Raw genomic sequence first — 110,171 nt, forward strand, 5'->3', positions numbered from 1 at the left:
GGTGGGCATGCACCTCGATCTTTCCGGTCTGCGGCGCCGGTTGCAGGTGCGAAGTGTGCTGGCCCATGTCCACGAATGCGAGGCCGCCGTGCCCACGGTGATGATGGGCGATCTCAATGAATGGTCGGCGGGCGGCGGCTGTTTTCGGGAGTTCCACGCGCCCTGGCAGGTGCTGGCGCCGGGCCGGAGCTTTCCTTCCCGAAGGCCGCTGGCACGGCTCGATCGCATCATAGTGTCTGAAGAGTGGGCAGTTTTGGGAACAAACGTTCATCATAGCCCCCTTGCCGCGATAGGATCGGACCATTTGCCGGTCTTTGCGTCGCTTGAGTTGCCTAAAAAATAGGCAACTGCTCAGGAATTGAGCGGCGGTTCATGCTGCACTTGCGTTGAGCGGAATAAATTCTCCGCCGAATCCCGCCGATTGGTAAATTGGCATGCCCCTTGCTTATCCAGTTTCAACCGGCGCGGGGCCGGTAACAAACAGGGGATAGGCATGAAGTTCATCATAGCCATCATCAAACCCTTCAAGCTCGACGAAGTTCGGGAGGCGTTGGGCGCAATCGGTGTCGCCGGGATGACCGTGTCCGAAGTGAAGGGCTTCGGACGGCAGAAGGGTCAGACCGAAATCTATCGTGGGGCCGAGTACTCGACCAACATGCTCCCGAAAGTGAAGATCGAAGTGGCCGCGCCGGACGATCTGGCGCCGAAGATCGTGGAAACGATCCAGCAGGTCGCCAGCACCGAAGCCATCGGCGACGGCAAGATCTTCGTCCTCGACCTTGCCTCAGCCATGCGCATCCGCACCGGCGAGTCCGGGGACACCGCGCTTTGACCGGCGCTTTCGACAGGAGGGAAACCACGATGAACCGCAAGATTCTTTGCGGCGCCGGCGCACTGGGTGCGTCGCTGTTCGCCGCCATGCCTGCCTGGGCCCAGGAAGCCGCCACGGCTCCGGCCCCGGTGCCCAACCCCGGCAACAATGCCTGGATGATGACCTCGACCCTGCTGGTCCTGCTCATGATCCTTCCCGGCCTCATGCTGTTCTACGGTGGTCTCACCCGCTCGAAGAACATGCTCTCGACGATGACGCAGATCGGTGCCGCTGCCTCGCTGGCGATGGTGCTCTGGGTCATCTACGGCTACGGCCTCGCTTTCGGCCCGGAAGGCAACGCCTTCATCAGCTGGGGCAAGTTCTTCCTCGCCGGCGTCACGCCTGACAGCACCGCTGCAACGTTCAGCGACGAAGTGATCAGCGAATATATCTTCATCTGCTTCCAGATGACCTTCGCTGCCATCACGCTCGCGCTCGTGCTCGGTTCGACGGTGGAACGCATCAAGTTCTCGGCCGTGATGGTCTTCGCGATCGTCTGGCTGACGATCGTCTACTTCCCGATCGCGCACATGGTCTGGGCAGCCGGCGGCTTCCTGTTCGAAGGCAAGATGTTCGGCACCGAACTGCCTGCCGCGCTCGATTTCGCGGGCGGCACCGTCGTCCACATCAATGCCGGCGTCGCCGCGCTGGTGGCTGCGATCATCCTGGGCAAGCGCAAGGGCTATCCGCAGGAACCGATGCCGCCGCACTCGCTGACGCTGACCATGGTCGGCACCGGTCTGCTGTGGGTGGGCTGGTTCGGCTTCAACGCCGGTTCGGCGCTCGAAGCCAACGGTTCGGCCGCACTGGCCATGATCAACACGTTCGTCGCCACGGCGTCGGCAGGCCTGGCCTGGATGGTCACCGAGCGTCTCGCCGGTCACAAGGGTTCGGCGCTCGGCTTCTGCTCGGGCATCGTCGCCGGTCTCGTCGCGGTCACCCCGGCTGCGGGCAACTCGGGTCCCTTCGGCGCTCTCGTCCTCGGTGCGGTCGCTTCGGTGATCTGCTTCTTCGCGGTCAGCAAGCTCAAGCCCATGTTCGGCTATGATGACGCGCTCGACGCTTTCGGCGTCCACGGCGTGGGCGGCATCGTCGGCGCCATCGGCACCGGCATCGTCTACTCGCCCGCGCTGGGCGGCCCCGGCGGCGACGACTTCTCGATGGGCTCGCAGGTCGCCACCCAGATCATCGCGGTCCTGGTCGCCATCGTCTGGTCGGCCATCGGCACCACGGTTGCCGTACTCATCGCCAAGGCCGTCACCGGACTGCGGGTCTCGCCCGAAGTCGAACTCGAAGGCCTCGACATCGGCGAGCACGGGGAGCGCGCCTACAACTGATCAAAGAGCTTGGCGGCGGCGGATATTTCTTCCTCTCCTACGATCCGTCGCCGCCTACCGGTGTTCCTCCTGCGAACACAACCTCAAGGGCCGGAGCCAGCCGCTCCGGCCCTTTTTTCGTGCCATTTCGCTTTGTAGTCGCGCCTGCTTGTGGGATGCTGCCGGGCTTGCTCTCCAGCGACCATCGGGGCGCGGAGACGGTCAGGAGATGAGGCGTGAAATACATCATCGCGATCATCAAGCCCTTCCGGTTCGCCGAAGTCAAAGACGCGCTTTCGGCAGCCGGGGTATCGGGTCTAACGGTTTCCGAAGTGAGCGGCTTCGGCCGGCAGAAGGGGCAGACCGAGATCTACCGGGGCGCGGAATATGCCTCCAGCATGGTCCCCAAGCTGAAGCTGGAGATCGCCGTGTCGGATGCTTTTGCCGGGACGGTGATAGAAATCATCCGCACGACCGCAAGCACCGAGGAAATCGGCGACGGCAAGATCTTCGTGCTGGACCTGGCCGACGTGCTTCGCGTGCGCACGGGTGAACAGGGCGATATCGCCCTGTGATTTGAAGAGTCGCGGTGCGGAGTTGAGTTTTTAGTTCGGTGCGCTCGTCACGTACGTGACGAGCTTGCGGCACCGGCCCGCGCCCCCACCCTACCACCCAACGGTAGTATCCTGCGGGTGGTAGGGTGGGGGCGCGGGCCGGTGCCGCAAGCCTTCGACGGATGTCGAAGGCGCACCCGACAACGACTCTCTCAGTTGCCCACGGAAAGCATGTCGATCAGCTGGCGGATCGGCGAGACGTCGTAACCGGCGGCGGCGGCTTTCGAGGCGATCACCGCGGGGTTGTCCCCTGCCTTGGCGCGGGCAAGGGCCCAGAGTAGGGTCGAGCGGGTGCCCGAACGACAATAGGCCAGGACCGGGCCGTCGGCGCTGCCGAGCGCTTCGGCCATGGCATCCACCTGGGCCTGGCTGAAGCCGCCGTGGCCGACGGGAATCGCCACATAGTCGATCCCGGCGGCGCGGGCTTCGGCCTCGATCACCTCGCCCGGAGTCTGGTCGTCGCTCTCGCCTTCGGGACGGTTGTTGACGATCCGCACGATTCCCATGGCTTTCGCCTCGGCAATGGCTTCGGTGCCGATCTGCGGGCTGGCAAAGACGGTATCGGTGATCTGGCGGAACATGAAAGCGAGTCTCCGGTATGAAACGGACCTTTGACGATCCGGTTCGGCCTGAAATTCGTTCACGTCAAGCGCGCTGTGCCCGCTAAAAGCAAGCCAGAACGTCGTGAAAATACGCTATTTCGTCGATCCGGCGGGAAATTGGCACGTAATTGTGTTCGCCATGTGGCAGAACCTCGTGTATGACTCGCGATTGCAGGCAGGTTCCGGCGCATTCCGGCTATCTGGTCTGCCGCCCGGCGCGGTTCGTCCACGTGTCCGGGTTCATGCTTTTTGGGGCGCAGCGAAGGTACGTTCGTAGACATGGGTTTTGACAGAGGTCGTCGCGGAAGGGGACGCGACAAGCGCGATGGTGGTTTTGGGGAGAACGAGTTCGATCCGTTCTTTGCCGGCCAGGATCGCTTCGGTGGCGGTGACCGTTTCGGCGGTGGCGGCGATCGCTTCGGCGGCGGCGGTGGTGATCGCGGTGGTTTCGGCGGTGGTGACCGCTTCGGCGGCGGCGGTGATCGCGGCGGCTTCGGCGGCCCGCGCGGCGGCGGCGGTGGCGGCTTCGGCGGACCCCGTGGCGGCGGCGGCATGCCGGCCCAGGTCGTTGGCCAGGGCAAGGGCGTCGTAAAGTTCTTCAACGGTGCAAAGGGCTTCGGCTTCATCCAGCGCGATGAGGGCGGCGAAGATGTGTTCGTTCACATCAGCGCGGTCGAGCGTGCCGGTCTCGAAGGTCTGGCCGAAGGTCAGCAGCTGGAATTCCAGCTCGTCGATCGCGGCGGCAAGATTTCGGCCAGCGAGCTCGTCGTCGTCGGCGACGTGATCCCCGTCGCCAAGCGCGAGCCTGCTCCGCAGCGCCAGCTTACCGGCGAAAAGGCCAGCGGCACGGTCAAGTTCTTCAACTCCATGAAGGGCTTCGGCTTCATCACCCGTGATGACGGCCAGCCGGACGCGTTCGTTCACATCAGCGCCGTCGAGCGTTCGGGCCTCGGCGCCCTGAACGAAGGCGACCGCGTGGAGTTCGACATCGAGGTCGATCGACGAGGCAAGTACTCGGCGGTCAACCTGGCGCCGCTCCAGGCCTGACCCCGATTGCAACGTTCCCGGTGATTTGACCGGGGGCCTGCAAACACCTAAAAGCGCGCAAATGGCGGTCCGTATAGGGCCGCCATTTGTCGTTTGCGATTCACGTTTTCACTTCACTGATTCGTTATCGAGGAATTCCGTCATGTCGATCACTCCGCTGATGCCCGTGTACCCCCGGTGCGGCGTTCGGCCCGTTCGCGGCGAACATTGCCACCTCATCAGTGAAGACGGTCGCCGATTCCTCGATTTCGCGAGCGGCATCGCCGTCAACCTGCTCGGCCACTCGCACCCCGGCCTGATCGGCGCGATCCAGAAGCAGGCCGAGACGCTGATGCACGTCTCCAACCTCTACGGCAGCCCGCAAGGCGAGGCGATTGCCCAGCGCCTGATCGACCTGACTTTCGCCGATACGGTGTTCTTCACCAATTCCGGCGCCGAAGCGGTCGAATGCGCGATCAAGGCGGCGCGCGCCTATCACCAGCATGTCGGCAACGATCACAAGTACGAGCTGATCACCTTCAAGAACGCCTTCCACGGCCGCACGATGGCCACGATCAGCGCCTCCAACCAGGAGAAGATGCACAAGGGCTTCCAGCCCCTGTTGCCGGGCTTCAAGTATGTGGAGTTCAACGATCTCGAGGGCGCCAAGGCGGCGATCGGCCCGAACACCGCAGGCTTCCTGGTCGAGCCGATCCAGGGCGAGGGCGGTGTCCGCATCGCTTCCGACGAATTCCTCCAGGGCCTGCGCGCGCTCTGCGATGAGCATGACCTCATGCTCGTGCTGGACGAAGTGCAGAGCGGCGTCGCCCGCGCCGGGACGCTCTACGCCTACGAGCAGTTCGGCATCGTGCCGGACATCATGTCGACGGCCAAGGGCATCGGCGGCGGCTTCCCGGTCGGGGCCTGCCTCGCCACCGAGAAGGCGGCGCGCGGCATGGTGATCGGCGCCCACGGTTCGACGTATGGCGGCAACCCCTTCGCCATGGCGGCGATCGGTGCCGTGCTCGACGTCGTTTCCGACGAAGCATTCCTCGCCGAAGTGCGCGCCAAAGGCGAGCGCCTGCGCGCCCGGCTGGAGCAGTTCATCGGCAACTATCCCGAGCTGTTCGAATCGGTCCATGGCCGCGGGCTGTTCATCGGCATCAAGCTGAAGAGCGAGCCGAGGGCGTTCGTCGCCCATATGCGCGACAATCATCAGGTGCTCACGGTTTCCGCCGGCGACAACGTAGTGCGCGTGCTGCCGCCGCTGGTCATCGACGACGGTCACATCGACGAGTTCATGGAACGCCTCTCCGCCGCTGCGGCGAGCTACCAGCCGGAAGAGGTCGCCTGATGAGCCGCGATTTCATTGATCTGACCGACGCCGGGGGTCCCGTCCTGGCGTCGATGATCAACGACGCCATCGACCGCAAGGCCGCGCGCAAGGGCTGGCCCAAGGGCAAGCCCGATGCCGATGCGCCGCTGGCGGGGCATGTCCTGGCCATGATCTTCGAGAAGAACTCCACCCGCACCCGCGTTTCCTTCGACATGGCGATGCGCCAGCTCGGCGGCAGCGCGCTGATTCTCGAATCGGGATCGACGCAGCTCGGCCGCGGCGAAACGGTGGCGGATACCGCGCGCGTTCTCAGCCGCATGGTCGATGCGATCATGATCCGCACCGACGATCACGCCAAGATCGAGGAACTGGCCCGTCATGCCGACGTGCCGGTGATCAATGGCCTCACCGACCTTTCGCATCCCTGCCAGATCGTCGCCGATCTGCTGACCATCGTCGAGCGCGGCTTCTCGCTGCCGGGTCTCCAGCTGGCATGGCTGGGAGACGGCAACAACGTCGCCAACTCGCTGATCGAGGCGGCAGGGCTGATGAAGTTCACGATCCGCATCGGCGGGCCTGCCGGTTACGAGCCGGACGCCAGTTTCGTCGAGCGCGCGCGCGCGGCGGGCGGTGAGGTGATCTGCACCCAGGATCCGGTGGAAGCCGTGCGCGGCGCGCAGGTGGTGGTGACTGATACCTGGGTGTCGATGGGCCAGGCCGGCGGCGATGTGCATGTCGCGGCGATGCAGCCCTATCAGGTCGACGCGGCGCTCATGGCCTCCGCGGCCGAGAACGCCCTGTTCCTGCACTGCCTTCCCGCCCATCGCGGCGAGGAAGTGACCGACGAAGTGATCGACGGCCCGCAGTCCGGCGCCTGGGACGAGGCGGAAAACCGTATCCACGGGCAGAAGTCCGTGCTGCTCTGGGCACTGGGCAAGCTGTGAACGAGGACCTTCCGCGCAGCGACGACACCGGCTTCGACCGGGTCCTGGCCTTCACCGTTCCCGCGCGCAGTGCGCGCGGGCGCGTCGTGCGGCTGGGCCCGGTGCTGGAGACGGTGCTTTCCGCGCACAGCTATCCCAAGGTCGTGAAGCATGTCCTGGCCGAAGCGCTGGTACTGACGGCATTGATGGGCTCGCTGCTCAAGGAACGGGGCGCGCAGCTTACCTTCCAGGCCCAGGCCGAAGGCGGTGCGGTCGACCTGCTGGTCTGCGACTACAGGGACGGCGAACTGCGCGGATACTTGCGGCACGATCCGGTTCTGGCGGAGAAGCTGGAAGAGGATTGCTCGCTGGAGACGATCTTCGGCACGGGATACCTCGCCATCACGTTCGACCTCGACGTGTCGAACGAGCGCTATCAGGGCGTGGTCCCGCTGGAAGGCGCCTCGCTGGCGGAAGCCTGCGAGAATTACTTCGCGCAGTCGGAGCAGTTGCCCACCGTCATCCGCGTCGCGGTACGTTCCAACGATCCGCGCTGCGTGGCGGGCGGACTGCTGGTCCAGCACCTTCCCGACGGCGAGGAAGGCAAGGAGCGACTCCACGCTAAGGAAATGCACCCGGACTGGGAGCATGTTTCGATCATGACGCAGAGCATCCGCCCGGCGGAACTGGTGGATCCGGTGCTCAATCTGGAGCAGCTGGTGTGGCGCCTGTTCCATGAGGAAGACGAAGTGCGCGCCGAGCCGCTCGAACCGCTCCAGCGCGGCTGCCGCTGCTCCGTGGAATATTACCAGAGCATTCTCGCTGCCTTCCCGGAGGCCGAGCGCGTGGATATGCGGGACGAAACCGGCATGGTTCCAGTCGATTGTGCGTTCTGTTCCAGGATCTTGCACGTCCCGGTGTGATTGTCGCAATCCGCCGCTCGGGCGCCGACCGACTTGTCTTGTCGGCGGAGAGTGACGATATGGGGGCCATGACTTACCCCCGGCCCTCAGCGAACCTGTTTCCCGCCCCCAAGGAACCTGCCCAGCGGCGGCGAATTCGTGCGGTGCTTACGATCGTCGTGGGCGGCGCGGCCCTTGCGCTTGGCGCAGGTGCAATCGGCCAAACCCGGTCGCTGAACATGCTCGACCAGTTGGAATCGGGTGCGTGGGAACTGCGTGACCGCGGCGCCGGCGCGGTCGCCAACAATGTCTGCATTCGCGGCGGGCGGGATTTGATCCAGCTTCACCACCCGGGAATGACCTGCAAGTCGGTGGTGGTAGAGGATACGCCTGCCGAAGTGGTCGTGCAGTACACCTGCGCCGGTCAGGGTTATGGGCGGACGCGGATTCGCCGTGAAACCAATGCCTTGATCCAGATCGATACGCAGGGCATCGCCAATGGCCAGCCCTACTCCTACGCGGGCGAGGGGCGGCGCACGGGGGGCTGCCGGAACTGAGGCCCCGGAACTGAGGTCCATGCGCGAGGTTGTCATCGTCCCGGCGAAGGCCTAGCGCAGGGGCATGCAGAATCCTCAAGATAACGAAGTCCGCAAGGCGGTCGTTCTTCTTTCCGGCGGCCTCGATTCCATGGTCTCGGCCGGTATCGCCCGTGAAGCGGGCTATGCCGTCAATGCGCTGACCATTGACTACAACCAGCGCCATCGCTGCGAAATTGATGCGGCGCGCACGATCGCCGAATTCGTCGGGGCAGAGCGCCATGTCGTGCTTCCCCTCGATTTGCGGCAGTTCGGCGGTTCGGCGCTGACCGACGATATCGACGTGCCGAAGGACGGGCTGGGCGATGGTGTGCCGGTGACTTACGTGCCCGCGCGCAATCTGGTGTTCCTGTCGCTGACTCTGGCATGGGCCGAAGCGATCGGCGCTTCCGATATCTTCATCGGCGTCAATGCGCTCGACTACTCCGGCTATCCCGACTGCCGCCCGGAATTCATCGCCGCCTTTCAGGACATCGCCCGCCTGGCGACCAAGGAGGGCGATCAGGGCACGCAGTTCCAGATCCACGCGCCGCTTCAGTTCATGGGTAAGGCCGATATCGCGCGGGAAGCGCATCGGCTGGGCATGGATGCGGGGATGAGCTGGTCCTGCTACGATCCGCAGCCGGGCGATCTGGCCTGCGGAGAATGCGACAGCTGCCGCCTGCGCAAGGCGGGCTTCGCGGATGCCGGGCTGATCGATCCCACGCCTTACGCGGCCTGATCTCCGCCCCCGGCTCCAAACGATAGACGCCCCGCATTTGCGGGGCGTTTTTTTGTGCCCGAGCTTTTTGCGTACCGCGCGCGGACGGTAGGCAAAAGAAAAGGGGGCCGGATTGCTCCGACCCCCCAATCTGTAACCGTTGCCGGTTCGCTTACATGCCCGAACCCGGACCGTAAGTGATTTCGACGCGACGGTTCTGCAGCTCGCGGACGCCGTCAGCAGTCGGGACGCGCGGGTTGGCTTCACCGAAGGCCTGGCTCGAGATCGCACCATCCGGGATACCGTGGCTGGTGAGGTATGCACGAACCGAGTCGTTACGGCGTGCCGAAAGACCCATGTTGTACTTCGGCGAGCCCGAACGGTCGGTGTAACCGGCCAGCATGATCGGCACGCTGTTGCAGTTGCCATAGGCACTGACGGCGCTGTCGAGAATGGTGGCGGCTTCCGGCGTGATGTCCGACTTATCCCAGTCGAAGAACACGATGTACGGACCCTTGTTGCATTCCACGACCGGCGGCGGCGGCGGCGGGGGCGGCGGCGGGGGCGGCGGGGGCGGCGGCGGCGGCGGCGGCGGCGGAGCTGCCGGTTCGCCGAAGTTGTAGCCCAGGGTCGCCATCAGCGAGTGCGAGCGCCAGCGGGTGCTGATCTCGTTGCCGGCAACATCGACGAAGTCGAGGTTGTTGACGTTGCTGAAGCGGTACTTCAGGCCGACGTCCACGTGGCTGCTGATCGGCGCGCGGATACCCGCGATGGCCTGCCAGGCGAAGCCCGTGTCCGAATCGTCGAAGATGTCGTAGTGAACGCGGCCGACGCCGGCGCCACCACCGACATAGCCCTGAAGGCCGTCATCGGGACCGAAGTCGAGCAGACCGTTGACCATGAAGGTCAGGTTGCTGCCGTCCGGGCCGTTGCTGCCCATGAACGAAGCCTGGCGATAGCTGGCTTCGGTTTCAAGGCGGAACGGGCCGAAGTCGTAACCGAGAACAGCGCCACCGTCGAAGCCGGTGCTGAATTCAGCGGTGTCGACGTTGCTGACGCCGTTGACGTCGAGATCGGCGTCTTCGACGATCATCGCGCCGGCGTCGAGCTCAAGATACCACGAGTTGTCGCGCGCAAGCGCGGGCGTGGCGATAGCTGTCGAAGCCAGCGCCAGGCCAATGACGAGTTTCCTCATATGTTTCCCCTACTAAGAGATTTGGAGCCACCGAGTGCCTCGAGTGTCTACCCCCTCAGCTATCCGTGTGCAAGCGCACATTGAACGTAACTGTTGCAGAAATGTCGCGTTTTCGGGGGGTTGGTGATGCCTCGTGACTCCTTTATTGAAATCGACAGCACCTTCACCCCTGCGCAATTCTGCCCCTCATGCTGATGGAGCGATACCCAAGGCTTGCAGGACTGCGACCAGTTCACCGATCGCCGCCCGAGCCTGAACATCAACTGTCATTCCTCCAAGTGGTTCCACGGGAAGCGCTGCCTTTCTCCAAAAAATATTGAAAAGACGCTCCTGGCGCGTGGAAAGGTCGAAAATCCTAAGCCCTTCGCGCGGCTCGACAAACAGCCAGTTGCCGCCGTGGAAGCCTGCCAGCTGGCCGCCGCGCCCGGTCCAGGCACCGGTGGCGTCTTGCGCGACCAGCCAGGTCTCGCCCGCTTCGGGATGTTCGGGCGGATCGGCACGCTCGCCCGAGACGGCGCAGTGCAGCATGAGGTCGCAGCGGGAGAGGGCCTCGTTGACGAATTCTTCCTTCTGCGCCTGCCCAACATGGAGCAGCGGCAGCGCGAACCTGGGGCTGGTGTTTTCGAAAAGGATGGAATCGCTCATGAAAATTCTCCGGTCAGGGCAGTTGAAACAGGCGTAGGGCATCGGAGAGGGCATGGGTGCCCTGCTGGCGCACCCGGAACACCTCGCCCGGCGAAAGCGCGGAAAGCTGCGCCTGTTCGGCGGCCGGGAGGAGGATCAGGGGGGAGGGTAGCGTCCAGGTCGCCACGGGGCGATCGGGCGGGCCGTAAGTGAGCAGGTAGCTTTCGGACTGTTCCACCAGCGGCACGTCGATGCCGTCTTGCCACACCCGTTCACCGCGTGCGCGCCGGGTCCATTGCAGTTTCAGGGTCCCGTCCGCCAGGAACGCCGCGCGGGGGTGAACGGGGGCGGGAGGACGCAGGGAAATCCCGTTCAAGAAGATCGGGGCGAGCACCGGGTCGCCGTCTCCCCGGCCCAGAGCCGCCACCTTTCGCGTTCCGGCGGAGCCGAGGGCCGCTGAATCCAGCGGAACGGCGGCCCCATCCAGCAGGACGAAACTTTCGCCCGGACGATGCGATCTTGCCGCCGCCGCGGTGCCGCCGCGGCCGCGGAGGAAGCCTTCCAGCCGCCATGCGCCCCCACCGAGTGCGGTGGCGCGGGCGAACTGGACGATCTCCTCTCCGACGAGCGCGAGGTTCACGCCTTCCGCGAGTTCCCTGATCGTCCCGGAAGAAAGCTGCATCGCCGGATCGACGAGCATTACGTCCAGACTGGAGACGCGATCGAAGAGAAGCGGGCTCATCGACGCAAGGCCGGTCGTGGTCCTGCCCATCACGGCGCGGCGGCGGCCGCTCGGCCCGAGGGGATGGAGTTCCCCGTCGCCGCGATCGGCCAGAAGTGCCGCGCCGCTCCAGTGGGCGCCCGGCGAGGACACGGCCGCGAAGACATGCGCCGGATCGTGGGGCAGTTCGAAAGCGGCAAGCGTGGTCGGGGGCGGGGGGAGATCGCGCGGGGCATTGATCCGGCCGGGGTCCGCTCCGGCCGGTGCAGGCGCATCCGCCGAGGCGGGCGCCATGCGTTCTGCCGAGATCTCCACGCCGGTATCGCGCCATTCCCATTCCAGCACGCGCCATTCCCCGGGGATGCCGGGAAAGCGGACGATCGCGCCCGGCGTGACTGCGGGATCGAGCGCGCTCATGCGCCAGGACAGGCGTTCGCGGCTCCAGTCGATCCGGCGCCGCGTTCTCTCGATCAGCGACCTTGCCGTATCGGCTCCGAGCGCGGCGGGCAGTTCGATGGCGCGCGGGCTGCCGGGAGAGGCCCGGCCCGAGGCATGCTGGAGCCCGGGCAGATAGTCACGGTCGCTGTCGAAATAGCGTAGGATCGAAACCGGCCGCTCTTCGGGGGCAGCGCGCTGGCGGTAAAAGCCGCTCCTGATTCCGAAATCGCCATCTTCGGCGCTAATGGCGGCCTCCGGCAGGGCGATCGGCTGCGACTGCCGCCGCTGCGGTGCGATGACCAGCCTTTCGCCTCCGGCGTCGATATCGAGCGGGATCACCTGATCGATGGTCTGGAGCAGGCCGGTGAGCGGGCCGTCGCAGGTCAGGCCGTGAAACCCGGCGAGGGGAACGGCGGCGTCGGCATCCGGGACGAGATCGCCCACCACGTCCGACAGGTCGAAGCCCTCATCGGCAAAGACCTCGAAGGTCAGTGCCGGAATGCGGTTGTAGAAGTCGGAAAGGTCGAGGTCCTCGAATACTACATAGGCAAGATCGCGGTGGGCGGGGCAGCGGTCGGCGCCCTCGGCGGCCAGCATCAGCGGGTCGCAGGGCTGATCGGCGTGGCCCTTGTGGACGCGCAACAGGCCGCCGGACTTGAGCTGGCCATCGGTGCCGCGCAGCAGGCGGCCGTCCGCCCAGATCCGGCCGATATCGAGGATCGGACGGCTCGCCAGCGCGACCGCGAAGCTGGCGCTGTAGCTGTAGGTCGTGATCGCGGCGCTGCCTTTGCCGCCGCCAAGCGTGTCGGTGCTTTCGGTCAGTTCGGTCGCCCAGATCATCTGCCCGGCCACGCGCATGCGCCCGAAATGGCGGGGGATGGGCTGGCCGTAGCTGGATGTCGTGACCTCCAGTTCCTTGAGGCGGACGCCTTCGCGGTGCGGGGAACCGAGGATCGCGGTGTCGAACTGCCTGCCGAACAGGGTTCCGATCGCGCCTCCGACCGGCCCGCCCAGAGCGGTGCCGACGGCGCTGAAGACAAGCGTGGCCATGACTATTCCTTCGATGGGAGGGCGTGCCAGTGGCCGGTGATAGGCCAGTCGGCGGGTATCGGGCCGAGGACGACACGGCCCAGACCGGCATGGGCGTGGACGATGCGGTGCGGGTCCAGTGCTACCGCGAGATGGTGATGGCAGGGTGCGGGCTCGAACATGAGCACGTCGCCGGGGGCGATGGCTGCCGTCTGCGAGGTCGGCACGAGGCCGAGGGCACAGGCGATGGCCTCGGCCCGGTCCCGCCGCAGCGAGCGCGGGCTGCAGCGGGCGGGCACCTTCGCCGTGTTGTCGGTGGCGGCGGCCACCAGCCCGAGGCAGTCGAGCGCGATACGGGGATCGCGTCCGTGCAGCCGGAAGGGAATGCCGACCAGGGCAAGGGCCGCGTCTGCGATTTCCTCGCCGTTCATGATGTGGGGGTCACGATGCCGGGGCGGGATAGCGCGTGAGCATGTCGTTTCCGGGCAGGAAAGGCTCACCGCGAAAGTTCGCCGCATTGCCGAAGCGGGTGCCGCAGGTGGCCAGGGTGTGGTCGCAGCCCTCGCGCAGCAAGGCCCGGGTTCCAGGCGGCGGGAGGCTGCCTTGCGGCATGTCCAGTATCAGCCGTTCCTGCGCGGCGCCGATCACGCCTGCGGTCATGCTCGTCTGCGGGCCTTCCAGCCAGCGCAAGCTTCCGCCGAAGTACAGGGCGGGATCGACCGGCGGGTCGAATGCCGCGCTGCCTGCCGGGACTTCGGCATCGGCGATCCGCACCTCGCGGGTGAAGCGCTGCGGGTCGAGATTGCAGCCGGGGCCGCAGAACGGCGCGCGGCAGGACGGGCTGGTGCGGGGCACGGGATCGCGCGCGAATTCCTCCTTGCGCGAGGAGAGTTCGGCGGAGAAAGCACCGTCCTCCTGCGAAATCGCGCCGATCGTGCCGCTGTAGAGGCTGCCATGTTCGCGCGTCTCCCAGTCGACAAGGCCGATGGTAACGCGCGCGCCGTCGAAGCGGCCGGAGGCAAGGTCCTCGGCCGAGATCGTCTCGTGGGTCAGCGCGCCGCGCACTTCCGCGCTGTCGGGTTCGAAACCGGCCGACTTGCGGATCGATGAGGGCACCATGCCCGGTGCGGCGCGGTGCAGCAGGCCGTCGAACCAGAGGTCGGCGTCGTGGGTGACGAAGCCCAGGGTCACGCCGTCCCTGCGGTCCAGGCGCCAGAACAGGGCGACGGTTTCCAGCGCGTTCGAGAACCAGATGCGGGTCATGACGCCTCCCGGATCTCGACGACGGGCACGCTCGGCGCCTCGCCCGCCGCGAAGGACGCGCCCGACACTTCGAGCCGGTCTTCGGAAAAGCGCACGGGAACGTCGAACAGGAAGCCCGCCCTGACCGAGGCGCCCGCAGGCGGGGCCTGATCGAACACGACGAGGCCGAGCGGATCGAGCGTCCAGTTTCCGGCTTGCGCGGCGCCGTCGATGGAGATGGTTACGCTGCGGGGGCGGGTGATGCGCCGGACTTGCGCATCCTCTCCCTCGCCATAGCGCTTCACCAGCGGGAAGGTGCTGCGCAGGCCGTCTCCCGCGCCGATGTACTGGTCGCGCGGGTCGGGATCGCCGGTCATACCGTTCGAGCTGAAATCGGCGGGATCGCGCAGCAGGAAGCCGCGCGCCGGGCCGCGCCGGGCGCGGTAGAAGGCGATCAGCGTGCCGAGTTCCGCTTCCGAACGGACACCGGGGCCAAGGTCGAAGCGCAGCCGGGCATTCGACCACAGGCTGTTGCGGCTCTCGAAGCCGGACGCGGTCACCGAGACGGTGGTGGAAAATTCGGCGACCACGGCGGTGTCGCGTCCGAGGGCGAGCGGATAGGGTACATTGTCGAAGGCCTGCATTTCTGCGGCTCCTTTGTCGTTATCGTCGTTGTCGTTATCGTCTGGCCAGGGCGGCGGGAGGCGGACGAAGCCGTCGCGGGCGACTTGCGGCAGCGCCCAGACGACGACTTCGTGGTGGGACCGGGCCAGCGCTTCGTCGATGCCCGCGTCGATGCGCCGCCACTGGTCGGACTGCGCGGCATCGAGCACGAAGCCTGCGAGGTAGTCCTGTTCCTCGGGCGGATAGCCGAGGCGCCGGTTCACGGTGCGATAGGCCTGGCGGCGCGGCGCGTCGGCGCCTGCGGTGAGCCAGTCGTAGTCCTCCACCTGAAGCCGGTCGAAAGCGGGCCATGCCCAGCCGGTCGGCAAGTTGGCGCGCTGCATATCGGGCATGGCCGGATCGAGCACCGTGGGGGTAAAGACCAGCGCCAGCGCCTCCACAGGAGTCGAGGTCGCTGCGGCGGCTGTGCGCACGGCGGCGACCAGATCGGCGGTCGACTGCGCGAGCACTTCGCCTGCCATGTCGAGCAGGGCCTTGCGCTCATCGTCCAGCGGCGCGCGCAAGTCGGGAATGATCGGGGGATTGCCGCCGAAGCGGGCTATGGCGGCCGGGTCGTAGAGGCAGATGCGCCCGTCCGCGAAGCACCACCACCAGGGCTCTCCGACCTGGAAGCGTACCGGGGCGCCTGCCTCGATCATGAGCCGGGCGAAAGCGGCGCCCACCGATTGCAGCCAGCCCATTGCCGCCTCGTTCGCAGGCGAGAGCAGGGTGGAGGGCGGGTCCCATCCGGTCAGGGCGGGATTTCCGGCATGGTCGCGCTGGCGCCAGGCGTCGGGGCAATGCTGGTCCAGCAATTCGTAGGAGAGCGAGGCGACCGGGCTCAGGCCGAGCCGCAGGCATTCCGCGAAGAAGGCACGGTGCCATGCCCGCGTCGGCGCGTTGAGCGGGTCACCGCCCTCATTTGAGCCTGTGTCGGATCCGGCCAGATAGGCGCCGTTCGCGAATGCGAGCCGGAAATAGTGGCTCATGCCGACGTAGTGGATGACCGAGCCCCGGTAGCCGAGCTGGCGAATGCTGCGCAGCAGGCGCGCGGGGGTCTGCACGCCCTGATCGTCGAAGCCGGTGGCCATGGCGAGCCCGTTTGCGGGCATCATCACATCGCCGATCTCCAGCATGGCGCGGGCGCCGTCCACGGCGATCTCGCTCAGTTCGATCCAGCCTTCAGCCTCGGCGGGGAGGGGATCGGCGCTGCCGTCGTAGCCGGGCGGGCAGAAGGAAATGAACATGCGCTCGATCGCATGGGGCCAGACGCGGTCGGGCGAAGGCAGCGTGAAACCGGCATCGAGCTGGGAAAAGCGCAAGGCGATCCGCGCGTCCTCGCCGGTGCCTTCGGCGTAGTTCCAGAGGCGGACGTACCAGACGCGCGGCACGCCTGCCACGTCGCGGCCTTCGACGGTCAGAGTGGGGCCGATGCCGGAATCGAGCGGGATCACCCCGGAGGAACGCCAGCGGAAGCTCAGCGAAGTATGGGCATAGTCGCGGTCGGTCGCATAGGCGAGCAGGGGATGGTCGAGCCGGTCCTCGCTTTCCCAGATCAGCCCACCGAGATCGCCCTTACGCAGGAACGAGGCATCGACGCGCAGGGAATCGGGGCCGGTCGAGACGACCGAGGCCATCATCGGGCGGGGGAAGTTGACGGTCCAGAAGCGCGGGTCGAAGCGCCGGATCCAGTCGCTGGTCTGTCCGCTACGCCGGGTTGCAAGCCAGAATGCCATTTCGGGGGGCTCCAGGTAGGAATCAGCGGGAGGAAAGGGCGCGGCGCACGGCGCTGGCGACCTGGCGGGACGAGCGCTGGAGCGACTGCGGGGCAGAGGCGCCGCGCGGGCCGGTAAGGTTGATCGAGACTTTCACGTCGCGGGCGGCGTCCCGAACGGGCGGGCTAGTCTCGATCCGTCCGGCGGACGTGGGGACGAAGAGTTCGGGGCCGCGTTCTCCCACCAGATAGCCGCGTCCCGGCGAGACGTTGCCGCCCGTGGCCCGGCCCGGCAGGCCGAGCAGGCCGGACAGCAAGCCGGAGAGATCGAACGCGCTCGCCGTGGCCGTACCAGCCGATCCGCCGCTGCCGGAGCCGATGAGGCCTTGCACCGATTGCGCCGCGATCTCGCCCAGCGTGGTCAGGGCCACGCGTTTCAGCTCGTCGAAGCCCAGGCTGCCGCGCCGGATCGCCCCGGTCAGGCCCTTTTCCAGCGCCTGACCGGCCTGGGTGAAGCCGGACACGAGATCGCCGTCCACGCTGGCGCGCATCCGGGCGATGTCGCGCGCGAAGCCCTCGGTTCCGGCGCGCACTTCCACCAGCAGGCTGTCGATTTCATCGCTCATTGTCTTGCTCCATCAGCTTTTCGAGCAGGGCACGGTCGAGACCGGGGGCTTCGGCGGCGGATATTCCCGTCAGAGGCAGGCCGAGCGCGGCGGCGAGTTCGGCAGGGGTGGCGGCCCAGAACTCGTGCGGACGCCAGCCGAGCATCCGCGCGGCATGGGCGCAGAGCAGGAGCGCGGCCGGGGCGAATTCGCTCATCCGCTGCCTTTCAGGATCTGTCCCAGGAGCGTGCGCAGCGGCACCGCGCAGGCGGCAAGGCCTTGGGCGAGGACCGCGTCACCCACCGCTTCGCGCGTGACGGCGGACCGCCGATCGAGGCAATGCCAGAACAGCGCCGCCAGCTCGGAAAGGCGAAGCCCGCCCGCCCCTGCCCGTTCGACGAGCGCGAAAAGCGGCCCGAGTTCCTCCTCGGCGGCGACCAGCGCGGTGAAGCTGGGGCGCAGGACATGCGCCGTGCCGCCGATTTCCAGCAGGGCCTCTCCGCGCAGGGGATTGGCCCGATCGTCCGCGTCCCGGCTCATGCCGCGCTCACCGGGCCGGAGCTTTCCAACTGCAGTGTATAGTTGCGCTCGCCGTTGAAATCCCCGGCATAGTCGAGGCGCTGGACGAGGAACCTGCCGCGCAGCTTCTCGCCGTCCTCGAAGCTGAGTTCGTAGTCGTCGAGCGTTCCGGCCATGGCATTGGCGCGGATCCGGGCTTCGGCGGCGCTGCCGAGGAAGATCCCCGCCGCGCTGACCGAGACCGCGCGCACACCCGCGCCCGACAGCAGTTCGCGCCAGCCGCCGCTGTCCTTGCTGGTGACGACCACGGCATCGCCGCTCACCGACATCTGCGTGGTGCGCAGCCCGGCGACGGTCTGGAAGGTGGCGGGCGAGCCGCCGCCCGAGATCTTGAGAAGGAAGGCGCTGCCTTTCTGTGCGGACATGACGGGGGTTCCCTTTTGAGAAGAGTGTCAGGCGGGGAGCAGGCGAAAGCGGTATTCGAGCAGGATCGCGCGGCGGCTTTCGCCGCGCTGCTCGGTGCGGGCGCGCAGGAACTGGCTGGTGACGATCAGGCAGCCGGGCCGTTCGCGCGGCAGATTGCCGATCCGGGCCTCGATGGCCGCGACGAGCGTCGCCGCCGTTTCCGGCGCATCGCCGCGGGAGTGGAGTTCCAGTGCCACGCGCACTTCGCGTCCGGGACCGGACTTGCTGCTCCAGTCGGTGCTGGCGCTGGCGGCGATGGCGAGCCAGGGCAGGGCGGTGCGGAGCGGCGCTTCCTCGGTCACGGCATTGAGTTCTTCCGCGAGCAGGGGATCGGCGGAGAGCCAGTCGATCAGGGCGGTGCGCAAGGCGATTTCCATGGCTTATCCTTTCGCGAAGAGCGGCCAGACGAGCGCGGCGCGGCGCCAGCGGGTCTCGTTGCCTTGCGCCGCCAACCTGCGGCTTTCGGCATGAGCCTCGGCGAGCGCCTCGGCGCGGCGGGTCAGGCGCTCGGCGAGGTTGCCGAAGTCCGCCCGGGCCTCGATCGGGCGGTTCACGTCAGACGCATCCGCCGCCAGGGGCGCCAGAGCGCCGCGACGGAGGCGGGGGGCAGCGGGGCCGCGCCGCTGCCGTCGCGCTCACGGTGCTGGTGCGCGGCCAGGCGGACGAGGCCGTGGCGCAGGCCGTCCGGCAGGTCTTCCCATGCGTCGGCGATCCCTGCGGTGAAATGCACGGCGATCTTCCGCGCCGCGCCGGGTACGGGAACACGGACGCGGCCGGTGCCGTCGGCGTCGAGGTCGATTTCGTAGCTTGCAGGCGCCAGCGCGGCGCGCGTGCCGTCCGCCGCCACGCTTTCGACGCCGGTGATCGCCTGCACCGGGCGCGCGGAGAGCGCATGCCATCCCGCCTGCGCCGGAACGATCTCCTCGCACGAGGCGAGCAGCGGCATGCGGGCGGTGAAAGCCTCGCAGGTTTCGAGGGCGACGGCGAGGAGCGCGGCAAGCGGCGCGTCGTCGCGCGTGGAGGTGATGCCCAGCCACTGCTTGAGCTCGGCCAGCGCCATCGGCGGCAGCACCGGAGGCGAGAGAATGACCCGGTTCATGAAGGCTCCGATCTGGAAGGGAAAGGCGGGTGGCCCGCGCCATTAGGGGGGAGGGGGGACATGGCGCGGGCCGCTGCTCAAGGTTCGCGGGGACGTGGGGGGCGAACGCACCCCGCGAAGGCCCGAAATCAGGCCGAGATCTTGAGCAGCTTGATCGCGTCGGAATCGAGCACCTGCCCGCCGATGCGCTTGGTCGCGTAGAAGTGGACGAAGGGCTTGTTGGTGAAGGGATCGCGCAGGATCGACGTCGCGCTGCGCTCGGCGATCAGGTAGCCGGCGCGGAAGTTGCCGAAGGCGATCGGCAGGGCATTCGCGGCGATATCGGGCATGTCTTCCGCTTCGATCACCGGATAGCCCAGCAGACGGTTCGGCTGGCCTTCCACGAGCCCCGGCTGCCACAGGAACGATCCGTCGGTAGCCTTGAGCTTGCGGACCACGGCCAGCGTCTTCGCATTCATCACCCAGCTGGCGCCCTGGCGGTGGCCGCTTTTCAGGGCATGGACGAGATCGATCAGCTTCAGTTCGGGCGCGGTATCGAAGCCGGTGGCATTGCCCGAGGCGAGGAACTGGAGCGTGCCGAAGGGCCGCACGGCATCCGCCGTGGCGGCGTTGGGGGCGCCCAGGAAGCCCTTGGGCTGGTTGATGCCCGTGCCGTTCACGAAGGCGGCGCCTTCCGCGCGGGCGAACTCCATCGCGATCTCGTCCGCCAGCCAGGACTGGATGTCGAACTGGGCATCGTCGAGCATGGCCTGGCTCGCCGCCGGGTTGGCGTAGAGTTCGCCTGCGGGCGGAGCGATTTCCGCGAAGGCGGGCGTTGCGGTCTCGACGCGGGCGCCGGTTTCGCTGACCCAGCCCGAGGCCGTGCCGCCGGTGGTGACGAGCTTGCGATAGCCCGCCGATCCGGTCTGCACGACTTGCGCGATCGCACGGATCGGGCTGATCGCACGGAGGCGGGCGGAGATCAGGGCATCGACCTCGCGCGGGACGGCATAGCCGCCGTCGGCGGGCGCGGCGCCGGAAAGCGACTTGATCTCGGCCTCGCGGCCCATGCGCAAGTAGCCGTCGACGAAGCCTTTCACTTCGATGCTGGCAGCCGAAGCGGCGGCGCCCTCGATCACCGGGCGGGCGGCGGCGCGGCTGACGCGGTCGAGCCGGGCCTTTACCTCGTCGACATCGCCGCGCAGCGCCTCGACGGCGGTTTCGGTGGCGTCCTGCCGGGCCACGAGGTCGAACGAGGCATCGAGCGCTTCGACGGGAGTGTTGGATTCCATCGCAGATAGACCTTTCGGTTGAAGCCGCCGGTTCGGGCGGCGGGAAAAACGGGAAGGGGGAAGGGGAAGCGTCAGGAGATCAGATGCACCCGCGCGCCGTGCTGCATCGGGTGGGTGACGAGGCTGACTTCGAACAGGTCGAGGTCGAGCAACTCGCGTCCTTCGGCACCGGTGCGGCTGGCGCGGGCGCGGTAGCCGAACGAGAGCCCCGTCACGGTGCCGCGTCGCAGCGCGAGACCGGCGGCGCCCTCCGGGTTGTCCACCGAGGCCACGACGCGCAACCCGCGTCCGTCCTCGGCGGCGGTCTCCACCCAGCCGATCCTGAGGTCGCTGCGGTGCTGCCAGAACAGCGGCAGGGGATCGCGGCGTTCGCCCAGAGTCCGGGCGAAGGCGCCGGGGCGGATCAGGTCGCGCCCGGCATCGCGCCTGCCGAACAGGGCGGCGTAGCCGGCGAAGCGGAGCGCCTGCGCGCAGGCCCGTTCCTGCGGGATCATCGCAGCAGTCCCCCGGCGCCGAGCCGCACCGCCAGACCGAGCAGCAGCAGCGCCAGCGTGGCGCGCACGATCCAGCCGATCGCGGCGGTCCGGGCGCTGGCCTTGGCGTCGCGCCAGGCCTGGAGCAGTTCGCGCAGTTCGCAGATGTCATCCGGCGCCGTGGCATCGTCGAGGCCGATCCGCGCGAGCATGCGCCGCGCGCCGACCTCGCTGGCTTCCTCGACGATGGCGCGCAGGGTCACCAGTTCGCTCCCTTCTGTTGCGGCCTGGGCGAGCAGCCCGGCCAGCATGTCTTTCTGGTTCATGATTTGTTCCCTTCATGCATTTGCGCGGGAGCCAGCCCGAGCAGGGATCGCTTCTCGGCAGTGTTCAGGAAATCGGCGGCGCTGACCTGGGCCCAGAGCCGTTCGCGGTCCTCGGCGAGCGCGGGCACCCGGTCGAGATCGATGGCGAGGCCGCCTTGCGCGAACCACGGCGAGAGGCCTTCGCACAGTCCGGCGAGGATCTTGTTTGCCAGCGGCAGCAGGGTGAGCCGCCAGAGCGCGCGGTTGGCCTCGCGGTAATTGGCGTAAGTGGCATCGCCCGGCAGGCCCAGCAGCATCGGCGGCACACCGAAGGCCAGCGCCACGTCGCGCGCGGCGGCAGCCTTGAGCGTGGCGAAGTCCATGTCGGCCGGGGTCATCGCCATGGCCTGCCACTTGAGGCCGCCTTCCAGCAGCATCGGCCGACCGGCATTGCCGGACCCGGCATAGGCACCTGCAAGCTCTGCCTTGAGCCGGTCGAACTGGTCGCCGGTCAGGCTCTGGCCGTCCGCCGCCTCGTAGACCAGCGCGCCGGAGGGGCGGGCGGCGTTTTCCAGAAGCTGGCGGTTCCACTGGGCGGCGGCATTGTGGGTGGCGATCGCCTCGTCGGCGGCGGCCAGGCATCCGGCGCCGTAATGATCGTCGGCGGGGTGGAAGTGCCGGATGTGGATCATGTTGGGCGAGGCGTCCTCGTCCAGCGCCGGGATCGTCAGCCGCCTTCCGGCCACCTCATAGGCGAAGGCGGTGGGCCAGCCGTCCTCGCCGGCCAGGATGGAGACCCGCTCGGGGCGAAGGGCGTAGAGTTCGACCGGCTTTCCGCGCGCGTCCTTGAGCACCTGGACATAGGCATTGCCGTGAAGCAGCAGGTGGCAGGCGAGCGTTTCCAGCAACGATTGCCCGGCGCTGGTCTCGGTGACGAGCGCCATGAGCCGGGCATCGGCGGGACGCAGCGGCGCACCGCCGATGCCTTCGGCCACGAGCCGCACCGCGCGCTGGGCCACGGGGTTTTCCAGATAGGCGCGGCGCACGGCCGAACCATATTCGAACGGTGCCCGCCCCCCGCCGCTATCGGCGAAGAACCAGGGCGAGGCCGGCCCGCGTGCCAGTGGGACGCGGGTGCTCTCGCCCTTGAAGGCGGCGAAGAGGGTATCGATGAAGGACACTGCCAGGGTTCCTTTCAATTTGGGAAGCGGCAGGCGCCGCCATGGAAGGGTTCACGCAAGGACGCGGAGCATGGTCACGCCAGACTGACCCGAGGCGCGCCGCCGGTGCCGAGCATCAGTTCGGTCAAGGCCCAGACCAGCGCGTCGGCACGGTCGGGCGAGCGGCCGGGTCCCTGGTAGGCGCCCCCGGCGATCAGTCCGCACATCTCGTCCTCCAGCCGGGGGAACATGCCCGCGTGGTGAACCCGTCCCGCTTCGTAGAGCGCGGCGACCGGTTCGGCGCGGGCGACTTTGCCCCGACTGGCGTGGACCAGCCGCAGCGGCAGCGAGAGCCGGGCCGCGCGCAGGACCGAAGCGACCATGGCGCCGCCTTGGTTGGCTTCGGCGACCACGCGGTCGGCCTGCCAGGCCTCCGCCGTACCGGCGACCGCGCGGGCCCAGCGTTCGGGACCGGCCTTTTCCACCGAGGCATCGGCCATGACATGGGCCATGCCGTCCGTGCCCAGGCCGACCACGACGATCCCGCAGGCGTCGCCCCCCGCCGAAGCGGGCGGATCGACGCCGACGACGACGCGCGCGCATGTGGGAGCGCCATGCTCGCGGCAGTCCTCCAGCAGGGTGCGGTTCCACAGCGCCCCCTCGATATCGGCGATCATTTCGCCGTCGATTTCCTGCCGCCCGAGCAGGCTGCGGGAGAACGTCGTGCGCATTGCGTCGAGAAAGCGGCGGGGCAGGTTGACGGCATTGTCGAAAGTGCTGCCGCGCGTCACGGCCACTTCGCCGTTTTCACTTTCGGAAAGCAGCCGCATGACCAGCGGCACGCTGCGCGGGGTGGTGGTGGCGACCACGCGGGGGTCGCGGCCCAGTCGCAGGCCCATCAAGAGGTTGTCCCATGCGGCCACGGCGCGGGCGGAGGCATTGTCCCACTTGGCGACCTCGTCGCACCAGGCGTGGCTGTGCTGGGGGCCGCGCAGCGATTCCGGCTCGGCGGCAGAATAGAGCATGGCCTGCGCGCCGTTCGGCCAGGTCAGGCGCCGCAGCGAAGGTTCGAAGACGGGCCGCCGCCAGGGCGCGCCGACCGACAGCAAGCCGCTCTCGCCTTCGACCATGACCGCGCGCGCCTCGCCGAGATGGGCGGCGACCAGCGCGATGCGGGCATCGGGGCGGCTCTCCGCGATCTCGTTGACCCATTCGGCGCCGCAGCGCGTCTTGCCAAAGCCGCGCCCCGCCATGACCAGCCAGACGCGCCAGTCTCCTTCGGGCGCGATCTGCGAAGGGCGCGCCCAGAGCCGCCAGTCCCAACGCCATTCGCGCTGCCCGGAAGGGCCGAGCCGGGCCATGAAATGCTCCAGTTCGCCGTCTTCGGCCTGGGTGAGCCATGTCAGGGGATCGGCCTCAGCCATGTTCGGCCTCCTCGTCTGTCTCTGGTCGGCTCTCGATCGCCGCCTGCGCTTCGCGGGCGCGCACGTGTTCGCGCAACTGGTCCAGCTTGGCCCGGATCGAGGCGCGTACGGCGGCCAGGTCCTCGTTTTCCCGCGCAGCGCGTTCGCGGGCCACGGTTTCCCGGTGGAGGCCGAGCAGGCGCAGGGCCGTGGTGTTGTCGAACTTGACCTCGCCGTCCTTGGGATCGCCGAAGCGCAGGCGGTAGAGCACTTCCATCTCCAGGTTTTCGTAACCCTCCAGCAGGGCGGCATGCCATTCGCGGGCGAAATCGGGTTCGCTGCGCCGCAGCCGGTAGGCCTTGGCGGGGGGAACGGCGGCGGCGGCACTGGCGGCGCTGACATTGGAGGTTTCCGCCAGCACGGCGAGAAATTCCGCGCGCCAGGGCTCGATCTGCTTCTCGTCCCGGCGCGCGGAATCGCCGGGCGAGTCCTGTTCCGGCTCGACCATGGGGAACGTCCCTGCTGTTTAAATGGGCTGCGGTTTTCGGGGTGAGCGAGGCGAATCGTTCGCTCTCGATGTTCTTGTTTTGTACCAATCGCATGCTCTAAAGTCAAGCGAATATAACCAAATGGGTTATAGCTTCGTGACAGGGCACCGGCCTATGGCGGGGCGATCGCTTCGTGCCGAAACGGTTCAGCCTGTGTTTCTCTTTTGTTTGCCGCATTTTCCGGTGTGCCGGGTGTTTCCACCGCGCGCGAAAATGCTCTAAGCACGGGTCCGTCACTGCCCGGAGAATTCGATGCTGCGCCGCCTCTACGATTGGACCATGGCCAAGGCGGCGCACCGCCATGCCGAATGGTGGCTGGCGCTGTTCGCCTTCATGGAAGCCAGTTTCTTTCCGGTGCCGCCCCATCCGCTACTGGGGCTGATGTGCCTGGCCGAACCGAAGAAGGCGATTCGCTTTGCCGTGATCGCCACGCTGGCCTCGGTGGTTGGCGGTCTGCTCGGCTATGCGATCGGCCACTTCGCCTATGCCGCGTTCGGCGAAGCGCTGCTGCGCGCGCTGGGGCTGGCGGACAGTTTCCCGAAGGCGGCCTGCTATTTGCGCGAATATGGCGCCGAAATCATCGTGGTGAAGGGCGCCACCCCGATCCCGTTCAAGCTGCTGACGATTACCGCAGGCTTCATCGGCATGAACCTGGCGGTGTTCATCGGCGCCTCGATCGTATCGCGTTCGATCAGCTTCATGATCGTGGGCGTGCTGTTCCGTCTGTTCGGCGCACCGATCAAGGCCGTGATCGACAAGCACCTCGGCAAAGTGACGGCGGCTTTCGCCGTGGCCGTGGTGGCCGGTTTCCTGGCAGTCGCCTTCCTGGGCGGCGGCGCCAAGGAAACCAACCAGAAATGCGACCTGGCCCCGGTTTCAGCCGCCGCTGCTCAGGCGGCCTGAGGCCGGGCTGAATGTCGATCCGTCCGGCGATCAGCCTTCGATGACTCGCGCGTGGGGATAGTGCTTGTCGATATGCTTGCGGACGATCCGCAAGTTGCGGCTGTTGGAGCGGAACACGAAATCGAACAGGTCGCCCGCGAAGGGAATGGCGCCGAGCAGGGTGTCGATGCCGACATTGGCGGTCATCCGGGCCAGCTGCCATTTCGGCATGCCCAGATTGCGCGCTTCCCACACGATATACATGCCGAGCGCGGCGGAGACGACGTCTCCCGCCACCGGCACCAGACCCACGACGGCATCGAGCCCTACCTTGCGGCGCAGGCCCGGCACGGTGAAGGCGCGTTCCAGCACTTTTTCCAGCATTTCCATGCGGCGGCTGATCGAAACCGGGTCGGAGCCGAGCGGCAGGTCCAAGTCCATGCGGCGGGCGGAAGTCTGTCCAGTCGCCAAAGTCGTACCTCTTCCTGAAAGGGTCAGGAGGATTATCTGGGGAGCCAGGCCAGCGGCATCAAGGGATGCCAGCCCCAGGTATTGGGTGCGAAGCCCGCCACGCTGCCGCGCACCAGCGACCAGCGGATCGGCGTTCCGAAGGGAATGAACACGTTGGCGGCCGTCAGTTCCGCCTCCGCCTCCGTCAGCAGTGCCGAGCGCTCCTCGGGCGTCGCGGCCGAGGCGGCCTCGGCAACGCGGGCATCGGCATCGGTGGAGCACAGGCCTTTTCCGGCGCTGCAAGACAGACGGTTGAGGAACCAGGCGGCGCGGGGATAGCGGGCGACATCGTCGATCAGGCGCAGATCCGCGTCATCCGGTTCGTCGGTGCGTCGCAGGCGAACGCCGATGGCCGCGAAGTCGGCCGTGAGCCGGTCGAACAGGATATCCGCGCCGCTGCCGACCGGCAACCAAAGCGCAAGCTGCGGGCCGTTCGGGTCCGGGGCAGGGGCGGGATTGCGGCTGCCGCGCGCGGAAGCCGGGGCCTTGGGCACTTGCTCGCCCGCCTCGGCCTGCGGATCCGCACCGGCCGTCCATCTGCGCACCCGGGCCGAAGCGACCGCGCGGCGCTCGTCCATCGACTGTTCGCCCCAGCGTTCGCCGATGGTGCCGAGATCGCCGTCAAGGCTGGGCGTGACGAGGCGGGTGGTCGCGGACCATCCGCCCAGGCTGAACGGCGCGATCAATCCTTCGCGGTCGACGGCCATGGCCAATGCCTCGCGATTCGCCGGATCCGCGAGAAAGCCCTTTTCGTTCATGACCCTGAGGCCGAACAGCCCGACCACCGGATCGACCTGGATGGTCCCGCGCAGGATGCCGACCGAGCGGGTCAGGGGAAAGTGCTGGATCTCCCCGCCCATGACGAGATCGACCTTGCCCGCGTTGAAGGCATCGACGGCGGCCGAACCGTCCAGCGCCTGGAGATCGATCCGGCGGGTGCGGCGGGGCCAATTCTCCACGGCGGGAAGGCCCAGGCTGGCCGGATCGATCGGCACGAGCCGGGCCACGCCGCCGTTTCGCTCCAGCCGCATCGGACCGGCACCGCGCCGCTTGAACGTCAGGCCGAGTTCCGGCTGGGCCAGCAATTGCAGCAGATAGGGCATCGGCCGCGAGAGACGGATCTCGATGACGCGCCCGGCCATCGTGCGAATTTCCTCCAGTCCGGCCAGATCGTGCGCCAGCGGATTGTCGTCCAGCGTTTCTAGCGCCGCCTGAAGTGCGGCTTTCGCCGATTCGGCGGTCAGGGGATCGCCGGAGGCCCAGTCTCCGTCGCGCAGGCGGAAGATGTAGCTCTGCCCATCGTCGGTAACGATCCAGCGGTCGGCGAGGGCGGGGATTACGCGGCCCTTCTCGTCGAACGAGACCAGCCCTTCGGCGGTGGAGGCGCGCACGAGCTGCCCCGCCAGGGTCATCTGCGCATCGGTATCGAACGGATCCTCGGCGCCGCCGATGACCGCGACGCTCAGGGCCGAATTGTCGGGCGATCCGCAGGCGGCAAGCGCCAGCGCGGCCAGAGGGACCAGAATCCGGGAAGCTTTACGCAGGGCAACATCACACCGGGCGAACATGATACCGGGCGTAGTCGATTTGCATCGCAGCGCAAATGGCTGGCGTTGGAGTTTGCTTGAAAATGCCCGGATGGGCATTTTTAAGCGGCACCGGCCCCAACTCTCGCAGGCGCCCCCACCCGACCTGCCATCTCGGATATACTGAATGGGAGGTCGGGTGGGGGCGTGGGCCGGTGCCGCAAGCTCGTCACGGATGTGACGAGCGCACCCAACAAAAACTCCGCCGGATGGGCATTTTTCAAAGCTTGCGCAGATTCTTTCGCTCGGTCGTTGCGGGCGAATATTGTGCTTCGTAATCGCGCACGAAGTTCGGCTTGTCGTCCGGCACCGGCGTCACGGCGGCGCGGGCGAGCTTGGGGTCGATCTCTTCGGAGAAGGCCACGCCGAAGCGGTTTTCCTGAACCCAGGCCACAGTGCCGGAAATCCAGCCGATATTGCGGATGTTCACGGCGACCAGCGTGCCGCGCATGACCTGGATGCCGCCTTCGCCCATCATCCCGCCGGCGGAAAGGTTGCGGACCTTGATCCGAAACTCCCCGTCCAGCCCGTCGATGCGCAAGTCTGCCATGAGGAACAGGCTGTCGCGCGCGATCTGGCGATTTTCGGTCTGGGTCATGCGTTCTCGTCCGGGCATTCGATCGGGCAGATGATATCACGAACCGAAGGCCGCGATAGCCATGGCCTCGCGCACGAGGCGCGGTTCCTGTCGATAGCTAGGGGCGAGTGGCAAAGAAAGCCTTAACGCCCCGCTCGGTTCGCGGCCCGGCTCGCCCGCAAGCAGGACGAAAAGCCGCTCCGATCCGGCGGGGCGAAAGCAGGCGGCGGGGAATTATTCCTCGCGCGAGACCTTTTCGCGGCGCTCGTGCGCTTCCTGCGCTTCCACGGTCATGGTCGCGATCGGACGGGCTTCGAGACGGCCGAGGCCGATCGGTTCGCCGGTCACTTCGCAGTAGCCGTATTCGCCTTCCTCGATCCGGCGCAGTGCGGAATCGATCTTGGCGATCAGCTTGCGCTGACGGTCGCGGGTGCGCAGCTCGATTCCCCAATCGGTCTCGCTGGAAGCGCGGTCGTTGAGGTCGGGCTCCCGGATGGGGCCGTCCTGAAGCTGTGCCAGCGTACCGGCGGCGGCGTCGAGAATCGATTTCTTCCAGGCCAGCAGAAGCCGCCGGAAGTAGTCTTGCTGAGCCTCGCACATGTAGGCTTCGTTCTCTACGGGAACATAAGAACCGCCAAGCATACGCTTGGCCTTGGCGAGGACATCAATTTCGTCAGCTAGGGCCGTTGCCATCCAGAGAATCTCCGCACGAATCCCCCCGGCCTGCCTACGCCCTGCGACCCCGGATTTTTCCAGTGGCCTCCCGGCAAACCGCGGTGCCGCGGCCTATAGGGCCGCCTATTTGCCTGCACAAGGCTATAACCATGGCAGTCCACAAAAAACCTGATTGCCCGGTCGGGCCATGCACAAGTTTCTTTCGAGATCATGCTCCGTAAACTTACAGGGAATCCTTTGAGTTTATCCTTAACGCCTTGTTGACCACATTGGTGCCAGCTTCGGCGCATCGGGCCGCGAGGGCCGTAAACCGGGGGTTAGCTGACGATGGAATATGCCGGAATAATGACGGCCGACATAATGAAGGAACGCCCGTGCGTTCTCGTGCCGTTCGCGGCGGAGGAGGCTGATGTGCAGGCCGAAGCGCTGTTTCTTCCAGACCGCCTTGCCGCCGCCGCCGCGGGCGACTTTGCGGCCTGCTTCGATCTCGGCGTGGTGTTCTCCACCGGCAGCCACGGCGCGACCTGCGACCTGATCGAGGCGCACAAGTGGTTCAACCTCGCCGCCGTGGCCGGGGACGAGGAAGCCGCCACCTGCCGCGCCGAAGTGGCCGAGGACATGACCGCGCGCGAGATCGCCGAAGCCCAGAGGCGGGCGCGGCAATGGCTTTCGGCCGAAGCGCGCAAGGCGGCTTGAGCTGGCGATGTCATGTCGGACGGGCAGGCGTGCGTAACGGGGCCTGACCCTCGGGCGGATCGACATTCAGCCCATGCGGGCCTGCGAAGCGCGATTTCCTGTGCTTCGGTGCTCACGGACCGAAAGTCCGCTGCGCTCCGATGCTCGGAAATCACACTTCTCGGCTCCACCTGAACTGAATGTCGATCCGCCCTAGGCCTTCCGAAACGGCGTGCGTCCATCCAGAAGAAGCTGGTCGCCTGCGATTCCCGCGCGTTCCTGTTCAAGATAGTCGGCGATCGCGGCGCGCAGGCCTTCGTGGACGATGTAGTGCGCCGATATCGTGCGCACCGGCTCGTAGCCGCGCGCCAGTTTGTGGCCGCCCTGCGCGCCCGCTTCCACCCGCGACAGCCCGAGCGCGATGGCGGCGTCGATCGCCTGATAGTAGCAAAGCTCGAAGTGCAGGAAGGGCTTGTCCACCACCGCGCCCCAGTAGCGGCCGTAAAGCGCCTCGCTGCCGATGAAGTTCAGGGCGCCCGCCACGGGGCGGCCGTCCATATAGGCGAGCACCAGCAGGATGCGATCCGCCATCGTCTGCCCCAGTAGCGAGAACGCCTCGCGCGTTAGGTAGGGATGGCCCCACTTTCGCGCGCCGGTGTCCTGATAGAAGGCCCAGAAGGCGTCCCAATGCTCCTCGCGAAGCGCCTCGCCGGTCAGCGTGCGGATTTCGACGCCTTGCTGCGCTTTCTCGCGCTCCTTGCGGATATCCTTGCGCTTGCGGGAGGAGAGCGCCTCCAGAAATGCGTCGAAACTGGCGTAGTCCCGGTTTTCCCAGTGGAACTGGATATCCTCGCGCAGCAGCCAGCCCGCCTCTTCGAACAGATGCACTTGCGCCGGTTCGATGAAAGTCGCGTGGGCGGAGGACAGGCCATTGTCGCGGCAGATCGATTCGGCGGCGGCGATCAGGGCGGGGGCAAGCTCGGGATGGGGCGTCAGCAGGCGCGGGCCGGTGGCGGGCGTGAAGGGCACGGCGATCTGGAGCTTGGGATAATAGGCCCCGCCCGCACGGTGCCAGGCATCGGCCCAGGCATGGTCGAAGACATATTCGCCCTGGCTGTGCTGCTTGAGATAGGCCGGGAGCGCTGCCGCCAGCCGTCCGTCCGGTCCGGTCACGGTGATCGGCACCGGGGTCCAGCCGCTGCCGTCTCCGACGCTGCCGGACTCCTCCATGGCGGCGAGAAAGGCGTGTGAGACGAAGGGATTGCCGCCGTCCGTCAGCGCGTCCCACTCTTTGGCGGGAAGGCCTCCCACCGCGCCGTGGAGCCGGGCGACGAAGGCGGCATCGCTCACGTCAATTCTTCCGAAGAACGCTCGAAAATGACGGCATCGGCGTGGGTGCCCGCGCGCTCGTGATGGTCCGGGCGGCGCACGGTCCAGGTGGCGAGCGGCAGTCCGCGCTTGCGCTGCGCGGCGGCGAAGCGGCTGGGCAGGTCGCGGATGTCATAGGCCAGGAAGTCCGGCCCGGCCTGCCACAGCGCCAGGCGGCGGCGGATCTTGCCGGCAAGGGCGCGGTCCTCGCCTTCCGAGATGATGAGCCCGCGCACCGTGTGCGGGGAATGGCGGCGATACCAGCGCGAGACGCGCGGATCGAAGCTCATCACCGCGTGAGGGCCGGTATAGCCTTCCAGCACCCGTCGCACCGCCAGGCAAAGCGCGGAGATCTTGGCCCCGCGTGAGGATTTAAGCTCGATCAGCACCGGCTTGCGGCCGCCGATCAGGGTCAGCGCCTGCCGCAGGCTGGGAATGCTTTCGGCTGTGCCGCCCAGCGTCACCGCGGCCAACTGCGCCGTGCTGCGGCGGGCGATCGCCCCGGTCTCGCCGGTCAGGCGGTCCAGCACCGAATCGTGGAAGACCACCGGGGCGCCGTCCCCCGCGCGCTGCACATCCAGTTCGATCCCGTAGCCTTCCTCGATCGCCAGCCGGAAGGCCGCGAGCGAGTTTTCGGGAATGACCGCACCGTGCAGCCCGCGATGGGCATAATCGTGTTCGCCGATCCAGGCGACCTTGCGCGGGTCGGGTGGCGGCGAACGCCAGCGGTCAAGCAGGGCGAACGGCAACGATGGCGTCCACTTCGACGGCGGCGCCCAGCGGCAGGACCGGCACGCCCACGGCGCTGCGGGCATGCTTGCCGGCCTCGCCGAACACGGCGACCATCAGTTCCGAAGCGCCGTTGGCGACTTTCGGCTGGTCGGTGAACTGGCCCGTGGAATTGACGAAGGCGCCCAGCTTGACCACGCGCTCGACGCGGTCAAGCGAACCGAGCGCGGCCTTGAGCTGGGCCAGGATCATCACTGCGCAGGCCTGCGCCGCCTCGACACCGGCTTCCAGCGTCACGTCCTCGCCCAGGCGGCCGGTCACCAGCTTGCCTTCGACGAAGGGCAACTGCCCCGAGACATGGGCGAGGCCGCCTGCGACGACGACCGGCACATAGGCAGCGACCGGGGCGGCGGGTTCGGGAAGCGTCAGGCCCAGTTCGGCCAGGCGGGATTCGATTGCACTCATCTTGGCGTCTTCCTTGTCAGGGGAGCGGAGGTCAGGATTCGGTCGTGGCAGCGTCGCTGCGGGTCAGCCAGTCGATCAGCCAGGGCGCGGCGTCCTGCCAGCGGTCGATCCGGGCATGGGCATGGCCCGCGACATGGGCGCAGGCGATATGCGGAGCCAGCAGCGGCTCGGCGCAGAGGTGCAGGCGCCCGATCTGCGGGGCCACCCCGGCGACAGAGCCGTGATGCTGGGCGAGGTCGTCCACGAAGACGGCGCGGGAGGGATCATATTCGTCGAGAATCGCCTTCAGCGCGGGGCCTTTCGGTCCCTGATTGGTGAAGACGCGCACATCGATGCCATGCTCTGCCAGTTGCAGGCGGCGGGCTTCCTGGCGGAAATCCATGAGATTGGTCAGCACCACCACGTCGGCATGGGCTGCGATCTCGCGAATCGCCTCCACGGCCCCGTCCACCGGGGTCTGGCGGTGCATCTGGCCGTCGAAGAACTTGTTCAGCAGCGACCACATTTCCGCCTGCTCCAGCAGGTCGCCGGTGTCGGTGCGCCGCATGGCGCCCGCGAACTCGCCGCGATCGAGCGCGAACGTGACGCCTTCGTCCTGGGCCAGCCAGTCCCGGAAATGCGAAACCATGTAGAGCAGCACTTCGTCGCAGTCGGTAATGAGCAGGGGACGGCCCGTGCGATTCGTCATGCGCCCAGCCTTTCGCGTGCGCGGGCCAGCGTTTCCGGCTGAACCTCCAGCGCCTCGGCCGCGGCGACGAGGTCCGGTTCGTGCGAGCAGAGGAATTCCAGCACCGCTGCCATCGTTGGCGCCATGGTTGTCGGCTCCCCCAGCGAGGCGCGCAGCACGTCCGGCGTCAGGCCGGTGAGCGCCAGGAAGCGCTCGGCGCGGTCCTGGTCGGTCAGCACCCAGCCGAGGGCGGCGAGCGCCAGAGCCTCAGGGTCCTGCGATGGGGATGGCGACTCTCGAAGAATTGTCAGTCTCGCTTGCGTGTCATAGAGCGGGTGTCCCCGCCCTAGATGGTGATCTCGCGTCGAATGGCAAAGCGTATCCTTGTTGTCGAGGACAACGACCTCAACCGGAAGCTCTTTTGTGACGTGCTCAGGAGCCAGGGCTTCGCCGTGGAGCCTGTGGCCGACGGTCTCGACGCGCTGGAACGCGCGCGGGACTTCGTGCCCAACCTCGTCATCATGGATATCCAGCTTCCCAATGTCTCGGGCCTGGACCTGATCGAGGCGGCCAAGAAGGACCCGGTCCTGCGCACCATCCCGGTGCTGGCCGTCACCGCCTATGCCGGAAAGGGCGACGAGGAACGCATCCGCGAAGCGGGGGCGGAAGGCTATCTGGCCAAGCCGGTCTCGATCGGCCCGTTCATGCAGGCCGTCCGGGCGCTTCTGTAAGAGAGGGGGGCGGCCTGGCCCTAGCCAGTTCCCGATCGTCACCCTGAACTTGTTTCAGTGTCTATCGTTCAGTCAGGCGTGGTGCCTGAATTCCTGAACCGACCGGGCCGCTAGTGACGCGACACGCCGGGGCCAGCTGCCCGATGGACCCTGAAACGAGTTCAGGGTGACGACAGTATGGGCCGAAGAGTATGTGCCGGTAACGTCATCCGCTCCTCCCCCGCGGGGAAGGATTGCGCTACAGGCTGCTTGACAGTTTATCCCGCCGCCGCTTTTGCGCCGCAATTATCGGCCAGAGCGCCGCCTGAAATGACCGGAGTTAGAAGAACCATGGACCGCGCAGAGACCTCGGCCCGCATCGCCGCGCTGATCGAGCCCTTCAACAAGAAGGGCGTCGAGATTACCGACGCGACCCGCTTCACCGACGACCTGGAATTCGACAGCCTGACCGTGATGGACTTCGTTGCCGAAATCGAAGACGGGTTCGACATCATCATCTCGATGAACCAGCAGGCCGAGATCGAGAACTACGGCCAGCTCGTCGACGCCGTGGTCAAGCTTCAGGGCTGAGGAATTCCGTCATGACCGACATGCTCAGCGAAAACGAAACGCAGGTACACACCGACCTGTTCAGCAAGTTCGATCCCCTGATCGAGATGCGCCGCGATCTGCTTTCCACCGGCGTCACCGATCCCTTCGGGCTCGTCATGGAAAAGGTCATCTCGCCCACCGTGGCCATGTGCAACGGGCGCGAGACGATCCTGCTCGGCACCTACAACTACATGGGCATGACCTTCGACGCGGACGTGATCGCGGCAGGCAAGCAGGCGCTGGACGACTTCGGTTCGGGCACCACCGGCAGCCGCGTGCTGAACGGCACCTATGCGGGCCACAAGGCGGTTGAGGAAGCGCTATGCGACTTCTACGACATGAAGCACGCCATGGTGTTCTCGACCGGATACCAGGCCAACCTCGGCATCATCTCGACGATTGCCGGCAAGGGTGACTACATTGTCCTCGACATCGACAGCCACGCTTCCATCTGGGACGGCTGCAAGATGGGCGACGCCGAAGTCGTGCCCTTCAAGCACAACGACATCGAAGCGATGGAAAAGCGCCTGAAGCGCATTCCCGAAGGCGCGGGTAAGCTGGTCGTGCTGGAAGGCGTCTACTCGATGCTGGGCGATATCGCCCCGCTCAAGGAGATGATCGCGGTTGCCAAGAAGTACGGCGCCATGGTGCTGGTGGACGAAGCGCACTCGATGGGCTTCATCGGCCCCAACGGTCGCGGCGTGGCCGAGGACCAGGGCTGCCTTGACGACGTGGACTTCGTGATCGGCACCTTCTCCAAGTCGGTCGGCACGGTCGGCGGTTTCTGCGTCTCGAACCACCCCAAGTTCGAGATCATGCGCTTGGTCTGCCGTCCCTACGTCTTCACCGCCAGCCTGCCGCCCAGCGTCGTCGCCACCGCGACCACCTCGATCCGCAAGCTGATGACGGCCGCCGAAAAGCGCGCGCACCTCTGGGAAAGCTCGCGCACCCTGCACAAGGGCCTGACCGATGCCGGCTTCCAGCTCGGCACCGAGGAACCGCAGAGCGCGATCATCGCGGTGATCATGCCCGACCTCGAACGCGGCGCGATGATGTGGGAAGCGCTGCTGCACGAAGGTCTCTACGTGAACCTCGCCCGTCCCCCGGCAACGCCTGCCAACATGACCCTGCTGCGCTGCTCGCTCTGCGCCGAACACTCGGCCGAGCAGGTCCAGCAGATTATCGGCATGTTCACCCGTGCGGGCAAGACGGCCGGAATCCTCTGACAAAAACGTCGTCCCGGACTTGATCCGGGACCGCTGGCCGAGCCGCGCCTTGCTCGCGGGCGGGGCGCCTAAAGCACTGCCAGCGGTCCCGGATCAAAGTCCGGGACGACGTTTCCCATCAATCCTTGTGGCGGGCCACTAGCGCCAGGAACGCCTCCAGCCAGCCGCCGACGAAGCCTGCGGACTGTTCGCCCACGGTGCCGTCCGGCGTGATCAGCCCATCCTTCCACTGGATGAAGGCTTCCGGCGCGCCGAGGGTCGGCATGTCGAGATAGGCCAGCACGTTGCGCAAGTGCTGCTGCGACAGGGCGGTGCCGATCGCGCCGACCGAGACGCCGATCACCCCGGCCGGTTTGCCCGCCCAGGCGCTGTCGCCATAGGGGCGCGAGGCATTGTCGATGGCGTTCTTGAGCACGCCGGGGATCGAGCGATTGTACTCGGGCGTCACGAAGATCACGCCGTCGCTGCTGCGCACCAGCGCCTTCAGATCCTTTACCGACTGTGCCTGGTCGCCGTCGTCATCCTGGTCGTAGAGCGGCAGCGCGCCGATATCCGCAAAGACGAATTCATGGCCCGAAGCGGTGGGCAGGCGCGTCAGGGCTTCTGCGAACTGGCGGTTGTACGATTCGGCGCGAAGGCTTCCGACGACGACGACGATCTTCGACATGACGACTCCTCTTGGCAGGTTGCGGCCGCAGACAAATATCGGTGCAAACCGTGTCAGTGGGAAGTCCGGGAAAAGCGAAAGGGTTGCGAGGGCGCGGGATATTCGGACATCCCGCTCCGTCATCCTGAACTCGTTTAGCTTCGCTGGCCTTCGGCTCAGGATCCATCTCGCCGAACATCCCGCCGCTGATGGTCAGAAATGGATCCTGAGCCGAAGGCCAGCGAAGCTAAACAAGTTCAGGATGACGTTCGTGGTGATCTCAGCCGTTTGAGATGGAAACATCGCTGCGCTATATAGCTGGCATGCGAATCCTTTGCCTCCTGATGGTGACCCTGACGCTGGGAGCTTGCGGCAAGTCCGATTCCGCGCCGGGGCCGGGCAGCGTCACGGTCGGCGAAGCGCGGGCGCTGGATGAAGCGTCGGAGATGCTCGATGCGCGACCGGAGCCGACGGCCTCGGCTGCGATGGAGCGTTAGGCACGGGTTCCGTACGCCCTAGTCGAAGCTGACCTTGCCGCGCCCGGCCTTGACCGACCCGCGCAGCTTCTTGCCCTTGAGCCGCTGTTCCTTGCCCACCCGGTTGAGGCGGCTCTTGGCCCGCTTTTCCGGCAGCTTGTGGGCATCACGCAGCATTTCCGCGAGGCGCTCGCGCGCATCGGCACGGTTGGCTTCCTGCGTGCGGAAGCGGCGGGCGGTGAACATCAGTTCCCCGCCCGAAGTCATGCGGCTGCCGGCCAGTTCCTTCAGCCGCGCAAAGACCGGCGGCGCCAGTCGCAGGGCATAGACGTTGATCCGCAGCTGGACCGCCGTCGCCACCTTGTTGACGTTCTGCCCGCCCGGCCCGGAGGCGGCGATGAAGCTCTCGCTCGCCAGGGCCTGGGCGCGGTCTATCGTGGCTTCAATCTCGCTCATTCATCGCTGAAGCCGAGCGCGGCGAAATCGCGCGGCAGCGGCGCCACGGCAACGATCGGCTCCTTGTCGCCGCGCGGCACGGTCAGACCTGCCGCGTGCAGCATGGTACGCGGCGCGCCCTTGCTGGAGCCATAGACTGGATCGCCCAGCAGCGCGTGGCCGAGGCCGGAAGCGGCGTGGACGCGAATCTGGTGGGTGCGGCCGGTCTCGGGGCGGAATTCCACCAGGGTCATGCCGTTCTTCTCGTCCAGCTTGCGCCAGTGGGTGACGGCGGGCTTGCCCTTCTTGGCCGGGATCATGCGCCAGCCGTCTTTGACCGTGCTGACCTTGGAGAGGTTGAGCGCGATCGTGCCTTCCGCTTCCGTCAGCGTACCGGCGACGATGCCGAGGTAGCGCTTCTGGACCTGCTTTTCCTCGAAAGCGGCGGAAAAGCGCTTCAGAGCCTTGGGATTGCGGGCCAGCAGCAGGCAGCCCGAAGTGTCGCGGTCGAGCCGGTGAACCGGCGCAGGCAGGCGCTGGAAGCCCAGTTTCAGCTCGTCCAGCCGGTCTTCGAGGCTCGGCCCACCGGCGCGCGGCGTGTCGAGCGGAAGGCCGCCGGGCTTGTCGATGACCAGCGCTTCGCCGTCCTCGAAGAGGATTTCCAGTTCCATGTTACGTCAATGCTTTCTCTATGCGCCGCAGCGCTTCTTCGAGCCGCGCGTCGTCCGCGGCGAAACTGATGCGGAAACCGTCATGCCCGCCGAAGGCCGAGGCCGGAACCAGCGCGACGCCGTGCTCTAGCAGGTGCAGCGTCAGCTTCACGTCGTCCCCGCCGAAGCGGTCCATCAGCGGCGCCGCGTCGATCATGCAGTAGAATGCGCCGTCGGGCGAGGGCGTGGACAGACCCGGAATCGCGTTGATCGCGGTTACGACCTTATCGCGCCGTTGTCGGAACCGCTCGCGCCATTCGCTCAGGAAGTCCTGCGGCCCTTCGAAAGCGGCCACCGCGGCGGCTTGGCTGATCGAGCAGGGATTGCCCGAGGAATGCGACTGGAGCTTTTCCATCGCCTTGATCAGCCACTGCGGTCCAGCGGCGACACCGATGCGGAAGCCGGTCATCGCGTGGCTCTTGGAGACGCCGGAAACCGTCAGGATGCGGTCGGCCAGGTCCGGGCAGAGGTTGGCCAGTGTCGCATGCGGACGGCCGGTATAGTTCAGCGGCGCGTAGATATCGTCCGACAGCACCATCACGCGCGGATGACGGCGCAGGACATCGCCGATGCCGCGCAGCATGTCCTCGGGATAATAGGCACCCGTCGGGTTGCCGGGGCTGTTGAGCAGGACCCAGAGCGTGCGCGGGCCGATCTGCGCTTCGAGATCGGCGGGGGTGAAGCGGAAATTGTCCTTCGCGGCGGTGAGCAGGGGAACCACCTTGCCGCCCGCGAAGCGCACGATCTCGGGATAGCTGACCCACCAGGGCGAGGGCACGATCACCTCGTCGCCTTCGCCCAGCGTCGCCAGCATGGCGTGGAAGATCGCCTGCTTGCCGCCCGCGCTGACCGTTACCTGCGAGGCCGGAACTTCGATGCCGAGATCGCGCCGGAAGTGCAGCGCGGCAGCCTGCTTGAGCTGCGAGGTTCCGCCTACCGCCGTATACTTCGTCTGCCCGGCATCGAGCGCGGCCTTGGCGGCGGCGATGACGTGCGGGGGCGTGGCGAAGTCGGGTTCGCCCACCGACAGCGAGATCACGTCGCGCCCGGATTCGCGCAGTTCGATCGCGCGGTCGGTCATGGCCGTCGTGCCCGAGGGGGCGATGCGCGCGAGGGCGGGGGAGGTCTGCATCAGTTCAGCAGCCGTGCCGGCATCAGCCCGCGCAGGGAATTGCCAATCAGGAAGCCCTCCGCGAGGTCGCCCAGCCCGAGTTCCGCTTCCACCGCGCGGCCTTCCTCGATCAGCGCGCGGCGCAGGACGCCGGGCAGCAGGCCGAGCGCGGCGGGCGGGGTCAGCAGCTTGCCGCCGCGTTCCACGAAGAGGTTGGTGAAAGTGCCTTCGGTCAGCAGGCCGTCGTCGCGCAGGAACAGCACTTCCTGCGCTCCCGCGTTCTTCCCCACCGCGAGACCGGCCTCGTAGAAGCCGCGGTCGCTGGTCTTGTGGCGCAGGCGCCAGTCCCCGCTGTCGACCGGCAGCGGCAGTACGCCGACCGTGACGGGGCCGGAGAATGTCTCGGGCAAGGCCGCCAGTTCCAGCGCATAGGCACCGCTGCGCGAGGCGACGAGGCGCAGCTTCGAAGGCGCCTCGGCATCGAAGCACAGGGCCTGGATCGCATTGCGCAGGGCATGGCGATCGAAGCTGAAGCCCAGCGTCTCGGCACTGGCGCGGATCCGCTCGAGATGAAGTTCGAGCAGCGGAATGCCCTTTTCGGGCGTGAAGCACATCGTTTCGATCAGGTCGAAACTGGCGGGCGAGGACGCCCCTGCCGACTCTCTCACGAAACCCCCTTTGACCAGGCATTCCCGCCATTCGGGAAGCGCTTGTGAATCGGCGACCACGGCCGAACCGACGCCGAGGACCGCACGGCCACCGCCGTTTTCGTCCCCGGTCAGACGCAGTGTGCGAATTGCCACATTGAACGTCGCATCGCCAGTAGGATCGATCCGGCCGATCGAACCGCAATAAGGCCCCCGCGTATGCGGTTCCACCGCGTCGATCAACTCCATGGCGCGGATCTTCGGGGCGCCGGTTATCGAACCGCAGGGGAAAAGCGCCCGCAGGATATCGACGGCGCCGAGACCCGGCGAGAGGCGCGCGCGCACTGTCGAGACCATCTGGTGAACCGTGGGATAGGTCTCTATCGCAAAGGGATTTTCCGCCCTTACACTGCCCGCTTCGGCCACGCGCGACAGGTCGTTGCGCATGAGATCGAGGATCATCAGGTTCTCGGCCCGGTCCTTGGCCGAGGCGGAAAGCTCGGCGCGCAGCGCGGCATCCTCGGCGTCGTCGTGGCCGCGCGGGCGGGTGCCTTTCATGGGGCGGACCGTGATCCGGCCCTGTTCCAGCGCGAAGAAAAGTTCGGGCGAGAAACTGAGCAGCCACTGCGATCCGTCGCAGATCACGCCGCCGTGCCCTGCCGCCGCCGAGGGGCGAATCGCCGCATAGAGCGCCAGCGGGTCGCCGTGCCATGGTCCGGCGAGGGGGAAGGTCAGGTTGGCCTGGTAGATGTCACCCGCCTCGATGGCGCCGCGCAGGCGCCCGAACGCGCTTGCATAGTCGCCGGTCGAGATCTGCGGATCCAGCGGTCCTATGCCGACCTGCGGCGCCCGGACGCGGCCAGCCAGCCATTGCGGGACCTCGGGGGCGGGAATCGCCTCGTACCCGGCGAAGGCGCCGAACCAGACCAGCGGCGCGGCGGCGTCGCTGCGGGGGGGCAGGAAATGCGCAAGCCTGGGTTCGAGGGCGAGGCCTGCCTCGTAGGCCATATGGCCCGCCAGATGCAGGCCCTGCGCGGCAAGCCGTTCGATCCGCTCCAGCGCCGGGCCCACTTCGTGCGGCCGGCGCGCGACCACGACCTCGACCGGATTGCGGTAGGCGCGGGCATCGCAGGCGCCTTCGCGGCGGGCATCATCGAGGAGGACGAACGGTTCGGACATGGCAGAAGCTGCGCCTGTAGCGCTGAACCGGGCCCGTGGCAAAATCCCTCTCGCGCCGAGGCCTGTGCGCTATTATCACTTCAGGTTGTTTGGAAAATGCCCGAGAAGGCATTTTCAGCGCGGCACCGGCCCTCTCCCCCACCCGACCTCCCATCAGGATACACTCGTGGGAGGTCGGGTGGGGGAGAGGGCCGGTGCCGCCAAAATCCGCCTGCGGCGGATTTTCAAACAGTCTCTTACGGCTGGGTGCAAGGAGCGGCAGATGGATGAGATTTTCCTGGGACTCGGCGGCAATGGCGAACGGCAGGTGCTTCGGCTGGGCAGGGCCAACCGCCATGGGCTGATCGCGGGCGCCACCGGCACGGGCAAGACGGTGACGCTCCAGACGATCGCCGAACAGTTTTCCGCCGCCGGGGTGCCGGTGTTCATGGCCGACGTGAAGGGCGACCTTTCCGGCATCGCCATGGCCGGAAGCCCCCGGTTCAAGAACGCGGCCATCCTGGAAGCGCGGGCGAAGGAAATCGGCATCGCCGACTACGGTTATTCCGACAATCCCGCGGTTTTCTGGGATATTTACGGCGAGCAGGGGCATCCGGTCCGCACCACGATTTCCGAGATGGGGCCGCTGCTGCTCGCCCGGCTGATGGACCTCAACGATACGCAGGAAGGCGTGCTCAACGTCGTCTTCCGCTATGCCGACGAGCAGGGGCTGCTGCTGCTGGACTTGCCGGATCTTCAGGCCATGCTGGCCTACGCGGCGGAGAACGCCTCGGCGCTCTCGGCCAAATACGGCAATATCACCAAGGCCAGCGTCGGCACGATCCAGCGCCAGCTGCTCGCGCTGGACAGTCAGGGCGCTGCACAGTTCTTCGGCGAACCGGCGCTGGAAATCGTCGATTTCATTCGCAGCGACGACAAGGGGCGCGGCTATATCAACGTGCTGGCCGCCGACAGGCTGATGCGCAGCCCCAAGCTCTACGCCACGTTCCTGCTCTGGCTGCTCTCCGAACTCTTCGAGGTGCTGCCTGAAGTCGGCGATCCCGAGAAACCGAAGCTGGTGTTCTTCTTCGACGAGGCGCACCTGCTGTTCGACGATGCGCCCAAGGCGCTCCAGGACAAAGTGGAGCAGGTGGTGCGCCTGGTCCGTTCGAAGGGCGTGGGCGTCTATTTCGTCACGCAGAATCCGATCGACATTCCCGAGGAGATCGCGGGCCAGCTGGGCAACCGCGTGCAGCATGCGCTGCGGGCCTTCACGCCGCGCGACAAGAAGGCGATCAAGGCGGCGGCGGATACGTTCCGCATCAACCCGGAGCTGGATGTCGAGGCGGCGATCACCGAGCTGAAAGTGGGCGAGGCGCTGGTCTCCACGCTCGACGACGAGGGCGCGCCCACGGTGGTCCAGCGCACGCTGATCGCGCCGCCGCGCTCGCGGCTGGGTCCGGTGGAGCCGAAGGAGCGGGCGATCGTGCAGTCGGTCAGCCCGTTCGAAGGCAAGTACGACACCCCGGTCAATCGCGAGAGCGCCGAGGAAATCCTCGCCGCCAAGGCCGCCGATGCGGCGGCTACCGCGCAGGAAGTGGCGGAAAAGGGCAAGGCTGAAGTCGGCAGGCAGGAACGCCGGAGCCCAAGCCTGTGGGACGGTCTGGGCGGCAAGGTCGCCAAGGCGGCGGCAGGGGCGGCGGCGGCCAGCGCGGGGTCGATCCTCGCCCAGTCGGTTCAGGGCAAGAAGAGCCGCGCCGATCCCAAGGCCTCGGCCGCCAGTGCGGCGGCGGGCACGATCGGCGATACCCTGGGCAAGGCCATCGGTTTCCCGGGCCTCGGCCGTTTCGCGCGCAACCTGATCGGCGGCCTGATGCGCTGAGGGGTAAGAGCCCGTTTGAAAAATGCCCGAAAGGGCATTTTCTTGCGGCACCGGCCCACGCCCCCACCCACCACCCAACGGTAGTATCCTGCGGGTGGTGGGTGGGGGCGTGGGCCGGTGCCGCTAAATCCGCCGGCGGCGGATTTTCAAACGGACTCTAAGGAGGGTCAGGACGAAGGCCAAGAAGATTAGGGTTATAAGGTCAAGCGAGGGGCAGTTCCAGCCGGGCGGTCAGGCCTTCCACTTTGCCCTCTGCAGCAAGCCGGTTCGACAGGATCAGCGCGCCGCCGTGCTGGTCGGCGATGGCGCGGGCGAGGGCGAGGCCAAGCCCGGCCCCCCCGGTGGCGCTGTTGCGCGAGGGGTCGCCGCGGGTGAAGGGGTTCATCATCGCGTCGATCGAATCTTCCGGGATACCCGGGCCGTCGTCGTCGATCAGGATCACCGCGCGGCCGTCTTCCCGCCTTAGCGAGACGCGGGCACGCTGGCCGTAGCGCAAGGCATTGCCGACGAGGTTGCGCAGGGCGCGGCGGATCCATGTGGGACGCAGTTCCAGCGCCATGCGTTCGGTATCGCCCACTTCCACCGGCTCGCCCATGTCCTCGTATTCCTCGATCACCGAGAACATGAGGGCGGAAAGCTCGGTGCGCTCCAGCGGGTCGCTCGGGCGACCGACGCGGGCGAGCGACAGGATATCGTCGAGGGTATGGACGATATCCTCGATCGTCGCGGCCATGCGGGCGCGCTCGGTATCGTCCGGCACCGATTCGATCCGTACCCGCAAGGCGGCAAGCGGGGTCTTGAGGTCGTGGCCGATCGCGCCGAGCATGACGTTCTTCTCGTCCAGCAGGGCGGCGATGCGCGATTCCATGGCGTTGTGGGCCACGATCAGCCGCTGCATGTCGTCGGGGCCGGAAGGGGCCAGCTGGCCTTCCACGTCCTGCGTTGCGGCGAAGCGTTCCAGTCTCAGCGTAAGCGCGGCCAGCGGCCGGGTTATCCGGCGCAGGATCAGCGCGACGGCGGCCATGACCACGATGTAGATGATCACGGTCTGGAACACGATCGGCGTGATCAGCACGTTTTCCGGGCGCGGCGCGCGGACGCGCGAGATGATCCAGCTGCCGTTCTCGTCGGTACGGACGCCGACCACCAGCAGGTTGGAGCGCAGCAGGCGATCGGTGTCCTCCTGCGAGAGCGCATAGTCCGAGGCGCGGTCGAGCGCATTGCGCCGGGCGACGCGGTCGCGGCCGACGTCGCGGTGGACGACGACGACCTCGCGCACCGGGAATTCCTGGTCGGCGAGGATCTTGGCGAGCCCGGTCTCGGCCTCGCCATCGCGCTGTTCGCCGGGGGCGGCGGGCGAGCGGGTGCTATATTCGAGGTGGTAGCCCTTGGGTGGCGGGCCGGAGAGCGGCACGCGGGGGCCGTCGCGCTGGCCGTCGCGGTGGCGAGAGAGCGCGCGCGGGCCGCGCGTCTCCATGATCAGGCGGAAGGCCGAGGCATTGAGCATGCTCGCCTCGTAGCCTTCGCGCTGGGCACGGTAGACGAGGAACGCGCCGATGCCCTGGACGAGCATGAGCGCGACCGCCACGGCGAGCAGCATTTGGCCCATCAGGCTGTGGGGGCGCGGCATCTTCAGGGCCGACACCTTCAGACTCGCCACGGGCATGCCCCGCTCAATCCGCGTCCAGCGGCACGCGCCGGACATCGGTGGCGAGCATGTAGCCGCCGCCCCAGACGGTCTGGATCAGCTGCGGATTGCGCGAATCGACCTCGATCTTGCGGCGCAAGCGGCTGACCTGGTTGTCTACCGCGCGGTCGAACAGATGGGCTTCGCGGCCTTGGACCATGTCGAGCAGCCGGTCGCGGTTGAGCACCTGACGGGGATGTTCGAGGAAGGCCATGAGCAGGCGGAACTCGACCGAGGAGATCGCGACGGTGGCCCCTTCGGCATCGGTAAGGCGGCGCTTGAGCGGATCGAGCAGCCAGCCCTCGAAGGCGAACGCCTCGTTTTCCGGCGTGGGCGTAGGGATGCGGGCGGCACGGCGCAGCACCGAGCGGATGCGAGCTACCAGTTCGCGCGGTTCGAAGGGCTTCACCACGTAGTCGTCCGCGCCGATTTCCAGCCCGACGATGCGGTCGGTAGCCTCGCCGCGCGCGGTAAGGAAGATCACGGGGATGTCCTGCGCTTCCACAAGGTGGCGGCAGAGCGAGAGGCCGTCCTCGCCGGGCATCATGATGTCGAGCAGGACGAGATCGGGCTTCTCGTCGCGCAGCCTGCTGCGGGCCTCGGCGGCGCTGGTGGCCGGGGTTACGGCAAAACCCTGGCGCGACAGGTAGTCGGCCAGGGGATCGCGCAAGGCAGCTTCGTCGTCGACCAGCAGGATGCGGGCGGGCGAGATCTCGTTCATTCCTATCCTTTTCCGGTCACGCCAGGGGCGCGGCCGTCAGTTCTTTGCAGGCGGGGCAGTCTTTTCACTGCCGCGCGCCTTGCGGTGATCGTCTTTCCGGGCCTTCCATTCGGCGCGCATCTTCTCATGCGCGGCGCGGCGTTCCTCGGGCGTGACCTTGCCGTCCTTGTTGGCATCCATCCTGTCGAAGCGCTGGAGCGCGGCGGCGACGAATTCGGCCTGGGTGACGCTGCGGTCGCCGTCGGCATCGGCCTTGTGGAAGCCCATCATCGGGCCTTTCATGCCCGGACGGCCGTGGCGGCCATGACGCTCGGGCCGGTCGCCGGGTCGATCCATGTCGGGACCGCCCATATCGGGACCGGCCATTTCAGGACCACCGGGAGGCGGGGGTGGCATGGCGCCTTCGGCACCGGGTGGCGGCGGGGGCATGTCGCCCTCGGGACGTCCGCCTTCCGGCCTGTCACCTTCCGGCCTGCGGTCGGCCATGAATTCGGCCTTGGAGATCGAACCGTCCTTGTTGCTGTCCAGACGGTCGAACATCGCCTCGCGCATCTGCTGGCGGCGGGCTTCGCGATCGGCGCGGTCGAGCTTGCCGTCCTTGTTGACGTCGAGACGGGTGAACATGGCCTCGGCACGGGCCTGCGCCTCGGCGCGGGTCTCGGTGCGGTCGCGCTCCGAGGGTTGCGCGGGGCTCTGGGCACAGGCCGCTCCGCCGACGACCAGCGCCACGGCGGAAAGGCCGACGGAGATCTTGCTGAAGCGATTCATGCTCATGGCTCTCTTTCTGCGACAAAACGGGTGAAAGCCGTGGGACGGGGAAGGGAGGGGGAAGAACTGCCCCGCGGCTTTCTGAGATCCCGTCTACGCACCGCTTGTCGCGCAGTTGTGCCGCCCGGCGGGTTTATTGTCGCCAATTGTCACAGGCTTGGCACTCTATTCAGCGGGAGGCAAGCCAGGGACCCGGTTCATTAGGGGGTTCATTAGGGAGTTCATCGGGGGCGATGCTGCGTTCCCGCGCCGGCGGTAATGAAAAGCGCGGTGGCGGGACCTTCGACATCGGCGGTATGCCAGGCGCCGGGCGGGTTGATCGCATATTCACCGGGGCCGATGGTGAGCTTGCGGGCGCTGCCGTCGGCCAGTTCCTGATGCAGCGTCATGGCACCGGACAGGCAGACCACCAGTTCGTCCCCCGCCGGGTGCATTTCCCAGCTGTCCCAGCTTTCCGTGAAATCGTACATCGAGACGAGGCGGCCCTCGGCCCCGTCGCCCGTCGTGCGCTCGGAATAGGCGGCGTACCATTCCATGCCGGTGAAAGGGGGCTGGGCCTGCGCGACCGCGCCCAGGCCCAGATGGACCGGATGGGTCCTGAGATCGTGTACTGCTTGCGTCATCGGCGCATCCTCCCGTCCCTCCAGCCGGAAGAATGCGCCCTCGGCGATCTCAGGTCAAAGCGGAAGGCATTGGGCTTCGAGCCAGGTCTTCACTTCGCCGTCGAGCTGCGTGCCTATCACGTCCAGCACACGGGCGTGATAGGCGTTCCACCAGGCGATTTCGTCCGGCGAAAGCAGCGAAAGGTCGACGAGGCGGCGGTCGATCGGCGCCAGGGTCAGCGTTTCGAAGCCGAAATATTCGCCGTCCGATCCTGCGAAGCTGCGCGGTTCGACCAGGATCAGGTTCTCGATGCGGATGCCGTATTCGCCGGCCTTGTAGTAGCCCGGCTCGTCGCTGAGGATCATGCCCGCAAGCAGTTCCTGCGAAGTGCCCGCCTGGCCTCCGGCAGGCTTGCCGATGCGCTGCGGGCCTTCGTGGACCGAAAGGAAGCTGCCGACGCCGTGGCCGGTGCCGTGGGCATAGTCGAGGCCGACGGACCAGAGGAACTGGCGGGCAAGCGCATCGAGCTGGCCGCCGTTGGTGCCCTTGGGGAAAGTCGCGCGGGCAATGGCGATCATGCCCTTGAGCACGCGGGTGAAGCGGTCCTTCACTTCGGCGAGCGGTGCGCCGTCTCCGATCCACACGGTGCGGGTGATGTCGGTGGTGCCGCAGGGGTACTGGCCGCCCGAATCGACGAGGTAGACGCTTTCGGGAACCAGCGTCAGGCTGGATTCCTCGGAAACGCGGTAGTGCGGGCTGGCCGCGTTGGGGCCGGCACCGGAGATCGTGTCGAACGAGAGATCGCGCAAGTCGCCGCATTCCTGGCGGAAGGCGTGGAGGCGGTCCGAGGCGCTCATCTCAGTCACTTCACCCTTGGGGCCCTCGACAGAGAGCCAGTGCAGGAAGCGGGTGACGGCCACGCCGTCGATGGCCTGGGCCTTGCGCTGGCCCGCCTGTTCGACGGGGTTCTTCACCGCCTTGGGCAGGATCGTGGGATCGCGTTCCTCGACGATGGTGGCGCCCGCCGCGCGCAGGGTTTCGAACACGGCGGCCACCGCATTGTCGGGATCCGCCGAGACGCGCTTGCCGGCCAGCTTGCCGAGACCCGAGACGAAAGCGCTGCGCGGCTGGATGCGCACCGCATTGCCCAGGTGCTGGCGCAGGTCCGGGGTGACTTTCTCGTCCGCGATGTAGAGGTCGGCGGTGCCGTCGGCATGGGCGACGACGTAGGACAGGGCCACGGGGGTGCGTTCCACGTCGGTGCCGCGCAAGTTGAGCAGCCAGGCGATCGAATCGAGCGCCGAGATCACCGTGGCGTCGAGGCCGCGCGCGGTCAGCCATTCGGAAACGGCAGCGCGCTTGGCCTTGCTCGATTCGCCCGCGAGGGCATCGTCATGGACGAGCGCCGGGGCGGGCGAGGGCACGGGCTGGTCCTGCCATACCGCGTCGATCGGATTGCCTTCCACGGCGACGAGGGCTGCGCCCTTCGCGGCAAGCGCGGCCTGGGCGGCTTCCACCCACTTCGATCCGTGGAGCCAGGCGTCGTAGCCGATCTTCGCGCCCTTGGGGGCGTTCTCGCCCAGCCAGCGCGCGGCGCTCGTCTGCGGCACGCTTTCGTAAGCGTAGAACGTGCCGTCCACTTGCTCGCGCACCTGAAGCGTATAGCGCCCGTCCACGAACATGGCGGCGGCGGGGGAGAGCGTGGGATCGGTCAGCACCACGGCGGTTCCGGCCGAGCCGCCGAAGCCGGTCAGCCAGGCGAGGCGCTGGGCATAGGCGCCCACATATTCGCTCATGTGCTCGTCGGAAATGGGGATCACGAAGCCGTCGAGGCCGCGCGACTTGAGTTCCTGGCGCAGGGCATCGAGCCGCGCTTCGTGGGTATTCATCAACATGATTGGGGTATCCGGCTTGCGGGGGTCATGGGCGCAACATAGATGTTGCGCATGGCAGATTCCACCCAGACCCTTGCCCATGAACAGGCAAATCCTCCACAGGCGGCGAAGAAGCCGCATTCCGTCACCCGCCACGGCCTGACCGTCGAGGACGATTACGCCTGGCTGCGCGACGCCGGTTATCCCGAAGTGACCGACAAGGCGGTGCTGGAGCACCTTGAAGCGGAAAACCGCTGGTTCGAACATCGCATGGCCGGTCAGCAGGGCCGGATCGACGCGCTGTTCAAGGAAATGCGCGCCCGCATCAAGGAAGCCGACAAGTCGGTGCCGCAGAAGGACGGCGACTGGCTCTACTGGATCGAGTTCGAGGAAGGCGCCGAATACAAGAAGTGGTGGCGCCGCCCCGTGGGCGCGCCCGACGACGGCAGCGCCGACGAACTGATTCTCGACGAAGTGGCGCTGGCCGAGGGCAAGGAATACTTCAACCTCGGCGCCATCTCCACCAGCGCCAACGGCAGGCTGCTGGCCTATTCGGTGGACGACAACGGTTCCGAACGCTTCACCGCCCGCATCAAGGACCTGGCCACCGGCGAATTGCTGGCGGACGAGATTCCCGGCACCCTGTCCAGCCTCGTCTGGGTGGCGGGCGACAAGGGCCTCGTCTACTCGCTCGCCAACGAGCAGTGGCGCACCGACAATGCCCGCCTGCACTGGCTGGGCGCGCCGCTCGAAAAGGACGTCGAACTCTATCACGAGGACGACGAGGGCTTCCGCGTCGGATCCTCGCTTTCCTCGAACGAGAAGTGGCTGCTGATCGGCAGCAGCGATCACGAGACCGGCGAATGCCGCATGGTCCTTGCCGACGATCCGCTGGGGCCGCAGATCCTGGTGAAGCCGCGCGTCAAGGGCGTGGAATACGATGTCGATGAGCGCGACGGCGTGCTCTACATCCACACCAACGACACCCACGAGAACTTCCGCCTCGCCACCGCGCCGCTGGAAAACCCGGGCGAATGGACCACGCTGATCGAGGGCACCGATGCCTTCTATCTGACCGGCGTGGACCTGTTCCGCGATTTCTACGTCGTGGAAGGCCGCAAGCTGGCGGGGCATGGCGCCGGGCTCGACCAGATCGAGATCCGGCATTACGACGATCCCACCCGCGTGGAGCCGATCGCCTTTCCGGAAGCCAGCTATTCCGCCGGGCTTTCCAACAATCCCGAATGGCACATGGACGTGCTGCGCCTCACTTACGAATCGATGGTCAGCCCTTCGTCGGTCTATGACTACGACGTGGCGGCGCAGCGGCTGGACCTGCTGAAGGTCCAGGAAATTCCCTCGGGCTACGATGCCTCGCTCTATGCCACCGAACGGCTGGAAGTGACCGCGCGCGACGGCACGGCCATCCCGGTCTCGATCGTCTATCGCCGCGACAGGACGGGCGCGGGGCCGCTGCACCTCTATGGCTACGGCGCCTATGGCATCTCGATCGATCCCGGCTTTTCCACCGCACGGCTCAGCCTGGTCGATCGCGGTTTCGCTTATGCCATCGCCCATATCCGCGGCGGCGACGATCTTGGCCGGGCCTGGTACAAGGCGGGCAAGCTGGAGAAGCGCACCAATACCTTCAACGACTTCGTGGACGTGGCACGGGGCCTGATCGAACGCGGCTTCACCGAGGCGGGCAGGATCTCGATCTCGGGCGGCTCGGCGGGCGGCGAACTGATGGGCGCGGTCGTCAACTCCGATCCCGAACTGTTCGGCGCGGTGGTGGCGCATGTGCCCTTCGTGGACGTGCTGAGCACCATGCTCGACGACAGCCTGCCGCTGACGCCGGGCGAATGGCCGGAATGGGGCAATCCCATCGAGGACAAGGCCGCCTTCGAACTGATCCGCAGCTACAGCCCCTACGACCAGGTCAAGGCGCAGGCCTATCCGCCGCTGATGGTGACGGCCGGACTCAACGATCCGCGCGTGACCTATTGGGAACCCGCCAAGTGGGTGGCGAAGCTGCGCGAGTTGAAGACGGACGGCAACGAGCTGATCCTCAAGACTAACATGGGCGCGGGCCACGGCGGCAAGTCGGGCCGGTTCGAAAGCCTGAAGGAAACGGCCGAAGAATTCGCCTTCATCCTCTGGCAACTGGGCGTCGAACCTTCGGCGGCCTGATCCTTCGACAGGCTCAGGAAGAGCGGGGTGGGTGCCATTCCCGAAGCCCGCTCAGGCTGAGCTTGTCGAAGCCCCCGCGACCTGCGAACTATCGGCCATGACCTTCACACGCACTTTCACGGCGCGCCCCGAGCACATCGACGTCATGGGCCACGTCAACAACGCGGTCTGGGTGCAGTGGATGGAAGCCATGGCCACCGCGCATTGGGAAGCGGTGGCGCCGCCCGAGCATCAGGCGCAGTATGCCTGGGTCGTGACCCGGCACGAGATCGACTATCGCGGCAATATCCGCGAGGGCGAGAGCGTGACCGGGGAGACGTTCATTCCTGAAGGCCCCACCGGGGCGCGCTTCGTGCGGCGGGTGGATTTCCGTAGCGCCGCGGGCAAGGTGCTGGTCTCGGCCCGCACGACCTGGGCGATGATCGAAATCGCCTCGCAGCGGCTGATGCGCGTACCGCCCGAGGTGGCCGCGCCGTTCTGGGACGGCGGCGAATGACCGCTTCCCCGCCCTAGAACACTGTCGTCACCCTGAAACGAGTTCAGGGTGACGACAGTGTTTCGCTTGAAGGCCGTATCACCGTCGTCCCGGACCTGATCCGGGACCGCTGGCAATTCTTCAGGCGCTATCGTGCAGGACGGCGCCTCGCCGAGAGTTGGGCGATGCGAGGCCAGCGGTCCTGGGGCAAGCCTGGGACGACGTGTTCGGATCAATCGCCTTTCCGCGAACTCAGCCCAGTACTTCGCTGACCGGCACGTAATCGTAGCCGAGTTCCGTCGCGACGGCCTCGAACGTCACTTTGCCGGCATGGACGTTGAGCCCGTTCGCCAGGTGCGGATCGGCTTTGAGGGCCGCCTTCCAGCCCAGGTTGGCGATCGCCAGGGCATGGGGCAGGGTCACGTTGTTGAGCGCGTAAGTGCTGGTGCGCGCGACGGCGCCCGGCATGTTGGCGACGCAGTAGTGGACGATGCCGTCGACCACGAACGTCGGCTCGGCATGGGTGGTGGCGTGGCTGGTCTCGAAGCAGCCGCCCTGGTCGATGGCGACGTCCACCAGCACCGCGCCGGGCTTCATCGTGCCCAGCATCTCGCGCGTCACCAGCTTGGGCGCGGCGGCGCCGGGGATCAGCACGGCGCCGATCACGAGGTCGGCCTCGGCCACGCTTTCGGCCAGGTTGGCGGTGCTGGAGAAGCGGGTCTTGGCGCGCGCCTCGAAGTGGATGCCCAGGCGTTCGAGCACATCCGGGCTGCGGTCGAGGATGGTCACGTCGGCGCCGAGGCCGACGGCCATCTGCGCGGCGTTGAAGCCCACCACGCCGCCGCCGATCACCGCAACCTTGCCCGGCATCACGCCCGGCACGCCGCCCAGCAGCACGCCGCGCCCGCCATGCGCCTTTTCCAGCGCCGTGGCGCCGGCCTGGATCGACATGCGACCCGCGACCTGGCTCATCGGCTTGAGCAGCGGCAATTGCCCGCCGGGGCCGGTGACGGTTTCATAGGCGATGGCGGTGACGCCGGACTTCACGAGGTCTGCGGTCTGCTCGGGGTCGGGGGCGAGGTGGAGGTAGGTGTAGAGAATCTGGCCCTCGCGCAGCATGGCGCGTTCGCCCGCCTGCGGCTCCTTGACCTTCACGACCATCTCGCAGCCCTCGAAGACGTCCTTCGCGGTGGCGACGATCGTGGCGCCCTGCCGGACATAGTCCGCGTCGCTGGCGCCGATGCCGAGACCCGCGCCGCTTTCCACCCAGACTTCATGCCCGTGCGCCGCGAGTTCGCGGGCGCTTTCCGGCGTCAGGCCGACGCGATATTCGTGGTTCTTGATTTCCCGGACGGTACCGACACGCATATTCTGGACTCCGACAAAATTCTCTCCTGCCGGTGAGATACACCCGTGGCCCCGCAAAGTTTCACCGAAATGGCCCTTGTCAGAATGCGGAACAGGAATATTTCCCACGCCTGAAACAAACGGCAAGAGAATTTTCCATGAACCGGGCGGACCGCGCACTTCTCGAAGCGTTGCAAGCCGATTCATCGCGATCGATCGCCGAACTGGCGGCGCTGGTGAATCTCTCGTCCTCGGCCTGCCACCGGCGCATCAGGGCGCTGGAGGAGCAGGGCCTGATCACCGGCTATGCCGCGCGGGTCGATCCCCGGCGGCTGGGGCTTTCGGTGGAAGTCTTCGTGGAGATCACGCTCACCAGCCAGAGCCGCGACGCCATGGAGCGTTTCGAACGCGCGGTGGGCGATTTCGACGACATCCTCGAATGCCACCTGATGTCCGGCACGGCGGACTACCAGCTTCGCGTCGCTGCCGCGGACCTCGATCACTACGACCGCATCCACCGCGACTGCCTGGCCCGCCTGCCCGGCGTCTCGTCCATGCGCACCAGTTTCTCGCTGCGCCGGATCAAGCGGTTCGCGGGCTATTCGGTGCCCTGATTTCCATCCTTTCGCCGATACACATGGCGAAAGGTCAGTGCGCGTCGCGCAGGCTCTGGGTCAGGATACGGTCGCGGGCGGCGCGAAGGTCGCCGGTCTCGTACTGGATCGAGAGACGTTCCCTGTCGCTGGAGCGGTAGGTTTCCTCGGCATTGTCGATCTGCTCCACCGAGAGGCCGAGCACTTCCAGCGCCTCGCGGCCCATGACGACGGCCGATTCCATCACTTCGCGGACCATGAAGGTGACGGGTGCATCCTTGAGCCGGATCATCGCGCGGCGATCGTAGACGCGCGCGACGATGCGGGCGTCGGGGAAGGCCTGGTGGACGTTCTGGAGGAAGCTGTCGGAAAGCTGGTCCCCGTCGATGCAGAACACGATCATCTGCGCATGACCTGCGCCTGCCTGGCGGAGGAGGTCGATGCGGGTGCCGTCGCCGAACCAGACTTTCGCGCCGAAGCCGCTGGCCACGTCGATCATCTCGATGTCGGTGTCGATCAGCGTCACCTGGATCTCGGCGGCGATCAGCACTTGCGCCACGGTCTGGCCGAAGCGGCCATAGCCGACCACCAGCGCGCTGGCGCCGTCCTTGCGCGGGCCTTCGCGGGTTTCCTTGCTCACCGGCATCTCGCGGATGCGCGCGGTGGCCATCATCAGGAACGGGGTGGTGACCATCGACAGCGTGACGATGGCGCTGAACAGGCTGGCGGCCTGCGGCTCGATCAGCCAGGCGCTCTGGGCCTGGGCGAAGAGCACGAAGCCGAATTCGCCGCCCTGGCTGAGCAGCAGGCCCAGCGCCAGCGCGCTGCGCCAGTTCATGCGGAACAGCAGGCCCAGCCCGAAGATCACCGAGGCCTTCACCGCGATCAGGGCCAGCGCCATGGCGGCGACGAACAGCGGCCGCTCGGCAATGGCGGAAAGGTCCAGCATCATGCCCACCGACATGAAGAACAGGCCGAGCAGGATCGAGCGGAACGGCTCGACATCGGCCTCCAGCTCGTGGCGATAGGGGGTATCGGCCAGCATGACCCCGGCGATGAAGGCGCCAAGCGCGGTCGAGAGGCCCAGCGCCTGCATCAGCGCGGCCGAGGCGATGACCGTAAACAGCGCGGCGAAGACGAACATCTCGCGTTCGCCGAGATTGCCGATCAGGCGGAACAGCGGCCGGATCAGGAAACGCCCGGCCATGATGAGGCCAAAGATCGCCGCCAGCGTTTCCAGCACCAGGATCCAGCCCGGAGGGCCTTCGGGCAGGTGCGGGTTGCGGTTCATCGCCGCAATGATCGTGATCAGCGGGATGATCGAAAGGTCCTGGAACAGCAGGATCGCGAAGGATCGCTCGCCGAACGGCGTGTTCAGGCGCCCCGCGCTCTGGAGCATCGGCAGCACCTGCGCGGTCGAGGACAGCCCCAGCGGAAGTCCCAGCGCCAGCGAGGCGGCGACGCTGAAGCCGGTCGAATAGAAGATCACCGCCGAAACCGCGAGACCGCAGAGCGCAACCTGAAGGAAGCCCAGCCCGAAGATCTCGTTGCGCATCCGCCAGAGCCGCCGCGGCGCCAGTTCCAGGCCGACGATGAACAGCAGCAGCGTGATCCCGAGTTCCGCGATCCCCAGCTTGTTCTCGGCATCGCCGACGAGACCGAACGCGTAAGGACCGAGAATCGCCCCCGCGAGCAGATAGCCCAGGGTCGCACCCAGGCCGAGGCGGCGGAACAGCAGCACGAAGGCCAGTGCCGTGCCCAACAGCAGGAAGCCGTCCTTCAGCAGGAATGCCTGGGTATGATCTTCCATCGGGGTCTTTCGGGCCTTGAGCGATAATCGTGCGTGCGAACGGCCTTCTTAGGGCGTCGTGCTGCGGTGCGTAACCCTAGACGGAGGCATAGGGGTAGAAAAGGAGGCCGGATGGCACGCCGTCGTCCCGGACTTGATCCAAGACCGCTGTCCGGGCCGCGCCTTGCTCGCAGGATTGCGCCTCAAGTATTGCCAGCGGTCCCGGATCAAGTCCGGGACGACGGCTTCTCAGCGCGGCAAGATACCCGTGCAGACGTATTTCAACACCAGACCGTCCTCATCCGTCCACTGCACCGGGGAGAGGGCCGGGCTGGCGTCGCGCCAGTCGCGCAGCAGGGTGCCGTCCGGGCGGACGATCCGCCAGTGATGCGACAGCGCGCGGCTTCCGGCGCAGTCCACCGCGCGATCGGTGTAGAGCAGGGTCCCCTTGGGATATCCCGCATTGGCCCGCAGCAGGACCTGCATCTGCGTGAACTGCCGCCCGATCATGCCGCTACGCAGGCTGGCGCGATCGATGTAGACGCGGCGGCCCAGCAGGTTCTCCACATTCGGCACGAAGAGACGCTGCCACTGCGCCGCCGTACTGGCCGCGACGGCAGGCCCCGCCAGAAGGCCTAGGAGCAAGCCCAGCAGCAGGAGGCAGCGTCCAAACCCGCGCATCAGAGCGGGCTGCCGTTCTCGTCGCGGTAGATGTCGCGGCGGCCGACATGGTTGGCGGGGCCGACGTAGCCGTCGTTCTCCATGCGCTCCACCCATTTGGCGGCGGTGTTGTAGCCCACGCCCATCTGGCGCTGCAGCCAGGATACCGAGACCTTCTGGTTCTCGAACACCAGCTGGCAGACCTGCCGGTACTTGCGTTCTTCCGGCTGGTCGGAGGCGGTGGCGTCGAGGTCGTCGAAGCCGAACGAGCCTTCCTCCGGCTCGTTGGTAACGGCATCGACGTAGTCGGGCTTGCCTTGCGCGCGCCAGTGATCGGCGACGTGTTCGACTTCCTCGTCCGAGACGAAGGGGCCGTGGACGCGCTTCACCGGGTCGGAGCTGGGCTTGTAGAGCATGTCGCCCTTGCCCAGCAGCTGCTCGGCGCCCTGCTCGCCCAGAATGGTGCGGCTGTCGATGCGGCTGGTGACGGCGAAGGAAACGCGGGTCGGCAGGTTGGCCTTGATGACGCCGGTGATGACGTCCACCGAAGGGCGCTGCGTCGCCATGATCAGGTGGATGCCCGCCGCGCGGCTCTTCTGCGAGAGGCGCTGGATCAGCACTTCGATTTCCTTGCCGACGGTGACCATGAGATCGGCCAGTTCGTCGACGATGAGCACGATCTGCGGCAGCGTCTCGTAATCGAGCTGGCGATCTTCATACAGTTCTTCGCCCGTTTCGGGGTCGAAGCCGATCTGGATGCGGCGGCCGAGTGGCTTGCCCTTGGCGGCGGCGGCGCGGACTTTCTCGTTGAAGCTGGCGAGGTTGCGGACGCTGATCTCGCTCATCTGGCGATAGCGGCGCTCCATTTCCTCCACCGCCCACTTCAGCGCGCGAACGGCCTTGGGTGGTTCGGTGACGACCGGCGAGAGCAAGTGCGGGATATCGTCGTAGCTCTTGAGTTCCAGCACCTTGGGATCGACCAGGATCAGACGGCACTGGGCCGGCGTCAGGCGATATAGCAGCGAGAGCAGGATCGTGTTGAGGCCGACGGACTTACCGGAGCCCGTCGTACCGGCCACCAGCAAGTGCGGCATCGTCGCAAGGTCGGCCACGACCGGCTCGCCGGCGATGTCCTTGCCCAGAATGATCGGCAGCATGCCCTTGTGGCTGGCGAAAGCCTCGGAGGCGACCATCTCCTTGAAGGAGACCATCTGGCGGTCGGCGTTGGGCAGTTCGATGCCCATGACGGTGCGCCCCGGGATCGAGGAGACGCGGGCCGAGATTGCCGACATGTTGCGGGCGATATCGTCGGCCAGGCCGATCACGCGGCTGGCCTTGATGCCGGGGGCCGGTTCCAGTTCGTACATGGTGACGACCGGGCCGGTGCGCACGGCGGTGATCTCGCCCTTGACGTTGAAGTCGTCCAGCACGGTTTCCAGCAGGCGCGCGTTGCGCTCCAGGCTGAGCTTGTCGATCTTGGGCTGCGAATTGGGCGGCGGATCGTTCAGCAGGTCGAGCCCGGGCAGCGCGAATTTGTCGAACATGTCCTTCTGGCGATTGCCGATGTTGAGCTGCGCGGGGGCGGGGCTGGCCTTGGGATCGCTGATTTCCGGCGCCTTGCGGGGCTTTTCGGCCGGACCGCCGGCCATGGCCGGTGCATCGATGCGGGGGGCGGAGCGGGGCCTGTCCTCGGCCTCGTCCTCAGGCTTGGCGCGTTCCGCAGCGGCGGCGGCGAGCTTGCCGGAAGCGGGGCCGGAAATGAGGGCACCGGCGCCGTCCTTCTTGAGGCGGCCGATGCGGCCGGGCAGGGTCAGCAGCCGCAGCCAGTCCACCGCGAAGACCTGCCCCATCAGTGCAACGCCTGCCAGCGCGCAGAGCAGCGCCAGCACCAGCTTGATCCAGCCCTGGACCACTTCGGGCGCGAATGCGGCAAGCCCGGCTATGCCCTTGGCGCCGAGCAGGCCGGTGATGCCGCCCATCGAGGCGGGCAGCACGCCGCCGGGGGCGGTGAACACCATGGACATGACGGTGGCGATCAGCGTCATGGCGATGGCCAGCACCGCCACCGGGCGCCACCAGCGCTGGTTGGAATGCTCGATCTCGTTGTCGTCTTCCTCGACCAGCAGCCAGAGCTTGCGCGCGAAGACGTAGAGCAGCGGCACGAAAAGCGCGGCAACCGGACCGAACAGCACCAGCGCGCGTTCCGCCACCCAGGCGCCGACCGGACCCATCCAGTTCTGCGCCGGACCGCCCGCCGCGGTTGAAGCGGAAGGGTCTGTCTGGTGATAGCTCACCAGTGACAGCGCCAGGAACGCCATGGCCGCGAACAGTGCCAATGCCCCGCTCAATTCGGAGGCGCGGCGCAGCGAGCGCTTGAGGACGGCGCGCCAGTTCGGCTTGGTGATGCGCCGTCCTGGCGCGAGGGGCCGGGTGGCCATTGGAAATTCCCCTGAAGATCGGGCCGTTGATCAGGCCTCGGATAATGCGCCGTGGCGGGACTCGCCGTCAAGAATGGATCGGGAACAGGCTTGTGGGCTAACTGGCAAGCCCCTGGATTGCGGCCCATTTCCGCGACGGCAACGTGCGCGCCCGATGCACTGTCATGCCGCCCAGTGCAATCGCCGGCACGCCGGCACGTGCCGCGAGGAGGTGGAAACGTACCCGGCCGAGCGATGCGGCGCCGGGATGGGAGCGGGTCGGGAACACCGGCGATAGCAGTACGGCATCGGCGCGGGAGCGATGGGCGGCGGCCAGTTCGCGCAGGGAATGCACGGTGATGAGACGCAGGGTGGCGGGGCCGGAGGCCAGCTTTTCGGCTGCCGCATAGGCGCCGTCCGCTCTCCAGGCCCGTGCTTCCCGTGCCGACCCGGATAGCACCACGCAGTGCCCGAAACGTCGCGCGATTCGGCGGAGAAGCTCGAACCGGGCGCGCCGATCGGCGGGGGGGAGATGATAGTGCCGATAGATCAGCCCCGACCCACGCGGCAGGCGGGCGAGTGCCCGTTCCAGCGCGGCATCGTTGCGGGCATCGCTGATCAGCCAGATCTGGGGAAGAGGCGGGTGGCGGTTCGGCACGAAGCCGCTATAGCAGCGCGCCATGGATCAGCCAGCAACTCCTCTCGCAGACATTCGCGCCCGCATCGCCCAGTCCGCCCGCATTGCCGGACGCAAGGCGGATTCGGTCGAACTCGTCGCCGTTTCCAAGATGCATCCCGCCGAGGCCATCGCCCCCCTCATCGCGCAGGGCCAGCGCGTGTTCGGCGAGAACCGCGTGCAGGAGGCCGAGGCCAAGTGGCCCGCGCTGCGCGAGGAAAACCCCGATGTGCGCCTGCATCTGGTCGGCCAGCTTCAGTCGAACAAGGCCGAAGATGCGCTGGCGCTGTTCGACTGCATCCACTCGCTCGACCGCCCCTCGCTGGTCGCCGCGCTGGGCAAGGCCATGGACCGGACCGGCCGCCGCGTGCCCTGCTTCGTGCAGGTCAATATCGGCGCCGAAGACCAGAAGGGCGGCTGCGCCATCGCCGAAGTGCCCGCCCTGCTGGCCGCCGCGCGCGATGCGCAGATCCCGGTGGAAGGCCTGATGTGCGTACCGCCCCAAGGCATCGAGGCCGCGCCGTTCTTCGCGCTGCTGGCGAAGATCGCGGCGGACAACGGGGTGTCGCAGCTTTCGATGGGCATGAGCGAGGACTTCGAAACGGCGGTGATGCTGGGCGCGACCCATGTGCGCGTGGGCAGTGCGTTGTTCGGCGCGCGAGGTTAAACCTCTGCAATGCCCGTCGTCCCGGACTTGATCCGGGACCGCTGGCCGAGCCACGCTAGGCCCGATGGGCAGCGGCGGCTTCACCTACATCATGACCAACCGTGAATTCGGCGTACTCTACGTCGGCGTCACGGCGGATATCCACGCGCGTATCGCGCAACACCGCGAAGGGCGTGGCTCGGAATTTTGCCGGAAATATGGGCTCGACAGGCTGGTGGTGGTCGAGCCTCACGCCACGATTCAGGAAGCGATAGCGCGCGAAAAGCAGCTCAAGCGTTGTCGGCGTGAGTGGAAACTTGAGCTGATCGAGAGCGCAAATCCGCTTTGGGAGGACTTGGCGGCTTACTTATAGGTGGGTGGGCGCGGCCAGCGGTCCCGGATCAAGTCCGGGACGACGTATAGGCTATACGTTCACTCGGCCGCGCCCCCTATCTCAGTTCGGCGTATCCAGCTCGTTGCCGGTCAGCGTCACCACATGGAGCAGGTTTGTCGAACCCGGCACGCCGAAGGGTACGCCGGCCAATGCCACTAGGCGGGTGCCGGCGGCGCCGAAGCCGTGGCGCAGGGCCATGCGCTTGCCCTTGGCGATCATCTCCTCGAAGCTGCCGATGTCCTTGGTGATGACATTGTGTGCGCCCCAGAGCAGGGCGAGGCGGCGCGCGGTCTTCTGCGAGGGCGTGAGCACCAGCATCGGTGCGGCCGGGCGTTCGCGGGCGACGCGCCGGGCCGAGCCGCCCGAGCCGGTGAAGACGATGATGCCCTCGATCGGCAGGGTATCGGCGATCGTCGCGCAGGACGCCGAAAGCGCGTCGGCGGTTGTGGCGTCGGGCGGGGTCTGGGTGAGGTGGATCCGTTCGCGGTAGGTGGAGTCGGTTTCCACTTTCACGGCAATGCGGTCCATGATCGTCACCGCTTCCACCGGCCACTGGCCTGCTGCCGTCTCGGCCGAGAGCATGACGGCATCGGCGCCGTCGTAGACCGCATTGGCGACGTCGGAGACTTCGGCGCGGGTGGGCGAGGGGCTGGTGATCATCGATTCCAGCATCTGCGTGGCCACCACCACCGGCTTGCCGATGGCGCGCGTCTTGGCGATGATGTGCTTCTGGATCGGCGGCACTTCCTCGGGCAGGAGTTCCACGCCGAGATCGCCGCGCGCGACCATGATGCCGTCGGACAGTTCGATGATCCCGTCGATGGCATCGACCGCGGCGGGCTTCTCGATCTTCGACATCAACGCGCAGGCCCCGCCGATCAGGCGGCGCGCCTCGGCCACGTCCTCGGGACGCTGGACGAAGGAAAGGCCGATCCAGTCGGCGCCCTGATCCACCGAGAAGGCGAGGTCGCGGCGGTCCTTGTCGGTGAGGGCGGGCACCGGGACGATGGCGTCCGGCACGTTCACGCCCTTGCGATCGGAGATGAAGCCGCCGACTTCGGCGGTGCAGAGGATCGAATCGGCTTCCGGCTTGATCACCACCAGGCGCAGCTTGCCGTCGTCGATCAGCAGGCGCTGGCCCTTTTCGAGAATGCCGAAGAGTTCGGGATGCGGCAGGCAGACGCGGTTCTCGTCACCCGGGGTGGGATCGCGGTCGAGCGTGAAGTGGGCGCCGTGGCGGATGAAGGCCTTGCCTTCCGCGAATGTGCCGACGCGCAGCTTGGGGCCCTGGAGATCGCACAGTATCGCCACGGGCCGCATCAGGTCCTTTTCGACCGCGCGGATATTGGCGATGGTTTCGCGGTGGGTATCGTGATCGCCGTGGCTCATGTTGACGCGGAAGGCGTCGGCGCCGGCTTTCAGCAGCTTGGCGATCGTCTCCTTGTCGCGGCTGGCCGGGCCGAGCGTGGCGAGGATCTTCACCTTGCGCTGGCGCTTGATCCCGCGATGGTGCGGCGAACGGCGAAACGGAGGGGTGGTTGCCAAAATCTGTCTGCCTCTCTTTCGATATTTCGCCGACATATGGCAAAGGCGGCATGACAAACCAAGGACGATTGGCAGAAATATGAACGGAAACGACCAGATCGATCAACTGGATGACGCCGTGGCGGCAGCGGCCTTTCGCCGCCTGGTGCGTCACCTGCAGAACCGCCACGATGCGCAGAACGTCGACCTCATGGGCCTGGCCGGATTCTGCCGCAACTGCCTGGCCGACTGGATCCGCGACGCCGGCTTCGAAGGCGACAAGGCAGCGGCGCGCGAAGTGATCCACGGCATGCCTTTCGGCGAATGGAAGGACGCCTATCAGACCGAGGCGACGCCGGAGCAGCTCGCGCGGATGGAAGAAAGCCTGAAGAAGAACGGCGGCGGGCACTGAGCCGGAAGGCTTCGCGCAGGGCCGTTCGCTTTCGTGGCTCAATGTCTGTTTGGAAAATGCCCGTACGGGCATTTTCAGAGCGGCACCGGCCCACGCCCCCACCCTACCACCCAACGGTAGTATCCTGCGGGTGGTAGGGTGGGGGCGTGGGCCGGTGCCGCTCAAATTCGCTTTCAGCGAATTTCCGAACGAACTCTCAGGAACTCGCCAGCTTCATGATCACCAGTCCGGCAAGGATCAGGCCTGCCGCGGCTAGGCGCATGGCGCTGGCGGTTTCGCCCAGAAACACGATGCCGAAGATGAAGGCGCCCAGCGCGCCGATTCCGGTCCAGACCATGTAGGCGGTGCCCAGCGGCAGGACGCGCATCGACCAGGAGAGCAGGCCGAAGCTCGCAAGCATCGCCAGGATCGTGATCACGCTCGGCCAGAGCCGGGTAAAGCCGTGGGACTGCTTCATGGCGGAAGCCCAGACGACTTCGAACAGTCCGGCAATGACGAGAACGATCCAGGGCACGGCGCAACCTTCTTCAACGGGTTGCCGGGCCGTCCCGGTCTTGAGGCTCCGCAAGGGAGGCAGGAACGTGGTCGCTGCAGGGGTCCCTTAGGGGAAGGGGGTGCGGGAGGCAACTTCGTGACTTATTCCCTGTTTGCGCACAGGATTTCCACAGCCCCCCGCTTTGCCCGAATCCGTTGCAGCCGCTATCAGCCCGCGCCACACCGATTCACACGATATTATCCCGGAGCATTACCCGATGGCCGAAACCACCGACGATCGCCTGCGCCTGCTGATCGAGCGCGTCGAGCGCCTTGAAGAGGAAAAGAAGGGCATCTCGGACGACATCCGCGACGTCTACAACGAAGCCAAGGCAGTGGGCTACGACGTCAAGATCATGCGCCAGATCGTGCGCATCCGTAAGATGAAGCCGGATGACCGCCGCGAAATGGACATGCTGCTGGACACCTACAAGACCGCCCTCGGCATCGACTGAGAGTCCGTTTGAAAAATGCCCGAAAGGGCATTTTAGAACGGCACCGGCCCGGGCTCACACCCGGCAGGTTCCCTATCCGCCGAGTTGCACCAGCAGCAGGGTCGCCGCATTGGCGCCGGCATGCTGGAGCATCGCGGCGGGCAGGCCGATGCGTTGGCGCGTGAAGCCCAGCAGCAGGGCTGCCCATAGCTGCGGCAGGACCAGCGGCAGCGAGGCTATCGACGCGCTCGGGTAGTTCGTCAGGTGAACGCCTGCGAAGACCAGCGCCGCGATCCAGAATACCGCCGGATAGGCTCTCACATACCATCCCGGCGGCGAGCGGCGCTCGCGCAGGGCGAACCAGCCGCCGATCGCGGCCAGGGCCAGCGCCGCCAGTAGCGCGACCAGGACCAGCGGAGGCATGGCCGCCGCAAAGATCGCCGCCACCGCGAAAAGAACTGCGCAGCCCAGCAGCCAGAGCGCGCGCGGGCGCCCGGTCTGCCATCCCCGGAACACAAGTTCCTCTCCGACCGGCGCGATCAGTACCGTGAAGGGAAGCAGCCAGCCGGGCGGCAGTTTGTCGAAGGCGCTGGGCGGCGACAGGTGCATGGCCTGCTGCCACAGCGAAATCAGCGGCAGCAGCACCAGGATCAGTCCGCCGACATGAAGCACCTCCAGCATGCCGAGCATCGACCAGCCCCGGCGCGAACCAAGGCCGATAGGCGTGAGGAGCGCGGGCCGCTTCAGGAAGCGCAGCAGTTCCCGGGGCAGTTCCCGGGCCAGTTCCCGCAGCAGGGCGGGAGGGGCGGCATGGTCGGATCGGGTAGCCATGACCCCAATCTAACCCGGTTTTTCTTTTCAAATCGTTGGGATCGCTCGTCTGGGCGGATTTGCTGCACGCTGCGGTCCATCGGCCTGCACGGAACGGGCGGTTGCCCTTGGGTGCCGCCCTGTTGTAAGGCGCGCTCCGCATTATTTAGCGCACATCATTCACCGGACCTCAATCTCCGGGCCTCGCGGACCTCTTCCGCAGGCAGGCAGACGAGCGAAGCAAGAGCGGACCCATGGCAGGCCATTCCAAATTCAAGAACATCATGCACCGCAAGGGCGCGCAGGATAAGAAGCGCTCGGCGCAGTTCAGCAAGCTCAGCCGCGAAATCACCGTCGCGGCCAAGATGGGCATGCCCGACCCGGACATGAACCCGCGCCTGCGCGCCGCCGTCAACGCGGCCAAGGCGCAGTCGATGCCCAAGGACAACATCCAGCGCGCCATCGACAAGGCCAGCAAGGGCGATGCCGAGAACTACGAGGAAGTGCGCTACGAGGGCTACGGCCCCGGCGGCGTCGCCCTCATCGTCGAGGCGCTGACCGACAACCGCAACCGCACCGCCACCAACGTGCGTACCGCTTTCTCCAAGAACGGCGGTAACCTGGGCGCGAGCGGCGCGGTTTCGCACGGCTTCGAACGTCTCGGCCTGATCGAGTACCCCGGCAGCGCGGGTGACGAGGACAAGGTTCTCGAAGCCGCCATCGAAGCCGGTGCGCAGGACGTCGAGAGCGACATGGGCGACGGTGACGAGAACCCCGGCAGCCACCAGATCTGGGTCTCGGTCGATTCGCTCCACGAAGTCGCCCGCGAGCTGGAAAAGGTCCTGGGCGAAGCCGAGGGCGTGAAGCTGGCGTGGAAGCCCAACCTCAGCGTCGATGTCGATGCCGACACCGCCGGTACGCTGATGAAGCTGGTCGACACGCTCGAGGACGACGACGACGTCCAGACCGTCTGGGGCAACTACGAGATCTCCGACGAAGTCATGGAAAAGCTCGGCTGAGCTGAAGCCATGATCATCATCGGGCTCGATCCGGGCCTGACCTGCACGGGCTGGGGAATCGTTGCCAAGAGCGGCAGCCGCCTCAGCCACGTCGCCAACGGACAGATCCGCACCGACGCCAAGGCCGGGATGGCCGAACGGCTGGTCGAGCTGGACGCGGCACTGACCGACGTGATCCTCCACCATCGCCCCGATGCGGGCGCGGTGGAGGAAGTCTTCGTCAACGTGAACCCGCAGTCGACGCTCAAGCTGGGTCAGGCGCGCGGTGTCGCCATGCTGTCGATCGCGCGCGCCGGGCTGCCGGTGGCCGAATATTCCACCAAGGTCATCAAGAAGGCGCTGGTCGGCACCGGCGGGGCCGACAAGAAGCAGATCCAGCACATGCTGAAAGTCCTGCTGCCCGGCGTGAAGCTGGCGGGCGAGGATGCCTCCGACGCGCTGGCCGTGGCCATTACCCATGCCAATATGCTCGGCAGCCACCGCTGATCTCGCGGGCGTTTGCGAGGATCGACAGGCGATGGCCTGAGAGGGCTGGCGCGGTGCAATAGTTCCTGCCATAGGAACAAACCATGATCGCCAAGCTTACAGGTCTGCTCGACGACACCGGCCCCGACTGGGCGATCATCGACGTGAACGGCGTCGGTTATCTTGTCCATTGTTCGGCGCGCACGCTCGACCATCTCGGCATCCGGGGGGACAAGGTCGTCGTCCATACCGAGATGCAGGTTTCCGAGACCGACCAGCGCCTGATCGGCTTCACCAGCGGTGCGGAGCGCAACTGGTTCCGCCTGCTGACGGCAGTGCAGGGGGTCGGTTCGAAAGTCGCGCTGGCGATCCTCTCGGCGCTGACCACCGAGGAATTGCAGCGTGCCTGCGCGGGCGGCGATAGCGCCATGGTCGCGCGCGCCAACGGCGTCGGGCCGAAACTCGCCAGCCGTATCGTCAACGAACTCAAGGACAAGGCAGGCGGCATGCCCACCGCGCCCGGAGCGCCCGGTATGGCCGCCGTCGCGGCGCCTGCCGGATTTTCCAGCGCCGATGCCGTCTCCGCGCTCCAGAACCTCGGTTTCAAGCCTGCGGTCGCCAGCATGGCGGTCGGCAAGGCCGTGGAGGAACTGGGCGAGGATGCAGGGCTGAACGATCTAGTCCGCGTGGCGCTGAAGAGGGCGGCGGGGTGAACTCTCCCTTTCACCAAACACCACGTCATCCTGAACTCGTTTCAGGATCCATCCCTCGGTTTGCCCGGAACCATCGACGGCAAGCCCAACGCCATCGCCAGGTCCCGCCACTCCGGGTTTTCGGCATTGATAAGGTTGATCTTCCACCGGCGATGCCAGCGTTTCAACTGCTTCTCGCGCACAATGGCGCGTTCCATGTCACCGAACAGCTCGAAATGAACGAGGCGGTGGACGGCGTATCGTGCCGTGAGGCCGGTAAGAACATCGTTCCGGTGCTGCCACAGACGGCGGATGAGATTCGATGTGACGCCAATGTAGAGCGTGCCGTAGTGCCCACTCGCGAGGATGTAGACGCAAGGCTGGCGTTCTTCCCGCATGGGCCAGGGTGTGCGGCCCGATGGATGCTGAAACAAGTTCAGCATGACCGGATTGCCAAGATTTCACCCACCATGTCCGCCAGATACTATCGTCACCCTGAACTTGTTTCAGGGTCCATTTCCCGTCACATGCCGATCCGATGACCGATAACCCCATCCTCACCTCCACCCGCCAGCCGGAAGACGCCGACGCGGCGCTTCGGCCGAAGACGCTGGCCGAATTCGTCGGACAGGCGGCGGCGAAGGACAATCTTCGGGTGTTCATCGAAAGCGCCAAGTCGCGGCGCGAGGCGATGGATCATACGCTGTTCTTCGGTCCTCCCGGCCTCGGCAAGACGACGCTGGCGCAGATCGTCGCCCGCGAGCTGGGTGTGGGGTTCCGCGCAACCAGCGGGCCGGTGATCGCCAAGGCGGGCGATCTGGCCGCGCTGCTGACCAATCTCGAACATGGCGACGTCCTGTTCATCGACGAGATTCACCGCCTCAATCCGGTGGTCGAGGAAGTGCTCTACCCGGCGATGGAGGACCGCGCGCTGGACCTCATCATCGGCGAGGGGCCCTCGGCGCGTTCGGTGCGGATCGACCTGCCGCCCTTCACGCTGGTCGGCGCAACGACCCGGCAGGGGCTGCTCCAGACCCCGCTGCGCGACCGTTTCGGCATTCCGGTGCGGCTGCAGTTCTACACGGTGGAGGAACTGGAAAAGGTTGTCACGCGCGGCGCCGGGCTGCTCGGCATCGGCATGGACAAGGGCGGGGCGACCGAGATCGCCCGCCGTTCGCGCGGTACGCCGCGCGTGGCAGGGCGGCTGATGCGCCGCGTGCGCGACTTTGCCCATGTCGCCGGGTCGGACGTGATCAGCCGCGAGATCGCCGACGATGCGCTGACGCGGCTGGAAGTCGATTCCATCGGCCTTGATGCGCAGGATCGGCGCTATCTCAGGATGATCGCCGGGATCTACAAGGGCGGCCCTGTGGGCGTCGAGACGCTGGCGGCGGGCCTGTCCGAACCGCGCGACACCATCGAGGAAGTGATCGAGCCCTATCTGATCCAGCTCGGCCTGATCGCCCGCACGGCGCGGGGGCGCTGTCTCAACGATCACGGCTGGCAGCACCTCGGCATGACGCCGCCCAATGGCGGGCCGCAGGGCGGTCTCTTCGATTCGGGCGGGACGGACGGCGCGTGATTTTCGCGCAATAAACTGTCGGGCGCGTTTACAGATGGATGGGGCGATAGTCCCGCTTCGGTACAGCTTGCCAGTTACCTGCGAAAACTAACGCATTTTCTGCATCGCCCTTGTCGAATCTCGGTAAATCCCATTGTACCGTTAGCCGCTCTCTGCGTTTGTCAGTTCAGGCCGGTCCCGATCCTTGTCGGTGGGGCCGAGCAGAACGAAGAGAGAGACGATCATGTCGGTTCGGATGGCCCTCGCTAAACTGTCTGCCTGTGCGGCGGGCTGCGCTATCATTGGCGGCGGCGCGGTGCATGTGGCCGAAACGCAGAGCAAGACGGTCGAATATCGCAAGGTCAAGATGGCCAAGACCGCCAAGCCGGTGCGTCCGGCCAAGCGGCTGATCAAGAAGGACCCGCCGCGCGAAGTGAAGCGCGCGCGCCGCATCATCGAGCGTCCCGACATGCCGCAGACCGCCTATGTCCCGCTGCCCCCGGCCTATGTGCCGCCTGCACCGGCGCCGGTCTATGCGGGCGGTGGCGGCGGTGCGCCTGCGGTGATCGGCGGCGGCGGTGGTGGTTTCGGCGGCTTTGGCGGCGGCTTCTTCGGAGGATTCTTCGGCGGCGGCGGTTCGGGCGGCGGCAACGTGATCATTTCCTCGACCTCCAGCGGCGGCTCCACGTCGAGTTCCTCCTCGACCGGCGGGTTGACGACCACCGGCGGTTCGACCTCCACCTCCAGTTCGACGGGCGGCCTGACCACGACGACGACCGGGGGCTCGACTTCGACGTCCAGTTCCACGGGCGGCGTCACCAGTACCACGAGCACCGGGGGGATCACGTCCACCACGACCTCGTCCAGCTCGGGCGACGTTTCGACGAGCACCAGTTCCTCGACGTCCTCTTCCACGTCGTCCTCGACTTCGTCGAGCACGTCTTCTTCGAGTTCTTCCTCGACCTCGAGTTCCTCATCGACCTCGACGTCCTCGGGCGGCGACAATCCGCCGCCCCCTCCGCCGCCTCCGCCACCGACCGATGTTCCCGCACCGCCGATGCTGATCCTGTTCGGCGCTGCGGCTGCGGCGGTGATCGGCCGCCAGCGCCTGGCACGCAAGAAGTCCGCCTGAGGGGGGCAGCCGGCCAGGGCCGCGCATGGCGGCCGGGCTGGAGAAAGGGGTGAGCACCGGGGGGCGCTCACCCCTTTTTCGTGTTCGGTCCATGCCCTGGGATGACGAGGGGAGCATGATGCGGCGTCAGGTTCCCTCTCGTCCACTAGCCACCGCGCAAAGAAAAACCCCGCCCCGCGCGAACGCGGGACGGGGTTTTCTTTAGCCTTTGCGGCTGGCGGCTGTTCAGGCGGCCAGCTTGCGCAGCACGTACTGCAGGATGCCGCCGTTGTTGAAGTATTCCACTTCGTTGGCGGTATCGATGCGGCACAGCGCGGTGAAGGTGAAGGTCGAACCGTCGGGACGGGTCACTTCCACTTCCACGTCCTGGCGCGGCTTGAGGCCGGCGACGCCCTTGATGGTGAAGGCGTCGTCCCCGGTCAGGCCCAGGGTCTGGCGGGTGTCGCCATCCTTGAACTGCAGCGGCAGCACGCCCATGCCGACGAGGTTCGAGCGGTGGATACGCTCGAAGCTCTCGACGATCACGGCGCGGACGCCGAGCAGGTTGGTGCCCTTGGCCGCCCAGTCGCGCGACGAGCCGGTGCCGTATTCCTTGCCGGCCACGACCACCATCGGGGTGCCCTGTGCCTTGTACTTCTCGGCCACGTCGTAAACCGGGAGGACCTCTTCGCCGAAGCGGCTCATGCCGCCTTCGATGCCGGCAACCATCTCGTTACGGATGCGGATGTTGGCGAAGGTGCCGCGCATCATGACTTCGTGGTGGCCACGGCGCGAACCGTAGGAGTTGAAGTCCGCCTTGGCGACCTGGTGCTCCATCAGCCACTTGCCCGCCGGGCTGTCGGCCTTGATCGAGCCGGCCGGGGAGATGTGGTCGGTGGTGATCGAATCGCCGAGAATCAGCAGGGGCTTCGCCTCGATGATGTCGCCCACCGGCGCCGGGGTCATTTCCATGCCCTCGAAGTACGGCGGGTTGGCGACGTAAGTCGAACCGGCGCGCCACGAGTAGGTTTCCGAACCGACGACGTTGATCGCCTGCCAGTGCTTGTCGCCCTTATAGACGTCTGCGTAGCGGGCCTGGAACATGCCGCGGTCGACGCAGGCGTTCATGGTCGAGCTGACTTCGAGGTTGGTCGGCCAGATGTCCTTGAGGAACACGTCGTTGCCGTCCTTGCTCACGCCGATCGGGGTGGTGGTGAAGTCTTCCACCACGGTGCCCTTCAGAGCGTAGGCGACGACCAGCGGCGGCGAGGCCAGGAAGTTGGCGCGCACGTCGGGCGAGACGCGGCCTTCGAAGTTGCGGTTGCCCGAGATCACGGCGCTGGCGACCAGGCCATTCTCGTTGATCGCCTTCGAGATCGGTTCCGCGAGCGGGCCCGAGTTGCCGATGCAGGTGGTGCAGCCGTAGCCGACCAGGTTGAAGCCGATGTTGTCGAGGTGCGACTGGAGACCGGCCTTTTCGAGGTAGTCGGTGACGACCTGCGAACCCGGCGCCAGCGAGGTCTTGACCCAGGGCTTGGGCTTCAAGCCCAGTTCGTCGGCCTTCTTGGCGACGAGACCGGCGGCAACCAGCACGCCCGGGTTCGAGGTGTTGGTGCAGCTGGTGATGGCGGCGATCATGACGTCGCCGTCACCGATGTCGAAGTCCTTGCCTTCCACGGGAACGCGGGCGGCGGTCTTCTTGTAGGTTTCGGCCATGTCCTTGTTGAACACGTCGTCCACGTCGGGCAGCGAAACCCAGTCCTGCGGACGCTTCGGGCCGGCCAGCGAGGGCACGACGGTCGACATGTCGAGTTCGAGGGTCGAGGAGAAGACCGGGTCGGCGGCGGCCGGGTCGATCCAGAAGCCCTGCTCCTTGGCATAGGCTTCGACGAGGGCGATCTGCTCTTCCTCGCGGCCGGTGAGGCGCAGGTAGTCGAGGGTCTTGTCGTCGATACCGAAGAAGCCGCAGGTGGCGCCGTATTCCGGGGCCATGTTGGCCAGCGTCGCGCGGTCGGCAAGGCTCAGCGAGGCGAGGCCGGGGCCGAAGTATTCGACGAAGCGGCCGACCACGCCGTGCTTGCGCAGCATCGCGGTGCAGGTGAGCACGAGGTCGGTGGCGGTGACGCCTTCCTGAAGCTCGCCGGTCAGCTTGAAGCCGACGACTTCGGGGATGAGCATCGAGACCGGCTGGCCGAGCATCGCGGCTTCCGCTTCAATGCCGCCGACGCCCCAGCCCAGCACGCCCAGGCCGTTGACCATGGTGGTGTGGCTGTCGGTGCCGACGCAAGTGTCGGGATAGGCGACCAGTTCACCGTTCTGGTCTTCGCTCGACCACACGGTCTTGGCGATGTTTTCCAGATTGACCTGGTGGCAGATGCCGGTGCCCGGGGGAACGGCGTAGAAGTTCGCGAGCGACTTGGAACCCCACTTGAGGAAGTCGTAGCGCTCCATGTTGCGCTCGTACTCGATCTCCATGTTCTCTTCGAAGGCCTTGGGGTGGCCGAACTCGTCAACCATGACCGAGTGGTCGATGACGAGGTTCACGGGGACCAGCGGGTTGATCTTGCTGGTGTCGCCGCCCAGGGTGGCGATGGCGTCGCGCATGGCGGCCAGGTCGACCACGCAGGGAACGCCGGTGAAGTCCTGGAGAAGGACGCGGGCCGGGCGGTACTGGATCTCTTCACCCGTGGTCGGGTTCTTCTGCCAGTCGGAGATCGCCTGGATGTCCTTGGTCGAGACGGTGAAGCCGCCGTCCTCGAAGCGAAGCAGGTTCTCGAGAAGGACCTTCATCGAGAAGGGAAGGCGCGAAACGTCGCCGATCTTTTCGGCGGCCTTCTTGAGGGAGTAGTAGGCGATCTGCTTGCCGCCGACTGTCATGGTGCTGCGGGTGCCGAGCGTATCCTGTCCGACCTGGGTCATTTGGGTATTATCCCCTTCTGTATGGAGCGTGCCACGGAAGAAGCGCGGCTATCCCGAAACCCACTAGCCCAGGTTACGGAAATGATCGCCGTGCTGCATCGCGACAAGCGGATTCTTCGGCCCCGCCGATGCGCGCTCGCGGCCATAAGGTCAAGGGGGCGCGGCGTGGTGACTAGGACTCGACATTTGCGTTTCTTGCACCTGTCCAGCAGCCGATAACGATCAGTATCGTACCGGCAACAGTCGGGATATCGAGGCGCTCTCCGAACATCAGCCAGCCGAGCAAGGCCGCCCAGAGAAAGCCGGTATATTCGATCGGCAGCAGCACCTGGGTCTCGGCGCGGGCATAGCCCCAGGAGAGAAACAGCAGGGCGCTGGTGGCCAGCGCCGCCCCGGCCAGGATCAGCAGCAGGCTGTGCCGGTCCGGCATGACCGCCAGCCACGGCGAAAATGCCAGGAAAATCAACGTCAGGAACAAGTTCTGGAACTGGGCGATCTCGACCGGCCGGGCCAGCAGCGCCTGCTTGCGTTGCAGGACAAGGTTGGCCGCATAGAACACGGCGGAGAGCAGGATGGCCGCCGTGCCTTCCGCCGCCTGCCCGGAATAGCTGCCCGATCCGAAGCGTCCGGCGCCGATCACCAGCACCCCCAGGATACCCAGGAGCGAGGCGACGACAGCCCGGCGGCGGATCGTTTCACCCAGCAGCAGGGCGGCGAAATAAAGCGCGATGATGGGTGAAATGAAGGAAATCGCGATTCCCTCGGCCATAGGAATTCGTACCAGGCCATAGAAAAACAGTGCCGCCATGGCCGAAGTGATCGCCGCACGCAGGGCATGGACCTTGAGCGCGGCACGCGACGGACGGGGGCGACCGGCAAAAAGCCAGAGCGGCAAGGTCAGGAGCGTGCCGAAGAGATTGCGCAGGAGCAGGGCGGTATAGACGCCGACGACCAGCGAGGCACCCTTGATCGTCGCATCCATGGCACTGAACGTGGCGATACCGGCAACGACGGCGAGCACCGGCATAGCCGAATTGTGGGCCGAATTGTGGGCCGAACTGCGGTGATGATCTTGAGAGGCGGCGGCGCTGTCCATGAGCATGCCTCTCGCTCCCGCCGCCAGCGGGTGCAAGTGCCCGTGCATGCAATTCATCGCAGGGTCAGGCGAAATCCTTGATACAGGCGCCATATGGGGGCAAAGCGGGGCATCATCGGCAGCCGATTTTCATCGGCTGCGTTTCTCCTTGCATCCCGTTTGCAGCAAAAGGGCAGGTTCAGGTCACAATGGCGAGTTTCATGAAGTTCGGTTGCAGCGTAGTGGCCGTCATTGCGGCGACGGGTCTCGCGGCGCAGCCGGCGCTTGCCCAGAAGACGACCGGGCAGGCGGAAGCGAAAAAGGCCGAGACTGGCAAGAAAAAGGCCGTATCGACGCCGACCTCGATCCTGCCGACGACCCAGTCCGTCCCGACAGCTCAGCCGACCGGCCAACCCACCACCAAGCCTGCGACGAAATCCGCCGCAAAGACTGCCGTGCAGCCTGTAGTCCCGCCGGTCGCGGTCCCGACGGCCATTCCCATGGTCTCGCAGCCCGTGGTGCAGGACGCGATCCTGGCCGAACCTGTGATGGCGTGGTCGCTGGCGGACGCCAAGGCGCTGCTCGCCGCCGTCGAATATATCGGCAAGGAAGGCCTTGTTCCGGGCGACTACCAGCCTGCGGCCCTGCGCACGGCGATCGCCAAGGGCGAGGGCGACGAGCTTGACGCATTGGCCAGCCGCGTGTTCGGCTGGCTGATCGAGGATCTGCGCGACGGCCGCACCCCGATGAAGGCGCGCGTGCAGTGGTTCGCGGTCGATCCCGACCAGGACGTGATGCCCACCGCGCAGATCATGGCCCAGGCCCTGTCGGAGCATGACGTGGGCGGCGTGGTCGCCAAGCTGGCCCCCACCAACCCGGACTATGCCGCGCTCAAGGCCGATCTCAATGCCACGCCGATGGCCAACAAGGCGCGCCGCGCGCTGATCCAGGCCAATATGGACCGCTGGCGCTGGCTGGCCCGTGATCTGGGCGATGTCTACCTCATGACCAATATCCCGGAATTCCAGCTCCGGCTGGTGGTCAGGAACAAGATCATCCGCAGCTACAAGACCGTGGTCGGCAAGCCGGGCCGCACGGCGACGCCGCAACTGGCCGAAACGGTCAGCGCGGTCGTGTTCAATCCCACCTGGACTGTGCCGCAGTCGATCGTGAAGGGCGAAGGTCTTGGTGCCAAGGTCCTGAACAATCCGGGCTGGGCACGCTCGGCGGGCTACAAGGCCACCAAGAACGGCGATGGTTCGATCACTGTGGTCCAGCAGCCGGGGGCGAACAATTCGCTGGGCCTGATGAAGATCGACATGCCCAACCCGCACGCGATCTACCTGCACGACACGCCCTCCAAGCAGTACTTCAACTCCGAAGTCCGCGCCTTCAGCCACGGCTGCATCCGCACCGAGCGCGCGGTGGAACTGGGCATGACGATGGCGATCCTGGGCGCGCAGAAGACGGCCACCGACGCCGCCGACATCTCACGCTCGGGCAAGTACACCAAGGTCGAGATGACGCGGACTTTCCCGGTCTACCTCACCTATTTCACTTATGCCCGCTCGATCGACGGCCAGCTCAAGCCGTTCAACGACCTCTACGAACGCGACAAGCCGGTGCTCGACAGCTTCGCGGCACCCCGCCAGCTCAAGACCACCCAGCGCGCCAGCGAGGAAGAGATCATCAAGCTGGATAACCCGCTCTAGGTCTCGCCCTAGGACTGATCGACTTCCAAGGCCCCGGTTAACGCGAGAGCGATTGCCGGGGCCTTGCCTCATGAAGCGGGGGTGGCCACCTAGGGGCTGTGGCCATCGAGGAAACCTGATCATGAGCGAGAACACCGACCGTGTCGGCGCGGCGACCGCGCGGATCGTCGAACTCGAAGCCGAACTCGAAGCCTCCGGCACCACCACGCGCGCCGAAGCCGAACTGGCCCGCGCCAAGGCTCTGCTGCATGACTGGGTGGAAAGCGTTGTCGCCGTCGTGGCGACGCCGGGCGTCGGGCGTGCCGTCCTGATCCATGACAACGGCACGGAATCGCGCATAGCTTCCCCTGATCTGCCTTTCCGACTGGCCGTTCCCGTTTCCTTCGAGCGCGGCGAGGGCTAGGCCGATCGAATGGTCTGGGATCTGCGACGGGCGCTGCTGCGCAAGGAGGAGTTCGAATCGGGGCGGCTCACCGATTTCGAATTCCGCGAAACCGTCCGCACCCTCAAACTGATGGCGCAGGCTTTCGAGGTCGATGAAGCCGGTGTGCTCGGCGCGCTGGTGGAGCACGGTTTCGAGGCGGCGCTATCCGCCTTTCCCGAAATGCTGGGCGAGGAAACGCGCGAGGCGGTTTGCTTGCGCCTGCGCGGGGATGCACGGCAGATGCTGATCCGCGAGCGCGGCGATCCCACGCCCTATCGCTTGGGGTAGGGCGCGGCATCCCATCCCCGCTCAGGCTGAGCTTGTCGAAGCCCTCCGCGAACTAGCGCCAGATCTCCTATCTTCGACAAGCTCAGGATGAGGGGAAGTGGCGGCCGCGGCGTTTCCGATGAAGTCAGGAACCTGTCTGGAACCGGCGCCGCAATCGCACCAGCACTTCATCGAGGCTGGAGAGAAAGCGCGAGCGATCGGTCTTGCTGAACGGCGGCGGCCCGCCGATGACATCGCCGCCGGCCCTGAGGTCTGCCATGATCGCCCGCGTGGCGATGGCGCCGCCGATCGAGGCCGCGGTGAAGGGCTTGCCGTTCGGCGCGACGACTTCGGCGCCGAGCTTGAGGCAGCGGTCGGCCAGCAGGATGTCGGCCGTGATCACCACGGTGCCGGGCGCGGTATTCTCGGCGATCCAGTCGTCGGCGGCGTCGAAGGCGTCGCTCACTAGCTTGCGCGCGATCAGCGGCGATTGTGGCACCCGGATCGGGCTGTTGCTGACGACCACCACCGGCACCTTGTAGCGCGCGGCGACCTTGTAGGTTTCGTCCTTGACCGGGCAGGCGTCGGCATCGATCAGAATGCGGATCATGCGGCCTCTTAGCGCCTTCGCAGCAGGATGGCTTGAAAATATCGTCGTCCCGGACTTGATCCGGGACCGCTGCCAAATCTTTAGGCGCAGGCTTGCGACGAGCCGCCTCTGGGCAAACGGATTGCCCTGCCGCGAGTTGGGCGAGGCTCGGCCAGCGGTCCCGGATCAAGTCCGGGACGACGGAATATCAAAATTGCCGCAGCACGCCTAGAAACGCCTCGCCATAGGCTTCCAGCTTGCGGGTGCCGACGCCGCCGATCTCGCCGAGTTCCGCCAGCGAAGCGGGACGGGCAGCGGCCATTTCGCGCAAGGTGGCGTCGTGGAACACCACATAAGGCGGGACCCCCGCCTCTTGCGCCAGGTCGCGGCGCAGCGCGCGCAGCGCCTCGAACAGCGGATCGCCGACCGGGTTGGCGCCGCCGTCCGCCGCGCCCTTTCCGCCCCGGCGCTTCTTTTCGCGCTTGGGTGGCACGACGATCATGACCGAAGCCTCGCCCTTGAGGATCTCGCGCGCGTCTCCGCCCAGCGACAGGCCGCCGTGTTCGGTCGGTAGCAGGCTGCCGCGTGCCTGCAAGGCGCGGGCAAGCGGTTTCAGCAGCGGCTGCTCGTCCGCGGTGAGAATGCCGAAGACCGAAAGCTGGTCATGCCCGCGCTGGAGCACGCGATCGTCGCTGGCGCCGGTCAGGACCTTTTCGAGATGGCCGAGGCCGTAGCTCTGGCCGGTGCGATAGACTGCCGAGAGCAGCTTGCGGGCGAGTTCGGTGACGTCGATCACCCCTGCCGGTTCGAGGCAGTTGTCGCAATTGCCGCAAGTCTGCGCGGGCGTTTCGCCGAAGTGGCGCAGCAGGACGGCGCGGCGGCATTCGGCGGTTTCGACCAGACCGGCCAGCGAATCGAGGCGCTGGCGTTCGCTCTGCAGCCGGTGCGGTTCGATTTCGGACAGGCGCTGGCGGGCGCGGGCGAAATCGTCGGCGCCCCAGAACATCACCGCGACCGAAGGGTCGCCGTCGCGCCCGGCGCGGCCGGTTTCCTGGTAATAGGCCTCGATCGACTTGGGGATCCCGGCATGGGCGACGAAGCGCACGTCCGGCTTGTCGATCCCCATGCCGAAAGCGACCGTGGCCACCATGACCATGTCTTCCGAGGCCACGAAGGCGGCCTGGTTGCGGGCGCGCACTTCGGGATCGAGCCCGGCGTGATAGGGCAATACGCGGCGGCCGGTGGCGGAGGCGAGCGTTTCGGCCAGCTGCTCGACGCGGGCGCGGGTGGGGGCGTAGACGATGCCGGGGCCCGGATTCTCGTCCATCACCGCCTTCAACTGCCGCATGGCATTGTCGCGTGGGCGGATGGCATAGCGGATGTTCGGGCGGTCGAACCCGGCAACGATCAGCCCTTCCTCGGCAATGCCGAGCTGGGCCAGGATATCCGTGCGGGTGTGATGGTCCGCCGTGGCGGTCAGCGCCAGGCGGGGCACTTCGGGAAAGGCATCGAGCAGCGGCTTCAGCAGCCGGTAGTCGGGCCGGAAATCGTGGCCCCATTCGGAAACGCAGTGCGCCTCGTCGATGGCGAAGAGGGCGACGCGGGACTGTTCCAGAAGTTCGCGGAAATGGGGCTGGCTGGCGCGTTCGGGGGCGATGTAGAGCAAGTCCAGCTCGCCCGCGCGGAAGCGGTCCATGGTCAGGCCGCGGTCGGCATCGGCGCTGGTCAGTGTGGCGGCGCGGATGCCGTTGGCGGTGGCCGAACGCAATTGGTCGTGCATCAGCGCGATCAGCGGGGAAACGACGACGCAAGTCCCCTCCAGCATGACGGCGGGAAGCTGATAGGTCAGCGACTTGCCGGCGCCGGTGGGCATGACGGCCAGCGTCGAACGGCCGGAGAGCGCCCGCATGACGACCTGCTCCTGCACGCCGCGAAAGGCGTTGAACCCGAATGTGGCGTGGAGCGCTTCGTGCGCATCAGGCAGGAGATCGGCGGAAAGCACGAGCGCGCTTATGGCAGAACGGGGACAGGTCTGAAAACCGCTGAACCGATGATTTCCTCCGTTTCCGCGCCAATAGCTTGCGGTTTGGCCGCGCGGGTAGTCGAAATGGCGCCAAGGACGAGAGAGGAGCGGCAGACATGGCATCGTTGGCAGGATCGGAGCGCGTGGCAATCGTGACCGGGGCAAGCTCGGGCATAGGGCTGGAAACGGCGCGCGCTCTGGCGGCGCAGGGCTTCCGGGTGATCGGCGTGGGCCGCGATCCGGGGCGCTGCGCGGCGGCGGAGGCCGATCTTGCCGCCGGCGTGGAGATGCTGCGCGCCGATCTTTCGCTGCTTTCAGAGGTCGATCGGCTTGCGGAGGAGATCGCCGGCAAAGTGGGCCGGATCGATGTCCTCATCAATAATGCCGGCGGCATGGCGCGCGAACGGGAGATGACGGCGGAGGGCTTCGAGGCCAATTACGCGGCCAATTTCCTGGGGCCTTTCGCGCTGACGGCCCGGCTTCTTCCCCTGCTTCGCAAGGCAGCCGCCGATGCGCCCGAAGGCAGCGTCAGGATCGTCAACACGGCTTCGGACGGCAGCGAGATGATACCCGGAATCGATCTCGCCGATCTGCAGAATCTCGGCAACTGGAGCCCAGGTGCAGCCTATTGCAGCGCCAAGCTGGCCAATGTGCTTCATGCACGGGGGCTGGCTTCTCGTCTGGCAGGGGACGGGATCGTCGCCCACGCAGTCCATCCCGGCACGGTCGGTAGCAATTTCTTCTCGCATACCCCCGATAGCGTGCAGGCGGCCTATGGCGATGCGCCGAAACTCTCTCCGCAGCAGGGAGCGGACACCGTGATCTGGCTGGCGACTGCGGAAGAGCCCGGCAGGTCCAGCGGGGGCTATTGGTTCGAACGCGCACCACGGAAGCCCAATCCGGTGGTGGAGGACGGGGCTTTCGTGGAGGCGTTCTGGCAGGCGGCGGAAAGGCTTGTTGGACGCGCGGGCAGTTAGTCGATCAGCCTGGGAAGACGCGGCTTGACGATGGGCACGGTCAGCATCGTGCTCATCACTGCCATCAGCAGCAGGGCGGTGAAGGTCTCGGCGGTGACGATCTTCTTGTCGAGCAGGACGTTGACGAAGATGATCATGATGAGCGCCTTGGTCTGGAGCATCCAGCCGATTACCGTGGCATCGCCCTTTTTCCAGCCGAGCAGCTTTCCGGCAAGGTGAACGCCCGCCAGCTTGCCCGCCACCGAGGCGATCAGGAACAGGAATGCGGCGCCGATCACCATGGCTCCGCCCCCCGTTAAACTATCGGCGCCCCAATTGGTGCGCAGGCCGGTGCTGAGGAAGAATACCGGCATGACGGTGAGCAGCAGGAATTCGCGGAACAGGTCCAGCTTCTCGCGGCTGAACCAGCGCGCGTCGAGCACCACTCCGGCCAGGAAGGCGCCGACCATGAAGTGCAGGCCGGACCAGTCCGCCGCGAAGCCGACGAGTGCCAGCCAGATCAGGGCCACGTACCAGCGGTCCTGCTCGCCGAGCCGCTTGAACAGGGCGCGAATCACGAAAGAGGCCGCCGCGAAGGCGACGAGGAACAGGCCCTGGCGGCCGACGCGTTCCCAATCGACCAGGATCAGCGCCAGCACGCCCCAGATCGCGATATCGTCAAGACTGGCATAGCGCAGCAGCCGCTGGCCGAGCGGCTCGCGGAAGATGCCCAGCTTTTCCATCAGCAGGACCAGGATCGGCAGGGCGGTGACCGCGCAGGCCATGCCCACGCCGAGCACGGCCTGCGGATAGCTGCCTTCCGGGCCGATCCATCCCGGCGTCCGCAGCAGCAGGGCCGCGGCGATCGCGCCGAAAGCGAGCGGTGTCAGCAGGGCACAGGCGGCGGTCAGCGTGGTTTCGGCGCGGTGCTTCCAGGCGTCGGAAAGGTCGAGTTCGACCCCCGCGACGAAGACGAACATCATCACCGCCCACCAGGCCACGCCGTTCAGCGCGGTCATGACTTGCGGGTTGAAGACGAAGGCATGGAAATCGGGCGCCAGGTGGCCCAGCACGCCGGGGCCGAGCAGGATGCCGCCGATGATCTGCACGACCACCAGTGGTGCCCAGTGCTCGGTGCGCAGCAGCCGCCACACCAGGTAGGGCGCCGCGAGAATGATCGTCAGCGCAATCAGGTAAATTTCGGTCGTCCCCATCGGGTGCCCCGTCCCCACTCGTTATCGTTGGGGCGCAGGAATGCCTCGGGGAAAGAAAACGGGCAATCCGGCCTTTCGGGGTTTGCGCAAGTTTTCCAGATTGTAATCGAAAGCAATGCCTCCTGCCGTCGTCATCGCTTTGCTACGCGCGCAATGACGACGGCAGGGAAATAGCTCAGTCGAGGTTGGGCCGCAGCCAGCGCTCCGCCACGGCAAGGTCCACGTCGCGGCGTTCGGCGTAGTCTTCCAGCTGGTCGCGGCCGATGCGGGCGACGCCGAAGTACTGGCTTTCCGGGTGGCCGAAGTAGAACCCCGAGACGGCGGCCGTGGGCAGCATGGCCTGGCTTTCGGTCAGGGTGATCCCGGCATTGTCCTGGGCTTTCAGGAGATCGAACAGGATCGGCTTCAGCGAGTGGTCCGGGCAGGCCGGATAGCCGGGGGCCGGGCGGATGCCGCGATATTCCTCGCGGATCAGCGCTTCGTTGGTGAACTGCTCGTCCGGCGCATAGCCCCAGAGCGTGGTGCGGACATGGCTGTGCAGGCGCTCGGCGAAAGCTTCGGCGAAGCGGTCGGCCAGGGCTTTCAGCAGGATGTCCGAATAGTCGTCGTGCGCGGCCTGGAAGCGTTCGAGATGCGGCTCGATCCCGTGGATGCCCACTGCGAAACCGCCCAGCCAGTCGCCCGCCGGATCGACGAAGTCGGAAAGGCAGAAGTTCGCACGGCCACGGCTCTTCTTGAACTGCTGGCGCAGGAACGGCAGCTGGACGAAGTCCGGGCCTTCGTGGACGCCCTGCTGGACGGCATCGTAGACGACTTGCGGCTCCAGCGTGCCGGTGCCCAGGATTACGTCGTCGCCATGCGCGGCGGCGGGCCAGAAGGCGCAGACGCCCTTGGCGGTCAGCCACTTCTCCTCGACGATCCTGGCGAGCATCGCCTTGGCATCGGCAAAGAGGTTGCGGGCGCTTTCGCCCACTACCGCGTCATCGAGGATCGCGGGGTAGGTTCCGGCCAGTTCCCAGGCGCGGAAGAAGGGCGTCCAGTCGAAAGTCTCGACCAGTTCCTCAAGGTCCCAGTCCGCGAAGACGTGCAGGCCGGGCTGCACCGGTGCGCCGGGCTTCTGCGCGAAGTCCGGCACGAAGCCATTGGCGCGGGCATCGGCGATGCCGAGCAGCTCGCTCTGTCCCTTGCCCTCGCGGGCCACGCGGACCTTTTCGTATTCGTCGGCCACCGAGGCGACGAAGGGCACCGATTGCGTGTCGGACAGAAGCTGCGAGGCGACGCCGACCGCGCGGCTGGCGTCGAGCACATGGACCACCGGGCCCTTGTAGGCGGGGTCGATGCGCAGCGCGGTATGGACCTTGGACGTCGTCGCGCCGCCGATCAGCAGCGGGATGTTCATCTCGGCGCGCTGCATTTCCTCGGCCACGGTCACCATCTCGTCGAGCGAGGGGGTGATGAGGCCGGAGAGACCGATGATGTCGGCCTCGTTCTCGTTGGCGGATTCGAGGATCTTCGACCAGGGCACCATGACGCCGAGGTCGATCACCTCGTAGCCGTTGCACTGGAGCACGACGCCGACGATGTTCTTGCCGATGTCATGGACGTCGCCCTTGACGGTGGCCATGACGATGCGGCCCTTGGCCTTGCTCTTGGCGTCCTTTTCCGCCTCGATGAAGGGGATGAGGTGGGCCACGGCCTTCTTCATCACGCGGGCCGACTTCACGACCTGCGGCAGGAACATCTTGCCCGATCCGAACAGGTCGCCCACCACGTTCATGCCGCCCATCAGCGGACCTTCGATCACTTCGATCGGACGCCCGCCCGCAGCCGCGATGGCGGCGCGCGCTTCTTCGGTATCCTCGACCACATAGGCGTCGATGCCGCGCACGAGAGCGTGCTCGATGCGCTTGGCCACGTCCCAGCCGCGCCATTCCTCGGCGGCCTTTTCGGCAACCTTGTCCTTGCCCTTGTAGCTTTCGGCAAGGTCGATCAGGCGTTCGGTGGAGGTCTTGCCGTCCTCGCCCACGCCCGGACGGCGCATCATGATGACGTCTTCGCAGGCCTCGCGCAGGGCGGGGTCGATCTGGTCGTAGACGTCGAGCTGGCCGGCGTTGACGATCGACATGTCGAGCCCGGCGGGGATCGCGTGGTAGAGGAATACCGAGTGCATCGCGCGGCGCACGGTCTCGTTGCCGCGGAAGCTGAACGAGAGGTTGGAAAGGCCGCCCGAGAAGTGGACGTGCGGGCAGGCCTTGCGGATTTCGACCACCGCCTCGATGAAGTCCAGGCCGTAGCGGTCGTGCTCCTCGATGCCGGTGGCCACCGCGAAGACGTTGGGATCGAAGATGATGTCTTCGGGCGGGAAGCCGATCCCGGTCAGCAGGGCGTAGGCCCGGGTGCAGATCTCGATCTTGCGCTCGCGCGTGTCGGCCTGGCCGGTCTCGTCGAAGGCCATGACCACCACGGCGGCGCCGTAGTCCATGCACTTGCGCGCCTGCGCCAGGAACGGCTCAACGCCTTCCTTCATCGAGATCGAATTGACGATCGGCTTTCCCGATACGCACTTGAGGCCCGCCTCGATCACGTCCCACTTGGAGCTGTCGATCATCACCGGTACGCGGGCGATGTCCGGCTCGGCGGCGATCAGCTTGAGGAAGGTGGTCATGGCCTCGACCGCGTCGAGCAGGCCTTCGTCCATGTTGACGTCGATCACTTGCGCGCCGTTGTCCACCTGCTGGCGGGCGACGTCCACGGCCTTGGCATAATCGCCCGCCATGATGAGCTTCTTGAACGCGGCCGAGCCGGTGACGTTGGTGCGCTCGCCGATGTTGACGAAACGGGCGCCGGAATGAATCGAGGTCATGGTCTGTCGTTCTCGTTGAATCAGTTCGTAGGCGATGCGTTCGCCAACTCCAGGGCGAGCACATAGTCGTCATAGGTCTTGCCGCCGACGTCGAAAGTCCGGGTGCCGATCGGCGCGAAGCCGTGCTTGGCATAGAAGGCGAGGGCGCGGTGATTGTCGTTCTTCACGCCCAGCAGCAGCCGCTGCCAGCCCGCGGCCACGGCGGCATCGCGGACGATGCGCATCATCGTGCCCGCCATCATCGAACCCTGGAAGCGCGAGAACAGGTAGATGCGCTTCAGTTCGAGATCGCCTTCCCGCGCCAGTTCCAGTTCGGGATCGCAGATCAGGGCGTAGCCGACGGGCGCGTGGCCCGGCTCGACTTCCGCCAGCCATGCCTTCGCGCCCCTGCCGAGGTACTTGCGATAGTTTTCCGCAGAGTGCTGCTTCAGGCAGTGGGCGACGATACCGCCGCCATCGACCAGCCCCGCGAAGTTTTCGAGGAAAGTCGCGCTGGCTACCAGGGAAAGCGCGTCGGCATCGTCGGCCGTGGCGGGGCGGATGCGCCAGATCGGGAAATCGGTCATGGCGTCACCCGGCCATGGTGAAGGGTTCGAGCCCGGCGAGGCGCGTTACCGGATCGAGTTCGGGCAGGCGGCGCGGCGCGAGGCCTGCAACCTTGCGCGCCATGGCGGCGATATGGTCGGGGGTCGAACCGCAGCAGCCGCCCAGCACGTTGACTTGTCCCGCGACTGCCCATTCGCCCACGAAGCCCGCCGTGGTCTCGGGCATCTCGTCGTACTGGCCCAGTTCGTTGGGCAGGCCGGCATTGGGATAGATCATGATCAGGGTGTCCGCGAGTTCGGACAGGGTCTTCACATGCGGGCGCAGCTGGGTGGCGCCGAACGAGCAGTTTAGCCCGATCGTCACCGGCTTCGCGTGGCGCACGGCATGCCAGAAGGCTTCCACGGTGTGGCCCGAAAGGTTGCGGCCGGAAAGGTCGGTCAGCGTCATCGACATCATGATCGGCACTTCGCGGCCCAGCTCGGCCTCGAGCTTGCGCACCGCCATGACCCCGGCCTTGGCGTTGAGCGTGTCGAACACCGTCTCGATCAGGATGAAATCGGCCCCGCCTTCGACGAGGGCTGCGGCCTGTTCCTTGTAGACGTCGACCAGTTCGTCCCAGTCGATCTCGCGGTAGCCGGGATCGTTGACGTCCGGGCTGAGCGAGAGCGTCTTGTTGGTCGGCCCGATCGCGCCCGCCACGAAGCGCGGGCGCCCGTCCTTGGCCTGGTATTCGTCGGCGAGTCGCCTTGCCAGCTTTGCCGATTCGACGTTGATCTCGCGCACGAGGTGCTCGGCGCCGTAGTCGGCCTGGCTGATGCGGTTGGCCGAGAAAGTATTGGTCTCGGCAATGTCGGCTCCGGCCTCGAAATAGGCGCGGTGGATCGATTCGGGCACTTCGGGCTTGGTCAGCGCGAGAATGTCGTTGTTGCCCTTCTGGTCGTGGGAGAGGCCGAGGTTGCCCGCATAGTCCTCTTCGCTGAGCTTCCAGCGCTGGATTTCGGTGCCGAACGCGCCGTCCGTGATCAGGATGCGCTTGGCCGCTTCGGCGAGGAACTGTTCTCTGGCACTCATTATCGTAATCCCCGATCAGCCCGGAAGGGGCTAAAGGTCATCTTTGGCGGACCGTTCGCGCGCGCCTTGCGTCACGAACGGCCCTTCGGCAAGCCCGCTCAGGCTTCCGCTTTGGGGCGCAGGCCCAGAAGCTGGCAGATCGCATAGGCCTGTTCGGCGCGGTTGAGGGTATAGAAGTGGAAATCGCGCACGCCGCCCTGGTAGAGCCTGCGGCACAAGTCGGCCGCGGCAACGGCGGCCACCAGCGCGCGCGGGCCGGGGCGATCGTCGAGCCCTTCGAACATCCGCTCCAGCCAGCCCGGAATCTCGGTATTGCCCGACATGCGGCGGATTGCGGCGAAGCTGGTCACCGGCATGATGCCCGGCAGGATCGGCGCGGTGATACCCGCGGCCAGCGCCTTGTCGAGGAAACGGAAATAGGCGTCCGTCGAGAAGAAGAACTGCGTGATCGCGCGGTTGGCGCCGGCGTCTAGCTTGCGCTTCAGGTTGTCGAGGTCGGCATCGGCGCTGAGGGCCTCGGGATGGATCTCGGGATAGGCCGCCACCGAAATGTCGAAATCGTGCCGCGCCTTAAGGCCGGAAACGAGATCGGCGGCGCCGGTGTAGCCTTCGGGGTGCGGGGTGAAGATGCCGCCGTGCGCCGGCGGCGGATCGCCGCGCAGGGCGACGATATGGCGCACGCCGGCTTCCCAGTACTGGTCGGCGATCTCGGCGATCTCGTCCTTGCTCGCGCCCACGCAAGTGAGATGGGCGGCGGGCACCAGATCGGTTTCGCGCACGAGGCGCGAGACGGTGGAATGGGTGCGCTCACGGGTGGAGCCACCGGCGCCGTAAGTCACCGAAACGAAGCTGGGCGCTAGCGGAGCAAGCTGGGTGATCGCATCCCAGAGCTGTTCCTCCATCTTCTCCGTCTTGGGCGGGAAGAATTCGAAAGAAACGGAAATGTCGCCCGGCAGGTCCTCGAAAAGCGGTGCGGAGACCGGTCGTTCGGCAGAAGTCATGGCAGTTCGGTCTTTCTGTCTTGAATCTCGGAAATGGTGTCGGGGGCGGCGTGCGGCAGGCGGCGCGCCGTCCAGATCTTCACGGTAAGCGGATCGCCGGGCAGGATCGTCGGCAGTTCGGGCGCGAATCCGGCTTCCGCCAGCAGGGCTTCCATCTGTTCGTCGGAAAAGCCGAGGCGGGCGTGGGCATGGCGCTCGCGCAGTTCCTCGCGGTCATGCGCGGCAAGATCGACCACGGCCACGCGGCCGCCCTCCACGGTGACGCGCGCGGCTTCGGCCAGGACCACGCCGGGATCCTGCGCATAGTGCAGTACCTGGTGGAACAGCACGGTATCGAATGTAGCGGCGGCGAAGGGCAGGGCAGTGAAGTCGCCCTGGACCAGCGAGAGCTTGTCCGGCGGCAAAGACTGCAACCGGGCGCGGGCAATTCGCAACATGTCCGGGCTCTTGTCGAGCGCGGTGACATGCCCGGCCCGGCCTGAAAGCAGTTCCGCCATGCGTCCCGTGCCGGTGCCGACATCGAGCAGCGCGCCCAGCTTCTGGCGACCGAACGCGGCCAGCAGGGCGGTTTCCACCGGGCCGTCGGCGCCGTGAAGCTGGCGCAGGGTGTCCCATTCCTCCGCGTGGAGGGCGAAATAGGCCTGGGCGCTGGATTCGCGTGCCTCGCGAATCGCCGCAAGCTGGCGGCGATCTTCGGCGCAGCGCGCGGAAAAGGCCGGATCGTCGCGCTCGGCAATGGTCAGCAGCTGCGCGGCGGCGGCGCCCATCGGCGGCTCACTCTTTTCCTTCACGGCCGTGCGCAGGAAAACCCAGCTACCTTCCTTGCGGCGCTGCGCCAGGCCTGCGTCGCAGAGAATCTTCACATGGCGCGAGACTCGCGGCTGGCTCTGCCCGAGGACCTGGGCAAGCTCTCCTACGGCCAGTTCCATATGCGCGAGCAGACGCATGATGCGCAGTCGCGTCGGCTCCGAAAGGGCCCTCAAGAGGGGGTCGATTTTCATGCGATGGCATATAAAGATATCTTTATATGTGTGCAAGCCCTAGGATTTCTGCGGATTTCCGCCCCCTTACTTCCCATTTGCGTTGCACCATTGTCTCGTCTAAAGAATGGCACCGCAGGCTTGCCTGCAAGCGTTGGCCTATGCGCCAAACAATGCAAGGGGATTCGCATGAAGAAGATTGCTTTTGCCGCGTTCGCGTCGGCTGCCGCTCTGTCGCTCGCTGCTTGCGGTGGCGAAAAGCCCACCGAAGCTGCTACCGAGTCGGTTGAGACCCTGCCCGAGGAAACTCTGGCTGCTACCACCGAAGCGGCTACCGAAGAAGCCACCGCGGCTGCCGAGTAATCGGTTCGGGGGCTGCGCACCGATCCGTTCGGTTTGCCGGCCCCCAGATGCTTTCCGCCCCTTCGGGGGAAACACGGAAAGTCCGTCCGAGACGGAAAAAGCCCTCCCCTCCGGGAGGGTTTTTTATTGCCCGGACTCTTTATGACGCGTCTTTTGGCGCCCCCGGCTTCGCGCGATTCGGGAGCCCGGCGCGCCGAACCCCCGAAATCGTCATATTATCCGGGGCATTGGGTAAACTGGCCCTTCCTGGGGCCTGAGGTGAAGCGGCACTTTCCGTCCTTTCCTTTCGCCATGGTGGTCGTGACCCTGGTGGTGGTCTTTTTCGTGGTCACGGTCTGGCAGGGCACGAACTTGCCCTTGGCATCCCGGCACGAATTGGCGGCCATGGACGGCGTGGCGGCCAGCATTCCGGGTAGGGCGGCGACAGTCAGGGCGGCGACGGTCAGCAGATTTCGAATCATGATCGCTCTCCCATTCGCACCCTCGCCCTGCTTTTCTCGGACGCTATCCTGAGTAACTTTTCAATCTTGTGAAGGTTTCTCTTGTCAGATCGAAAAAGGCGATCTAGAGGGCTGCCTCCGCCGCCGCAGCGTGGTGGACCGGATCGCCCGCCCAGGCGCGATCCGCTGAAATGGACGGGGCCTTAGCTCAGCTGGGAGAGCGCCTGCATGGCATGCAGGAGGTCAGCGGTTCGATCCCGCTAGGCTCCACCATTTCCCCCTTCTTCCAGACAGTTGTGACACATGAAGCGACTGCGTCGAAGCCGGTGCGCCGTCTTCGCAAAGCCTTCCCTTCGCCGGAAAACCTGCCCATAGCGCGGCGATGCTTTCCCGACTTCCGCCGCTCGCCTCCTGGACTTCCGCGCTCATCGCCGCCCTCATCGGATTCGGGGGGACGGTCGCGCTGGTTGTTCAGGCGATGCAGGCGCTCGGCGCCGGGACCGGACAAGTCGGCTCCGCCGTGACCGCGCTCTGCCTTGGCATTGCCGTGGCCGGTGCGATTCTCTCGCTGTGGATGCGCATGCCGGTGGTGCTGGCATGGTCCACCCCCGGCGCGGCACTGCTGGCGGCGAGTGCGGGCGCGGTGGCATGGCCCATCGCCGTTGGTTCCTTCGTCGCGGCGGCGGGCCTCATGTGCCTGCTGGGGCTGGTCCCTGCGCTGGGAAGGCTGGCGGCGCGGATTCCCGCGTCTGTCGCCTCGGCCATGCTGGCAGGCGTGCTGCTGCCGTTCTGTCTCCAGCTCTTTCGCACGCTGGAAACCGATGCCCTGCTGGTGGTCGTGCTGCTGCTGGTCTTCGTGATCGCCCGCCAGCGTTTTCCGCTCTATGCGCTGCTGCTGGTGCTCGTTTCGGGCGTGGCGGTCGTCCTCCTGCGCGGCGACGTGGCCGGATTCGCGCCGACTTCCCTGCTCGGGAGGATGGAGCCTGTCGCGCCGCTCTTCGATCTCAAGGCGATGGCCAGCATCGGCGTGCCGCTGTTTCTCGTCACCCTGGTCTCGCAGAACCTGCCGGGGCTCGTCGTGCTGCGCAGCGCCGGTTACGAGCCGAGGCCGCAGCCGCTGCTGCTGGGCACCGGCCTGGCGACGATGGTGCTCGCGCCATTCGGTGCGCACGGGGTCAACCTTGCGGCAATCACCGCGGCGATCTGCACCAGCAGCGACGCGCATCCCGATCAGGGCCGCCGCTGGATGGTCGGGCTGATCTATGCCGCCTTCTACCTTGCGCTGGCGCTGTTTTCCGCGCCGCTCGTGCAGTTCTTCCTGACGATGCCCAAGGCCTCGATCGCGGCCTTCACGGGAATCGCCCTGATCGCCCCGCTTTCCGGCGCGGTGGAAAGCATGCTTGCGGAAAAGACCGAGCGCGACGCCGCGATCCTGACTTTTGCGGCCACAGCCTCCGGGGTCTCGCTGCTGGGTATCGGTTCGGCGTTCTGGGGGCTGGTGGCGGGCTTTGCCGCCCTGGCGGCCAAGGCGGTTTTCGCGCGGCGAAATTGACCTCCCGCTCGCCCCGCCGTAACGCGCGGGGCATGACCGTAACGCGCTTCGCTCCTTCGCCCACCGGGCATCTCCACGTCGGCAATATCCGCACGGCGCTGCACAACTGGCTGCTGGCCAAAAAGGCGGGCGGCACGTTCCTGCTGCGTATTGACGATACCGACGCGGCGCGCTCCAAGGAGGAATATGTCGAGGGCATCCATGCCGACCTCGCCTGGCTCGGCATCGCATGGAGCGGGGAGGAGCGGCAGTCCGCCCGTTTCGCGCTCTACGAACGCGAATTCGAGCGCCTGAAAGCGGCGGGCCGCGTCTATCCCTGCTGGGAAACGCCGCAGGAACTGGAACTCAAGCGCAAGGTCCTGCTCGGGCGCGGGCTGCCGCCAATTTACGATCGCGGCGCGCTGAAGCTGACCGAAGCGGAAAAGGCCGCGAAGATCGCCGCCGGAGACCTGCCGCACTGGCGCTTCCTGCTCGATCATGACGAGCCGATCACCTGGGAAGATGGCATTCGCGGTCCCCAGAAGTTCGACCCGGCCCAGATCAGCGACCCGGTGATTCGCCGTGCCGACGGCTCGTGGCTCTACATGCTGCCCTCGGCCATCGACGACGTGGACATGGGCGTCACGCAGATCCTGCGCGGAGAAGACCACGTTTCCAACACCGCCGCCCAGGTGCAGATGTTCACCGCGCTCGGCGCGCGGGTGCCTGCTTTCGCGCACGAGGCGCTGCTGGTCGGCACCGAGGGCAAGCTTTCCAAGCGTCTCGGCTCGCTGGGCGTCGCGCATTTTCGCGAGATCGGCATAGAGCCGCAGGCCGTGGTCGCGCTGCTTGGGCGTCTCGGCACCAGCGATCCGGTCGATCCCGCGCTCGATGCCGAAGCGCTGGCGGCGGCCTTCGATCTCTCCCGCTTCGGCCGCGCGCCCGCCCGCTTCGACGAGGCGGAACTGGAACGCGTCAATGCCGCCGTGGTCCACGCCCTGCCGTTCGAGGCGGTCTCCGGCCGCCTGCCCGATGAAATGGACGCGGGTGCCTGGGAGACGATCCGCCCAAACCTTTCGCACGTCCACGAAGCGCACGACTGGTGGCGCGTGGTCATCGGTCCGATCGAGGCACCGGCTCAGGCCGACGAAGACAGGGCCTATCTGGCGCAGGCGGCTGAAGTTCTCGCCGCGCTCGCATGGAACCCGGACGTGTGGAAGGCGCTGACCGGCGCGCTCAAGGAAGCGACCGGCCGCAAGGGCAAGGCCCTGTTCCTGCCGCTGCGTCTGGCGCTGACGGGAATGGAGCACGGGCCGGACATGGGCGCTCTGCTGCCGCTGATTGGGCGGGATGAGGCTCTGGCGCGGCTACGTTCGGCGGTTTGAGGTTGGTGGCCTGCGCCAGTCTGGCGCAGGCCACCAACGCACCCTGATTTCGTCATTGCGCGCGTAGCGAAGCAATCCAGAGCGCCGTAATCCGCTCTGGATTGCCTGGTGGCGGGTTACTCCATGAACCACCCGTGGCTCGCGATAAGCGACTGTCCGGTCAGCGCATTGGTCTCGAAGCCGGCGAAGAACAGCGCCACTTCTGCGATGTCGTCGACGGTGGTGAATTCGCCGTCCACGGTCTGGCCCAGCATCACCCGGCTCACCACTTCATCCTCGGAAATGCCCAGTTCCTTGGCCTGTTCGGGGATCTGCTTGTCCACCAGCGGGGTGCGCACGAAGCCGGGGCAGATGACGTTGCTGCGCACGCCCTTCTTGCCGCCTTCCTTGGCGATCACGCGGCTGAGGCCGAGCAGGCCGTGCTTGGCGGTGACATAGGCCGACTTGAGCGGGCTGGCCTCCTTCGAATGGACAGAGCCCATGAAGATGATCGAGCCGGACTTCTGCGCATACATGTGCGGCAGCACCGCCTTGGAGGTGAGGAAAGCGCCGTCGAGGTGGATGGCGAGCATCTTCTTCCAGTCGGAATAGGCGAAATTCTCGACCGGGTTGACGATCTGGATACCGGCGTTGGAGACGAGCACGTCCACGGTGCCCCAGGCCTCGACCACGGCCGCGACGCCCGCGTTCACCTGATCCTCGCTGGTTACGTCCATGGCCACGGCCAGGGCTTCGGTGCCGTACTTGGACTTGATATCGTCGGCGGCCTTCTGCGCGGCTTCGAGGTTGAGGTCGGCAATCGCCACCTTGCCGCCTGCCGATGCGTATTTGTGAGCGATGGCATTGCCGATACCGCTGGCAGCGCCGGTGACGATGCAGGACTTGTCCTTGAGCTTCATGGATCGTCTCTCCTCGGAAATTCTCTTCAGTGTCCGTTGCGGGGGCGGTCGGCCGAAAGGTCGAACGTCATGATCTCGTCGGGTTGCAGGCTGCGGCCGGCCCAGTCCGGCTTTTCCAGCGACCAGCAGGCATCGGCCTTGCCCGCCGCCCAGTGCTCGGTCACCGTCATCCGCGAGAATTCGTAGTCTTTCGACATGGTTTCATAGCCGCGCGGGCGGTTGATGAGGTGCATCACCGCGACCGCGCCGGCCGGGCGGCAGCCCAGCAGATGGTGCAGGTCGGGATCGTCCCGGAGTTCCGGCGGCAGCTTGTGGGCAAGCCGCTGGGCGGCGGCGCGCATCTTCTGGAGCTGCTTCGAAAGGTCGGTGTTCATGCGCGTGCGGCTGGAGAAGCGGATGTCCTTCTCGCGCTGGGCGATATCGGCCATGGTGCGGGGAACGGCGCCGCGAGAGGGGAACAGGTCCACCTGGAACACGGTCATCTCGCAGGGGGACCGGTTGTCGAGCACATATTGCAGCGGCGTGTTGGAAACGAGGCCGCCGTCCCAGTACCACTCGCCGTCGATCGCCACCGGCGGGAAGCCGGGGGGCAGGGCGCCGCTGGCCATGACATGCTCGGGGCCGATCCTGCGCTCGCTCCTGTTGTCGAAGTAGGCGAAGTTGCCGGTCATCATGTTGACCGCGCCGACCGAGAAGCGGGTTTCGCCGTGGTTGATCCGGTCGAAATCGATGAGATCGAGCAGCGTCTGCCGCAGCGGCGTGGTGTCGTAGAAGCTCAGGCGCTCGATCTCGCTCGGCCATTCGGGCAGCGGCGTCGGCAGGCGCGGGGTGAAGAAGCCGGGAATGCCGAAAGTGGCGGCCCATGCGGCGGACGTCTCGTTGAAGGCGCGGCGAGCGAAGCCGTTGCCGACGTCGAGGCGATAGAGCAGTTCCTGGCTCACGCCGTCCCAGAACTTGCGAAGGTGCTTCACCCGCTCGCCCGGCGCATTTCCGGCGATGATCGCGGCATTGATGGCTCCGATCGAGATGCCCGCCACCCAGTCCGGCACATGGCCCGCCTCGCTCAGGGCTTCGTAGACGCCGGCCTGATAGGCGCCTAGCGCGCCGCCACCCTGCAGCACCAGCACCGACTGGTGACAGCCCAGTTGGTTGGTCAACTGGTCGGAAGAAACATCGAGAGAAGCGGCGGTCTTGCTGTCATTCATGGGCAGAGTCCTGCGCATGGGGATGTTGCGATGCAACAAGTGGGCCTCTTGGCGCGCGCTTTCAACACCTTGTCGGGCAAGATTTTGCCGAGGCTGCCCTTGTGCTCTCTCCCGGCGTCATCCTGAACTTGGTTCAGGATCCATTTCTGACCATCGACGGCGGCCTGTTCGGCAAGATGGATCCTGAGCCGAAGGCCAGCGAAGCTAAACAAGTTCAGGATGACGGGGTGGGAGCTTGCGAGGTTTGCGTGGAGGGTCTGGCCGCCAATCCCTGTCACGCCGCCACTTCGGTCAGGCTTCCCTCGCTGGCCGCTTCCAGCAGGCGGCGTTCCAGCGCCTTGATGCGGCTGGCGGACGTCAGCTTTTCGCCCAGAAGGTCGGTGACGTAGAAAGTGTCGGCCGCGCGCTCGCCGTAAGTGGCGATATGGGCGGAGTGGACCATGAGCTTCGATTCGAACAGGGCATGGGCCAGCCTGTTGAGCAGGGCCGGACGGTCGCGGGCATTGACTTCGACCACGGTGAGGCGGTTCGAGGCCTTGTTGTCCACGAGCACGCGCGGGCGCACGTCGAAGGCGTCTGCGCGGGGCCGGGCGTCCGGGCGGGCGACGAGCTGCGGCAGTATCTTGATGCGGTTGGCCAGCGCGTTCTCGATCGAGGAGCGCAGGCGCGCGAGCTGGGTTTCCTCCATGAAGGGGCGCCCGAGCGGGTCCTGCACCAGGAAATTGTCCACTGCGCGCCCGGTGCGGGTAGTGTGGATGCGCGCGTCGATGATGTTGCCGCCCGCCAGATGGATGCCGCCCGCGATGCGGTAGAACAGGCCGGGATGGTCCGAGGCGATGACGGTGACCAGCGTGGCCCCGCGCGCCGGGTAGTATTCGGTCGCGATCGACAGCGGATCGTTCTCGGAGCCGCGGAACTGCGCGAGGTTCTTGGCGATCACGTCTTCCGGTTCGGCGATCCAGTAGGCGTCGGCGAACTGGCCGCCGATGGCTTCCACCAGTTCGGCGTTCTCGGGGGCGTCGGCCTCGACCCGGGCCTTCTTCGCGGCGACGCGCTTCTCGCGGCCGAATTCGACGTGGCCCAGACGCAGGCGCTCTTCGGTAGCGCCGTAGAGTTCGCCGATAAGCTGGCGCTTCCACGAATTCCAGGTGCCGGGGCCGACCGCGCGGATATCGACGATGGTGAGCAGGGTCAGCTGGCGCAGACGGTCCACCGATTGCACGAGTTCGACGAAATCGGTGATCGTCTTGGCATCGGACAAGTCGCGCTTGAAGGCGGTGGCCGAGAGCACGAGGTGGTGCAGCACCAGCCAGGAGACCAGCTCGGTCTCCTCCTCGTCCAGGCCGAAACGCGGGCAGAGCTTGAGGGCGATCTCGGCGCCGATCTCGGAATGGTCGCCGCCGCGGCCCTTGGCGATGTCGTGGAGCAGGACGGCCGCATAGAGCGCGCGGCGCGAGCGGACCTTGTGGATGATCTCGTGGCTGAGCGGATGGTCCTGCTTCAGCTCGCCCTTTTCGATCCGGGAGAGCAGGCCGATGGCGCGGATGGTGTGTTCGTCCACCGTGTAGTGGTGGTACATGTCGAACTGCATCTGCGCGTTGACGCGGCCGAATTCGGTGACGAAACGGCCGAACACGCCCGCCTCGTTGAACGAACGCAGCGCCACTTCGGGATTGTTGCGGCTGGTGAGCAGTTCCATGAACAGCTCGTTGGCGCGCGGATCGCGGCGCACCTCCTCGCGGATCAGCGCGGCATCGCGCGAGACCAGGCGCATGGTCTCGGGGTGGATTTCCAGCCCCTCGCGGTCGGCGATGACGAAGATCTCGATCAGGCGCACCGGATCGGCCTCGAACCAGGTCTCGCCGGGGGCCATGATGCGGCCGCCGAAGACCTTGTAGCCCCGGACCGAGCGCGGCCGGGCACGGAAGCCCGCCAGCAGCCCGCGCGGCTGGCGCTTGGCGAACTGGTCGTCGAGCTGGGCGAGGAATACGCCGGTGAGGGTGCCGACCATCTTCGCCTGGAGGAAGAACATCTGCATGAACCGCTCGACCGCGCTCTTTCCGGGGCGGTCGGAATAGTTCATCCGCGCCGCCACTTCGCGCTGGAGGTCGAAAGTCAGGCGGTCCTCGGCGCGGCGGGTGATGGTGTGGAGGTGGCAGCGCACCGCCCAGAAGAAGTTCTCGGCCCGGCGGAAGGCACGGTATTCCTTGTGGGTGAGCAGGCCCACGTCCACCAGTTCGCTGGGATCGCGCACCTTGTGGATATATTTGCCGATCCAGTAGAGCGTGTGGAGGTCGCGCAGGCCGCCCTTGCCTTCCTTCACATTGGGTTCGACCACATAGCGGCTGTCGCCCATGCGCTTGTGGCGTTCCTCGCGCTCGGCCAGCTTCTCGACCACGAACTGGCGCTCGGTTCCGGCGACCACGTCCTTCCAGAAGCGGGCGCGCACTTCCTCGTAGAGATCCTGGTCGCCCCAGACATAGCGGCCTTCCAGCATGGCGGTGCGGATCGTCAGGTCCGATCGGCTCATGCGCACCATGTCATCCACCGAGCGGCTGGAATGGCCGATCTTGAGACCCAGGTCCCAGAGGAAATAGAGCATCGCCTCGATCACCTGCTCGCACCAGGCGGTCTGCTTGATCGGGGTGAGGAAGGCGAGATCGACGTCCGAATGAGGCGCCATCTCGCCCCGGCCGTAGCCGCCCACGGCGATGATCGAGAGGCGTTCGCCCTTCGAACGGTTCATCGCCGGATAGACGTGGGTGGAGACGTGATCGTGGATCACGCGCAGCAACTGGTCCACCAGATAGGCCTGCGCCTCGGCCACTTCGTGCCCGGCGGAAGGCTTTTCCACGAGGCGGCGGGCGATTTCGGCCCGGCCCTGTTCCAGCGCCTCGCGCAGGCGTTCGACCACCTGCTTGCGGCCCTTGGCATGGCCGGTTTCGGCAACGACGGCTTCGATGGCCTCGACCAGCGCGCGGCGGTCGATCACGGAACGGGGCGAAGGGATGCGGATCACGCTCATGTCCGCCGATATCTAGACATTCAACGGCTTGAGGGAAACAGCAACCGAGCGCGGCGCGCGCGATTTTGCCGACCTGCCGGAAAATCCGGCCTACCATCGCCCTGCAGGCTATGCCAGAAGGCCGCAAACCACCGCTGAAAAGCATTCGTCGCGCCGTCCGGCCCGGCGACCTTACGAGATTTACGAGGTCGAGCACTTGTCCCTGACAGCACTTGCCGCAGCCGCCGCCGAGGCGCATCAGCCGATCTATTGGGTCGACCTCGGCCTCAAGAACTACCTGTTCCGCATCGGCAGCTTCGAGCTGCGCTGGTATTCGCTGGCCTATCTGGCGGGCATCATGCTCGGCTACTGGCATCTGACGCGCATGATCAAGGCGCCCGGCGCGCCGCTCGCGCAGCGTCATGCCGACGACCTGTTCTTCTACTGCACGATCGGCATCATCCTGGGCGGCCGCCTTGGCTATGCGACCTTCTATACGGGCGGCGATACCGGCATTCCCAGCCTCTGGACCGATCCGGCCGCGCTGCTTTCGCTCTGGCACGGCGGCATGAGCTTCCACGGCGGGCTGATCGGTGTGCTGCTGGCGATGGCCTGGGTTTCCTGGCGCGGCAATCTCGATTTCCTGCGCGTGGCCGACTACATTTCGGTCTGCGTTCCCTTCGGCATGCTGTTCGGCCGCCTTGCCAACTTCGTGAACGGCGAGCTCTGGGGCCGGGTGGTCACCAACCCGAACCTGCCCTGGGCCATGGTCTTCCCCGATGCCGGGCCCTTGCCGCGCCATCCCAGCCAGCTTTACGAAGCGGGTCTGGAAGGCCTGCTGATGATCGTGGTGATGCTCACGCTGTTCTGGAAGACCCGGGCGCGCTTCCGTCCGGGCCTGCTGGTCGGCGTCTTCACCGCCGGCATCGCCTGCGCGCGCTTTACCGTGGAGTTCTTCCGCGAGCCCGACGCCCAGCTTCAGGACTTCGCCGCGCGCACCGGCCTGTCGATGGGGCAGTGGCTGACGATCCCGCTGATCATGCTCGGCCTGCTGCTGGTTGCCCGCGCATTGACCAAGCCCGCGCTCGCCACCGTGCGTCCGATCACGGCCTGAGACGATGTCCGATGCCGAGCCGCTCTCGGCCGTGTTCCAGCGGTTGATCGCCAATTACGGCCCGATTTCGCTGCTGCACTACATGGGGGAATCGAACGCCCGCTACTATGCGGACAAGGACCCGCTGGGATCGGCGGGCGATTTCATCACGGCGCCGGAAATCAGCCAGATCTTCGGCGAACTGCTGGGGCTCTGGCTGGCCGACATCTGGATGCGGGCGGGCAGTCCGGCGCCTGTCCACTATGTCGAGATGGGGCCGGGGCGCGGCACGCTGGCCCGCGACGCCTTGCGCACGATGAAGCGGGTCGGGCTCGATCCGCACGTTCATTTCGTCGAGGGCTCGCAGGCGCTCAGGGCGCTCCAGGCCCAGGCCGTGCCGCAGGCGCAGTGGCATCACGATCTCGGCAGCGTTCCCACCGATGCGCCGCTGCTGGTGGTGGGCAACGAGTTCCTCGATGCGCTGCCGGTGCGGCAGCTGGTGAAGACCCCGGGCGGCTGGCGCGAACGCATGGTGGACTGGGCGGAAGACCGTTTTCGCCCCGTGGCCGGGGACAAGCCGATGGATGCGGCGGTGCCGGATGCGCTGAAGCAGGCCGAGGAAGGCACCCTGCTGGAAACCTGCCCCGGCGCGGCGGCGGTCATGCACGAGCTTGCCGCAAGGCTGGCGGCGCAGGGCGGCGCGGCGCTGCTGATCGACTATGGCTATGCCGCGCCGCAGACCGGCTCCACCCTGCAGGCGCTGCGGGCGCATACCAAGGTCGATCCTTTCGCCATGCCGGGCGAGGCGGACCTCACCTGCCTCGTCGACTTCGCGATCCTGGCCGAGATCGCCGCGAGCGAAGGCGCGAAATGGCAGGGCACGGTGACGCAGGGCGATTTCCTGCGGGCGCTGGGCATAGACATGCGCGCGGCCAGACTGGCCGAAGCGGCGCCGCATCATGCCGATACTATCTGGCGGGCAAAGGATCGGCTTATCAACGACGATCAGATGGGAACCCTGTTCAAGGTCATGGGCGTGACCGGGCCGGACTGGCCGCAAGGCGCTGGGTTCTGAGGGATTAACAGGGGGTAGAATGAGCGAAGCAGCGGTAGCGCCGCCGGGGGGCGGGGCGACGAGAGGTTTGACGGCGCAGGACCTTCGCGGGCCGGACCGGCTGGAGCGCGCGCTCGGGCTGCTGGCGCTGGTCATGCTCGGTTTCATCCTTGTGGCCCTGGTGCGGGGCATGGACGAATGGGCGCGCGTGCCGCGGGTCGTCTGGATCCACCTTGCCACCATTCTCGTGGCGCTGGTGCTGACGCCGGTGCTGCTCTGGCGCCGACGCGGCGACAGGCGCCACCGGGTCTATGGCTATGCCTGGAGCGCGGCGATGATGCTGACCGCGCTGGACAGTCTCTTCGTCCACATGGGCGGGCCGGGACGCTTCAGCCTGATCCATGTCCTCTCGCTGTTCACGCTGGTCATGGTGCCGGTGCTGGTGCTGGCGGCGCGGCGGCACAATGCCGCCCGGCACCGCCGCACCGTGCGGGGGCTCATCATCGGCGCGCTGCTGATCGCCGGTTTCTTCACGTTCCCGTTCAACCGCCTGCTCGGGCACTGGCTGTTCGGCTGATCAGCGCGTTTCGGGCGTTCGGTCTTCCTGCGGCACCTGGCGTACCGGCACGGCGCCGAGCCAGTCTTCCATCGCGTCGAGGTCGATGGCGCCGTGGACGCGGTCGGTTCCCTGGATGAAACCGCTGAAGCCGTCGCCGCCTTCGGCCAGGAAGTTCACCACGCTGACGCGGTAGGTCCTGGCCGGGTCGAGTGGCTTTCCGCCCAGCGTAATCGCGGTGATCCGTGCGCCCGAGGGGCGGCGCATGTCGAAAGCCACGCGCATGCCCTCGCTCGGCGCCAGCATCTGCTTGTCGCCGCTGTCGTCCAGCCCCTGCTCCAGGGTGGTGCGGATCTGCGCGCCGGTCAGCGACATCGTGACGATCTCGTTGTTGAACGGCTCGACCGCGTAGATCTGCCCGAACGTCACGGTGCCGTCCGCTGCCGGTATCAGCGAGGTGCGGATGCCGTAGGGATTGAGGAAGGCGATCTCTGCCCCTGCCTTGCGGCTGGCGGCAAGCTGCGAATCCGCGATCAGGTTGCCCAGTTCGCCGCCCTTGCCGACGCCCTTTTCCTCCACTTTGCCCGCCGGGCCGGAGAGCTTGCCCACCGGCCGCGCGACGAGATGCAGCGAGGCGTCCTTGTAGCGCTGGACATAGGCGGCCACGTCCGCGCGCGGCTGGAACTGCGGGAAGGCGGGCTGGTTCGGCACTTCGCCCTTGGCCGACCTGTAGGCGGGCGACTGGACGATCAGGTTGCTGGCCTGCTTGCCCAGCAGCCTGTGCGTCGCCGGATCAAACCTGAGCGTGATGTCGGTGACGAGCTTGCCATAGACGCCGGCACTGGTCAGCAGGATCGGGCCTGCCTGCGGATTTTCGGTATAGTTGCAGACGTAGGCCCAGTGGGTGTGGCCCGAGACCACCACGTCGACGCCGGGGTTCAGGCGGGCGAGGATCGGCTGGATGTCGCCCACCGCCTGGTCGCAGCCGTTGGGATCGGCGGCACCGTTGGTGCGCAGACCCTGATGGATCAGCACGACCACGGCATCGGCGCCCGCGGCTTTCAACTGCGGCACGGCGCGGTTGATCGTCTCCGCCTCGTCCGCGAACTTCAGGCCCGCAACCCGGTCCGGCGCCACGAGGGTGGGCACGCTGCTCAGCGAGAGGCCGACGAAGCCGATCGTGATCCGGTCCTTGCCGGTGCCGAAGGTCTTGAGCCCGGTGCCGGGGAACAGCGGCGTACCGTCGGCCAGCGTGGTGCTGGCGGCGAGATATTTGTAGCGGGCGCCCTTGAACGCTTCGAGCTGGCAGGGCTGACCGCGCGTGTTCTTCTCGCAGCCGCCGTTCTGGAGACGGCGCAGTTCCTGCCAGCCCCGGTCGAACTCGTGGTTGCCTACCGCGTTGAACTCCACGCCGACGCGGTTCATCACGCCCACCGCCGGTTCGTCGAGATAGAGCGAGGAGGCAAGCTGCGAGGCGCTCGTCAGGTCGCCCGCCGCCACCACGACATTGTTGGCATGCCGCGCCTTCAGCGAGTCCACCGCCGAAGCCAGCCAGGCCCCGCCGCCCGCCGGAACCGCGACTTCGCCGCCGTGCCCGTCCGGCGTCTCCACCGACTGGCTGGGCGGTTCGAGCGCGCCGTGGAAGTCGTTGATCGCGATTACGCCGACTTCGATGGGCGCGCTTGCCTGCTGGGAGATCGGCGTCGTCGCGCAGCCCGCGAGGAGGGCAGCCAGAAGCGAGGTGGAAAGCAGCGGCAGACCGCGATGGAGAGGGAGAGTCATGGCCCGCGTCCTATCGGATCATTGCGCGGTGCGGCAACGATTTTTCGCGGGTTGGGAGGCGTAAGGTGACACTTTGCTTGACACGGTTGACACGGTCCAGGGGATAAAAAAGCTGTCGCCTTGTGGCGGGTGCATCATGCTTCGGGCGGGTGAGGGCGTGGCTGGCGCGGGGCATGGGGAAGAGGATATCGCGCGGCAGTGCTTGTAGGAAAGCGGACTTTCCCGGCCGTCATCGAGAATGTTTCGCGCAAAGGCGCAACGAGATCGTACTCGAGTCTCAGCCAACACCTCCACCCGCTCAGGCTGAGCCTGTCGAAGCCCCTCGCGGCGTGGCGCCACAAGCCAGCTGGCTGACCAATGCCCAATCTCCAGCCATCATCGCTTCCTTCTTGGCACGGCTCCACCCCTTTAGCTTGCGCTCCGCCGCGAAGGCATCATCGCGGGTCTGGAAGTCTTGTGCCCACAGGAAAGTGACCGGCAGGCGCCGGGACGTGTAACCCTGGATCATGCCGCTCCCGTGCTCGGCAATGCGGCGTTCGAGGTCATCGGTATGGCCGACGTAGTAGGTGCCGTCCCGGCAGCGCAGAATGTAAGTGTGGAACGCCATCGGGCTATTGGTCTGGCGTTGCGGGCGGGCTTCGACAAGCTCAGCCTGAGCGGGGTGGGGTTAAAACCCGGCAAGGGTGGGCTGGCCCGGTGAGGGGGCGGTTCCGCGCTTACGCAATTCGAGCCGCTGGGGAATGCATGGATCTGCTAGCAGTTAATCCACAAGCGGACCGACAGCTGTCGCCAGTATGGCTGACCTTCCAACCCGAGGTTAGGTGAGATAGTCTAGCACAATGTCCAGCGTCGTTTCAGCCAGTCGATCTCGAACGAGTAACGCTAAGCGGAAAGCGAAGGTCGTTCAGCAAGTTCCCTGTGTCGAGCGCCAGGTTGGGCCAGACAATCACGTCTTCGGGCAGCGTGAGGTCGCCAAACAGCTTGCTCTGAGGAAGTACCGCGAGGCGATGTCCAAACGTAAAGGCTAGAAGCCTAACACACCAAGCAGGCCAACATAGCCGACATTGCGCCGTTCCTTCCCCTCGCTATGTAAAGTTGAATGATGGCTTCCTTGTCAAAATCCCAGCGTAAAGCACTCCGTGACGCGACGAAGGATGGGCCTACTCCCGCGAAGCAAGCCATTGTCCATGTCGCGAAATGCCTATGGCCCTACGCCTGTTTCATTTGCCGCAAATCGTGGAAGCGTTCTGCCGAAACAGGAGGGAAATGTCCTGAATGTTCTGGTGAACTTCACTGGATGGGGCGCGCTTTTAAAGTGCCGAAGAAGGCGGATGCAGAGCAGTGGGCTAAAGTCGGCGCTCTCTGGAATGCTGGTTTTCGGTTTCCTAGTCATGAACGGTGGAGGGATTTGGAACCATATCCCGAGCGCCTAAGAGAAGTGGCGGATTTTATTCGACGAAATCGGGAGTACCCGTTTCGCGTAAAACCGTAACGTCCGCTCACCCGCAATTTGAACCGTAAGGCCGCTCGCTGGAAGCTGACCTCACCACCCGCTCAGGCTGAGCCTGTCGAAGCCCCCCGAGACCCAGCGCAAGGCCCGGTATCCTTCGGCAAACTCACGAAAAGCGGGGATAGAGAACCACCCCGCCCCCCATCAATCCGCGTCGTCCTCCAGCGCATGCATGTCGTCGTCCGACAGGCCGAAGTGGTGGCCGACCTCGTGGACCACGACGTGGGTGACGAGGTCTTCCAGCGTCACGTCCGTCTCGCACCACTCGGCGAGAAGGGGCTGGCGGTAGAGGGTGATGCGCGGCCGGAACTCGCCTGCCACCCAGACCGATTCCTCGTCGAGCGGGCGGCCGTGGTAGAGGCCGGTCAGTTCCCAGGCGTCTTCCAGGCCGACCGCGCGCAGGGTTTCCGCGTCGGCGAATTCCTCGACGTGGACGGTCACGCCGACGAGGTGCTGCGCGAAAGGTTCGGGAATGCGCACGAAGGCAGCGTGGGCGAGGGCCTCGAACACGTCCGGGCCGGGGGCATTGCCGAAACGGGTCATATCGGGGTTACTCCTGGGGTGCGTCCGGGGCGACGATGCGGGCGATCCCGGCGGCGGTGGAGGGGTGGTAGGTGGGCTTGGCCTCCGCGAAGAAGTCTCGCGCCTTGCTGGAGCCCCAGTCGCCCTGCTTCATCAGGCCCTTGTAGAGCGGATAGACCAGCAGCCCGCGCCCGATCCGCGAGAGATAGGCGCGCAAGTAGGGCACCGCCGGATCGTAACGGTTGGCGATGGCGAGTTCGAACCAGGCGGACTGGATATAGGCATTGCCCGAGGCCGAGAGGCCCAGCGCCGTGTCCAGTTCCTTGAGGCGCGCGGGCGTCTGCTGCCGGTCGATGCCGTTCAGGAAGCGCAGCCATTCCTGCGTGGTCCAGCCCTGCGGCTGCACCGCGCCGGCCGGGCCGCCCGCGTTGAAGGCGGAAAGCTTCGCGTCGACTTTCGCCAGTGTGGCGCTGTGAACGCGAACGGCATTGTCCGGCAGGCCCGCGCCGTAGGACCAGCGGTCCAGCTGGAGTTTGAGTTCCAGGTCCGGCTGACCTTTCAGCAGGCGTTCGCGCAAGTCGGCAAGGAAACCGGCGGTGGTCTGCGGCTGGAAGGCGTGGCGATCGAAGTAGGAGGTGAGATAGGCGTCCCACTTCGAGCGGCCCACGGTATATTCGATCATGCGCAGGAAGTTGGAGCCCTTGGTATAGTCCACCTCGCCCGCGCCGGGTTCGCCGTTCAGGCGCGTGGCGGCGCCGGTCTGGCCGCCGCCCGCGGCGATCTCGCGCTGGAGCACGTCCCAGTCGAGATCGGCATAAGTCGCGGCCTGCTCCTTGCCGTAGAGCGACTCCATGATGCGGTTCTCGAAGTAAGTGGTGAAGCCCTCGTTCAGCCAGGTGTCCGACCAGGTGGCATTGGTGACGAGGTTGCCCGACCAGGAATGCGCCAGTTCATGCGCGACGACATCGGTGTTCGAACGATCGCCGGTGACGATGGTCGGCGTCAGGAAGGTCAGCATCGGGTTTTCCATGCCGCCGTACGGGAAGGCGGGTGGCAGCACGAGCATGTCGTAGCGGCCCCAGCGATAGGGGCCGTAGAGCTTGCTGGCGGCGTCGATCATCTTTTCGACATCGACGAATTCCTTCGCCGCCTTGTCCAGCATCGGTGCCTCGGTCCAGACGCCCGAGCGAGGGCCGAGCGACTTGAACTTCAGGTCGCCCACCGCAAAGGCGATCAGGTAGGGCGGCACCGGCTTGTCCATGCGGAAGCGGAACTGGCGGCGGCCGTCGGGCAGGGCCTCGCCCTTGTTGCCGGAGAGCTTTTCGGCGCTCATCACGGCAACCATGTCGCCCGGCACGCGCAGGGTGGCTTCCCAGGTCTGGCGAATGCCGGGGCTGTCCTGCGTGGGGACCCAGGAACGGTTGAGGATCGCCTGGCCCTGGCTGAACAGGAAGGGCTTCTTCTTGCCGAAGGTCATTTCCGGCGGCAGCCATTGCAGCGCGGTGGCGCCGGGCCGGGCACGGTAGGCGATCCTGATCTTCGCCGCTCCGGCCAACTCGACGGTGAGGGCCGAGCCGATATCGGCGTTGGCGGTATCCTTCGGGCCGATCGACCACTTCAGCGGCTTGCCCGAGGCGTCGGTGACGGCGGAGACGTCCATGTCGTTGACGTCGAGCACGACTTCCTTCGCGCCCGGTGCCGCAAGGATGTCGAGCACGGCACTGCCGCCCAGCGTCTTCGCCGCGAAATCGACGTCGAGATCGAGGGCGACATGGGTGACGCGGGCCACTTGCGGCTGGGCATGGGTCCAGACGTCCCGCGCATCGGGCGTGGTCAGGATCGGCGCGGGCGTTCCGGTAGCGGTTCCGGTGCCGGTCTGGGCAAGTGCGGGGGCGGCGGTACCGGCAAGCAGCGCGGCGGCAAGGAGTATACGCATGGGCGCGGGTTATGGTCACGCCCAAGGCGCCGCGCAAGCATGAGGTTATAGCCTTGTTTGGAAATCCGCCGCAGGCGGATTTCGGCGGCACCGGCCCTCTCCCCCACCCGACCTCCCATCGGCAGTATACTTAAGTGGGAGGTCGGGTGGGGGCGTGGGCCGGTGCCGCCTCGAAAATGCCTTCAGGCATTTTCCAGACATTCGCTCAAAGCTTCTTGAGCACGCCTGTCACGGGAATGGCGATGCTCGATCCGCCAGTCACGGGATTGCCGTCGAAGCTGGCCTGGGTGCCGTCCTCGGCTGCGACGCTCACGGTCCCGCCTGCGGCCGTGAAGGTCAGGGTGCCGCCGCCGAGCGTGGGGATTTCGACTTTGCCGTCCTTACTCGCCTTGATGGCGGCGGCGATGTCTTGCGGTGTCATGTAGCCGGTCAGCATGTGGTCCTTGATCAGCGCGGCCAGCGCGGCGTGATCGTCGGCCTCGGTGAGCGCCTTGGCGGGATCGCCTAGCCTGGCGAAGGCATCGTCTTCGGGGGCGATCAGGGTATAGGCGGCCTTCTCGCGAAAGACCCCCTCGATCCCGGTTTCCTTGAGCGCTTCGGCCACGGTCTGGAGGCCGGCGGTATTGTCCAGCGCCTGGGGCAGGGTCTCGATCGTGGTGGCGGCGGTTGTCGTCGTGCCCTTATCGCTGCCGTCAGGAGTGCTGTCCTGCGCCGAGCAGGCGGCCAGACAGCAGGCCAGCAGGCCGATGACGAGACGTTCCTTGCGCATCAATTCCCTCCTTCGGCGCCGTTCAGGCGAGCAGTTCGATCGCCGCCCGAACGAGGCGGGTGGCGGGATCGAGCTGGTAGATATAGCCGTCGCTGTAGCGGTAGAGCGCGTCCGGCCCGTCCCGGTACTCGTCGCGGTAGGCGGTCGGCAGGTTGTAGACGTCGTAGCCCGCGGGCATGGTCCGGCCGATCGCTATGTCGTTGCCCAGCAGCAGCGCGGCGATGCCGGTGATCGCCGCGTCGGCGGCATTCACGCGGTAGATCGCATTGTCGTAGAAGCGATAGGCGCCGTCCCCGCCGAGGCCGTAGTAGCCCGTGTAGTAACCGGGCAGGGCGACCGGCCGGTAAGTCCCCGGCCAGGCCCGGCCGACGGAGAGCGCGCCGCCGAGCAGGGGAATATAGCCGACGACGCCGTTGCCGACATCTCCGCCGCCATCAGCGTGGCTTTCGGCGCCGAGGCGCAGCAGGTAGCCGTCGGCGTAGCGGTAGCGGGTATCGTCGGCGAAATCGCGGGCGAACCAGCCCGGATCGTGCCAGGCCTTCTCGGGCGGATGCGTGCGGGCCGGGATCGTGCAGCCCTGGTACTTGTCCGCGATTCCTGCCGGGCAGCCGGTGAGTGCGGCGCCGGTAAGCGAGGGGGTGCGCGCGGCAGGCGCATGGGCCTGGGTGATCACGCGCACGCGATCGCTGGTGGGGACGCGGAAATCCTTGCCGCGCGAGTCCCTGTATTCGCTCTCACGGGGGCCTTCGGCGGGCTTGGGCGCGGGTAGGGGCCGGTTGCGCTGTGCTTCGGGGGACGGGCGGGGCCGATCACCTTCGCGTTCGCCTTCGGGAGACTTGCGCCCCTCATCCCGTGTCCGGCGCGCGGCGTCCTGCTGGTTCTGCTCGCGCTGCGCGGTCACGGGGTTCTGGGCCTCGGGGTGGGGCGTGACGGCGTCTCGCTCTCGTTCGGCACCGGACGGGGAAGGCCCTTCGCGCCGCGCCTGTTCGGCATGCTGGCGCTCGGCGGAAGGCGGTGACGTTCGCGCTTCGGGATGGTCTCTGGGTGGCCCCTGCTCGGGAGGCGCGGCGGCGAGCGGGAGGGCGTGGAGCGAAGCGAGCATGGCCAGAGCGGCGCCCGTCAGCAAGGACCGACTCCCGAAGAGGCAGCGCTGGCCGAAAAGGCAGGGCTGGCCGAAAGGCAGGGCTGGAATGGTGCGGTCGCTCGGCATCGCTGCTTCTCCTTTTGGGGGCGCAACGCGGCGGGATGATAGCTGTTCCGCAGGGGATTGTCGCCAATGGTCGCGGCGGATGGTCGCGGTCCCGGAGCGAACCGGCTGAAACGTGCCACGAAAACGGGGCGGCAACGAAAAGGGCGCCCGGATCGCTCCGGGCGCCCCACTCGGCGAACTGATGCTCCTTCCGCGCCATTCCCGAAGGAAGGGGGAAGGAAGCGCGGATCAGGCGCTGTAGTACATGTCGAACTCGACGGCCGACGGCGTGGTTTCCCAGCGCAGCACTTCGGGCCACTTCAGTTCGAGATAGGCTTCGATCTGGTCTTCGGTGAACACGCCGCCTTCGAGAAGGAAGGCATGGTCGGCCTGGAGCGAATCGAGCGCTTCACGCAGCGAACCGCAGACGGTCGGCACTTCGGCGAGTTCGGCCGGGGGCAGATCGTAGAGGTTCTTGTCCATGGCTTCGCCCGGATGGATCTTGTTCTTGATGCCATCGAGGCCGGCCATGAGCAGCGCGGCGTAGCAGAGGTAGGGGTTGGCCATCGCGTCGGGGAAGCGGAATTCCACGCGCTTCGCCTTGTCGCCCGCACCGTAGGGGATGCGGCACGAGGCCGAGCGGTTGCGGGCCGAGTAGGCCAGCAGGACCGGGGCTTCGTAGCCCGGCACCAGGCGCTTGTAGCTGTTGGTGGTCGGGTTGGTGAAGGCGTTCAGGGCCTTGGCATGCTTGATGACGCCGCCGATGAAGTAGAGGCAGGTGTCCGACAGGCCGGCATATCCGTTACCGGCGAAGAGGGGCTTGCCCGCTTCCCAGATCGAGATGTGCGTGTGCATGCCCGAGCCGTTGTCCTTCATGATCGGCTTCGGCATGAACGTGGCGGTCTTGCCGTAAGCCTGTGCGACCATGTGGACGACGTACTTGTAGATCTGCATGCGGTCGGCGGTGGTGACCAGCGTGCCGAAGGTCAGGCCGAGTTCGTGCTGGGCAGCGGCCACTTCGTGGTGGTGCTTGTCGCAGGGCAGGCCCATTTCGAGCATGGTGGTGACCATCTCGCCGCGGATGTCCACGGCCGAGTCGACCGGAGCGACCGGGAAGTAGCCGCCCTTGGCGCGGGGACGGTGGGCAAGGTTGCCGGTGTCGTATTCGCGGTTCGAGTTGCCGGGCAGCTCGATGTCGTCGATCTTGAAGCCGTTGCCTTCATAGCCGTCGTAGAACTTCACGTCGTCGAACATGAAGAATTCGGCTTCGGGGCCGACGTAGACGGTGTCGCCGAAACCGGCCGACTTGACGAAGGCCTCGGCGCGCTTCGCGGTCGAGCGCGGGTCGCGGGCGTAGAGGTCGCCGGTCGAGGGTTCCACGATGTCGCAGAACAGGATGAGCATCGGAGTGGCCGAGAACGGATCGACGTAGACCGCGTCGAGATCCGGCTTCAGGATCATGTCCGACTCGTTGATGGCCTTCCAGCCTTCGATCGACGAACCGTCGAACATCAGGCCGTCTTCCAGCTCGTCCTCGCCGAGGATCGAAGCGACCATGGTGAGGTGCTGCCACTTGCCCTTCGGGTCGGTGAAACGCAGGTCAACCCACTCGATCTCTTCGTCCTTGATGCGCTTGAGGACGTCCTTTGCACTCGCCATTAGAGTAGTCTCCAGTGATGCTCTTCCGATCCCGAAAGAGGCTTTGATGTTTCTTTGTTCGGGAAATCCGGCCCCCCGCCGGTCCTTCCCGCTCCGGCTTTTCGGGGGATGGTAACCCCCGTTGCCCTACCCCCAGGGATATTACCGCTTCGATATTACAGGGCGTCGTCGTCCCGCTCGCCGGTGCGGATGCGCACGGCGGTTTCCACGGGAACCACGAAGATCTTGCCGTCACCGATGCGTCCGGTCTGGGCGGCGTCGGCGATGGCTTCCACCACGCGTTCGGCCAGGGCGTCGGGAACGACGACTTCCAGCTTCACCTTGGGCAGGAAATCCACGACGTATTCGGCGCCGCGATAGAGCTCGGTATGGCCCTTCTGGCGCCCGAAACCCTTGGCCTCGGTCACGGTGATGCCCGAGACGCCAACTTCGTGCAGTGCTTCCTTCACTTCGTCGAGCTTGAACGGCTTGATGATAGCTTCGATCTTTTTCACGCCTGTGTTGACCCCTGCATGGTCCCGGATCTTTTTCCGAAGACAGTTCCGGTCCGGGAACCAGATGCCTCGCGCGCGACTCCCATCAAGAATCGTGCCAATGCGGATGGCCCTCTCGTAGGCCAAGTGTGCAGCCGCGAAAAGACCGTATTCTTAGCTTTCGACACCCCGAATGCACTGAGTCATGCAGGTGATGCCCCGGTTGGCGACATTATGTGTTCAAGATTCGAGCACACCCTGCCTTAAAATTGTGCATGGGGGTGTCGGAGGTCTTGGAGAACCGACCACCTGACGAAGGAGGGGCGAGTTTGGAAATGCCATAAGCCAATGCAAGAAGGCGCCGGAAACCGCTTGGTCTCCGGCGCCTGCTTGCATTGGCGAAATGTGGGTGCGGTTACAGTCTCAGCTTTACAGTCTCAGGCCGGCAGTCTCGGGAAGACCGGCCATGAGATTGAGGTTCTGCACCGCAGCGCCGCTGGCGCCCTTGCCCAGGTTGTCGAGCATGGCGACAAGGCGGGCCTGCGAACCGTCTTCGGCGCCAAGCACGCGCAAGGTGAGCGTGTCGACCGGGTCCATCGACGCACGCAGCAGCAGTTCGTCGGGCCGGTCATCCACGACCGTGACGATCTCGCTGCCCGCGTAGAATGCGGCCAGCGCGGCGCGCAGCGCAGCCGGGTCGCCCGCTTTCGGCATCATCGAAAGGTGCAGCGGCACTTCCACCAGCATGCCGCGATGGGCAGGCACCACGGCCGGGGCGAAGATCGGTGCATGGGCAAGGCCGACATGCGCGGTCATTTCCGGCACATGCTTGTGGCCGAGCGCCAGGCCATAGGCGCGGAAGGCGATGTCCCGGTCTTCCTCGAAGCGGCCGATCAGCGCCTTGCCGCCGCCCGAATAGCCGGAAACGGCGTGGCAGACGTAGGGCCAGTCGGCAGGCAGCAGGCCTGCCCTGACCAGCGGCGCGACAAGGGCGATGAAACCGGTGGGATAGCAGCCGGGATTACTGACGAAGCGCGCGGCGGCGATTGTCTCGCGGCCCACCACTTCGGGGAAGCCGTAGGCCCATTCCGGCGCCACGCGGTGCGCGGAGGAGGCATCGATCACGCGGGTGGTATCGTTGCGGATCATGCCCACGGCGGCCTTCGCGGCGTCGTCCGGCAGGCAGAGGATCACGAAATCGGCCGCGTTCAGGGCTTCGGCGCGGGCGCTGTCGTCCTTGCGGCGGGCATCGTCGAGGACGATCAGCTCGAATTCGGCGCGTCCGGCAAGCCGTTCGGCGATTTCCAGGCCGGTGGTGCCGGCGGCGCCGTCGATGAAGACCGTCTTCGTCATCAGTCCTGTGCCTCCAGAGCGTCCAGCGCGACATAGCCGACATGGCCGTCTTCGCCCAGCTGGCCCCAGGCCCAGTTGCCCGCGATATCCAGCACGTTGAAGATCTCGCCGGCGGGAAGTTCGCGAATCGGGTCGGCATCGGCCCGGCTCATCACCCGCAGTACGGCGCCCGGCGCGATCCGGCGCGGCATCGGCACGGCATAGTGCGGCACGAAGTAGAGACCGGCCAGCTTGATGTGCGCCAGGTCGCCGCGCACGGGAAGGCATCCGGGATCCGCGGTCACGCTCGGCCCGGTCATGGCAAGCAGTCCATCGATCCGGGGAGGGCGGGTATAGGAATCCTCAGTGGCCAACGCGGGTGCTACTCCAAATGCAAAGATGCGCGCGCTTAGCGGGGGCATGGCCAAGACGCAAGTTCAGGCATCGCTGCGGGTGTAGCGCCGCTGCAACATGTGCCAGGCCGCGCGCAGGCCCAGAGCGTCGCCGCCCTTGGGCCTGCCGGGCTTGGCGGCGGGGCGCCAGGCGAAAGTATCGAAGTGTGCCCAGTCGAGTCCCTTGGGCACGAAGCGGTCCATGAACAGCGCCGCCGTGCTCGCGCCTGCAAAGCCGCTGGACCCGGCATTGTTGATGTCGGCAATGTCCGACTTCAGGTATTCGCGGTAGCCGTCGTAGAGCGGCAGGCGCCAGCAGGGATCGTCCACCGCGAGGCCCGCCTCCAGGATGTCCTGCGCAGTCTTGTCCTCACGGGTGAAAAGGGCGGGCAGGTCCGGGCCGACCGCGACGCGCGCCGCGCCGGTGAGTGTGGCGAAGTCGATCAGCAGCTCGGGCTCCTTCTCGCCCGCGCGGGTGAGCGCGTCGCCCAGGATCAGGCGGCCTTCGGCATCGGTATTGCCGATCTCCACGGTGATGCCCGCGCGGCTGCGCAGCACGTCTCCGGGGCGGAAGGCATTGCCGGAGATCGCATTCTCCACCGCCGGGATCACGAGATGGAGGCGCACCGGCAGCTTCGCGCCCATGATCAGGCGGGCGAGGGCCAGCGCATGGGCGGCGCCGCCCATGTCCTTCTTCATCAGCAGCATGCCCGCGCCCGGCTTGATGTCCAGCCCGCCCGAATCGAAGCAGACGCCCTTGCCGACGACGGCGATCTTCGGATGCTTGGGGTCGCCCCATTCCAGCTCGATCAGGCGCGGCGCATGGGCGCGGCCCGCCGCGCGGCCGACGGCATGGACCATCGGATATTCGCGCTCGAGCATCTCGCCGCGCGTGATCTTCACGTCCGCGCGGAACGCCTTGGCCAAAGCTTCCGCCTCGCTTTCGAGCTGGCCCGGACCCATGTCCTCGGCCGGGGTGTTGACGAGATCGCGCACCAGTTCGATCGCCTCGGCCTCGGCGATCGCGGTATCGATCGCCTTGACTTCGCCGGTCAGGAGAATGCGCGGGCCTTCCTCTGAGGGTTCGGAAAGGTAACGGTCGAAGCGGTACTGTCCGGCGATCCAGCCCAGCGCCGCCTTGCCGGGTTCACCCGAGGCACGGCGATAGGTTCCGGCGGGGAGCACGTCGGCCAGCTTCGCGAGGCACCAGGTGGAAAGCGCGGCGGGATCGGCCACGCCCGCGACGACGAACCAGCCATCGCCGTCGGGCAGGATCGCGTGACTGCCCGCGCTGCCGGTGAACTTCTGGGCTTCGAGCGCGGCACGCTGGGGGACCGACAGGCCCTTGATGAACTGTTCCAGCCCGTCCCCGGTCCCATCTTTCGTGACGAGGTGGATGGCGACGGCCTTCTGGCCGCGATCGGGCTGAATCAATGCGTTCTTGTCGGTCATGGTTCCATTCTCTAGCCTTGCCGCGAGCATGAGCCGAGAGGGAAAATGATGCGATCTGGTGCCTGGTATCTTGCCTCCATTGCAACGACGCTGACCGCGGCGGCACTGCTGGTGAGCGGCTGCAAGAGCGAAAAGCCCGCGCCCGCACCGTCGGAAACCGCCTCCGCCGAAGTGGAGGCGCCCAGCGAAGCCGCCACGGAGCCTGCCGCCGAGGCGAGCGAGGTTCCAGTAGGGGGCGGACGCGCGGAAAAGACCGAGAACGATCTTTACGAGTTCAGCTATTCCTATCCCGATGCGGCAGGCGCGATTCCGGGCCTGAAGGCGAATCTCGACAAGCAGTTCGACGCATCGCGCGCGGACCTCGTCAGCAGCGCGAAGGAAGGCCAGTCCGAAGCGAAGCAGAACGACTTTCCCTATCACGCCTACAGCTACGGCGAGGAATGGAAGGTCGTCACCGATCTGCCCGGCTGGCTTTC

113 protein-coding genes and 1 tRNA gene (2 of these 114 running past the window's edge) are annotated in these 110,171 nt (G+C 66.4%); 41 read left to right on the forward strand and 73 right to left on the reverse strand.

Annotated elements, in window-relative coordinates; translation table 11 throughout:
- The 4 genes from NTCA1_RS04080 to NTCA1_RS04095 form a co-directional block, all read left to right on the forward strand.
- Positions 1-343: the final stretch of an endonuclease/exonuclease/phosphatase family protein gene (locus NTCA1_RS04080; RefSeq protein WP_159828610.1), read on the forward strand. 362 nt of this gene lie to the left of the window's left edge; only the last 343 of its 705 coding nucleotides appear in the window; its start codon lies off the left edge, out of view; its stop codon occupies positions 341-343.
- A gap of 150 nt (positions 344-493) precedes the next feature.
- On the forward strand, positions 494-832 hold the full coding sequence (locus tag NTCA1_RS04085; RefSeq protein WP_086492709.1) for a P-II family nitrogen regulator: 339 nt from the start codon (positions 494-496) through the stop codon (positions 830-832).
- A gap of 29 nt (positions 833-861) precedes the next feature.
- A complete protein-coding gene (locus NTCA1_RS04090) occupies positions 862-2,208 on the forward strand; it encodes an ammonium transporter (protein WP_159828613.1) in 1,347 nt (448 codons plus the stop codon).
- A 215-nt stretch (positions 2,209-2,423) separates the two neighbouring features.
- Positions 2,424-2,762, forward strand: a complete 339-nt coding sequence (locus NTCA1_RS04095) for a P-II family nitrogen regulator (RefSeq protein ID WP_086492711.1) — start codon at positions 2,424-2,426, stop codon at positions 2,760-2,762.
- Between the two features lie 191 nt (positions 2,763-2,953).
- On the opposite strand, the gene NTCA1_RS04100 is transcribed toward NTCA1_RS04095, so the two are convergent.
- Complete coding sequence (locus tag NTCA1_RS04100) at positions 2,954-3,382, reverse strand: TIGR01244 family sulfur transferase (protein ID WP_159828616.1); 429 nt, start codon at positions 3,380-3,382, stop codon at positions 2,954-2,956.
- Positions 3,383-3,682: 300 nt separating this feature from the next.
- Here NTCA1_RS04100 and NTCA1_RS29035 point away from each other — a divergent pair, with 300 nt between their 5' ends.
- The 6 genes from NTCA1_RS29035 to queC all read left to right on the forward strand — a co-directional run bounded on the left by NTCA1_RS29035 (position 3,683) and on the right by queC (position 8,907).
- Complete coding sequence (locus NTCA1_RS29035; RefSeq protein WP_086492429.1) at positions 3,683-4,450, forward strand: cold-shock protein; 768 nt, start codon at positions 3,683-3,685, stop codon at positions 4,448-4,450.
- Between the two features lie 142 nt (positions 4,451-4,592).
- The gene (locus NTCA1_RS04110) at positions 4,593-5,783 is read left to right on the forward strand and encodes an aspartate aminotransferase family protein (protein ID WP_159828619.1); all 1,191 of its coding nucleotides are present in this window, start codon (positions 4,593-4,595) and stop codon (positions 5,781-5,783) included.
- Complete coding sequence (gene argF / locus NTCA1_RS04115; protein ID WP_159828622.1) at positions 5,783-6,709, forward strand: ornithine carbamoyltransferase; 927 nt, start codon at positions 5,783-5,785, stop codon at positions 6,707-6,709. The genes NTCA1_RS04110 and argF overlap by 1 nt, the downstream gene beginning before the upstream one ends.
- Complete coding sequence (locus NTCA1_RS04120; RefSeq protein ID WP_159828625.1) at positions 6,706-7,611, forward strand: Hsp33 family molecular chaperone HslO; 906 nt, start codon at positions 6,706-6,708, stop codon at positions 7,609-7,611. Before argF ends, NTCA1_RS04120 begins: the two co-directional genes overlap by 4 nt.
- Before the next feature lie 68 nt (positions 7,612-7,679).
- Positions 7,680-8,147 carry a hypothetical protein gene (locus tag NTCA1_RS04125; protein WP_236549092.1) on the forward strand — a complete coding sequence of 156 codons (468 nt, stop codon included), beginning with the start codon at positions 7,680-7,682 and terminating at the stop codon, positions 8,145-8,147.
- A gap of 64 nt (positions 8,148-8,211) precedes the next feature.
- On the forward strand, positions 8,212-8,907 hold the full coding sequence (gene queC / locus NTCA1_RS04130) for a 7-cyano-7-deazaguanine synthase QueC (protein WP_086492425.1): 696 nt from the start codon (positions 8,212-8,214) through the stop codon (positions 8,905-8,907).
- Positions 8,908-9,058: 151 nt separating this feature from the next.
- On the opposite strand, the gene NTCA1_RS04135 is transcribed toward queC, so the two are convergent.
- The 19 genes from NTCA1_RS04135 to NTCA1_RS04225 all read right to left on the reverse strand — a co-directional run bounded on the left by NTCA1_RS04135 (position 9,059) and on the right by NTCA1_RS04225 (position 24,320).
- Positions 9,059-10,081 (reverse strand): OmpA family protein, encoded by a 1,023-nt coding sequence (locus NTCA1_RS04135; protein ID WP_086492424.1) that lies wholly within the window; start codon positions 10,079-10,081, stop codon positions 9,059-9,061.
- Positions 10,082-10,267: 186 nt separating this feature from the next.
- The gene (locus tag NTCA1_RS04140) at positions 10,268-10,768 is read right to left on the reverse strand and encodes a DUF2793 domain-containing protein (protein WP_236549093.1); all 501 of its coding nucleotides are present in this window, start codon (positions 10,766-10,768) and stop codon (positions 10,268-10,270) included.
- Positions 10,740-12,914 (reverse strand): phage tail protein, encoded by a 2,175-nt coding sequence (locus NTCA1_RS04145; protein WP_159828628.1) that lies wholly within the window; start codon positions 12,912-12,914, stop codon positions 10,740-10,742. Before NTCA1_RS04145 ends, NTCA1_RS04140 begins: the two co-directional genes overlap by 29 nt.
- Before the next feature lie 2 nt (positions 12,915-12,916).
- On the reverse strand, positions 12,917-13,393 hold the full coding sequence (locus tag NTCA1_RS04150) for a hypothetical protein (protein ID WP_236549094.1): 477 nt from the start codon (positions 13,391-13,393) through the stop codon (positions 12,917-12,919).
- Positions 13,335-14,156 (reverse strand): DUF2163 domain-containing protein, encoded by an 822-nt coding sequence (locus tag NTCA1_RS04155; protein WP_159828631.1) that lies wholly within the window; start codon positions 14,154-14,156, stop codon positions 13,335-13,337. The genes NTCA1_RS04150 and NTCA1_RS04155 overlap by 59 nt, the downstream gene beginning before the upstream one ends.
- The gene (locus tag NTCA1_RS04160) at positions 14,153-16,534 is read right to left on the reverse strand and encodes a DUF2460 domain-containing protein (RefSeq protein ID WP_159828634.1); all 2,382 of its coding nucleotides are present in this window, start codon (positions 16,532-16,534) and stop codon (positions 14,153-14,155) included. Before NTCA1_RS04160 ends, NTCA1_RS04155 begins: the two co-directional genes overlap by 4 nt.
- 22 nt (positions 16,535-16,556) lie before the next feature.
- The gene (locus tag NTCA1_RS04165; protein WP_159828637.1) at positions 16,557-17,138 is read right to left on the reverse strand and encodes a tail tape measure protein; all 582 of its coding nucleotides are present in this window, start codon (positions 17,136-17,138) and stop codon (positions 16,557-16,559) included.
- On the reverse strand, positions 17,128-17,334 hold the full coding sequence (locus tag NTCA1_RS04170; RefSeq protein WP_159828640.1) for a phage tail assembly chaperone: 207 nt from the start codon (positions 17,332-17,334) through the stop codon (positions 17,128-17,130). The genes NTCA1_RS04165 and NTCA1_RS04170 overlap by 11 nt, the downstream gene beginning before the upstream one ends.
- Positions 17,331-17,657: a gene transfer agent family protein gene (locus NTCA1_RS04175; RefSeq protein WP_159828643.1), complete on the reverse strand. Its 327-nt coding sequence runs from the start codon at positions 17,655-17,657 to the stop codon at positions 17,331-17,333. The genes NTCA1_RS04170 and NTCA1_RS04175 overlap by 4 nt, the downstream gene beginning before the upstream one ends.
- The gene (locus NTCA1_RS04180; RefSeq protein WP_159828646.1) at positions 17,654-18,061 is read right to left on the reverse strand and encodes a phage major tail protein, TP901-1 family; all 408 of its coding nucleotides are present in this window, start codon (positions 18,059-18,061) and stop codon (positions 17,654-17,656) included. The genes NTCA1_RS04175 and NTCA1_RS04180 overlap by 4 nt, the downstream gene beginning before the upstream one ends.
- 27 nt (positions 18,062-18,088) lie before the next feature.
- The gene (locus NTCA1_RS04185; protein ID WP_159828649.1) at positions 18,089-18,478 is read right to left on the reverse strand and encodes a DUF3168 domain-containing protein; all 390 of its coding nucleotides are present in this window, start codon (positions 18,476-18,478) and stop codon (positions 18,089-18,091) included.
- A gap of 3 nt (positions 18,479-18,481) precedes the next feature.
- Positions 18,482-18,655 carry a hypothetical protein gene (locus NTCA1_RS04190; protein WP_159828652.1) on the reverse strand — a complete coding sequence of 58 codons (174 nt, stop codon included), beginning with the start codon at positions 18,653-18,655 and terminating at the stop codon, positions 18,482-18,484.
- The gene (locus NTCA1_RS04195) at positions 18,652-19,200 is read right to left on the reverse strand and encodes a hypothetical protein (RefSeq protein ID WP_159828655.1); all 549 of its coding nucleotides are present in this window, start codon (positions 19,198-19,200) and stop codon (positions 18,652-18,654) included. Before NTCA1_RS04195 ends, NTCA1_RS04190 begins: the two co-directional genes overlap by 4 nt.
- Before the next feature lie 128 nt (positions 19,201-19,328).
- Entirely contained in the window at positions 19,329-20,471 is a 1,143-nt protein-coding gene (locus tag NTCA1_RS04200) for a phage major capsid protein (protein WP_159828658.1), read from the reverse strand.
- Positions 20,472-20,542: 71 nt separating this feature from the next.
- Entirely contained in the window at positions 20,543-20,965 is a 423-nt protein-coding gene (locus NTCA1_RS04205; protein ID WP_159828661.1) for an HK97 family phage prohead protease, read from the reverse strand.
- Entirely contained in the window at positions 20,962-21,270 is a 309-nt protein-coding gene (locus NTCA1_RS04210) for a DUF6127 family protein (protein ID WP_086492411.1), read from the reverse strand. Before NTCA1_RS04210 ends, NTCA1_RS04205 begins: the two co-directional genes overlap by 4 nt.
- A complete protein-coding gene (locus NTCA1_RS04215; RefSeq protein ID WP_159828664.1) occupies positions 21,267-22,430 on the reverse strand; it encodes a phage portal protein in 1,164 nt (387 codons plus the stop codon). Before NTCA1_RS04215 ends, NTCA1_RS04210 begins: the two co-directional genes overlap by 4 nt.
- A gap of 74 nt (positions 22,431-22,504) precedes the next feature.
- Positions 22,505-23,833, reverse strand: coding sequence for a DNA-packaging protein (locus tag NTCA1_RS04220; protein WP_159828667.1), 1,329 nt, complete (start codon positions 23,831-23,833; stop codon positions 22,505-22,507).
- A complete protein-coding gene (locus tag NTCA1_RS04225; RefSeq protein WP_159828670.1) occupies positions 23,826-24,320 on the reverse strand; it encodes a hypothetical protein in 495 nt (164 codons plus the stop codon). Before NTCA1_RS04225 ends, NTCA1_RS04220 begins: the two co-directional genes overlap by 8 nt.
- Before the next feature lie 292 nt (positions 24,321-24,612).
- Here NTCA1_RS04225 and NTCA1_RS04230 point away from each other — a divergent pair, with 292 nt between their 5' ends.
- Entirely contained in the window at positions 24,613-25,263 is a 651-nt protein-coding gene (locus NTCA1_RS04230) for a YqaA family protein (protein ID WP_159828673.1), read from the forward strand.
- A 30-nt stretch (positions 25,264-25,293) separates the two neighbouring features.
- Here the strand turns inward: NTCA1_RS04230 and NTCA1_RS04235 are convergent, their stop codons facing one another.
- The 4 genes from NTCA1_RS04235 to dksA form a co-directional block, all read right to left on the reverse strand.
- On the reverse strand, positions 25,294-25,683 hold the full coding sequence (locus NTCA1_RS04235; protein WP_086492406.1) for a DUF4112 domain-containing protein: 390 nt from the start codon (positions 25,681-25,683) through the stop codon (positions 25,294-25,296).
- Positions 25,684-25,745: 62 nt separating this feature from the next.
- The gene (locus tag NTCA1_RS04240) at positions 25,746-27,320 is read right to left on the reverse strand and encodes an ABC transporter substrate-binding protein (protein WP_159828676.1); all 1,575 of its coding nucleotides are present in this window, start codon (positions 27,318-27,320) and stop codon (positions 25,746-25,748) included.
- 238 nt (positions 27,321-27,558) lie between these two features.
- Positions 27,559-27,936, reverse strand: a complete 378-nt coding sequence (locus NTCA1_RS04245) for a PilZ domain-containing protein (protein ID WP_086492404.1) — start codon at positions 27,934-27,936, stop codon at positions 27,559-27,561.
- 213 nt (positions 27,937-28,149) lie between these two features.
- Complete coding sequence (dksA, locus tag NTCA1_RS04250) at positions 28,150-28,608, reverse strand: RNA polymerase-binding protein DksA (RefSeq protein WP_086492403.1); 459 nt, start codon at positions 28,606-28,608, stop codon at positions 28,150-28,152.
- Positions 28,609-28,935: 327 nt separating this feature from the next.
- Between dksA and NTCA1_RS04255 the strand changes: the two genes are divergently transcribed.
- Entirely contained in the window at positions 28,936-29,286 is a 351-nt protein-coding gene (locus NTCA1_RS04255) for a hypothetical protein (protein WP_236549095.1), read from the forward strand.
- A gap of 192 nt (positions 29,287-29,478) precedes the next feature.
- On the opposite strand, the gene NTCA1_RS04260 is transcribed toward NTCA1_RS04255, so the two are convergent.
- From NTCA1_RS04260 to NTCA1_RS04280, 5 genes are read right to left on the reverse strand one after another with little or no spacing between them, the layout of a single operon-like run.
- Positions 29,479-30,615 carry a GNAT family N-acetyltransferase gene (locus tag NTCA1_RS04260; protein WP_159828679.1) on the reverse strand — a complete coding sequence of 379 codons (1,137 nt, stop codon included), beginning with the start codon at positions 30,613-30,615 and terminating at the stop codon, positions 29,479-29,481.
- Complete coding sequence (locus NTCA1_RS04265; RefSeq protein WP_159828682.1) at positions 30,612-31,382, reverse strand: glycerophosphodiester phosphodiesterase family protein; 771 nt, start codon at positions 31,380-31,382, stop codon at positions 30,612-30,614. The genes NTCA1_RS04260 and NTCA1_RS04265 overlap by 4 nt, the downstream gene beginning before the upstream one ends.
- Complete coding sequence (locus NTCA1_RS04270) at positions 31,363-31,827, reverse strand: RidA family protein (protein WP_159828685.1); 465 nt, start codon at positions 31,825-31,827, stop codon at positions 31,363-31,365. The genes NTCA1_RS04265 and NTCA1_RS04270 overlap by 20 nt, the downstream gene beginning before the upstream one ends.
- Before the next feature lie 31 nt (positions 31,828-31,858).
- Entirely contained in the window at positions 31,859-32,515 is a 657-nt protein-coding gene (locus tag NTCA1_RS04275) for an HAD family hydrolase (RefSeq protein ID WP_159828688.1), read from the reverse strand.
- Positions 32,512-32,805, reverse strand: coding sequence for a DUF3572 domain-containing protein (locus NTCA1_RS04280; protein WP_374705159.1), 294 nt, complete (start codon positions 32,803-32,805; stop codon positions 32,512-32,514). Before NTCA1_RS04280 ends, NTCA1_RS04275 begins: the two co-directional genes overlap by 4 nt.
- 57 nt (positions 32,806-32,862) lie before the next feature.
- Between NTCA1_RS04280 and NTCA1_RS04285 the strand changes: the two genes are divergently transcribed.
- The 3 genes from NTCA1_RS04285 (at position 32,863) to NTCA1_RS04295 (ending at position 35,042) form a co-directional block, all read left to right on the forward strand.
- Positions 32,863-33,225, forward strand: coding sequence for a response regulator (locus tag NTCA1_RS04285; protein ID WP_086492452.1), 363 nt, complete (start codon positions 32,863-32,865; stop codon positions 33,223-33,225).
- A 330-nt stretch (positions 33,226-33,555) separates the two neighbouring features.
- The gene (locus tag NTCA1_RS04290; protein WP_054442290.1) at positions 33,556-33,795 is read left to right on the forward strand and encodes an acyl carrier protein; all 240 of its coding nucleotides are present in this window, start codon (positions 33,556-33,558) and stop codon (positions 33,793-33,795) included.
- Positions 33,796-33,806: 11 nt separating this feature from the next.
- Positions 33,807-35,042, forward strand: coding sequence for an aminotransferase class I/II-fold pyridoxal phosphate-dependent enzyme (locus NTCA1_RS04295; RefSeq protein ID WP_159828691.1), 1,236 nt, complete (start codon positions 33,807-33,809; stop codon positions 35,040-35,042).
- A gap of 118 nt (positions 35,043-35,160) precedes the next feature.
- On the opposite strand, the gene NTCA1_RS04300 is transcribed toward NTCA1_RS04295, so the two are convergent.
- Positions 35,161-35,709, reverse strand: coding sequence for an NADPH-dependent FMN reductase (locus tag NTCA1_RS04300; RefSeq protein WP_159828694.1), 549 nt, complete (start codon positions 35,707-35,709; stop codon positions 35,161-35,163).
- A 272-nt stretch (positions 35,710-35,981) separates the two neighbouring features.
- Between NTCA1_RS04300 and NTCA1_RS04305 the strand changes: the two genes are divergently transcribed.
- Positions 35,982-36,185 (forward strand): hypothetical protein, encoded by a 204-nt coding sequence (locus NTCA1_RS04305; protein ID WP_086492394.1) that lies wholly within the window; start codon positions 35,982-35,984, stop codon positions 36,183-36,185.
- Positions 36,186-36,203: 18 nt separating this feature from the next.
- Here the strand turns inward: NTCA1_RS04305 and arfB are convergent, their stop codons facing one another.
- From arfB to pabB, 4 genes are read right to left on the reverse strand one after another with little or no spacing between them, the layout of a single operon-like run.
- The gene (arfB, locus tag NTCA1_RS04310; protein ID WP_159828697.1) at positions 36,204-36,620 is read right to left on the reverse strand and encodes an alternative ribosome rescue aminoacyl-tRNA hydrolase ArfB; all 417 of its coding nucleotides are present in this window, start codon (positions 36,618-36,620) and stop codon (positions 36,204-36,206) included.
- Positions 36,617-37,270 carry an RluA family pseudouridine synthase gene (locus tag NTCA1_RS04315; RefSeq protein WP_086492392.1) on the reverse strand — a complete coding sequence of 218 codons (654 nt, stop codon included), beginning with the start codon at positions 37,268-37,270 and terminating at the stop codon, positions 36,617-36,619. The genes arfB and NTCA1_RS04315 overlap by 4 nt, the downstream gene beginning before the upstream one ends.
- A 1-nt stretch (position 37,271) precedes the next feature.
- The gene (locus NTCA1_RS04320; RefSeq protein ID WP_159828700.1) at positions 37,272-38,441 is read right to left on the reverse strand and encodes a pyridoxal phosphate-dependent aminotransferase; all 1,170 of its coding nucleotides are present in this window, start codon (positions 38,439-38,441) and stop codon (positions 37,272-37,274) included.
- The gene (pabB, locus tag NTCA1_RS04325) at positions 38,441-40,246 is read right to left on the reverse strand and encodes an aminodeoxychorismate synthase component I (RefSeq protein WP_159828703.1); all 1,806 of its coding nucleotides are present in this window, start codon (positions 40,244-40,246) and stop codon (positions 38,441-38,443) included. Before pabB ends, NTCA1_RS04320 begins: the two co-directional genes overlap by 1 nt.
- 262 nt (positions 40,247-40,508) lie before the next feature.
- On the opposite strand from pabB, the gene NTCA1_RS04330 reads away from it, so the two are divergent.
- A complete protein-coding gene (locus NTCA1_RS04330) occupies positions 40,509-42,107 on the forward strand; it encodes a helicase HerA-like domain-containing protein (RefSeq protein ID WP_159828707.1) in 1,599 nt (532 codons plus the stop codon).
- A gap of 202 nt (positions 42,108-42,309) precedes the next feature.
- On the opposite strand, the gene NTCA1_RS04335 is transcribed toward NTCA1_RS04330, so the two are convergent.
- The 5 genes from NTCA1_RS04335 to NTCA1_RS04355 form a co-directional block, all read right to left on the reverse strand.
- Positions 42,310-43,758: an ATP-binding protein gene (locus NTCA1_RS04335; protein WP_236549104.1), complete on the reverse strand. Its 1,449-nt coding sequence runs from the start codon at positions 43,756-43,758 to the stop codon at positions 42,310-42,312.
- Positions 43,759-43,780: 22 nt separating this feature from the next.
- On the reverse strand, positions 43,781-44,515 hold the full coding sequence (locus NTCA1_RS04340; protein WP_159828710.1) for a response regulator: 735 nt from the start codon (positions 44,513-44,515) through the stop codon (positions 43,781-43,783).
- Between the two features lie 36 nt (positions 44,516-44,551).
- Positions 44,552-45,289, reverse strand: coding sequence for an EF-hand domain-containing protein (locus NTCA1_RS04345; protein ID WP_236549097.1), 738 nt, complete (start codon positions 45,287-45,289; stop codon positions 44,552-44,554).
- Between the two features lie 215 nt (positions 45,290-45,504).
- A complete protein-coding gene (locus tag NTCA1_RS04350; protein WP_086492383.1) occupies positions 45,505-45,906 on the reverse strand; it encodes a cupin domain-containing protein in 402 nt (133 codons plus the stop codon).
- 54 nt (positions 45,907-45,960) lie between these two features.
- Positions 45,961-47,781, reverse strand: coding sequence for an aminopeptidase P family protein (locus NTCA1_RS04355; RefSeq protein ID WP_086492382.1), 1,821 nt, complete (start codon positions 47,779-47,781; stop codon positions 45,961-45,963).
- A gap of 51 nt (positions 47,782-47,832) precedes the next feature.
- On the opposite strand from NTCA1_RS04355, the gene NTCA1_RS04360 reads away from it, so the two are divergent.
- A complete protein-coding gene (locus NTCA1_RS04360) occupies positions 47,833-49,950 on the forward strand; it encodes a S9 family peptidase (protein WP_374705157.1) in 2,118 nt (705 codons plus the stop codon).
- A 97-nt stretch (positions 49,951-50,047) separates the two neighbouring features.
- Positions 50,048-50,446 carry a thioesterase family protein gene (locus tag NTCA1_RS04365; protein WP_159828979.1) on the forward strand — a complete coding sequence of 133 codons (399 nt, stop codon included), beginning with the start codon at positions 50,048-50,050 and terminating at the stop codon, positions 50,444-50,446.
- A 231-nt stretch (positions 50,447-50,677) separates the two neighbouring features.
- Here NTCA1_RS04365 and ald read toward each other — a convergent pair whose 3' ends face one another.
- Positions 50,678-51,793: an alanine dehydrogenase gene (ald, locus tag NTCA1_RS04370; protein ID WP_086492379.1), complete on the reverse strand. Its 1,116-nt coding sequence runs from the start codon at positions 51,791-51,793 to the stop codon at positions 50,678-50,680.
- A 137-nt stretch (positions 51,794-51,930) separates the two neighbouring features.
- Here ald and NTCA1_RS04375 point away from each other — a divergent pair, with 137 nt between their 5' ends.
- Positions 51,931-52,386: an Lrp/AsnC family transcriptional regulator gene (locus NTCA1_RS04375; protein WP_086492378.1), complete on the forward strand. Its 456-nt coding sequence runs from the start codon at positions 51,931-51,933 to the stop codon at positions 52,384-52,386.
- 34 nt (positions 52,387-52,420) lie between these two features.
- Here NTCA1_RS04375 and NTCA1_RS04380 read toward each other — a convergent pair whose 3' ends face one another.
- From NTCA1_RS04380 to NTCA1_RS04395, 4 genes are all read right to left on the reverse strand, one after another.
- Positions 52,421-54,175, reverse strand: coding sequence for a cation:proton antiporter (locus tag NTCA1_RS04380; protein WP_159828716.1), 1,755 nt, complete (start codon positions 54,173-54,175; stop codon positions 52,421-52,423).
- A gap of 228 nt (positions 54,176-54,403) precedes the next feature.
- On the reverse strand, positions 54,404-54,835 hold the full coding sequence (locus NTCA1_RS04385) for a hypothetical protein (RefSeq protein ID WP_086492376.1): 432 nt from the start codon (positions 54,833-54,835) through the stop codon (positions 54,404-54,406).
- Positions 54,835-57,252 carry a DNA translocase FtsK 4TM domain-containing protein gene (locus tag NTCA1_RS04390; protein WP_159828719.1) on the reverse strand — a complete coding sequence of 806 codons (2,418 nt, stop codon included), beginning with the start codon at positions 57,250-57,252 and terminating at the stop codon, positions 54,835-54,837. Before NTCA1_RS04390 ends, NTCA1_RS04385 begins: the two co-directional genes overlap by 1 nt.
- 97 nt (positions 57,253-57,349) lie before the next feature.
- Positions 57,350-57,913: a thiamine phosphate synthase gene (locus NTCA1_RS04395; RefSeq protein WP_159828722.1), complete on the reverse strand. Its 564-nt coding sequence runs from the start codon at positions 57,911-57,913 to the stop codon at positions 57,350-57,352.
- Between NTCA1_RS04395 and NTCA1_RS04400 the strand changes: the two genes are divergently transcribed.
- Positions 57,912-58,574, forward strand: coding sequence for a YggS family pyridoxal phosphate-dependent enzyme (locus NTCA1_RS04400; protein WP_159828725.1), 663 nt, complete (start codon positions 57,912-57,914; stop codon positions 58,572-58,574). The genes NTCA1_RS04395 and NTCA1_RS04400 overlap by 2 nt on opposite strands.
- 64 nt (positions 58,575-58,638) lie before the next feature.
- Positions 58,639-58,926: a GIY-YIG nuclease family protein gene (locus NTCA1_RS04405; protein WP_159828728.1), complete on the forward strand. Its 288-nt coding sequence runs from the start codon at positions 58,639-58,641 to the stop codon at positions 58,924-58,926.
- An 81-nt stretch (positions 58,927-59,007) separates the two neighbouring features.
- Here the strand turns inward: NTCA1_RS04405 and pyk are convergent, their stop codons facing one another.
- Positions 59,008-60,492, reverse strand: coding sequence for a pyruvate kinase (gene pyk / locus NTCA1_RS04410; RefSeq protein ID WP_236549098.1), 1,485 nt, complete (start codon positions 60,490-60,492; stop codon positions 59,008-59,010).
- Between the two features lie 79 nt (positions 60,493-60,571).
- Here pyk and NTCA1_RS04415 point away from each other — a divergent pair, with 79 nt between their 5' ends.
- Complete coding sequence (locus NTCA1_RS04415) at positions 60,572-60,883, forward strand: DUF1244 domain-containing protein (protein ID WP_159828734.1); 312 nt, start codon at positions 60,572-60,574, stop codon at positions 60,881-60,883.
- A 196-nt stretch (positions 60,884-61,079) separates the two neighbouring features.
- On the opposite strand, the gene sugE is transcribed toward NTCA1_RS04415, so the two are convergent.
- Positions 61,080-61,397 carry a quaternary ammonium compound efflux SMR transporter SugE gene (gene sugE / locus NTCA1_RS04420; RefSeq protein ID WP_159828737.1) on the reverse strand — a complete coding sequence of 106 codons (318 nt, stop codon included), beginning with the start codon at positions 61,395-61,397 and terminating at the stop codon, positions 61,080-61,082.
- Between the two features lie 238 nt (positions 61,398-61,635).
- On the opposite strand from sugE, the gene NTCA1_RS04425 reads away from it, so the two are divergent.
- Entirely contained in the window at positions 61,636-61,872 is a 237-nt protein-coding gene (locus NTCA1_RS04425; RefSeq protein WP_086492369.1) for a DUF2312 domain-containing protein, read from the forward strand.
- 72 nt (positions 61,873-61,944) lie between these two features.
- On the opposite strand, the gene NTCA1_RS04430 is transcribed toward NTCA1_RS04425, so the two are convergent.
- Positions 61,945-62,682 carry a type II CAAX prenyl endopeptidase Rce1 family protein gene (locus NTCA1_RS04430; RefSeq protein WP_159828740.1) on the reverse strand — a complete coding sequence of 246 codons (738 nt, stop codon included), beginning with the start codon at positions 62,680-62,682 and terminating at the stop codon, positions 61,945-61,947.
- A gap of 233 nt (positions 62,683-62,915) precedes the next feature.
- Between NTCA1_RS04430 and NTCA1_RS04435 the strand changes: the two genes are divergently transcribed.
- From NTCA1_RS04435 to ruvA, 3 genes are all read left to right on the forward strand, one after another.
- Positions 62,916-63,680, forward strand: coding sequence for a YebC/PmpR family DNA-binding transcriptional regulator (locus NTCA1_RS04435; RefSeq protein ID WP_086492367.1), 765 nt, complete (start codon positions 62,916-62,918; stop codon positions 63,678-63,680).
- A 9-nt stretch (positions 63,681-63,689) separates the two neighbouring features.
- Positions 63,690-64,166, forward strand: a complete 477-nt coding sequence (gene ruvC, locus NTCA1_RS04440) for a crossover junction endodeoxyribonuclease RuvC (RefSeq protein WP_086492366.1) — start codon at positions 63,690-63,692, stop codon at positions 64,164-64,166.
- 83 nt (positions 64,167-64,249) lie between these two features.
- The gene (gene ruvA, locus NTCA1_RS04445; RefSeq protein ID WP_159828743.1) at positions 64,250-64,858 is read left to right on the forward strand and encodes a Holliday junction branch migration protein RuvA; all 609 of its coding nucleotides are present in this window, start codon (positions 64,250-64,252) and stop codon (positions 64,856-64,858) included.
- 41 nt (positions 64,859-64,899) lie between these two features.
- Here ruvA and NTCA1_RS04450 read toward each other — a convergent pair whose 3' ends face one another.
- Positions 64,900-65,280 (reverse strand): GIY-YIG nuclease family protein, encoded by a 381-nt coding sequence (locus NTCA1_RS04450; protein ID WP_201282412.1) that lies wholly within the window; start codon positions 65,278-65,280, stop codon positions 64,900-64,902.
- 95 nt (positions 65,281-65,375) lie between these two features.
- Here NTCA1_RS04450 and ruvB point away from each other — a divergent pair, with 95 nt between their 5' ends.
- Entirely contained in the window at positions 65,376-66,419 is a 1,044-nt protein-coding gene (gene ruvB, locus NTCA1_RS04455) for a Holliday junction branch migration DNA helicase RuvB (RefSeq protein ID WP_086492363.1), read from the forward strand.
- Between the two features lie 223 nt (positions 66,420-66,642).
- The gene (locus tag NTCA1_RS04460) at positions 66,643-67,530 is read left to right on the forward strand and encodes a PEP-CTERM sorting domain-containing protein (protein ID WP_159828745.1); all 888 of its coding nucleotides are present in this window, start codon (positions 66,643-66,645) and stop codon (positions 67,528-67,530) included.
- Positions 67,531-67,755: 225 nt separating this feature from the next.
- On the opposite strand, the gene acnA is transcribed toward NTCA1_RS04460, so the two are convergent.
- Both acnA and NTCA1_RS04470 read right to left on the reverse strand, forming a co-directional pair.
- Positions 67,756-70,428 carry an aconitate hydratase AcnA gene (gene acnA / locus NTCA1_RS04465; protein WP_159828747.1) on the reverse strand — a complete coding sequence of 891 codons (2,673 nt, stop codon included), beginning with the start codon at positions 70,426-70,428 and terminating at the stop codon, positions 67,756-67,758.
- Positions 70,429-70,600: 172 nt separating this feature from the next.
- Positions 70,601-71,530, reverse strand: coding sequence for a DMT family transporter (locus NTCA1_RS04470; RefSeq protein WP_306439273.1), 930 nt, complete (start codon positions 71,528-71,530; stop codon positions 70,601-70,603).
- A 194-nt stretch (positions 71,531-71,724) separates the two neighbouring features.
- Between NTCA1_RS04470 and NTCA1_RS04475 the strand changes: the two genes are divergently transcribed.
- The 3 genes from NTCA1_RS04475 (at position 71,725) to NTCA1_RS04485 (ending at position 73,927) form a co-directional block, all read left to right on the forward strand.
- Positions 71,725-73,215, forward strand: a complete 1,491-nt coding sequence (locus NTCA1_RS04475) for a L,D-transpeptidase family protein (RefSeq protein ID WP_236549099.1) — start codon at positions 71,725-71,727, stop codon at positions 73,213-73,215.
- Between the two features lie 121 nt (positions 73,216-73,336).
- Positions 73,337-73,618, forward strand: a complete 282-nt coding sequence (locus tag NTCA1_RS04480) for a hypothetical protein (protein ID WP_086492359.1) — start codon at positions 73,337-73,339, stop codon at positions 73,616-73,618.
- A gap of 9 nt (positions 73,619-73,627) precedes the next feature.
- Positions 73,628-73,927, forward strand: coding sequence for a hypothetical protein (locus NTCA1_RS04485; RefSeq protein WP_159828749.1), 300 nt, complete (start codon positions 73,628-73,630; stop codon positions 73,925-73,927).
- A gap of 124 nt (positions 73,928-74,051) precedes the next feature.
- Here NTCA1_RS04485 and NTCA1_RS04490 read toward each other — a convergent pair whose 3' ends face one another.
- Together NTCA1_RS04490 and recQ are read right to left on the reverse strand one after the other, a co-directional pair.
- Complete coding sequence (locus tag NTCA1_RS04490; protein ID WP_159828751.1) at positions 74,052-74,516, reverse strand: YaiI/YqxD family protein; 465 nt, start codon at positions 74,514-74,516, stop codon at positions 74,052-74,054.
- A 187-nt stretch (positions 74,517-74,703) separates the two neighbouring features.
- The gene (recQ, locus tag NTCA1_RS04495; protein WP_086492356.1) at positions 74,704-76,497 is read right to left on the reverse strand and encodes a DNA helicase RecQ; all 1,794 of its coding nucleotides are present in this window, start codon (positions 76,495-76,497) and stop codon (positions 74,704-74,706) included.
- Between the two features lie 137 nt (positions 76,498-76,634).
- Between recQ and NTCA1_RS04500 the strand changes: the two genes are divergently transcribed.
- Complete coding sequence (locus NTCA1_RS04500; RefSeq protein WP_159828753.1) at positions 76,635-77,495, forward strand: SDR family NAD(P)-dependent oxidoreductase; 861 nt, start codon at positions 76,635-76,637, stop codon at positions 77,493-77,495.
- Here NTCA1_RS04500 and NTCA1_RS04505 read toward each other — a convergent pair.
- The 6 genes from NTCA1_RS04505 to NTCA1_RS04530 all read right to left on the reverse strand — a co-directional run bounded on the left by NTCA1_RS04505 (position 77,492) and on the right by NTCA1_RS04530 (position 85,170).
- On the reverse strand, positions 77,492-78,688 hold the full coding sequence (locus NTCA1_RS04505) for a cation:proton antiporter (RefSeq protein ID WP_159828755.1): 1,197 nt from the start codon (positions 78,686-78,688) through the stop codon (positions 77,492-77,494). The genes NTCA1_RS04500 and NTCA1_RS04505 overlap by 4 nt on opposite strands.
- Before the next feature lie 175 nt (positions 78,689-78,863).
- Positions 78,864-81,551, reverse strand: a complete 2,688-nt coding sequence (metH, locus tag NTCA1_RS04510) for a methionine synthase (protein ID WP_159828757.1) — start codon at positions 81,549-81,551, stop codon at positions 78,864-78,866.
- A gap of 20 nt (positions 81,552-81,571) precedes the next feature.
- Positions 81,572-82,117, reverse strand: coding sequence for a GNAT family N-acetyltransferase (locus tag NTCA1_RS04515; RefSeq protein WP_159828759.1), 546 nt, complete (start codon positions 82,115-82,117; stop codon positions 81,572-81,574).
- A gap of 4 nt (positions 82,118-82,121) precedes the next feature.
- On the reverse strand, positions 82,122-83,168 hold the full coding sequence (locus NTCA1_RS04520; RefSeq protein WP_159828761.1) for a homocysteine S-methyltransferase family protein: 1,047 nt from the start codon (positions 83,166-83,168) through the stop codon (positions 82,122-82,124).
- A 98-nt stretch (positions 83,169-83,266) separates the two neighbouring features.
- Positions 83,267-84,169 (reverse strand): methylenetetrahydrofolate reductase [NAD(P)H], encoded by a 903-nt coding sequence (metF, locus tag NTCA1_RS04525; RefSeq protein ID WP_159828763.1) that lies wholly within the window; start codon positions 84,167-84,169, stop codon positions 83,267-83,269.
- Positions 84,166-85,170: a metalloregulator ArsR/SmtB family transcription factor gene (locus tag NTCA1_RS04530; protein WP_159828766.1), complete on the reverse strand. Its 1,005-nt coding sequence runs from the start codon at positions 85,168-85,170 to the stop codon at positions 84,166-84,168. The genes metF and NTCA1_RS04530 overlap by 4 nt, the downstream gene beginning before the upstream one ends.
- Before the next feature lie 168 nt (positions 85,171-85,338).
- Here NTCA1_RS04530 and NTCA1_RS28435 point away from each other — a divergent pair, with 168 nt between their 5' ends.
- On the forward strand, positions 85,339-85,512 hold the full coding sequence (locus NTCA1_RS28435; protein WP_021232409.1) for a hypothetical protein: 174 nt from the start codon (positions 85,339-85,341) through the stop codon (positions 85,510-85,512).
- Between the two features lie 215 nt (positions 85,513-85,727).
- On the opposite strand, the gene NTCA1_RS04535 is transcribed toward NTCA1_RS28435, so the two are convergent.
- Positions 85,728-85,973 (reverse strand): hypothetical protein, encoded by a 246-nt coding sequence (locus tag NTCA1_RS04535; protein WP_159828768.1) that lies wholly within the window; start codon positions 85,971-85,973, stop codon positions 85,728-85,730.
- 176 nt (positions 85,974-86,149) lie between these two features.
- Between NTCA1_RS04535 and NTCA1_RS04540 the strand changes: the two genes are divergently transcribed.
- From NTCA1_RS04540 to gltX, 3 genes are all read left to right on the forward strand, one after another.
- Positions 86,150-86,225: transfer RNA gene (locus NTCA1_RS04540), tRNA-Ala, on the forward strand.
- A 109-nt stretch (positions 86,226-86,334) separates the two neighbouring features.
- Positions 86,335-87,504, forward strand: a complete 1,170-nt coding sequence (locus NTCA1_RS04545) for a benzoate/H(+) symporter BenE family transporter (protein WP_159828771.1) — start codon at positions 86,335-86,337, stop codon at positions 87,502-87,504.
- 32 nt (positions 87,505-87,536) lie between these two features.
- Positions 87,537-88,868: a glutamate--tRNA ligase gene (gene gltX, locus NTCA1_RS04550; RefSeq protein ID WP_159828774.1), complete on the forward strand. Its 1,332-nt coding sequence runs from the start codon at positions 87,537-87,539 to the stop codon at positions 88,866-88,868.
- A gap of 116 nt (positions 88,869-88,984) precedes the next feature.
- Here the strand turns inward: gltX and NTCA1_RS04555 are convergent, their stop codons facing one another.
- From NTCA1_RS04555 to NTCA1_RS04565, 3 genes are all read right to left on the reverse strand, one after another.
- Positions 88,985-89,767 (reverse strand): 3-hydroxybutyrate dehydrogenase, encoded by a 783-nt coding sequence (locus NTCA1_RS04555; protein ID WP_159828777.1) that lies wholly within the window; start codon positions 89,765-89,767, stop codon positions 88,985-88,987.
- A 26-nt stretch (positions 89,768-89,793) separates the two neighbouring features.
- A complete protein-coding gene (locus NTCA1_RS04560) occupies positions 89,794-90,972 on the reverse strand; it encodes a patatin-like phospholipase family protein (protein WP_159828780.1) in 1,179 nt (392 codons plus the stop codon).
- A gap of 274 nt (positions 90,973-91,246) precedes the next feature.
- Complete coding sequence (locus NTCA1_RS04565) at positions 91,247-93,997, reverse strand: [protein-PII] uridylyltransferase (RefSeq protein ID WP_086492344.1); 2,751 nt, start codon at positions 93,995-93,997, stop codon at positions 91,247-91,249.
- A gap of 196 nt (positions 93,998-94,193) precedes the next feature.
- Between NTCA1_RS04565 and lgt the strand changes: the two genes are divergently transcribed.
- The 3 genes from lgt to NTCA1_RS04580 are packed head-to-tail and all read left to right on the forward strand — an operon-like array spanning position 94,194 to position 96,700.
- Positions 94,194-95,090 (forward strand): prolipoprotein diacylglyceryl transferase, encoded by an 897-nt coding sequence (lgt, locus tag NTCA1_RS04570; protein WP_159828988.1) that lies wholly within the window; start codon positions 94,194-94,196, stop codon positions 95,088-95,090.
- 4 nt (positions 95,091-95,094) lie between these two features.
- A complete protein-coding gene (locus tag NTCA1_RS04575; protein ID WP_159828783.1) occupies positions 95,095-96,144 on the forward strand; it encodes a class I SAM-dependent methyltransferase in 1,050 nt (349 codons plus the stop codon).
- A 19-nt stretch (positions 96,145-96,163) separates the two neighbouring features.
- On the forward strand, positions 96,164-96,700 hold the full coding sequence (locus tag NTCA1_RS04580; protein ID WP_159828786.1) for a DUF2306 domain-containing protein: 537 nt from the start codon (positions 96,164-96,166) through the stop codon (positions 96,698-96,700).
- Here NTCA1_RS04580 and NTCA1_RS04585 read toward each other — a convergent pair whose 3' ends face one another.
- The 11 genes from NTCA1_RS04585 to NTCA1_RS04635 form a co-directional block, all read right to left on the reverse strand.
- Positions 96,701-98,461, reverse strand: coding sequence for a bifunctional UDP-sugar hydrolase/5'-nucleotidase (locus NTCA1_RS04585; RefSeq protein WP_159828789.1), 1,761 nt, complete (start codon positions 98,459-98,461; stop codon positions 96,701-96,703). It abuts the gene before it with no gap.
- 298 nt (positions 98,462-98,759) lie between these two features.
- Positions 98,760-99,068, reverse strand: coding sequence for a GIY-YIG nuclease family protein (locus NTCA1_RS04590; RefSeq protein WP_159828792.1), 309 nt, complete (start codon positions 99,066-99,068; stop codon positions 98,760-98,762).
- 1,047 nt (positions 99,069-100,115) lie between these two features.
- On the reverse strand, positions 100,116-100,514 hold the full coding sequence (locus tag NTCA1_RS04595; RefSeq protein ID WP_159828795.1) for a metallopeptidase family protein: 399 nt from the start codon (positions 100,512-100,514) through the stop codon (positions 100,116-100,118).
- Between the two features lie 7 nt (positions 100,515-100,521).
- Positions 100,522-102,429, reverse strand: a complete 1,908-nt coding sequence (locus tag NTCA1_RS04600; RefSeq protein WP_159828798.1) for a M1 family metallopeptidase — start codon at positions 102,427-102,429, stop codon at positions 100,522-100,524.
- Positions 102,430-102,634: 205 nt separating this feature from the next.
- Positions 102,635-103,198: a fasciclin domain-containing protein gene (locus tag NTCA1_RS04605; RefSeq protein ID WP_159828801.1), complete on the reverse strand. Its 564-nt coding sequence runs from the start codon at positions 103,196-103,198 to the stop codon at positions 102,635-102,637.
- A gap of 22 nt (positions 103,199-103,220) precedes the next feature.
- Complete coding sequence (locus tag NTCA1_RS04610) at positions 103,221-104,408, reverse strand: hypothetical protein (RefSeq protein WP_159828804.1); 1,188 nt, start codon at positions 104,406-104,408, stop codon at positions 103,221-103,223.
- 228 nt (positions 104,409-104,636) lie between these two features.
- The gene (gene glnA, locus NTCA1_RS04615) at positions 104,637-106,046 is read right to left on the reverse strand and encodes a type I glutamate--ammonia ligase (RefSeq protein WP_086492335.1); all 1,410 of its coding nucleotides are present in this window, start codon (positions 106,044-106,046) and stop codon (positions 104,637-104,639) included.
- 155 nt (positions 106,047-106,201) lie between these two features.
- Positions 106,202-106,540, reverse strand: a complete 339-nt coding sequence (locus NTCA1_RS04620) for a P-II family nitrogen regulator (RefSeq protein ID WP_008832116.1) — start codon at positions 106,538-106,540, stop codon at positions 106,202-106,204.
- A gap of 408 nt (positions 106,541-106,948) precedes the next feature.
- A complete protein-coding gene (gene argC / locus NTCA1_RS04625) occupies positions 106,949-107,872 on the reverse strand; it encodes an N-acetyl-gamma-glutamyl-phosphate reductase (protein WP_159828807.1) in 924 nt (307 codons plus the stop codon).
- Positions 107,872-108,171 carry a hypothetical protein gene (locus NTCA1_RS04630; RefSeq protein ID WP_086492446.1) on the reverse strand — a complete coding sequence of 100 codons (300 nt, stop codon included), beginning with the start codon at positions 108,169-108,171 and terminating at the stop codon, positions 107,872-107,874. The genes argC and NTCA1_RS04630 overlap by 1 nt, the downstream gene beginning before the upstream one ends.
- A 117-nt stretch (positions 108,172-108,288) precedes the next feature.
- Positions 108,289-109,695, reverse strand: coding sequence for a M17 family metallopeptidase (locus NTCA1_RS04635; protein WP_159828810.1), 1,407 nt, complete (start codon positions 109,693-109,695; stop codon positions 108,289-108,291).
- 45 nt (positions 109,696-109,740) lie between these two features.
- On the opposite strand from NTCA1_RS04635, the gene NTCA1_RS04640 reads away from it, so the two are divergent.
- Positions 109,741-110,171 carry the 5' portion of a DUF4163 domain-containing protein gene (locus tag NTCA1_RS04640; protein WP_236549100.1) on the forward strand. Its footprint extends 427 nt past the window's final position, so 431 of the gene's 858 nt are visible here — the first part of the coding sequence; the start codon lies at positions 109,741-109,743; the stop codon falls past the right edge of the window.

This window comes from Novosphingobium sp. TCA1, from assembly GCF_009811895.1.
GTDB classification, from domain to species: Bacteria; Pseudomonadota; Alphaproteobacteria; order Sphingomonadales; family Sphingomonadaceae; genus Novosphingobium; species Novosphingobium panipatense_A.

Bases quoted from the DNA above. Each gene is read 5' to 3' on its own strand.
- NTCA1_RS04085 (WP_086492709.1), top strand. From the start codon at position 494: ATGAAGTTCATCATAGCCATCATCAAACCCTTCAAGCTCGACGAAGTT.
- NTCA1_RS04090 (WP_159828613.1), top strand. From the start codon at position 862: ATGAACCGCAAGATTCTTTGCGGCGCCGGCGCACTGGGTGCGTCGCTG.
- NTCA1_RS04100 (WP_159828616.1), bottom strand. From the start codon at position 3,382: ATGTTCCGCCAGATCACCGATACCGTCTTTGCCAGCCCGCAGATCGGC.
- NTCA1_RS29035 (WP_086492429.1), top strand. From the start codon at position 3,683: ATGGGTTTTGACAGAGGTCGTCGCGGAAGGGGACGCGACAAGCGCGAT.
- NTCA1_RS04110 (WP_159828619.1), top strand. From the start codon at position 4,593: ATGTCGATCACTCCGCTGATGCCCGTGTACCCCCGGTGCGGCGTTCGG.
- argF (WP_159828622.1), top strand. From the start codon at position 5,783: ATGAGCCGCGATTTCATTGATCTGACCGACGCCGGGGGTCCCGTCCTG.
- NTCA1_RS04125 (WP_236549092.1), top strand. From the start codon at position 7,680: ATGACTTACCCCCGGCCCTCAGCGAACCTGTTTCCCGCCCCCAAGGAA.
- queC (WP_086492425.1), top strand. From the start codon at position 8,212: ATGCAGAATCCTCAAGATAACGAAGTCCGCAAGGCGGTCGTTCTTCTT.
- NTCA1_RS04135 (WP_086492424.1), bottom strand. From the start codon at position 10,081: ATGAGGAAACTCGTCATTGGCCTGGCGCTGGCTTCGACAGCTATCGCC.
- NTCA1_RS04140 (WP_236549093.1), bottom strand. From the start codon at position 10,768: ATGCCCTACGCCTGTTTCAACTGCCCTGACCGGAGAATTTTCATGAGC.
- NTCA1_RS04145 (WP_159828628.1), bottom strand. From the start codon at position 12,914: ATGGCCACGCTTGTCTTCAGCGCCGTCGGCACCGCTCTGGGCGGGCCG.
- NTCA1_RS04155 (WP_159828631.1), bottom strand. From the start codon at position 14,156: ATGACCCGCATCTGGTTCTCGAACGCGCTGGAAACCGTCGCCCTGTTC.
- NTCA1_RS04160 (WP_159828634.1), bottom strand. From the start codon at position 16,534: ATGGCATTCTGGCTTGCAACCCGGCGTAGCGGACAGACCAGCGACTGG.
- NTCA1_RS04165 (WP_159828637.1), bottom strand. From the start codon at position 17,138: ATGAGCGATGAAATCGACAGCCTGCTGGTGGAAGTGCGCGCCGGAACC.
- NTCA1_RS04170 (WP_159828640.1), bottom strand. From the start codon at position 17,334: ATGAGCGAATTCGCCCCGGCCGCGCTCCTGCTCTGCGCCCATGCCGCG.
- NTCA1_RS04175 (WP_159828643.1), bottom strand. From the start codon at position 17,657: ATGAGCCGGGACGCGGACGATCGGGCCAATCCCCTGCGCGGAGAGGCC.
- NTCA1_RS04180 (WP_159828646.1), bottom strand. From the start codon at position 18,061: ATGTCCGCACAGAAAGGCAGCGCCTTCCTTCTCAAGATCTCGGGCGGC.
- NTCA1_RS04185 (WP_159828649.1), bottom strand. From the start codon at position 18,478: ATGGAAATCGCCTTGCGCACCGCCCTGATCGACTGGCTCTCCGCCGAT.
- NTCA1_RS04195 (WP_159828655.1), bottom strand. From the start codon at position 19,200: ATGAACCGGGTCATTCTCTCGCCTCCGGTGCTGCCGCCGATGGCGCTG.
- NTCA1_RS04200 (WP_159828658.1), bottom strand. From the start codon at position 20,471: ATGGAATCCAACACTCCCGTCGAAGCGCTCGATGCCTCGTTCGACCTC.
- NTCA1_RS04205 (WP_159828661.1), bottom strand. From the start codon at position 20,965: ATGATCCCGCAGGAACGGGCCTGCGCGCAGGCGCTCCGCTTCGCCGGC.
- NTCA1_RS04210 (WP_086492411.1), bottom strand. From the start codon at position 21,270: ATGAACCAGAAAGACATGCTGGCCGGGCTGCTCGCCCAGGCCGCAACA.
- NTCA1_RS04220 (WP_159828667.1), bottom strand. From the start codon at position 23,833: ATGGCTGAGGCCGATCCCCTGACATGGCTCACCCAGGCCGAAGACGGC.
- NTCA1_RS04225 (WP_159828670.1), bottom strand. From the start codon at position 24,320: ATGGTCGAGCCGGAACAGGACTCGCCCGGCGATTCCGCGCGCCGGGAC.
- NTCA1_RS04230 (WP_159828673.1), top strand. From the start codon at position 24,613: ATGCTGCGCCGCCTCTACGATTGGACCATGGCCAAGGCGGCGCACCGC.
- NTCA1_RS04235 (WP_086492406.1), bottom strand. From the start codon at position 25,683: ATGGACTTGGACCTGCCGCTCGGCTCCGACCCGGTTTCGATCAGCCGC.
- NTCA1_RS04240 (WP_159828676.1), bottom strand. From the start codon at position 27,320: ATGTTCGCCCGGTGTGATGTTGCCCTGCGTAAAGCTTCCCGGATTCTG.
- NTCA1_RS04245 (WP_086492404.1), bottom strand. From the start codon at position 27,936: ATGACCCAGACCGAAAATCGCCAGATCGCGCGCGACAGCCTGTTCCTC.
- dksA (WP_086492403.1), bottom strand. From the start codon at position 28,608: ATGGCAACGGCCCTAGCTGACGAAATTGATGTCCTCGCCAAGGCCAAG.
- NTCA1_RS04255 (WP_236549095.1), top strand. From the start codon at position 28,936: ATGACGGCCGACATAATGAAGGAACGCCCGTGCGTTCTCGTGCCGTTC.
- NTCA1_RS04270 (WP_159828685.1), bottom strand. From the start codon at position 31,827: ATGAGTGCAATCGAATCCCGCCTGGCCGAACTGGGCCTGACGCTTCCC.
- NTCA1_RS04275 (WP_159828688.1), bottom strand. From the start codon at position 32,515: ATGACGAATCGCACGGGCCGTCCCCTGCTCATTACCGACTGCGACGAA.
- NTCA1_RS04285 (WP_086492452.1), top strand. From the start codon at position 32,863: ATGGCAAAGCGTATCCTTGTTGTCGAGGACAACGACCTCAACCGGAAG.
- NTCA1_RS04290 (WP_054442290.1), top strand. From the start codon at position 33,556: ATGGACCGCGCAGAGACCTCGGCCCGCATCGCCGCGCTGATCGAGCCC.
- NTCA1_RS04295 (WP_159828691.1), top strand. From the start codon at position 33,807: ATGACCGACATGCTCAGCGAAAACGAAACGCAGGTACACACCGACCTG.
- NTCA1_RS04300 (WP_159828694.1), bottom strand. From the start codon at position 35,709: ATGTCGAAGATCGTCGTCGTCGTCGGAAGCCTTCGCGCCGAATCGTAC.
- NTCA1_RS04305 (WP_086492394.1), top strand. From the start codon at position 35,982: ATGGAAACATCGCTGCGCTATATAGCTGGCATGCGAATCCTTTGCCTC.
- arfB (WP_159828697.1), bottom strand. From the start codon at position 36,620: ATGAGCGAGATTGAAGCCACGATAGACCGCGCCCAGGCCCTGGCGAGC.
- NTCA1_RS04315 (WP_086492392.1), bottom strand. From the start codon at position 37,270: ATGGAACTGGAAATCCTCTTCGAGGACGGCGAAGCGCTGGTCATCGAC.
- NTCA1_RS04320 (WP_159828700.1), bottom strand. From the start codon at position 38,441: ATGCAGACCTCCCCCGCCCTCGCGCGCATCGCCCCCTCGGGCACGACG.
- pabB (WP_159828703.1), bottom strand. From the start codon at position 40,246: ATGTCCGAACCGTTCGTCCTCCTCGATGATGCCCGCCGCGAAGGCGCC.
- NTCA1_RS04330 (WP_159828707.1), top strand. From the start codon at position 40,509: ATGGATGAGATTTTCCTGGGACTCGGCGGCAATGGCGAACGGCAGGTG.
- NTCA1_RS04340 (WP_159828710.1), bottom strand. From the start codon at position 44,515: ATGAACGAGATCTCGCCCGCCCGCATCCTGCTGGTCGACGACGAAGCT.
- NTCA1_RS04345 (WP_236549097.1), bottom strand. From the start codon at position 45,289: ATGAGCATGAATCGCTTCAGCAAGATCTCCGTCGGCCTTTCCGCCGTG.
- NTCA1_RS04350 (WP_086492383.1), bottom strand. From the start codon at position 45,906: ATGACGCAAGCAGTACACGATCTCAGGACCCATCCGGTCCATCTGGGC.
- NTCA1_RS04355 (WP_086492382.1), bottom strand. From the start codon at position 47,781: ATGTTGATGAATACCCACGAAGCGCGGCTCGATGCCCTGCGCCAGGAA.
- NTCA1_RS04360 (WP_374705157.1), top strand. From the start codon at position 47,833: ATGGCAGATTCCACCCAGACCCTTGCCCATGAACAGGCAAATCCTCCA.
- NTCA1_RS04365 (WP_159828979.1), top strand. From the start codon at position 50,048: ATGACCTTCACACGCACTTTCACGGCGCGCCCCGAGCACATCGACGTC.
- ald (WP_086492379.1), bottom strand. From the start codon at position 51,793: ATGCGTGTCGGTACCGTCCGGGAAATCAAGAACCACGAATATCGCGTC.
- NTCA1_RS04375 (WP_086492378.1), top strand. From the start codon at position 51,931: ATGAACCGGGCGGACCGCGCACTTCTCGAAGCGTTGCAAGCCGATTCA.
- NTCA1_RS04380 (WP_159828716.1), bottom strand. From the start codon at position 54,175: ATGGAAGATCATACCCAGGCATTCCTGCTGAAGGACGGCTTCCTGCTG.
- NTCA1_RS04385 (WP_086492376.1), bottom strand. From the start codon at position 54,835: ATGCGCGGGTTTGGACGCTGCCTCCTGCTGCTGGGCTTGCTCCTAGGC.
- NTCA1_RS04390 (WP_159828719.1), bottom strand. From the start codon at position 57,252: ATGGCCACCCGGCCCCTCGCGCCAGGACGGCGCATCACCAAGCCGAAC.
- NTCA1_RS04400 (WP_159828725.1), top strand. From the start codon at position 57,912: ATGGATCAGCCAGCAACTCCTCTCGCAGACATTCGCGCCCGCATCGCC.
- NTCA1_RS04395 (WP_159828722.1), bottom strand. From the start codon at position 57,913: ATGGCGCGCTGCTATAGCGGCTTCGTGCCGAACCGCCACCCGCCTCTT.
- NTCA1_RS04405 (WP_159828728.1), top strand. From the start codon at position 58,639: ATGGGCAGCGGCGGCTTCACCTACATCATGACCAACCGTGAATTCGGC.
- NTCA1_RS04415 (WP_159828734.1), top strand. From the start codon at position 60,572: ATGAACGGAAACGACCAGATCGATCAACTGGATGACGCCGTGGCGGCA.
- NTCA1_RS04425 (WP_086492369.1), top strand. From the start codon at position 61,636: ATGGCCGAAACCACCGACGATCGCCTGCGCCTGCTGATCGAGCGCGTC.
- NTCA1_RS04430 (WP_159828740.1), bottom strand. From the start codon at position 62,682: ATGGCTACCCGATCCGACCATGCCGCCCCTCCCGCCCTGCTGCGGGAA.
- NTCA1_RS04435 (WP_086492367.1), top strand. From the start codon at position 62,916: ATGGCAGGCCATTCCAAATTCAAGAACATCATGCACCGCAAGGGCGCG.
- ruvC (WP_086492366.1), top strand. From the start codon at position 63,690: ATGATCATCATCGGGCTCGATCCGGGCCTGACCTGCACGGGCTGGGGA.
- ruvA (WP_159828743.1), top strand. From the start codon at position 64,250: ATGATCGCCAAGCTTACAGGTCTGCTCGACGACACCGGCCCCGACTGG.
- NTCA1_RS04450 (WP_201282412.1), bottom strand. From the start codon at position 65,280: ATGCTGAACTTGTTTCAGCATCCATCGGGCCGCACACCCTGGCCCATG.
- ruvB (WP_086492363.1), top strand. From the start codon at position 65,376: ATGACCGATAACCCCATCCTCACCTCCACCCGCCAGCCGGAAGACGCC.
- NTCA1_RS04460 (WP_159828745.1), top strand. From the start codon at position 66,643: ATGTCGGTTCGGATGGCCCTCGCTAAACTGTCTGCCTGTGCGGCGGGC.
- acnA (WP_159828747.1), bottom strand. From the start codon at position 70,428: ATGACCCAGGTCGGACAGGATACGCTCGGCACCCGCAGCACCATGACA.
- NTCA1_RS04470 (WP_306439273.1), bottom strand. From the start codon at position 71,530: ATGCTCATGGACAGCGCCGCCGCCTCTCAAGATCATCACCGCAGTTCG.
- NTCA1_RS04475 (WP_236549099.1), top strand. From the start codon at position 71,725: ATGAAGTTCGGTTGCAGCGTAGTGGCCGTCATTGCGGCGACGGGTCTC.
- NTCA1_RS04480 (WP_086492359.1), top strand. From the start codon at position 73,337: ATGAGCGAGAACACCGACCGTGTCGGCGCGGCGACCGCGCGGATCGTC.
- NTCA1_RS04485 (WP_159828749.1), top strand. From the start codon at position 73,628: ATGGTCTGGGATCTGCGACGGGCGCTGCTGCGCAAGGAGGAGTTCGAA.
- NTCA1_RS04490 (WP_159828751.1), bottom strand. From the start codon at position 74,516: ATGATCCGCATTCTGATCGATGCCGACGCCTGCCCGGTCAAGGACGAA.
- NTCA1_RS04500 (WP_159828753.1), top strand. From the start codon at position 76,635: ATGGCATCGTTGGCAGGATCGGAGCGCGTGGCAATCGTGACCGGGGCA.
- NTCA1_RS04505 (WP_159828755.1), bottom strand. From the start codon at position 78,688: ATGGGGACGACCGAAATTTACCTGATTGCGCTGACGATCATTCTCGCG.
- metH (WP_159828757.1), bottom strand. From the start codon at position 81,551: ATGACCTCGATTCATTCCGGCGCCCGTTTCGTCAACATCGGCGAGCGC.
- NTCA1_RS04515 (WP_159828759.1), bottom strand. From the start codon at position 82,117: ATGACCGATTTCCCGATCTGGCGCATCCGCCCCGCCACGGCCGACGAT.
- NTCA1_RS04520 (WP_159828761.1), bottom strand. From the start codon at position 83,168: ATGAGTGCCAGAGAACAGTTCCTCGCCGAAGCGGCCAAGCGCATCCTG.
- metF (WP_159828763.1), bottom strand. From the start codon at position 84,169: ATGACTTCTGCCGAACGACCGGTCTCCGCACCGCTTTTCGAGGACCTG.
- NTCA1_RS04530 (WP_159828766.1), bottom strand. From the start codon at position 85,170: ATGAAAATCGACCCCCTCTTGAGGGCCCTTTCGGAGCCGACGCGACTG.
- NTCA1_RS28435 (WP_021232409.1), top strand. From the start codon at position 85,339: ATGAAGAAGATTGCTTTTGCCGCGTTCGCGTCGGCTGCCGCTCTGTCG.
- NTCA1_RS04535 (WP_159828768.1), bottom strand. From the start codon at position 85,973: ATGATTCGAAATCTGCTGACCGTCGCCGCCCTGACTGTCGCCGCCCTA.
- NTCA1_RS04545 (WP_159828771.1), top strand. From the start codon at position 86,335: ATGCTTTCCCGACTTCCGCCGCTCGCCTCCTGGACTTCCGCGCTCATC.
- gltX (WP_159828774.1), top strand. From the start codon at position 87,537: ATGACCGTAACGCGCTTCGCTCCTTCGCCCACCGGGCATCTCCACGTC.
- NTCA1_RS04555 (WP_159828777.1), bottom strand. From the start codon at position 89,767: ATGAAGCTCAAGGACAAGTCCTGCATCGTCACCGGCGCTGCCAGCGGT.
- NTCA1_RS04560 (WP_159828780.1), bottom strand. From the start codon at position 90,972: ATGAATGACAGCAAGACCGCCGCTTCTCTCGATGTTTCTTCCGACCAG.
- NTCA1_RS04565 (WP_086492344.1), bottom strand. From the start codon at position 93,997: ATGAGCGTGATCCGCATCCCTTCGCCCCGTTCCGTGATCGACCGCCGC.
- NTCA1_RS04575 (WP_159828783.1), top strand. From the start codon at position 95,095: ATGTCCGATGCCGAGCCGCTCTCGGCCGTGTTCCAGCGGTTGATCGCC.
- NTCA1_RS04580 (WP_159828786.1), top strand. From the start codon at position 96,164: ATGAGCGAAGCAGCGGTAGCGCCGCCGGGGGGCGGGGCGACGAGAGGT.
- NTCA1_RS04585 (WP_159828789.1), bottom strand. From the start codon at position 98,461: ATGACTCTCCCTCTCCATCGCGGTCTGCCGCTGCTTTCCACCTCGCTT.
- NTCA1_RS04590 (WP_159828792.1), bottom strand. From the start codon at position 99,068: ATGGCGTTCCACACTTACATTCTGCGCTGCCGGGACGGCACCTACTAC.
- NTCA1_RS04595 (WP_159828795.1), bottom strand. From the start codon at position 100,514: ATGACCCGTTTCGGCAATGCCCCCGGCCCGGACGTGTTCGAGGCCCTC.
- NTCA1_RS04600 (WP_159828798.1), bottom strand. From the start codon at position 102,429: ATGCGTATACTCCTTGCCGCCGCGCTGCTTGCCGGTACCGCCGCCCCC.
- NTCA1_RS04605 (WP_159828801.1), bottom strand. From the start codon at position 103,198: ATGCGCAAGGAACGTCTCGTCATCGGCCTGCTGGCCTGCTGTCTGGCC.
- NTCA1_RS04610 (WP_159828804.1), bottom strand. From the start codon at position 104,408: ATGCCGAGCGACCGCACCATTCCAGCCCTGCCTTTCGGCCAGCCCTGC.
- glnA (WP_086492335.1), bottom strand. From the start codon at position 106,046: ATGGCGAGTGCAAAGGACGTCCTCAAGCGCATCAAGGACGAAGAGATC.
- argC (WP_159828807.1), bottom strand. From the start codon at position 107,872: ATGACGAAGACGGTCTTCATCGACGGCGCCGCCGGCACCACCGGCCTG.
- NTCA1_RS04630 (WP_086492446.1), bottom strand. From the start codon at position 108,171: ATGACCGGGCCGAGCGTGACCGCGGATCCCGGATGCCTTCCCGTGCGC.
- NTCA1_RS04635 (WP_159828810.1), bottom strand. From the start codon at position 109,695: ATGACCGACAAGAACGCATTGATTCAGCCCGATCGCGGCCAGAAGGCC.